The sequence below is a fragment of the Sinorhizobium meliloti genome (genome assembly GCF_017876815.1).
GTDB classification, from domain to species: Bacteria; Pseudomonadota; Alphaproteobacteria; order Rhizobiales; family Rhizobiaceae; genus Sinorhizobium; species Sinorhizobium meliloti.
Map to the genome: position 1 here is coordinate 2,170,001 of NZ_JAGIOS010000001.1, position 113,842 is coordinate 2,283,842.

The 113,842-nt window shown below is 63.0% G+C and carries 104 protein-coding genes, 1 tRNA gene and 2 rRNA genes (2 of these 107 cut by a window edge); 53 read left to right on the top strand and 54 right to left on the bottom strand.

All coding sequences use genetic code 11. From position 1 onward, the window contains the following. The 3 genes from JOH52_RS10215 to JOH52_RS10225 form a co-directional block, all read left to right on the top strand. Nucleotides 1–1,672 (top strand): 23S ribosomal RNA (locus tag JOH52_RS10215); it begins 1,187 nt to the left of the window's first position. A 223-nt stretch (nt 1,673–1,895) separates the two neighbouring features. Further along, nucleotides 1,896–2,010: ribosomal RNA gene (rrf, locus tag JOH52_RS10220) — 5S ribosomal RNA — on the top strand. 186 nt (nt 2,011–2,196) lie between these two features. Further along, a tRNA-Met gene (locus JOH52_RS10225) sits at nt 2,197–2,273 on the top strand. Between the two features lie 105 nt (nt 2,274–2,378). Here JOH52_RS10225 and JOH52_RS10230 read toward each other — a convergent pair. Further along, nucleotides 2,379–3,341, bottom strand: coding sequence for an MBL fold metallo-hydrolase (locus tag JOH52_RS10230; protein WP_017274926.1), 963 nt, complete (start codon nt 3,339–3,341; stop codon nt 2,379–2,381). A gap of 145 nt (nt 3,342–3,486) precedes the next feature. Here JOH52_RS10230 and JOH52_RS10235 point away from each other — a divergent pair, with 145 nt between their 5' ends. Both JOH52_RS10235 and JOH52_RS10240 read left to right on the top strand, forming a co-directional pair. Further along, a complete protein-coding gene (locus JOH52_RS10235) occupies nt 3,487–4,461 on the top strand; it encodes a LysR family transcriptional regulator (RefSeq protein ID WP_017264523.1) in 975 nt (324 codons plus the stop codon). A gap of 177 nt (nt 4,462–4,638) precedes the next feature. Further along, entirely contained in the window at nt 4,639–6,159 is a 1,521-nt protein-coding gene (locus JOH52_RS10240) for an FAD-dependent oxidoreductase (protein WP_010970067.1), read from the top strand. Nucleotides 6,160–6,215: 56 nt separating this feature from the next. Here JOH52_RS10240 and JOH52_RS10245 read toward each other — a convergent pair whose 3' ends face one another. Then, entirely contained in the window at nt 6,216–6,941 is a 726-nt protein-coding gene (locus JOH52_RS10245) for an aspartate/glutamate racemase family protein (RefSeq protein ID WP_004434222.1), read from the bottom strand. A gap of 31 nt (nt 6,942–6,972) precedes the next feature. Then, nucleotides 6,973–7,599, bottom strand: a complete 627-nt coding sequence (locus tag JOH52_RS10250) for a flavin reductase family protein (protein WP_004434214.1) — start codon at nt 7,597–7,599, stop codon at nt 6,973–6,975. 134 nt (nt 7,600–7,733) lie between these two features. Between JOH52_RS10250 and JOH52_RS10255 the strand changes: the two genes are divergently transcribed. Then, a complete protein-coding gene (locus JOH52_RS10255; RefSeq protein WP_004434209.1) occupies nt 7,734–8,411 on the top strand; it encodes a GntR family transcriptional regulator in 678 nt (225 codons plus the stop codon). Nucleotides 8,412–8,491: 80 nt separating this feature from the next. On the opposite strand, the gene JOH52_RS10260 is transcribed toward JOH52_RS10255, so the two are convergent. From JOH52_RS10260 to JOH52_RS10300, 9 genes are all read right to left on the bottom strand, one after another. After that, complete coding sequence (locus JOH52_RS10260) at nt 8,492–9,496, bottom strand: ABC transporter ATP-binding protein (RefSeq protein WP_010970066.1); 1,005 nt, start codon at nt 9,494–9,496, stop codon at nt 8,492–8,494. After that, the gene (locus JOH52_RS10265) at nt 9,493–10,476 is read right to left on the bottom strand and encodes an ABC transporter ATP-binding protein (RefSeq protein WP_010970065.1); all 984 of its coding nucleotides are present in this window, start codon (nt 10,474–10,476) and stop codon (nt 9,493–9,495) included. The genes JOH52_RS10260 and JOH52_RS10265 overlap by 4 nt, the downstream gene beginning before the upstream one ends. Beyond that, on the bottom strand, nt 10,469–11,962 hold the full coding sequence (locus JOH52_RS10270; RefSeq protein WP_010970064.1) for an amidohydrolase family protein: 1,494 nt from the start codon (nt 11,960–11,962) through the stop codon (nt 10,469–10,471). Before JOH52_RS10270 ends, JOH52_RS10265 begins: the two co-directional genes overlap by 8 nt. Beyond that, complete coding sequence (locus tag JOH52_RS10275; protein WP_010970063.1) at nt 11,962–13,155, bottom strand: amidohydrolase family protein; 1,194 nt, start codon at nt 13,153–13,155, stop codon at nt 11,962–11,964. The genes JOH52_RS10270 and JOH52_RS10275 overlap by 1 nt, the downstream gene beginning before the upstream one ends. Nucleotides 13,156–13,160: 5 nt before the next feature. After that, nucleotides 13,161–14,111 carry an ABC transporter permease gene (locus JOH52_RS10280; RefSeq protein WP_010970062.1) on the bottom strand — a complete coding sequence of 317 codons (951 nt, stop codon included), beginning with the start codon at nt 14,109–14,111 and terminating at the stop codon, nt 13,161–13,163. 34 nt (nt 14,112–14,145) lie between these two features. Beyond that, entirely contained in the window at nt 14,146–15,114 is a 969-nt protein-coding gene (locus JOH52_RS10285; RefSeq protein ID WP_004434190.1) for an ABC transporter permease, read from the bottom strand. Nucleotides 15,115–15,174: 60 nt separating this feature from the next. Next, nucleotides 15,175–16,737 carry an ABC transporter substrate-binding protein gene (locus JOH52_RS10290; RefSeq protein WP_010970061.1) on the bottom strand — a complete coding sequence of 521 codons (1,563 nt, stop codon included), beginning with the start codon at nt 16,735–16,737 and terminating at the stop codon, nt 15,175–15,177. Between the two features lie 278 nt (nt 16,738–17,015). Then, nucleotides 17,016–18,506, bottom strand: a complete 1,491-nt coding sequence (locus JOH52_RS10295; protein ID WP_010970060.1) for an amidohydrolase family protein — start codon at nt 18,504–18,506, stop codon at nt 17,016–17,018. A 77-nt stretch (nt 18,507–18,583) separates the two neighbouring features. Continuing rightward, entirely contained in the window at nt 18,584–20,164 is a 1,581-nt protein-coding gene (locus JOH52_RS10300; RefSeq protein WP_010970059.1) for an ABC transporter substrate-binding protein, read from the bottom strand. Nucleotides 20,165–20,352: 188 nt separating this feature from the next. Here JOH52_RS10300 and JOH52_RS10305 point away from each other — a divergent pair, with 188 nt between their 5' ends. Beyond that, nucleotides 20,353–21,828, top strand: coding sequence for an amidohydrolase family protein (locus tag JOH52_RS10305; RefSeq protein WP_017265607.1), 1,476 nt, complete (start codon nt 20,353–20,355; stop codon nt 21,826–21,828). 58 nt (nt 21,829–21,886) lie between these two features. Here JOH52_RS10305 and JOH52_RS10310 read toward each other — a convergent pair whose 3' ends face one another. The 9 genes from JOH52_RS10310 to JOH52_RS10350 all read right to left on the bottom strand — a co-directional run bounded on the left by JOH52_RS10310 (nt 21,887) and on the right by JOH52_RS10350 (nt 30,048). Then, nucleotides 21,887–23,200 (bottom strand): aspartate aminotransferase family protein, encoded by a 1,314-nt coding sequence (locus tag JOH52_RS10310; protein WP_010970057.1) that lies wholly within the window; start codon nt 23,198–23,200, stop codon nt 21,887–21,889. A 13-nt stretch (nt 23,201–23,213) separates the two neighbouring features. After that, nucleotides 23,214–23,882 (bottom strand): cysteine hydrolase family protein, encoded by a 669-nt coding sequence (locus JOH52_RS10315; RefSeq protein ID WP_010970056.1) that lies wholly within the window; start codon nt 23,880–23,882, stop codon nt 23,214–23,216. Continuing rightward, the gene (locus JOH52_RS10320) at nt 23,879–24,907 is read right to left on the bottom strand and encodes a branched-chain amino acid ABC transporter permease (RefSeq protein WP_010970055.1); all 1,029 of its coding nucleotides are present in this window, start codon (nt 24,905–24,907) and stop codon (nt 23,879–23,881) included. Before JOH52_RS10320 ends, JOH52_RS10315 begins: the two co-directional genes overlap by 4 nt. Before the next feature lie 12 nt (nt 24,908–24,919). Then, nucleotides 24,920–25,810 carry a branched-chain amino acid ABC transporter permease gene (locus JOH52_RS10325; protein ID WP_010970054.1) on the bottom strand — a complete coding sequence of 297 codons (891 nt, stop codon included), beginning with the start codon at nt 25,808–25,810 and terminating at the stop codon, nt 24,920–24,922. A 3-nt stretch (nt 25,811–25,813) separates the two neighbouring features. Beyond that, nucleotides 25,814–26,521 (bottom strand): ABC transporter ATP-binding protein, encoded by a 708-nt coding sequence (locus tag JOH52_RS10330; protein ID WP_014529867.1) that lies wholly within the window; start codon nt 26,519–26,521, stop codon nt 25,814–25,816. Beyond that, nucleotides 26,514–27,248 carry an ABC transporter ATP-binding protein gene (locus JOH52_RS10335; RefSeq protein ID WP_004434161.1) on the bottom strand — a complete coding sequence of 245 codons (735 nt, stop codon included), beginning with the start codon at nt 27,246–27,248 and terminating at the stop codon, nt 26,514–26,516. The genes JOH52_RS10330 and JOH52_RS10335 overlap by 8 nt, the downstream gene beginning before the upstream one ends. Before the next feature lie 51 nt (nt 27,249–27,299). Further along, nucleotides 27,300–28,472 carry an ABC transporter substrate-binding protein gene (locus JOH52_RS10340; RefSeq protein WP_010970052.1) on the bottom strand — a complete coding sequence of 391 codons (1,173 nt, stop codon included), beginning with the start codon at nt 28,470–28,472 and terminating at the stop codon, nt 27,300–27,302. A gap of 120 nt (nt 28,473–28,592) precedes the next feature. Next, the gene (locus JOH52_RS10345; RefSeq protein WP_013844806.1) at nt 28,593–29,243 is read right to left on the bottom strand and encodes a cysteine hydrolase family protein; all 651 of its coding nucleotides are present in this window, start codon (nt 29,241–29,243) and stop codon (nt 28,593–28,595) included. Then, nucleotides 29,233–30,048 (bottom strand): N-formylglutamate amidohydrolase, encoded by an 816-nt coding sequence (locus JOH52_RS10350; RefSeq protein ID WP_004434152.1) that lies wholly within the window; start codon nt 30,046–30,048, stop codon nt 29,233–29,235. The genes JOH52_RS10345 and JOH52_RS10350 overlap by 11 nt, the downstream gene beginning before the upstream one ends. A 158-nt stretch (nt 30,049–30,206) precedes the next feature. Here JOH52_RS10350 and JOH52_RS10355 point away from each other — a divergent pair, with 158 nt between their 5' ends. From JOH52_RS10355 to JOH52_RS10410, 12 genes are all read left to right on the top strand, one after another. After that, nucleotides 30,207–31,109 carry a MurR/RpiR family transcriptional regulator gene (locus tag JOH52_RS10355; protein WP_004434149.1) on the top strand — a complete coding sequence of 301 codons (903 nt, stop codon included), beginning with the start codon at nt 30,207–30,209 and terminating at the stop codon, nt 31,107–31,109. Next, nucleotides 31,099–32,412 carry a glutamine synthetase family protein gene (locus JOH52_RS10360; protein ID WP_080590325.1) on the top strand — a complete coding sequence of 438 codons (1,314 nt, stop codon included), beginning with the start codon at nt 31,099–31,101 and terminating at the stop codon, nt 32,410–32,412. The genes JOH52_RS10355 and JOH52_RS10360 overlap by 11 nt, the downstream gene beginning before the upstream one ends. Before the next feature lie 136 nt (nt 32,413–32,548). Further along, the gene (locus tag JOH52_RS10365) at nt 32,549–33,016 is read left to right on the top strand and encodes a group III truncated hemoglobin (RefSeq protein WP_010970049.1); all 468 of its coding nucleotides are present in this window, start codon (nt 32,549–32,551) and stop codon (nt 33,014–33,016) included. Nucleotides 33,017–33,241: 225 nt separating this feature from the next. Continuing rightward, nucleotides 33,242–33,829, top strand: coding sequence for a thioredoxin family protein (locus JOH52_RS10370; protein WP_010970048.1), 588 nt, complete (start codon nt 33,242–33,244; stop codon nt 33,827–33,829). Nucleotides 33,830–33,896: 67 nt separating this feature from the next. Then, entirely contained in the window at nt 33,897–35,540 is a 1,644-nt protein-coding gene (locus JOH52_RS10375) for an FAD-dependent oxidoreductase (protein WP_010970047.1), read from the top strand. 3 nt (nt 35,541–35,543) lie between these two features. Then, nucleotides 35,544–35,873 carry a 4Fe-4S dicluster domain-containing protein gene (locus tag JOH52_RS10380; RefSeq protein WP_010970046.1) on the top strand — a complete coding sequence of 110 codons (330 nt, stop codon included), beginning with the start codon at nt 35,544–35,546 and terminating at the stop codon, nt 35,871–35,873. Nucleotides 35,874–35,890: 17 nt separating this feature from the next. Further along, complete coding sequence (locus JOH52_RS10385) at nt 35,891–36,727, top strand: ABC transporter ATP-binding protein (protein WP_010970045.1); 837 nt, start codon at nt 35,891–35,893, stop codon at nt 36,725–36,727. An 11-nt stretch (nt 36,728–36,738) separates the two neighbouring features. Continuing rightward, complete coding sequence (locus JOH52_RS10390; RefSeq protein ID WP_010970044.1) at nt 36,739–37,602, top strand: ABC transporter permease; 864 nt, start codon at nt 36,739–36,741, stop codon at nt 37,600–37,602. Nucleotides 37,603–37,660: 58 nt separating this feature from the next. Beyond that, a complete protein-coding gene (locus JOH52_RS10395; protein WP_013844803.1) occupies nt 37,661–38,695 on the top strand; it encodes an aliphatic sulfonate ABC transporter substrate-binding protein in 1,035 nt (344 codons plus the stop codon). A gap of 141 nt (nt 38,696–38,836) precedes the next feature. Continuing rightward, nucleotides 38,837–40,276 carry an MFS transporter gene (locus JOH52_RS10400; RefSeq protein ID WP_017266924.1) on the top strand — a complete coding sequence of 480 codons (1,440 nt, stop codon included), beginning with the start codon at nt 38,837–38,839 and terminating at the stop codon, nt 40,274–40,276. A 93-nt stretch (nt 40,277–40,369) separates the two neighbouring features. Beyond that, complete coding sequence (gene tkt, locus JOH52_RS10405; RefSeq protein ID WP_010970041.1) at nt 40,370–42,364, top strand: transketolase; 1,995 nt, start codon at nt 40,370–40,372, stop codon at nt 42,362–42,364. A gap of 26 nt (nt 42,365–42,390) precedes the next feature. After that, a complete protein-coding gene (locus JOH52_RS10410) occupies nt 42,391–43,824 on the top strand; it encodes a xylulokinase (RefSeq protein WP_010970040.1) in 1,434 nt (477 codons plus the stop codon). A 16-nt stretch (nt 43,825–43,840) separates the two neighbouring features. Here the strand turns inward: JOH52_RS10410 and JOH52_RS10415 are convergent, their stop codons facing one another. Then, nucleotides 43,841–44,575: a GntR family transcriptional regulator gene (locus JOH52_RS10415; RefSeq protein ID WP_010970039.1), complete on the bottom strand. Its 735-nt coding sequence runs from the start codon at nt 44,573–44,575 to the stop codon at nt 43,841–43,843. Nucleotides 44,576–44,916: 341 nt separating this feature from the next. On the opposite strand from JOH52_RS10415, the gene JOH52_RS10420 reads away from it, so the two are divergent. Genes JOH52_RS10420 through JOH52_RS10435 form a run of 4 tightly spaced genes read left to right on the top strand, consistent with a single transcriptional unit; the run spans nt 44,917 to nt 49,254 of the window. After that, nucleotides 44,917–45,687, top strand: a complete 771-nt coding sequence (locus JOH52_RS10420; protein ID WP_010970038.1) for an SDR family NAD(P)-dependent oxidoreductase — start codon at nt 44,917–44,919, stop codon at nt 45,685–45,687. 57 nt (nt 45,688–45,744) lie between these two features. Beyond that, nucleotides 45,745–46,710 (top strand): substrate-binding domain-containing protein, encoded by a 966-nt coding sequence (locus JOH52_RS10425; RefSeq protein WP_010970037.1) that lies wholly within the window; start codon nt 45,745–45,747, stop codon nt 46,708–46,710. 49 nt (nt 46,711–46,759) lie between these two features. Further along, nucleotides 46,760–48,265, top strand: coding sequence for a sugar ABC transporter ATP-binding protein (locus JOH52_RS10430; protein ID WP_010970036.1), 1,506 nt, complete (start codon nt 46,760–46,762; stop codon nt 48,263–48,265). Then, entirely contained in the window at nt 48,262–49,254 is a 993-nt protein-coding gene (locus JOH52_RS10435) for an ABC transporter permease (protein ID WP_014529863.1), read from the top strand. Before JOH52_RS10430 ends, JOH52_RS10435 begins: the two co-directional genes overlap by 4 nt. 219 nt (nt 49,255–49,473) lie before the next feature. On the opposite strand, the gene JOH52_RS10440 is transcribed toward JOH52_RS10435, so the two are convergent. The 15 genes from JOH52_RS10440 to JOH52_RS10510 form a co-directional block, all read right to left on the bottom strand. Then, nucleotides 49,474–50,232, bottom strand: a complete 759-nt coding sequence (locus tag JOH52_RS10440; protein WP_010970034.1) for an SDR family NAD(P)-dependent oxidoreductase — start codon at nt 50,230–50,232, stop codon at nt 49,474–49,476. A gap of 30 nt (nt 50,233–50,262) precedes the next feature. Continuing rightward, the gene (locus JOH52_RS10445; RefSeq protein ID WP_010970033.1) at nt 50,263–51,792 is read right to left on the bottom strand and encodes a xylulokinase; all 1,530 of its coding nucleotides are present in this window, start codon (nt 51,790–51,792) and stop codon (nt 50,263–50,265) included. After that, nucleotides 51,789–53,336, bottom strand: a complete 1,548-nt coding sequence (locus JOH52_RS10450) for a xylulokinase (RefSeq protein WP_014529862.1) — start codon at nt 53,334–53,336, stop codon at nt 51,789–51,791. Before JOH52_RS10450 ends, JOH52_RS10445 begins: the two co-directional genes overlap by 4 nt. Nucleotides 53,337–53,340: 4 nt before the next feature. Then, nucleotides 53,341–54,087 carry a deoxyribose-phosphate aldolase gene (gene deoC / locus JOH52_RS10455; RefSeq protein ID WP_010970031.1) on the bottom strand — a complete coding sequence of 249 codons (747 nt, stop codon included), beginning with the start codon at nt 54,085–54,087 and terminating at the stop codon, nt 53,341–53,343. A 2-nt stretch (nt 54,088–54,089) separates the two neighbouring features. Then, nucleotides 54,090–54,980 carry an SIS domain-containing protein gene (locus JOH52_RS10460; RefSeq protein WP_010970030.1) on the bottom strand — a complete coding sequence of 297 codons (891 nt, stop codon included), beginning with the start codon at nt 54,978–54,980 and terminating at the stop codon, nt 54,090–54,092. Nucleotides 54,981–54,992: 12 nt separating this feature from the next. After that, entirely contained in the window at nt 54,993–55,853 is an 861-nt protein-coding gene (locus JOH52_RS10465; protein WP_013844799.1) for an MBL fold metallo-hydrolase, read from the bottom strand. Continuing rightward, nucleotides 55,850–56,782 carry a phosphoglycerate dehydrogenase gene (locus JOH52_RS10470; protein ID WP_010970028.1) on the bottom strand — a complete coding sequence of 311 codons (933 nt, stop codon included), beginning with the start codon at nt 56,780–56,782 and terminating at the stop codon, nt 55,850–55,852. The genes JOH52_RS10465 and JOH52_RS10470 overlap by 4 nt, the downstream gene beginning before the upstream one ends. Nucleotides 56,783–56,786: 4 nt before the next feature. Next, on the bottom strand, nt 56,787–57,740 hold the full coding sequence (locus JOH52_RS10475) for a shikimate dehydrogenase family protein (RefSeq protein WP_010970027.1): 954 nt from the start codon (nt 57,738–57,740) through the stop codon (nt 56,787–56,789). Continuing rightward, on the bottom strand, nt 57,737–58,390 hold the full coding sequence (locus JOH52_RS10480) for a bifunctional 4-hydroxy-2-oxoglutarate aldolase/2-dehydro-3-deoxy-phosphogluconate aldolase (RefSeq protein WP_010970026.1): 654 nt from the start codon (nt 58,388–58,390) through the stop codon (nt 57,737–57,739). The genes JOH52_RS10475 and JOH52_RS10480 overlap by 4 nt, the downstream gene beginning before the upstream one ends. After that, the gene (locus JOH52_RS10485; protein WP_010970025.1) at nt 58,387–59,031 is read right to left on the bottom strand and encodes a glucose-6-phosphate isomerase; all 645 of its coding nucleotides are present in this window, start codon (nt 59,029–59,031) and stop codon (nt 58,387–58,389) included. Before JOH52_RS10485 ends, JOH52_RS10480 begins: the two co-directional genes overlap by 4 nt. A 30-nt stretch (nt 59,032–59,061) precedes the next feature. Beyond that, entirely contained in the window at nt 59,062–59,826 is a 765-nt protein-coding gene (locus JOH52_RS10490) for an SDR family oxidoreductase (protein ID WP_013844798.1), read from the bottom strand. Between the two features lies 1 nt (nt 59,827). Then, nucleotides 59,828–60,556: an SDR family oxidoreductase gene (locus tag JOH52_RS10495; protein WP_013844797.1), complete on the bottom strand. Its 729-nt coding sequence runs from the start codon at nt 60,554–60,556 to the stop codon at nt 59,828–59,830. Between the two features lie 17 nt (nt 60,557–60,573). Continuing rightward, the gene (locus tag JOH52_RS10500; protein WP_107010528.1) at nt 60,574–61,668 is read right to left on the bottom strand and encodes a glycerol dehydrogenase; all 1,095 of its coding nucleotides are present in this window, start codon (nt 61,666–61,668) and stop codon (nt 60,574–60,576) included. A 35-nt stretch (nt 61,669–61,703) separates the two neighbouring features. Beyond that, nucleotides 61,704–62,474 carry an SDR family NAD(P)-dependent oxidoreductase gene (locus JOH52_RS10505; RefSeq protein WP_010970020.1) on the bottom strand — a complete coding sequence of 257 codons (771 nt, stop codon included), beginning with the start codon at nt 62,472–62,474 and terminating at the stop codon, nt 61,704–61,706. A gap of 241 nt (nt 62,475–62,715) precedes the next feature. After that, nucleotides 62,716–63,423, bottom strand: a complete 708-nt coding sequence (locus tag JOH52_RS10510) for a GntR family transcriptional regulator (RefSeq protein WP_010970019.1) — start codon at nt 63,421–63,423, stop codon at nt 62,716–62,718. 121 nt (nt 63,424–63,544) lie between these two features. On the opposite strand from JOH52_RS10510, the gene JOH52_RS10515 reads away from it, so the two are divergent. The 13 genes from JOH52_RS10515 to JOH52_RS10570 all read left to right on the top strand — a co-directional run bounded on the left by JOH52_RS10515 (nt 63,545) and on the right by JOH52_RS10570 (nt 78,838). Beyond that, the gene (locus tag JOH52_RS10515) at nt 63,545–64,615 is read left to right on the top strand and encodes an Ldh family oxidoreductase (protein ID WP_013844796.1); all 1,071 of its coding nucleotides are present in this window, start codon (nt 63,545–63,547) and stop codon (nt 64,613–64,615) included. A 60-nt stretch (nt 64,616–64,675) separates the two neighbouring features. Then, on the top strand, nt 64,676–64,798 hold the full coding sequence (locus tag JOH52_RS35895) for a hypothetical protein (protein WP_013844795.1): 123 nt from the start codon (nt 64,676–64,678) through the stop codon (nt 64,796–64,798). 44 nt (nt 64,799–64,842) lie between these two features. Further along, entirely contained in the window at nt 64,843–65,616 is a 774-nt protein-coding gene (locus JOH52_RS10520; RefSeq protein ID WP_010970017.1) for an SDR family oxidoreductase, read from the top strand. A 462-nt stretch (nt 65,617–66,078) separates the two neighbouring features. Continuing rightward, on the top strand, nt 66,079–67,266 hold the full coding sequence (locus JOH52_RS10525; protein ID WP_013844792.1) for a sugar ABC transporter substrate-binding protein: 1,188 nt from the start codon (nt 66,079–66,081) through the stop codon (nt 67,264–67,266). A gap of 132 nt (nt 67,267–67,398) precedes the next feature. Further along, on the top strand, nt 67,399–68,883 hold the full coding sequence (locus tag JOH52_RS10530; RefSeq protein ID WP_014526962.1) for a sugar ABC transporter ATP-binding protein: 1,485 nt from the start codon (nt 67,399–67,401) through the stop codon (nt 68,881–68,883). Nucleotides 68,884–69,005: 122 nt separating this feature from the next. After that, complete coding sequence (locus tag JOH52_RS10535; RefSeq protein ID WP_010970014.1) at nt 69,006–70,055, top strand: ABC transporter permease; 1,050 nt, start codon at nt 69,006–69,008, stop codon at nt 70,053–70,055. 258 nt (nt 70,056–70,313) lie between these two features. Beyond that, the gene (locus JOH52_RS10540) at nt 70,314–71,219 is read left to right on the top strand and encodes a LysR family transcriptional regulator (protein ID WP_010970013.1); all 906 of its coding nucleotides are present in this window, start codon (nt 70,314–70,316) and stop codon (nt 71,217–71,219) included. 178 nt (nt 71,220–71,397) lie between these two features. Next, nucleotides 71,398–72,342, top strand: coding sequence for an ABC transporter permease (locus JOH52_RS10545; protein WP_010970012.1), 945 nt, complete (start codon nt 71,398–71,400; stop codon nt 72,340–72,342). Further along, nucleotides 72,339–73,157: an ABC transporter permease gene (locus JOH52_RS10550; protein ID WP_010970011.1), complete on the top strand. Its 819-nt coding sequence runs from the start codon at nt 72,339–72,341 to the stop codon at nt 73,155–73,157. Before JOH52_RS10545 ends, JOH52_RS10550 begins: the two co-directional genes overlap by 4 nt. Further along, a complete protein-coding gene (locus tag JOH52_RS10555; RefSeq protein WP_010970010.1) occupies nt 73,154–74,782 on the top strand; it encodes an ABC transporter ATP-binding protein in 1,629 nt (542 codons plus the stop codon). Before JOH52_RS10550 ends, JOH52_RS10555 begins: the two co-directional genes overlap by 4 nt. A 1-nt stretch (nt 74,783) precedes the next feature. Then, entirely contained in the window at nt 74,784–75,647 is an 864-nt protein-coding gene (locus JOH52_RS10560) for a serine hydrolase (protein ID WP_013844789.1), read from the top strand. 23 nt (nt 75,648–75,670) lie between these two features. Further along, nucleotides 75,671–77,215 carry an ABC transporter substrate-binding protein gene (locus JOH52_RS10565; protein WP_010970008.1) on the top strand — a complete coding sequence of 515 codons (1,545 nt, stop codon included), beginning with the start codon at nt 75,671–75,673 and terminating at the stop codon, nt 77,213–77,215. 162 nt (nt 77,216–77,377) lie between these two features. Then, entirely contained in the window at nt 77,378–78,838 is a 1,461-nt protein-coding gene (locus JOH52_RS10570; protein ID WP_010970007.1) for a M20 family metallopeptidase, read from the top strand. Between the two features lie 25 nt (nt 78,839–78,863). Here the strand turns inward: JOH52_RS10570 and JOH52_RS10575 are convergent, their stop codons facing one another. Then, nucleotides 78,864–79,139 carry a hypothetical protein gene (locus JOH52_RS10575; protein WP_010970006.1) on the bottom strand — a complete coding sequence of 92 codons (276 nt, stop codon included), beginning with the start codon at nt 79,137–79,139 and terminating at the stop codon, nt 78,864–78,866. A 134-nt stretch (nt 79,140–79,273) separates the two neighbouring features. Here JOH52_RS10575 and JOH52_RS10580 point away from each other — a divergent pair, with 134 nt between their 5' ends. The 11 genes from JOH52_RS10580 (at nt 79,274) to JOH52_RS10630 (ending at nt 90,457) form a co-directional block, all read left to right on the top strand. Beyond that, the gene (locus JOH52_RS10580) at nt 79,274–80,266 is read left to right on the top strand and encodes a LacI family DNA-binding transcriptional regulator (RefSeq protein ID WP_010970005.1); all 993 of its coding nucleotides are present in this window, start codon (nt 79,274–79,276) and stop codon (nt 80,264–80,266) included. A 401-nt stretch (nt 80,267–80,667) separates the two neighbouring features. After that, nucleotides 80,668–81,702: a sugar ABC transporter substrate-binding protein gene (locus JOH52_RS10585; RefSeq protein ID WP_010970004.1), complete on the top strand. Its 1,035-nt coding sequence runs from the start codon at nt 80,668–80,670 to the stop codon at nt 81,700–81,702. A 100-nt stretch (nt 81,703–81,802) separates the two neighbouring features. Beyond that, the gene (locus JOH52_RS10590) at nt 81,803–82,561 is read left to right on the top strand and encodes an ATP-binding cassette domain-containing protein (RefSeq protein ID WP_010970003.1); all 759 of its coding nucleotides are present in this window, start codon (nt 81,803–81,805) and stop codon (nt 82,559–82,561) included. Then, the gene (locus JOH52_RS10595; RefSeq protein ID WP_010970002.1) at nt 82,558–83,562 is read left to right on the top strand and encodes an ABC transporter permease; all 1,005 of its coding nucleotides are present in this window, start codon (nt 82,558–82,560) and stop codon (nt 83,560–83,562) included. Before JOH52_RS10590 ends, JOH52_RS10595 begins: the two co-directional genes overlap by 4 nt. 20 nt (nt 83,563–83,582) lie before the next feature. After that, nucleotides 83,583–84,446, top strand: coding sequence for a hypothetical protein (locus JOH52_RS10600; RefSeq protein ID WP_013844788.1), 864 nt, complete (start codon nt 83,583–83,585; stop codon nt 84,444–84,446). A gap of 8 nt (nt 84,447–84,454) precedes the next feature. Further along, nucleotides 84,455–85,468, top strand: a complete 1,014-nt coding sequence (locus JOH52_RS10605; RefSeq protein ID WP_017267261.1) for a sterol desaturase family protein — start codon at nt 84,455–84,457, stop codon at nt 85,466–85,468. An 81-nt stretch (nt 85,469–85,549) separates the two neighbouring features. Continuing rightward, complete coding sequence (locus JOH52_RS10610) at nt 85,550–86,791, top strand: NAD(P)/FAD-dependent oxidoreductase (RefSeq protein WP_013844786.1); 1,242 nt, start codon at nt 85,550–85,552, stop codon at nt 86,789–86,791. A 66-nt stretch (nt 86,792–86,857) separates the two neighbouring features. Next, nucleotides 86,858–87,187, top strand: coding sequence for a MocE family 2Fe-2S type ferredoxin (locus JOH52_RS10615; protein WP_004434108.1), 330 nt, complete (start codon nt 86,858–86,860; stop codon nt 87,185–87,187). A gap of 62 nt (nt 87,188–87,249) precedes the next feature. Next, nucleotides 87,250–88,290: an NAD(P)-dependent alcohol dehydrogenase gene (locus JOH52_RS10620; protein ID WP_010969998.1), complete on the top strand. Its 1,041-nt coding sequence runs from the start codon at nt 87,250–87,252 to the stop codon at nt 88,288–88,290. Between the two features lie 80 nt (nt 88,291–88,370). Beyond that, the gene (locus JOH52_RS10625; protein ID WP_004434102.1) at nt 88,371–89,096 is read left to right on the top strand and encodes an SDR family oxidoreductase; all 726 of its coding nucleotides are present in this window, start codon (nt 88,371–88,373) and stop codon (nt 89,094–89,096) included. Between the two features lie 131 nt (nt 89,097–89,227). Next, complete coding sequence (locus JOH52_RS10630; protein ID WP_010969997.1) at nt 89,228–90,457, top strand: NAD(P)/FAD-dependent oxidoreductase; 1,230 nt, start codon at nt 89,228–89,230, stop codon at nt 90,455–90,457. Nucleotides 90,458–90,552: 95 nt separating this feature from the next. Here JOH52_RS10630 and JOH52_RS10635 read toward each other — a convergent pair whose 3' ends face one another. Beyond that, nucleotides 90,553–90,951 (bottom strand): VOC family protein, encoded by a 399-nt coding sequence (locus JOH52_RS10635; protein ID WP_010969996.1) that lies wholly within the window; start codon nt 90,949–90,951, stop codon nt 90,553–90,555. A gap of 258 nt (nt 90,952–91,209) precedes the next feature. Here JOH52_RS10635 and JOH52_RS10640 point away from each other — a divergent pair, with 258 nt between their 5' ends. After that, nucleotides 91,210–92,052 (top strand): DUF7986 domain-containing protein, encoded by an 843-nt coding sequence (locus tag JOH52_RS10640; RefSeq protein ID WP_010969995.1) that lies wholly within the window; start codon nt 91,210–91,212, stop codon nt 92,050–92,052. 87 nt (nt 92,053–92,139) lie between these two features. On the opposite strand, the gene JOH52_RS10645 is transcribed toward JOH52_RS10640, so the two are convergent. From JOH52_RS10645 to JOH52_RS10710, 14 genes are all read right to left on the bottom strand, one after another. Continuing rightward, entirely contained in the window at nt 92,140–94,701 is a 2,562-nt protein-coding gene (locus JOH52_RS10645; RefSeq protein WP_010969994.1) for a GcvT family protein, read from the bottom strand. Between the two features lie 260 nt (nt 94,702–94,961). After that, nucleotides 94,962–95,321: a cytochrome C oxidase subunit IV family protein gene (locus tag JOH52_RS10650; RefSeq protein WP_004434089.1), complete on the bottom strand. Its 360-nt coding sequence runs from the start codon at nt 95,319–95,321 to the stop codon at nt 94,962–94,964. An 11-nt stretch (nt 95,322–95,332) separates the two neighbouring features. Further along, nucleotides 95,333–96,055 (bottom strand): heme-copper oxidase subunit III family protein, encoded by a 723-nt coding sequence (locus JOH52_RS10655; protein ID WP_004434085.1) that lies wholly within the window; start codon nt 96,053–96,055, stop codon nt 95,333–95,335. A gap of 12 nt (nt 96,056–96,067) precedes the next feature. Then, nucleotides 96,068–96,766, bottom strand: a complete 699-nt coding sequence (locus tag JOH52_RS10660; protein WP_010969992.1) for a cytochrome c oxidase subunit 3 — start codon at nt 96,764–96,766, stop codon at nt 96,068–96,070. Next, the gene (gene ctaD / locus JOH52_RS10665; RefSeq protein ID WP_010969991.1) at nt 96,763–98,544 is read right to left on the bottom strand and encodes a cytochrome c oxidase subunit I; all 1,782 of its coding nucleotides are present in this window, start codon (nt 98,542–98,544) and stop codon (nt 96,763–96,765) included. The genes JOH52_RS10660 and ctaD overlap by 4 nt, the downstream gene beginning before the upstream one ends. A 33-nt stretch (nt 98,545–98,577) precedes the next feature. Then, on the bottom strand, nt 98,578–99,522 hold the full coding sequence (locus tag JOH52_RS10670; protein WP_010969990.1) for a cytochrome c oxidase subunit II: 945 nt from the start codon (nt 99,520–99,522) through the stop codon (nt 98,578–98,580). Nucleotides 99,523–99,659: 137 nt separating this feature from the next. Continuing rightward, nucleotides 99,660–100,046, bottom strand: coding sequence for a c-type cytochrome (locus tag JOH52_RS10675; protein ID WP_004434074.1), 387 nt, complete (start codon nt 100,044–100,046; stop codon nt 99,660–99,662). Between the two features lie 200 nt (nt 100,047–100,246). Continuing rightward, nucleotides 100,247–101,314 (bottom strand): ABC transporter ATP-binding protein, encoded by a 1,068-nt coding sequence (locus tag JOH52_RS10680; protein WP_010969989.1) that lies wholly within the window; start codon nt 101,312–101,314, stop codon nt 100,247–100,249. A gap of 6 nt (nt 101,315–101,320) precedes the next feature. Continuing rightward, nucleotides 101,321–102,154: a carbohydrate ABC transporter permease gene (locus JOH52_RS10685; RefSeq protein ID WP_010969988.1), complete on the bottom strand. Its 834-nt coding sequence runs from the start codon at nt 102,152–102,154 to the stop codon at nt 101,321–101,323. Between the two features lie 4 nt (nt 102,155–102,158). Further along, nucleotides 102,159–103,094, bottom strand: a complete 936-nt coding sequence (locus JOH52_RS10690) for a carbohydrate ABC transporter permease (protein WP_004434064.1) — start codon at nt 103,092–103,094, stop codon at nt 102,159–102,161. Between the two features lie 97 nt (nt 103,095–103,191). Then, on the bottom strand, nt 103,192–104,454 hold the full coding sequence (locus JOH52_RS10695) for an ABC transporter substrate-binding protein (protein WP_010969987.1): 1,263 nt from the start codon (nt 104,452–104,454) through the stop codon (nt 103,192–103,194). Between the two features lie 37 nt (nt 104,455–104,491). Then, on the bottom strand, nt 104,492–105,664 hold the full coding sequence (locus JOH52_RS10700; protein ID WP_004434058.1) for a PLP-dependent transferase: 1,173 nt from the start codon (nt 105,662–105,664) through the stop codon (nt 104,492–104,494). Next, complete coding sequence (locus JOH52_RS10705; RefSeq protein ID WP_010969986.1) at nt 105,661–106,377, bottom strand: FadR/GntR family transcriptional regulator; 717 nt, start codon at nt 106,375–106,377, stop codon at nt 105,661–105,663. Before JOH52_RS10705 ends, JOH52_RS10700 begins: the two co-directional genes overlap by 4 nt. 262 nt (nt 106,378–106,639) lie before the next feature. After that, nucleotides 106,640–107,332, bottom strand: coding sequence for a GntR family transcriptional regulator (locus JOH52_RS10710; RefSeq protein ID WP_010969985.1), 693 nt, complete (start codon nt 107,330–107,332; stop codon nt 106,640–106,642). A gap of 123 nt (nt 107,333–107,455) precedes the next feature. On the opposite strand from JOH52_RS10710, the gene JOH52_RS10715 reads away from it, so the two are divergent. From JOH52_RS10715 to JOH52_RS10735, 5 genes are all read left to right on the top strand, one after another. After that, the gene (locus JOH52_RS10715) at nt 107,456–108,823 is read left to right on the top strand and encodes a glutamine synthetase family protein (protein ID WP_010969984.1); all 1,368 of its coding nucleotides are present in this window, start codon (nt 107,456–107,458) and stop codon (nt 108,821–108,823) included. Next, complete coding sequence (locus tag JOH52_RS10720; protein ID WP_010969983.1) at nt 108,820–110,133, top strand: NAD(P)/FAD-dependent oxidoreductase; 1,314 nt, start codon at nt 108,820–108,822, stop codon at nt 110,131–110,133. The genes JOH52_RS10715 and JOH52_RS10720 overlap by 4 nt, the downstream gene beginning before the upstream one ends. Before the next feature lie 185 nt (nt 110,134–110,318). Next, the gene (locus JOH52_RS10725) at nt 110,319–110,468 is read left to right on the top strand and encodes a hypothetical protein (RefSeq protein WP_013844783.1); all 150 of its coding nucleotides are present in this window, start codon (nt 110,319–110,321) and stop codon (nt 110,466–110,468) included. A 151-nt stretch (nt 110,469–110,619) separates the two neighbouring features. Next, nucleotides 110,620–112,053: an aldehyde dehydrogenase family protein gene (locus JOH52_RS10730; protein ID WP_010969982.1), complete on the top strand. Its 1,434-nt coding sequence runs from the start codon at nt 110,620–110,622 to the stop codon at nt 112,051–112,053. A gap of 148 nt (nt 112,054–112,201) precedes the next feature. Next, nucleotides 112,202–113,092 (top strand): DMT family transporter, encoded by an 891-nt coding sequence (locus JOH52_RS10735; protein ID WP_014529854.1) that lies wholly within the window; start codon nt 112,202–112,204, stop codon nt 113,090–113,092. A gap of 5 nt (nt 113,093–113,097) precedes the next feature. Here JOH52_RS10735 and JOH52_RS10740 read toward each other — a convergent pair whose 3' ends face one another. Continuing rightward, nucleotides 113,098–113,842 carry the 3' portion of an aminotransferase gene (locus tag JOH52_RS10740; RefSeq protein WP_010969980.1) on the bottom strand. Its footprint extends 434 nt past the window's final position, so only the last 745 of its 1,179 coding nucleotides appear in the window; its start codon lies beyond the right edge, outside the window; it ends in the stop codon at nt 113,098–113,100.

The window sequence follows — 113,842 nt, forward strand, 5'->3', positions numbered from 1 at the left end:
AGCGTAACAGCTCACTGGTCTAAATAAGGGTCTTTGCGCCGAAAATGTAACGGGGCTGAAGCCATGCACCGAAGCTGAGGATACGTCGTAAGACGTGTGGTAGCGGAGCGTTCCGTAAGCCAGTGAAGGGATACCCGTGAGGGGTCCTGGAGGTATCGGAAGTGCGAATGTTGACATGAGTAACGATAAAGAGGGTGAGAGACCCTCTCGCCGAAAGACCAAGGGTTCCTGCTTAAAGTTAATCTGAGCAGGGTTAGCCGGCCCCTAAGACGAGGCGGACACGCGTAGTCGATGGGAACCACGTTAATATTCGTGGGCCTGGTGGTAGTGACGGATTGCTCAACTTGTCCGGACTTATTGGATTGTCCGGGCGGGGACGCGGTTCCAGGAAATAGCTCCACCGTATAGACCGTACCCGAAACCGACACAGGTGGTCAGGTAGAGTATACCAAGGCGCTTGAGAGAACTATGTTGAAGGAACTCGGCAAATTGCACGCGTAACTTCGGAAGAAGCGTGACCCTTTTCTACGCAAGTAGGATGGGGTGGCACAGACCAGGGGGTAGCGACTGTTTATCAAAAACACAGGGCTCTGCGAAGTCGCAAGACGACGTATAGGGTCTGACGCCTGCCCGGTGCTGGAAGGTTAAGAGGAGGGGTGCAAGCTCTGAATCGAAGCCCCAGTAAACGGCGGCCGTAACTATAACGGTCCTAAGGTAGCGAAATTCCTTGTCGGGTAAGTTCCGACCTGCACGAATGGCGTAACGACTTCCCCGCTGTCTCCAACATAGACTCAGTGAAATTGAATTCCCCGTGAAGATGCGGGGTTCCTGCGGTCAGACGGAAAGACCCCGTGCACCTTTACTATAGCTTTACACTGGCATTCGTGTCGGCATGTGTAGGATAGGTGGTAGGCTTTGAAGCGGGGACGCCAGTTCTCGTGGAGCCATCCTTGAAATACCACCCTTATCGTCATGGATGTCTAACCGCGGTCCGTCATCCGGATCCGGGACAGTGTATGGTGGGTAGTTTGACTGGGGCGGTCGCCTCCGAAAGAGTAACGGAGGCGCGCGATGGTGGGCTCAGAGCGGTCGGAAATCGCTCGTCGAGTGCAATGGCATAAGCCCGCCTGACTGCGAGACTGACAAGTCGAGCAGAGACGAAAGTCGGTCATAGTGATCCGGTGGTCCCGCGTGGAAGGGCCATCGCTCAACGGATAAAAGGTACGCCGGGGATAACAGGCTGATGACCCCCAAGAGTCCATATCGACGGGGTTGTTTGGCACCTCGATGTCGGCTCATCGCATCCTGGGGCTGGAGCAGGTCCCAAGGGTTTGGCTGTTCGCCAATTAAAGCGGTACGTGAGCTGGGTTCAGAACGTCGTGAGACAGTTCGGTCCCTATCTGCCGTGGGTGTAGGAATATTGACAGGATCTGTCCCTAGTACGAGAGGACCGGGATGGACATATCTCTGGTGGACCTGTTGTCCTGCCAAGGGCATAGCAGGGTAGCTATATATGGAAGGGATAACCGCTGAAGGCATCTAAGCGGGAAACCCACCTGAAAACGAGTATTCCCTTGAGAACCGTGGAAGACGACCACGTTGATAGGCCGGGTGTGGAAGTGCGGCAACGCATGAAGCTTACCGGTACTAATCGTTCGATTGGCTTGATCGTTCTTGTTGCCTATGCTCATCGAAGATGAGCATCGCAACTTTCTTTGTCCTCACGCGCGTAGCGCTGCGGACGGCGCGCGCCACAAGGCGCGACGCGCTCTGCGCTTGCGGCCTCACGGCCGGGGCGACAGACAGAAGACGTGTTCAAAAGAAGTGAAAAACTTCACCAGCTTCTCAAAATCGGTTCGAGCCTGCAGCGCAGGCTCAATCTTGCGCTTTGCCGACCTGGTGGTTCTGGCGGGGTGGCTGCACCCGTTCCCATTCCGAACACGGCCGTGAAACGCCCCAGCGCCGATGGTACTTCGTCTTAAGACGCGGGAGAGTAGGTCGCTGCCAGGTCTGCAAAACGCAGGATAAACAAACCGAATATCTTCTCTTATGCATTCGGCCGATACACCGGCCGCCGACAAGCGGCCTTTCGATCGCCAGACCGAACCAAAACATACGAGATTTGCTTTGCAAAACTCGGACGAGATTTTGGCTCGCAAAACTCAGACGAGATTTTGCTTCGCAAAACTCGGATAACGCGGGGTGGAGCAGCCCGGTAGCTCGTCAGGCTCATAACCTGAAGGCCGCAGGTTCAAATCCTGCCCCCGCAACCAAACACACACATACACATACACACCAAAAGGCCCGCAGCAGCGGGCCTTTTGGTGTTTGAGGGCTACCCAGCGCCGATAGGGCGGCCGGCCCCGGTACTCACTGGATTAGAACTGCCAACCGGCGGGAACCCAGGCATAGCCGGCGTCCGTCTTGAGCATTCGGCCAAGGCCCGGGAACGGATAGTGGAAGCCGAGGACGAGGAGCCGGTCTGCCGCCGCCCTGTCGAAGATGCGGCGGCGGGATGCGAGTGCGGTGTCCTTGTCGCGATCTGGCCCGGGCAACCAGGGCCGGTCGACATTGACGATCGGGTGGTAGGCGAGATCGGCCGTCAGCAGGAGCTGATCGTTCCCGGATTGAACAAGGAAGTTCGCCATGCCGGGGGTGTGGCCGAATGCTGGAAGCGTGGTCAGCCCAGTGACGATCTCCGCGCCGGCTTCGTACAACTCAATCCCGTTGGTGACGGGTTCAACGCTCCGCTTGATAGCCGCTGCGAAATTGCGGTGGAAATCCTCGGGCACCGGCATGTAGGAAAGGTCCGGATCGTTGCGGACGAAGAAGTCCCAGTCGGCACGAGGCGCAAAGACGGCAGCCCGCGGAAACGCCTTGCCGCCCTCCGCTGTTCGAAGGTTGCCGACATGATCCGGGTGCGTGTGCGAGATCACCACGACGTCTATGTCCTCGGGCCGTAGACCAATGGCGGCCAGGTTCTCGAAGAGGCGACCGCCTTGCGGACCCATGGTCTGTCCGGCTCCTGCTTCGAGAAGGACCCGCTTGCCATTCGTCTCGATAAGAAGCGTGTTCAGATTCAGCGTCAGCCGGTCGGTCGGCAGGAAGGCGCGCCTCAGTACGTCCTGCAACTCTGCCTCCGGCGCATTGCTGGCGTATATTCGCGGAGGGCCGCCGAGCAGCCCGTCGCTCAGCACGGTCGCCGAGATGTCGCCGACGCGAAAGCGGTAATAGCCGGCATTTCCACCTTGAGCTGGAAGCGACGCGGGGGAAGCAGCCTGCGCAGAGGCCATGCCGGCCGGCAAGATCATTCCCGTGACGGCCGACGCGGCTGTCAGCATGATCTTCCTACGATTCAGAGTAATTTCACTCATACCTTTGATCCCGTCAAAATAGCTGATTGGGGTGCCGCATCTGATTTCGGCGTCGGCGGTAACGGCCGCGGCTAATCCTGGAGCCGTCTGTCGACTTGTCCTCTAGCTAGGGATGACACAGGTCGGGCGTGCGGATAAGCTAATCAAAACCGATCAGCTTATTAAGCAGGGCTTTGCAATGCGACCACTACGGCTTGACAGCTTGGAGATCTTCGAGGACGTCGTGCGCTGTGGTGGCTTTAGAGCCGCCGCGCTTGGCAGGGGTGTTTCGTCGTCCGCCATCAGTCAATCGATCAGCGTGCTCGAAGAAGCGCTGGGGATACGGCTGCTGAACCGAACGACACGTAGCGTCGCGCCTACTGAAGCGGGCGAGCAGCTTCTCGAGCGGTTAAGGCCCGCTCTTTACGAAATCAGAACAGCGGTCGACGATCTCAATCAGCTTCGCGAGCGTCCATCCGGCACCGTGCGGATCAACGCACCGGGGCCGGCCGCCGACCACGTTCTGTGCCCTCTGACCTTTGAGTTCATGAAAATTTATCCCGACGTCAACGTCGAGATCGTCAGCGATGCTGCGATCATCGATATCGTGGAACAAGGTTTCGACGCTGGGGTGCGCTTCGGGAACCAGCTCGCCCAGGACATGATCGCCATGCCCCTCGGCCCGGCCTTGCGATATGCGATCGTGGCCTCGCCTGATTATCTTCGCAAGCGCGGTCGACCCCACTCACCGCGCGATCTCCTACAGCACGACTGTATTCGTCGCCGCTTCCCCGGCGGAACCATGGTGACGTGGAAATTTGCGCGTGACGGCGACGAAGTGGAAATCACCCCGAAAGGTCGGTTGACATTGAGCTCGGCGCATCAAGAGCTCCAGGCCGCGCTTGCGGGATCGGGAATCGCTCACCTGTTCGAGGATTATGTCCGCGATGATGTCGAACAAGGCAGGCTCGTCGAGTTGCTCTGCGACTGGAAGCAGAAACTGCCGAGTTGGTATCTGTATTATCCGAGCCGGCGACATACGAGCGCGGCCATGCGGGCTTTCCTCGAGTACATCCGCAATCAGCGACAGCACCCCGATCGTCGATGATCGCAAGTAAAGATGAAGGCAGGCTCGGCAACCAAACCGATTCATAGGCCCGCAAAAGCGCGCCTATCGTCGTGCGGCCCAGTGGGCAGCCGCAGCCTCCGCGGAGCCCGGCGGCAAGGTCCGGGGGAACTTTGTGTTTCCGTTGTTCTTTATTGAGTGCCGTTGGAGATAACCTCGATGACCGCGCACGATGAAAGAACCGTTTCCCTATGGGCCGCGATCAAAGTCGCGCCTGATGCCGCCCCGCTCCGGCAAGATGATCACGTCGACGTTGTTGTCGTCGGTTCCGGTATTGCCGGCCTTTCGGTGGCCTATGAGCTCGCCCTTGCGGGGCTGAAAGTGGCCGTCATCGACCGCGGCCGGATCGGTGGCGGTATGACCGCTCGCACGACCGCGCACCTGACTTCCATATGTGACGACTATTTTTCCAAACTCATCGACCTGCGGGGGCGGGAAATGGCTCGCCTTTTCCATGAAAGCCAATCTGCCGCAATTGACCGCATCGAAGCGATCCAGGAGACAGAAGCTGTCGCATGCGACTTCCGGCGCGTGGACGGGTTCCTGTTTCCGTCAACCGGAGATCAGGAGGCGACCCTCGACCGCGAACTCGATGCGGCGCGGCAGATCGGTGTCGACGCCGAAAGGATCACCGGCGTTCCGTTTGCGGGTTTTTCCGCTACACCCGCGCTCCGCTATTCCCGTCAGGCGACATTCCACCCCCTTAAGTATCTGCGCGGACTGGCCGCTGGGATACGCGCCCGCGGCGGCATGCTTTATAGCGAGACGGTGGTCGAAGAGGTTGAGGAAACCAAAGACGGTGTCCGCGTTGCTACGGACGCCGGCTTCGAGGTTGCCGCAATGTGGGCCGTCGTGGCGACCAATTCACCGATCAACGACCGTGTCGCTCTCCATACCAAGCAGGCGCCCTATCGAACCTATGCGATGTCCTTCGAAATCGGCCGCGGGCTGATCCCGGACGGGCTTTATTGGGATACCGAAGATCCATACCATTACGTGCGCCTGCAGCGCGGCGACAACGAAACGGATTTTCTCGTGGTCGGTGGCGAAGACCACAAGACGGGCGCGGCCGACGACGGGGAAGAGCGCTTCTCAGCCCTGGCAGACTGGACGAAGCGCTTGGTTCCGAATCTTGGCGTCGTGACCCATCGATGGTCCGGCCAGGTGATGGAGACCATCGACTATGCGGGCTTCATCGGCCGCAATCCGGGTAACGAGCGGGTCTTCGTGGTTACCGGAGATTCCGGCGAGGGAATGACCCATGGCGTTGCAGCCTCGCTGTTGATCCGTGCCCTCGTTCTCGACGGCGACAGCGGGTGGCGGGGGCTTTACGAGCCATCGCGGAAGACCCTAAGGGCGATTGGCGACTACCTGTCGGAGAATTCGACGGCAATCAAGAACTTCTCCGAATATGTCGCGCCGGGCGAAATCGAATCCATCGACGCATTGCGGCCGGGGGAAGGGGCCATTGTCCGCGAAGGCTTGACCAAGGTTGCCGCCTTCCGAGATGACGATGGCACGCTTTACCGGCGCTCAGCGTCATGCACGCATGTGGGCTGCCACGTGCACTGGAATTCCCTCGAGCGCTGCTGGGACTGCCCCTGCCACGGCTCCCACTTCGCCGTTGACGGCACCGTTCTGAATGGACCGGCTGTGTCGCCGTTGGCCGATCCCGGCTAAGCAAGCCAAGGCGAACGTCAATCACCTCAAAATAGTGTCAGCAATGGTGCTGTTCTCTAAGCACAAACCTTGTGACCGGCCGCGGCTTTGATCCGCGGATAGGCGTAAGTGTTGACCTTGGAGGTCGCGTATCCTGCGCCAAGCAGCGCTTCGGCCATCTTTACAGCAGCAGTCACGCCATCGATCACCGGCACTCCTGTCGCCTTCTGGAGGCGGTCACATAAGGATGACATTCCCGCGCAGCCAAGGACGATCGCTTCGGCACCATCCTCGGCCTTGGCAATCTCGATTTCCTTGAGCAATAGCCGCTCGGCTCTTTGCGGATCTTCCTCGAGGGCGAGGACCGGAAGATCGATAGCACGTACTTTCCGGCAATGACGCTCGGCGCCGTAATCGCTTACCAGATCCTCGATGATCGGAACCGAGCGCGGAAGCGTCGTTATGACGGAGAAGCGACGGCTGATCGTCATGGCCACCTGTACCGCGGCCTGGCAAATGCCGATCACGGGGCCTTTGGCGACTTCGCGGGCCGCGTGCAGTCCCGGGTCGTCGAAACAGGCTATGACATAGGCGTCGACGCCCTGCGCCTCGCCCTGACGGATCTCCGCCAGCATTCCCGGAACTGACATGGCTTCGTCTGCACCACCTTCGATACTGGCCGGCGTATCGGTCGGATTGGAGGCGGAGACGTGAGTGTGGGCATGTTTGACCAGCAAGGCGCTTTCGAGTGCTTGCGCAGTCATGGAGGCTGTGGAATTGGGATTGATGAGATGAATATGCATGATGAAATTCTCGGTTGCCTCCCGTTGATGCCTATTTCGTCGGCTTGACGAAATCGGCGATCGGCGGGGCCTTCAAAACGAACTGGCGGTCTGACGTGATGTAATTGTCGGCATGAAGCCGGGCGATGGGCTGGTAACGTTCCGGGTCCACATAATGACCTTCGGCGTCGAGGCAATCGCGGCGCACATGCATGTGCACTACCTCGCCCAGCACCAGCGTGCGGCGCGGATAGTCGATCAGGCGCTCGACCCGGCATTCGAAGATGCACGGCGCCTCCTCGGCATAGGCAACATCGATCTTGCGGCACCGGGCGGCTTTCAATCCGGCCATTTCCAGCTCGTCGACCTCGCTGTCGAAGCCAAGGCCGCAGATCAACATCTGTTGAGACAACGCCATGTCGACCATGCTGATGGCAAATTCACCGGAACGGCGAATATTGACCATCGTGTCCTTTGGCTCGCCGGTCAAACGCGGCTGGATACCCAGGACGACGATGGCCGGATCATGTGAAAACACGTTGAAGAAACTCATCGGCGCAGCGTTGCTATGCCCGCTCTCGGAGCGGGTCGTCACGAGCGCGATCGGGCGCGGGCCGATGAAATTCGTCAGCAGCCGATAGCGGCTTTGCGGCTCAATTTCTTCAAAGTCGAATTCCATCGCGGTTCCAAAATGTAGGTCTTATAATCTACAATAAGCTTTCATATTGTAGACAATATTGCAAGCCATTTGAATCCGCGAGTTGACTTTTTTACGCGCTTGGCGATTGTCTGTTTCAGCAAGGAGGACAGGGTATGCGCGAACAAGCCGCGATGTCGGTCGAGCAGATTGTCGAAAGGGTATGGCTTTCCATCGCTGAACGGCGATTGCGTCCTGGCGTGCAACTCAAAGAAGAACAGCTCGCCTCGATTTTTCACGTCAGTCGCGCACGTGTTCGTCAGGCGCTGACCGTTCTCGCACGCGACGGGCTCGTAACGATCATTCCCAATCGCGGTGCTTTTGTTTGCAAGCCATCCGTGGAAGAGGCTCGCGACGTGTTTTTCGTTCGCCAGGCGGTGGAGCGATGCGTCGTGGAGCGTCTCTGCAGTTCGATGTCGAAGGATGGCGTGAAGCGGCTCCGCGATCATGTCAAGAATGAGCGGATCGCCAATGCCGAGGACAGCACTACGGATATCATCAAGCTTTCCGGCGGCTTCCATCTTTTGCTGGCCGAACTGACCGGGTCGGATTTCCTGTTTACGACAATGCGCGACCTTATCGCCCGCAGTTCGCTGATTACGGCCGTTTACCGGAACACCACGCGCTTCAATTGCGGTCCGGACGAGCATGCCGACATCGTCAAGGCGATTGCGGCGAAAGAAGCCCAAAGAGCCGTACATCTCATGTCGCATCATCTGGAACATGTGGAGTCCGAGCTCGACTTGAGCGAGATACGCGACTTTTCGCACGATCTTCGCGCAGCACTGGCTTGAAACGGCGGAAAGCCCGCATCGTGATCTATTCCAAGATGTTGAGACGCGGGATGCGGGCGGAAAACCGCACATACTTTCCCTCATCCCGCTTCAGGTAAACGTTCCGCTATCACGTCCTCGGCCAGATGACAGGCTACCCGGGTACCGTTCTGCAAGACCCGCACCTCAGGCACTTCCTTGGAGCAGCGCGCCGTGGCGACCGGGCAACGCGGGTGGAAGGCGCAGCCGGAAGGCGGCTTCAGCGGGCTCGGCACTTCGCCGCTGGCGGGCTCGCGGTTGCGGTTCGGTGCCTCGATGTTCGGAATCGTCTGCAGCAGCAGCCGCGTGTAGGGATGGCGCGGCTGCGCGAACAGCTCTTCCGTGTCGCCTTCCTCCACGATACGGCCCAGATACATCACCGCGATGCGGTCCGACATTTGACGAACGACGCTCAAGTCATGGCTGATGAAGAGATAGGTAAGCCCCAACTCGTCCTGCAGACGGCGCATCAGGTTCAGGACCTGCGCCTGCACCGACACGTCGAGCGCCGAGGTCGGCTCGTCGCAGACCAGAAATTCGGGCTCGCTCGCCAGCGCGCGGGCGATCGAGATACGCTGGCGCTGCCCGCCTGAAAATTCGTGCGGGAACTTCTCGCCATCGGATGGCGAGAGCCCGACAATGCCCAGAAGCTCTTCGACGCGCTCCGTCACCTCGGCCGCGGTCTTGCGCAGCTTCAGTTCGCGCAGCGGTTCGGCGATAATGTTCTTCACCCGCCAGCGCGGATTGAGCGAGGCGTAAGGGTCCTGAAAGATCATCTGCGCCGAGAGGGGCGCGCCGCTCTTGCCCGGCGCGAAGCGTATCCCGCCGCTCGTCGGACGATGCAGGCCGGTGACAAGGCGCGCAACGGTGGATTTTCCGCATCCGCTCTCGCCGACAATGCTGAGACAGCCGCCGGCGGGAACGGTGAAGCTGATATCGTTCACGGCCTGCAGATACTGCCGCGGCTTGCGCTCCACTACCCGGTTGAGCCAGGGAGCGGACACGTCGAAAGTCTTGACCAGCCGGTCGACGGTTAAAGCCGGGGTCTTTTGCAACGGTTTGGTCATGCGGTGCCTCCTGCGCTCAGCCAGCAGGCGCTTGCGCTCGGGCCGGCAAATATGAGTTCCGGGCGTTCGCGCCGGCAGCGCGGCCCCGCCATCTTGCAGCGCGGATTGAAGGCGCAGCCGTCAGGTATCGCGTCCAGACGTGGCATGGAGCCGTCGATCTGGTTGAGCCTCTCGACACGCGCGCCGAGCGACGGAATCGAACCCATCAGACCCTGCGTATAGGGATGGCGCGGCTGGTGCAGCACCTGTTCGACAGCCCCGATCTCGATCAGCCTTCCGGCATACATGACTGCGATGCGATCGGCAGCTTCCGCGATCACGCCCATGTCGTGCGTGACGAGCATGACGGCGGTCTGCTTCTCCTTGCACAATTTGCGCAGGAGCGAGATGATCTGCGCCTGGATCGAGACGTCGAGCGCCGTCGTCGGTTCGTCGGCGATGACGAGTTTCGGCGACGCTGCAAGCGCCAGCGCGATCACGACACGCTGGCGCATGCCGCCCGAGAACTGATGCGGATATTGATTGACCCGCTCCTCCGGCGAAGGAATGCCGACATCACGCAGCAATTGCACGGCGCGGGCGCGGGCTTCGGCCTTGCCGAAACCGAGGTGCCGGCGAATGGTTTCGACGAGCTGTGCGCCAACCGAGAACAGCGGATTGAGCGAGGTAAGCGGATCCTGGAAAATCGCACCGATCTCGCGGCCGCGGATCTTTTCCATGGCGCGGTCATCGAGCGTATCGATGCGACGTTTGCCGAGCCAGACCTCGCCGCCTGCGATATGGCCCGGCGCTTCGAGCAGGCCCTGAATGGCGAGCCCGGTCATGGACTTGCCCGCGCCGGATTCGCCGACGACGCCGAGAATCTCACCCGGCCGGATCGACAGGCTGACATCCGACAGCGCGGTTACCGTGCCGCGACGGCTCGGAAAATCCACACGCAGGTTGCGAACTTCAATGACTGGTTCCTGGATGTCACCCATTTGCGTCCCCCTCTATCGGATAGCTGGGCGGGAAGATTGCGGCGACCGGAGGATTGTTCCAGCTCCGCTCGGGATATTTGGCGATCAGCCCGTCATATTGGGCCTGCGCCCGAATGCGCGCCTCTTGCATGTCGAAGCCGGCCAGCCGGCGATCCAGCATGGAGACGCGGCCATCGACGAAGACCGCATGCGTGATCTTGCCGGACCCCCCGGTGACGATCGTGGTGATCGGATCGATGGACGGAGCCATGACTCTGTCGTCGAGGCGGAAGACCGCGATATCTGCTCGGGTCCCCGGTGACAGATGGCCGAGATCGGAACGGCCCAGTGCCTTGGCGCCGCCGGTCGTCGCCGCATCGAACAGGTCGGCAGATCGCAGGCGGTCCGGTGCGCCGTCGGCGATGCGGCCCGTGATAAGACCCGCAAGCAGGTTCATCAGCATGTCGGCCGGCGTCGTATCCGTCCCCATGGCAATATTGATCCCGCGCCTGATGCAGGCGGAGAAGGAGTTGAGGATCGAGCCGCCACGGCCCGAAACCAGCGGACAATGGACGATGGAAACGCCGTTCGCCGCGTAAAGACCGAGATCCTCTTCCGTGGCGTTGGTGGCATGCGGCGCGATGAGGCGGTCGCTCAACAGACCGTGCTTTGCAAGCCAGACCGGCGCGGTCGAGCCGTGCAGCATCCGCACCGTGTCCACCTCCATCGCGCCCTGTGCCATGTGCAGCCGGAATTTGCAGCCGAGATCGCGTGCGGCGGCATCGGTGCGCTGCAAAAGCCTGATCGTCGAGGTCTCGACACGGTCCGGCGCCAGCATGCCGCGCACCAGATCGCCATGGCTGCCATTCTGGCGCTCGATATAGGCAATGGCGTCGTTCAGACCCTGGAAGCCGCGTTCCTCATCGAAGACAGGCACCATCTTGCCCGGTGCTTCCAGCACCATGCCGCCCGAGCGGTAGGCGGGGCTGAGATAGACACGCAGACCCAGTTCGCCCGCGGCCTGTGCAGCGGCATCGAACTCGGCGACCGTTTCACCCCATTCACGGTAAAACAGCGAGGCAATGGGAGCGGCAGTGGTGATACCGTTCAACAGCAGCTGGCCGAAAGCGAACCGCTTCTGAAAGGCCAGCTCCTCCTGCGTGTACATTTCATAAGGACCGGCTTCGACATAGGAGCGCGGCCAGACGCGGCCCTTTGCCCAACCGGGATGATTGTCGATGCCGAGGATGGTGGTATCGAGATCCGATAGCGCATCGAGATCGATCAGGCCGGGGCTGATCAAGGCATTGCCGAAATCGATTCGGCGGGCCACTTCCCCGGAGAAACGGTGCCCGACGAACAGAATCTCGCCGTTTTCGAAAACGACTTCGCCGTTGCGGAGAAGCCGATGGCTGCCGTCCTTATGTCCGACCACCCAGCTGGCGGTGATCAGTGTGCGCCCTTCCGGACGACGGCCGAGCGGAAGAGTATCGAAAGCTTCGCTCATTACGGCATCTCCACCACGGCGACGCCCTGACGGGCTGTGACGCGGCCGCCCTTGACGACCAGCGGACGCGGAGCGACATCCACCACCGCATGCGCCAGCGTTTCACCGGTCAGCAGGGTGAGATCGGCATTGCAGCCGACTTCGAGGCCGTAATTTTCCAGGCGCATGACATCCGCACCGCCCTGCGTGACGATGTGCAGCACATGTTCCAGATCGTGATCCGAGCGCACGCCGTCCTTCATGCCGATGACCCTGGCGCGGTCGAGCATATCCGGCTGACCCCACGGGCCCCAGGTGTCACGGATGCCGTCGCAGCCGCCGCCGATGCGCACGCCCGCTTCCTTCAGGCGCTTGATCGACGGCACCGTGGCCGAAGGCGCACCTGTCGTGAGGATGGCGACATCCAGAATGGCGAGCTGTTCGATCAGCTGGCCGACGCGCAGATAATCGTTTATGCCAAGCGCAAAGGCATGGCTGATCGCCACCTTGCCTTCCATGCCGTTGGAGCGGATGCGCTCGAAGATGAGCTCCATGGTGAAGGCGCCGAGATCGCCCGTCTCATGCAGGTGAATGTCGATCGGCACGCCATGCTTGGTGGCGAGCGCGAACAGAATGTCGAGCTGGCCCTTCGGATCGCGGTCGATGCCGCACGGATCGATGCCGCCCAGCACTTCGCAGCCCTGACGCAGCGCCTCGTCGAGCAATTCCTTCGTGCCGGGCATGACCATCAGGCCCGACTGCGGGAACGCGACGATTTCGATGTCGATGACGCCTCTGAGCTTTTCGCGCGTTTGCCAGACGCCCTCGACCAGCGACAGGCCGTGAACCGGGTCGATGTCGACATGGCTGCGGATATGCGTCGCGCCATGAGCCGCCAGACCGATCGCATGGCGCATCGACTGACGATGCGGATCGATGCCGATCTCGAGACGGTGCTCGCGTTCGAAATCGATGCGCTCGCGCAGGATCGCGGCGCGGTTGTTGACATGCCACGGCATGCCCCAGGTCGTCTTGTCGAGATGGGTATGCGCATCGATCAGGCCGGGGACGACGATAGCATTGCCGCCGTCTTCCACGGCCATGCCCGGCTCTGCTTCAAAACGCCCGAAACCGGCAATCTTTCCGTCCCTGATCAGGACATCGCAGGTTTCGCCTGCCATGGGCCGGACGTTGCGGAGCAAAAGGTCGTTCATATGGCTTACCTCAGTTTCGGATTGAGAGCATCGCGCAGCCAGTCGCCGAGCATGTTGACGGCCACGACCAGCAGGCAGAGCTGAATGACGGGGAAGAGCACGATCCACCAGGATCCGGAAAACAGGAACTGGTTGCCGATGCGGATCAGCGTTCCCAGAGACGGCTGGCTCGGCGGCATGCCGATGCCCAGGAACGAAAGCGTGGCTTCGGTGAGGATCGCCATGCCGAAGTTGAGCGTCGCCGCCACCATGATCGGCGTCAGCGTATTGGGCAGGATATGGTTGGCCATGATGCGCCGGGCAGGCACGCCGATCAGCCGCGCCGCCGACACGTAGTCCTTGCCGGTTTCGACGATGGCCTGCGCGCGCACCGTGCGCGCATATTGCACCCAGGCGGATAGCGAGATGGCCAGGATGAGCACTGCAGACGCGCCGACCTCTCGCAGGCTGACGGGCAGCATCTGACGCACGACCGTCGAGACCAGAATGGCGACGAGGATGGTCGGAATGGACAGCGTGACGTCGCCGAAGCGCATCAGCAGATTGTCGATGAACCCGCCGAAGTAGCCGGCGATCAGCCCCGCGCTCATGCCGATCAGCAGGGAGAGCGCCACCGAGGCGATGCCGATGACGATGGAAATGCGCGTACCGTAGAGAATGGCCGACAGCATGTCGCGGCCCTGCGTATCGGTGCCGAGAAGATAGGGCCATTCTCCACCTTCCTCCCATACCGGCGGCAGTTCGGCCTTCCACATGTCGAGCGCTGCGCCGTCATAGGGGTTCTGCGGTGCGATCAGCGGTGCGAACAGTGCCGTCAGGATCAGGATCGCCAGAAGCGCGGCGCTGAACATCGCCGTCTTGCTATGCGTGAACGACCACCACACATCGCTTTGGCGCAGACGCTGGAAAAGCGAAGGACGCGTGACGGGCGGAGTTTGAGAGGTCTGGATGCTCATCGGTCTTGGCCCCACAGTCGGTTCAACGGGCACTTCAGCGGGCTGTACGCAAGCGGGGATCGATTACCGCATAGGCAATGTCCACCAGCGTGTTGAGCACGACGAAGATGAAGGAAATGATGCAGAGATAGGCCGCCATCACCGGGATATCGAGGAAGGTGACGGCCTGGATGAACAGCATGCCCATGCCCGGCCACTGGAATACGGTTTCGGTGATGAGCGCGAAGGCAATCAGCGAACCGACATTCATCGCGGTCATGGTCACGACCGGCATCAGGCAGTTGCGCAGCGCGTGGCGGAAATAGATGCGCCAGCGCGGAATGCCGCGCGCCCGGGCAAACTTCACGTAATCCGATCGCAGCACTTCCAGCATTTCAGCGCGCACCAGACGCATGACCAGCGTGACCTGATAAAGCGAAAGCGCGACGGACGGCAGCAGGATCGCCGCGCGGCCCGAAGGCGTCAGGAGCCCCGTCGACCACCAGCCAAGCTGCACGACATCGCCGCGACCGAAGGCCGGGAGCCAGCCGAACGTAACCGAGAAGACGAGGATCAGCAGGATGCCCACGACGAAGCTCGGCAGCGAGACGCCGACAATGGAGATGAACTGCAGGCCCTCCGTATACCATTTGCCGCGCTTGATCGCCGTCAGCACGCCGAGGGGAAGGCCGAGCAGCAGGGAGATCAGCGTGGCAACCAGCACCAGCTCCAGGGTCGCTGGAAAGCGTTCGGCGATCAGGCTCAGCACGTCCTGGCCATTGCGGTAGGAAATGCCGAAATTGCCTTGCGCGGCGTTGACCACGAACCGGGTATATTGTGTCATCAGGCCATCGTTGAGGCCCAGACGTTCGCGCAGATTGTCGCGGTCGGTCTGCGTCATCTGCTCGTTGGCCATCATCTCGACGGGGTCACCCGCCAGCCGGAAAATCAGAAAGGCCAGCAAAGCGACGGCCAACATCACCATGACGGCGTTTGCCAGGCGTTTTATGATAAAAACCAGCATAGGAATTCCTCGGTCACGGGACGCTCCGGGAATCCACCTCCCCGGAGCGTCGTGATTGGATTATTCGGCAAACTGCGTCAGCCAGTGGCGCGGCTTGTTGTCCGGCAGTTGCACGATCTTGTCGATCTTGTTCGACATGACCCAGGCCATCGGCTGCTGGTGCAAGGGCAGCATCACGATCTCGTCCTTCACCATTTGCAGCGCCTTGCTTTGCAGCGCCAGGCGCTTGGTGCGATCCATTTCGGTCGAGGCCTGCACGATCAGCTTGTCGATCTCCGGATAGCTCCAGCCGCCCCAGTTGAAGACGCCGGCATTGGCCGTTTTCGTCTGAATCATCTGGAGAAGGATCGAATAGCTGTCGAGCATCGGTTCCGTGGCCCAGCCGATCAGATAGACGTCGGACTTGCCGCTCGTACGCTTCGGCGCCTGTGCGGCGGTGGGGGCAATGTCGAGCTGCGGTTTGAAGCCCGCGCGGCTCAAAAGGTTCACCAGCCCCTGGCAGAGCTCTTCCTCGTTCACATAGGCGTCGGTCGTGCAGACCAGCGTGAACGGATAGTCCGAAGCGCCAGCCTCGGCCAGAAGCTTCTTCGAAAGGGCAGGATCGAATGCCAGCGTCGTGTCCAGCTCGGGAGCGTAACCCGGAATTTCCGGCGCGACCACCGCGCCTGCCGTGCGCGACTTGCCGCGCATGACGCGCTGCTGGATCAGATCCCGGTCGAGCGCATGGGCAAAAGCCTGACGCACGCGCAGGTCGTTGAATTTGTTCTCCGAACCGTTTGCGAGTTCCGGCTTGCGGTTGAAGCCGACCATGACGGTACGCAGATCGGTGCGCTCCATGACTTTCAGGTCGGGCTGCGCCTGCAGCCGCGGCAGATCCTGCGACGGTGCGTTTTCCGTGAAGTTGACTTCGCCGGACAGGAGCGCGGCGACGCGCGTCGCCGCCGAGGTGATCGGCGTGAACTCGATGCGGTCGACGTTGGACTTGGAGGTCTTGTCCCACCAGTCCGGGTTTTTCACGAGGACCGTCTTGGAATCCGGCACCCTGCTTTCCAGCTTGAACGGACCGGTGCCGTTGGTGTGATAGGTGGCGTAGCCTTCGATCTTCGCGCCGACATCGGTCGGCTTTTCCGAATTGTTGGTCTTCAGCCAGCCAGCATCGAAGACGTGGATGTTGGTGAGGTCGTTGAGAAGCAGCGGATAGGGCCCGCTCAGCTCGATATCGATCGTATGGTCGTCCACCTTCTTGGAGGACTTGTAGGCCGGCAGGTTGCCGCGAAGCGGCGAAACCGGATCGCTGACGCGCTTCAGGGATGCGAGCACGTCGTCGGCAGTGAATTCCGCGCCATCGTGGAATTTCACACCCTTACGCAGGTGAAAGCGCCAGACTGTGTCGGAAACAGTTTCCCAGGATTCGGCAAGGGCCGGTTCGATCTTCAGATTGGCGTCGTAGCGCACCAATCCTTCATAGACATGATTGAGAAAGGACAGCGTATAGCTGTCGCCATAGGAATAGGGATCAAGCGAGTAGATATCGCGCGCCGCTCCCCATTTCAGCGTTTCGGCGTGGCCGGACAAGGTCAGGCCCATCAGCATCGTGGCCGCAAGGCCAAGTTTCTTCATCATAAGTTTGCTCCGCTTCTGGAAATTTGCGCCTCCTTTTTCGGAGGTCTGTTGTCATGCACCGCCGCATCCGTCGCCGGTTGCGGTATTCTCAAACGCTTGCGCCGGATGGGCGCGCACAGGGGTTGGGTGTGATTTTCCTCCTTACGACATGACCTGCCTCCCAGGTCATGTGAGGATAGTATGGCGATCGGCAAAAAGTTGTCAACGTGATTGTAGACAATATTTGTCCATTCGGCATCATGATGTATGTCGACAAAATGCTCGATCCAGGCGAGTCCCTACTGGATCTTCCATACTGGATAGCTCGGCGAGAAGATTTTCCCGACAGGCGGATGCCGCCAACTGCGATCCGGATATTTGGCAATCAGGCCGTCATATTGTTGCTGCGCCTGCTCGCGCGCCGCAATCATGTCGATGCCGGCAACCTTGCCGTCCAGCATGGAAAGCCGCCCGTCGACAAAGACGGCCTGCGTCACCTTGCCGGAACCGCCGACGACCAGCGTAGTGACGGGATCGACGCTCGGGGTCATATGGACATCGTCGAGACGGAAGACGGCGATATCCGCTTTCGCGCCGGCGGCCAGCCGCCCGAGGTCCCTGCGACCCAGCGCTTTCGCGCCGCCGAGCGTGGCGGCATCGAACAGATCTTTCGAGAATACCGCATCCGAAGTCTTTTCGCCGATACGGCAGGCGATCAACCCGACCAGCAGGTTCATCAACATGTCGGGCGGCGCGGTATCCGTAGCCATGCCGATATTGATGCCGAGGCTGCGGCAGGCGGCGAAGGAATTGAGAATGCTGCCCATGCGCGCCGAAACCAGCGGCGAATGGGCTATCGAAACACCGTGTTGCGCGTAGAGCTGCAGATCCTGTGGCGAGGCGTAGGTTCCATGCGGCGCGATCAGCCTTTCGCTCATGAGCCCATGATCCGCCAGCCATTGCGGCGCGGAAACGCCATGCAGCCTGCGCATGGTCTCGAGTTCCAGATTGCCCTGCGCCATATGAATTCTGACGCGGCAATCGAGATCGCGCGCCGCGGCCATGGTGCGCTGCAACAGGTGCAATGTGCAGGTTTCGATACGGTCCGGCGCCAGCATTCCGTTGACAAGGCCGTTATGTCGGCCGTGGTTGCGCTCGATGAAATCGATCGCGTCCGCAAGGCCTTGCAGTCCCCGCGGCTCGTCGAATGCCGGCTCGATACGCCCTGGACCCTCCAGGATCATCCCACCGGAGCGATAGGCGGGGCTCAGAAAGACCCTGAGCCCGAGATCGCCCGCCGCGTCGGCCGCAGCCTCGAATTCCGCGACGGTCTCGGCCCATTGGCGATAGTAGAGTGAAGCGATGGGCGCGGCGGTGGTGATGCCGTTCAACAGCAGGAGGCCGAAAGCGAACCGCTTCTGGAACGCCAGCTCCTCGGCGGAATACATCTCATAAGGTCCGCTCTCCACGTAGGAACGCGGCCAGATGCGCCCTTTGGCCCAACCGGGCTGGTTGTCATGGACGAGCAGGTAGGTATCGAGATCGGACAGGGCGTCGAGGTCGATCAGGCCGGGGCTGACCAGCGCCGTACCGAAATCGATACGGCGCGCCACGTCCCCCTCGAAGCGCGGCCCGGCATAAAGCACCTCGTTTCGGTCGACGACGATTTCGCCGTCGGGGATCAGAGCGTGGCCGCCATCGCGCCAGGCGAGCACCCATCGTGCGGTTATCAGCGTTCTCCCATCGGGCCGTTCACCCAGAACGAGATGGCTGGATAGATCAGGTTTCATGAGATTTTCGATCCTGCTGCATATTAAAAGAGCGCCTCACCGGGGTGAAACGCTCTGATTGCGGGCTCGAAGTCAGCCTATTCGGCCATTTGCGTGTGCCAGTGGCGCGGCTTGTTGTCGGCGCGGAAATCCACGCTCTTGACCTTGTCCAGCATGCCCCAGGCGATCGGCTGCTGGTGAAGCGGGATCAGGATGGCCTTGTCCTTGGCGATTTTCAGCGCCTGTTCTTCCAGCGCGAGACGCTTGGCGGTGTCAGGTTCCTGTGCCGCCTTCTTCACCAGATCGTCGAGTTCCGGATAGGACCAGCCGCCATAGTTGGACACGCCCGTCGAGCCGCTGCGTGTGGAGAGAACCTGAGACAGCAGCGAATAGGCATCGAGTGTCGGTTCGTTTGCCCAGCTCAGATTGAACATGTCGGCCTTGCCATTGGTGCGCTTCGGCTGCTGCACGGCGCGGGGGCCCATGTCGATGGTGGGCTGGAAGCCGGCACGCTTGAGCATGTTTGCAATGCCCGAGCAGATGTCTTCCTCGTTGATGCTCTCGTCGTTCATGCACAGATAGGTGAAGGCGAGATCCTTCTGGCCGGCATCTTCGAGCAGCTTCTGGGCAAGCTTGGAATCGGCAGGCTGATAAGTGTCGAGCGACTTCGCATAGCCGGCGATTTCCGGTGCGATGAGCGAGCCGGAAGGCCGCGCCAGACCGCGCATGATCTTCTTGTTGATGAGATCGCGATCGATGCTTGCTTCCACGGCCTGACGGACGCGAAGGTCCAGGAACGGGTTCGGACGCCCGTCTTCAAGCTTCTCCTTACCGTTGAAGCCGATGAAAACCGTACGCAGCTCCGTGCGCTTGCTCACGGTGATGCCCGGCGAGGATTCCAGACGGGGAAGATCCTGAATGGGGGCGGAATCGAGCAGATCGATTTCGCTGGAAAGAAGCGCCGCTACACGCGTTGCCGCCGACGAGATCGGAATATATTCGATCCGGTCCAGATTGTGCTTCTTCTGATCCCACCACTGATCGTTGACGAGGAGAACGGTCTTGCTGTCCGGAACGCGGCTTTCCAGCTTGAACGGGCCTGTGCCGTTCGTGTTGTGCGTGGCGTAATTCTCGGTGTTGGACGCAATATCGGTCGGCTTTTCCGCGTTGTTGTCCTTCAGCCATTTGGCGCTGAACATGAAGATATTGCTCATGTCGTTCAGGAACAGCGCGCTCGGCGCCGACACCTCGATATCGACCGTGAAATCATCGACCTTCTTGACGCCGACATAGAGCGGAATATTGCCGCGCAGGGGCGAAGTCGGGTCCGAAACGCGGTTCATCGAGGCGACCACGTCGTCGGCGGTGAAATCCGCGCCGTCGTGGAATTTCACGCCTTTGCGCAGGGTGAAACGCCAGTGTTTGCTGTCGATCAGCTTCCACTCGGTGGCGAGCGCCGGCTCGATCTCGAAGTTCGGGCCATAACGGATCAGACCTTCATAGATGTGGTTCAGGAACGCCAGATTGGATGTCGAGGGAACGGAATCCGGATCGAGCGAATAGATATCTGCCCGGCTGCCCCAACGCAGCGTCGCGGCACTTGCCGAAGTGGCCAGCGCCGGCGCGGCAATAGCCGCTGCGGCCAGTGCCGATATCAGAAACCTGTTTAAACGCGACATGAACTTCCCCTTATGACGGTCGATAGACTGGTTGGCCCGCATTTTTGGGCAGTATCATAACCGATTGTTTTATTGTCAACGATATTGTTGCCAATTATGAATCAGAACATCGACAGTCCGATACAGCACCACGGGCGCTGAAACGCGCATCGAAATGCCGCCAACGGCATTTTTGAAGGGAATAGGAAATGGATGGGTTCCTGCTGCTTCACGGGACGATCGTCACCGTCGACGAGACACGGCGGATCATCGACGATGGTGCGCTGGCAATCGAGAACGACAGGATTGTCGACATCGGCACATCGCAAGCGCTGGCTCCCCGTCATGCCGGAAAGAAGGTGATCGACTGCCGGGGCAAGATGATCATTCCCGGGCTGATCGATGCTCATGGGCACGCCGGCCATGCCCTGATCCGCAGCATCGGCGCGGACACCAATTCGCTCTGGATGCGCATAGTGACGCCGACCTACTATCACTATGTCACCCGCGACTACTGGTATGCGGATGGCCTCGTCTCGGGCCTGGAAAGACTTCGTGCGGGCGTGACCACCTCGGCCAGCATCATCACATCGATGCCGCGCAGCGACGATCCGGTATTCGCGATCAATCATGCTCGCGCCTATTCGGAACTCGGGCTTCGCGAGATCATCTGTGTTGGCCCAGCGGGTCTGCCCTGGCCGCAATCGGTCACGCGGTGGGAAAGCGGCAGACCGGAGCGGCGCAGCGTCTCCTTCGAGGAGATGATCGAGGGCGCCGAAGCCGTCATCGAAAGCCTGAACGGAACGGCCGACGGGCGCATCAAGGTCTTCCTGACGCCGTTCACGATCATGCCTTCGGTCGAACCGTCGAACGCATCGACACCGGACTTTGCCGTCAATCTGACGGAAAACGACCGGATGCAGGCGCGGCGCATTCGCGAAACTGCGCGCAAATGGGGCGTCCGCATTCATTCCGATGCCTTCGCCGGACAGATACGCATGGCCTGGCAGGACAGGGAAAATGCGCTGCTGGGCCCCGATGTGCACCTGCAGCATTGCTGGGGAATTTCCCACGAAGAGATCGACATCCTGGCCGAAACCGGCACCCATGTCACCCACGCGCCCCCCGGACGCTCCACCCCGATCATGGAGATGATGGCCCGGGGCGTGCCGGTCGCGATCACTTCGGACGGCGCGGCTCCGAGCCGTCATTTCGATATGCTCCAGATCGCGCGCAGCGCCCAAGCCACCCAGCACATCCTGCACAATCACGACCGCTATATCCTGCCGCCGGGTAAGGTTTTCGAGATGATCACCATCGATGCGGCCGGCGCCATCGGCATGGATCACGAGATCGGTTCGCTCGAGGTTGGCAAAAAGGCGGATATCGTCATCATCGACATGCGCAAGCCGCATCTGACGCCCAACTGGATGCCGGTTCACCGGCTGATCCACCAGGTTCTCGGCAGCGATGTCGATACGGTGATCGTCGACGGCAGGATCATCATGGAGGAGGGCAGGGTACTGACCGCCGACATGTATGAGGCGCTGGCTTTCGGTGAAGCCGAAGCAAAGGCGCTTGTGGAGCGGGCCGGTCTGCACGCTCACATGCACGATCCCGGCTGGAAGCAATTGCATCGCACGTTCCAAAGTCCGATTCCGCTGCCGCCCGTGCCGGACCACTGAACTCAGCTGATGGGAGACCAGGAAGCCCGCAATGCGTCCGTGAATACCAGCGACGCCGTTACCAGCCGGCAAAATCTCCAAGCAAGGCCTCATCGATCCGCCCAGCCGCCACATCGGCGAGCGCCTGGCCGAGCATAGCCACACCCGACTCGGCCTCCGCCGGCGTCAATGTCAGCGGCGGCGTGAGTTCGAGGACGTTGGACTGCACGCCGACATAATAGAGGACGAGACCGAGTTGGAAGGCGCGGTAGACGGTCAGCGCCGCCTGACGTGAAGCCGGTTCGCGGCTGGCGGGATCGGTCACAAGTTCGATGCCGAGGGCGAGGCCGCGGCCGCGCACATCGCCGATCAGCGTGTGGCGGGCGGTAAGGCGGTCAAGCGCTTCGCGCAGCACCTTGCCGCTTCTGTCCGCATTCAAGATGAGGTGGTCGCGCTCGATCGTCTGCAACACGGCCAGCGCGGCGGCCGCGCAGACGGGATTGCCGTGCACGGTCTGCAGCGAGAAGGCAACGCTGTGGTTCATGATGGCTTCCGGACCGACCACCGCAGAGATCGGCAGGCCGCCGCCAAGGCCCTTGCCGAAGACGACGATGTCCGGTTCGATACCGGAATGCTCGAAGGCGTTGAAGCGGCCGCTGCGGCCGAGGCCGACCTTCACCTCGTCCGAGACGATCAGAATGCCGTGTCTGCGGCAGAGCGCTTCCACCGCCTTGAAGAACCCGTCCGGCGGCACCAGCATGCCGCCGTCCGACTGGATCGGCTCGATGAAGAAGGCTGCGACCTCTTCCGGCGGCACTTCGGTCGCGAAGAGCCGCTCGAGGTGGGCGAGCGCGGCGTCCCTTGCAGCCTCGGGGCTGCCCGCGGCATAGCTGTTCGGATAGGGCACGAGCGTCAGGCCTTCTGCCCGACTGCCCTGTTGTGCCGGATGGCCGGAAACGCCCATGGAGCCGATGGTGCCGCCGTGATAGGCCCCGTGGAACGCAAGGATGCGCGGCCGGCCGGTGGCGGCGACGACGATCCGGGCGACCGTCTCATTGGCGTCGGAGCCGGAATGGCCGAACCAGACGCGGCCGCGGGCGCGCTCCGGCACGAGCGAAAGCAGCTTTTCGGCGAGCAGCACGCAAGCCTCGTTGGCCGATGAAAGATAGCTCGCGCCCGCCTGATCGGAGAGCGCGCGGCCCACCGCCTCACGGATCGCCGGGTGGGAGTGGCCGAGGCTTGCCGCGCCCCAGGAGGCGGAGAAATCGAGAAGCTGCCGCCCGTCGTCGGCGGTCAGATAGGCGCCGCTGCCCCCGACGACCGCCTGCGGAAAAAACCGCAGATGCGCCATTTTGGAAACCGAGCGGCTTTCGCGGGCGTAGAGACCGGGCACGCAGGCATCTCCTCTATCTGAAAAAGGTGAGAACCTCTTCGAGCGAGACGACATGGCAGTAGATCATGTTGATGATTTCCAGTTCCCGCCGGTGCAGATCGTCCGTCGCCGCGGCGCCGCAATCGTCGACGACGACCACGCCGAAACTTTCATCCGCAAGGCTGCGCACTGTCGAGGAGACGCACTGGTCGGTGAAGATGCCGCAGCAGATGACGTCCTTGATGCCCATATTGTGGAGGATGAGGCGAAGGTTCGTACCGGTCAGCGCACTGTCTGTCGTCTTTGTGACGACGATCTCGTCGCTGCGCGGTTCCAGCTCCGGAACGATCTGTCCCTCGGGCAGCTCCTTCGGCAGGAGCAGGTAATTGAAGCCGGGCTTCTTCTGGCTCAGCGAGCGGTCGCGCCCGTCCGGCTTCAGGCAGGCGATGCGGGCGAAGATGACCTCCACCTTGCGCTTGCGGCATTCGTCGATCAGCCGCGCCGTGTTCGGTATCACCGTTTTGCGCATACGCTCGTAGAAAGGTTGCCAGCGGGCGGTTTCCTCAGGCGTATCCTTCGGGTCGAGATAGGTGTTCTGGATGTCTATGACCAGCAGCGCCGTCGTCTCCGGATCGAGCGCGATGTCGTCCGGCTCCTCGGCACCGGCATAGTAGAAAGATCGGTAGGCGGTCTTCCAGCTCATGCAACTGTCTCCTTCTTGCGGCGGGCGCGGGTGAGGATGTGGCCTATCTCGCGGTTCGGGAAGAGACCGCCCGGCTTGACGATCATCACGGCGATCATGGCGAGCGCGAGGACGATTTCCGTGAGGCCGACGACCTGGCCGGCGCCCAGGGCGGTGGCGTTGAGCGCGCCTTCCGTGCCGCGCAGCCCCTCATAGGCGAAGGTGACGAGAATCGTGCCGGCCACGGCGCCTGTCACGGTGTTGGCGCCGCCGATCACCAGCATGGTGATGATGAGGAACGTCTCCTTCAGATAGAAGGCTTTCGGCGCGAACGAGGTGATGAAATGTCCCCACAGCGCTCCGCCGATGCCGGCGATGAATGCGGCAAGGATGAAGGCGCGCCAGCGCAGTTGCGGAATATCGGCGCCGAGGGCCGCCGCGGCGACCTCGTCCTCCCGCGAGGCGCGCAGCAGCTTGCCTGTCCGCGATTCCTTGAAGGCAAGCGCCACCACCACCACGATGGCTGCGACGATCGCGGCGACCGGCATGTCCGTCGTCTTCGGCAGGCCGAAGAGCGTGCGCGGGCCGTTGGTGAAGGCGCTCCAGTTGTTCATGACCGTGTAGAGCACGACGAGCAGCGCGAAGGAGGTGATCACCGACGCCGCATCCGAAAGCCGCATCAGCGGATAGGCGACGATGGCCGCGACGACGGCGGCCAGCACGCCCGCCGCGAGCATGGCGAGGAGCGGCGAAACTTCCACGACCTTCATGAACTCGTAGAGATCCGGCAGCGCCATGCCCTTCATCTGAGCCGGGATGGTGAGCACGGCGGACGTGTAGGCGCCGAGGCCCATGAAACCGATATGGGCGAAGGAGAGCAGGCCAGAATTGCCCATGAAGGTCTGCAGGCCGATGACCAGCACGAGCGAGATCAGCAGGTTGGTGGCGATACGGTCGTAGAGGCGGATGCCGAGGAGCTGGCTTCCGACGGCGATGATAACGATGACGCCGATGAGAATGAGGGCGGTGAAATAGGAGTGTTTCATGGTCGCGCTCCCTCAGGTCCGCTGTCCGCTCGCCGGACCCCTGATGAGGCCGTCGGGGCGCCAGAGCAGGATCAGGATGACGAGGCTGAAGGTGAAGGCGTCGCGGAATTTCAGCAGGTCCTGCGACAGGGTGTAGTTGAGCGTGGTGTCGATGAGGGCGAGCAGGAAGCCCCCGACAACGGCGCCGGGCAGGCTCCGCATGCCGCCGATGACCGTGGCGATGAAGGCGACGAGCAGCGGCTCCAGGCCGATGCCCGGAACGACGGTGCCGATGCGGCCGATCCAGAGAATGCCGACGACGCCGGCGAGGAAGCCGGAAAGGGCGAAGGCGGACGAGATGATGAGGTTCGCCGGCACTCCCAGCATGCGCGCCATGGTGAAGTTCGTCGCCGCTGCGCGCATGGCGATGCCGAGCGTCGTCCTGCGCATCAGGAAGGCGACGCCGGCGAGCAGTGCGATGGAGGCGGCGATGGTGATGAGATTGCGGACCGGGGTGATCGCACCGCCGATCGAGACGGTCTGCGAGAAGATATCCGGGAGCGGCACGTTGCGAGGGCGCGGCGAGATGAAGAGGAGCGCCGCGTTCTGCAGCAGGTTGGAGAAGGCGAAGGATGTGATCAGCACCGCCGTCACCGATTTGGCCCGCACCGGACGGAAGGCGGCATAGTCGGTGATGATGCCGAAGAGGATGGCCATGCCGACGGCGAGCACCGCCATGACGATCCAGGGCAGGCCCGAGCCGCTGGCGAGAAACATCGTGTAGCCGGCCACCATGATGAGTTCGCCATAGGCGAAGTTCACGAGGCGCAGGATGCCGTAGATGATGACGAGGCCGAGTGCCATGAGCGCATAGGCGCCGCCGAGGCTCAGGACGTCGATGACGAACTGGATCGCGAAAGCCATGGATCAGCCTCCCAGATAATGCCCGCTGAGGTCGCTGGTCGAGCGGATTTCCTCGGCCGTGCCTGATGCGACGATGGCGCCGAGGCGCATGACGAAGGCGCGGTCGGCGACGGCGAGCGCCTGGTTCACGTTCTGCTCGACGAGCAGGATGGTGAGGCCGGATTTCTTCAGCGTCTCGATCATCTCGAAGATGCGTTCGACGATGGCCGGCGCAAGGCCGAGCGAGGGTTCGTCCAGAAGAAGCACCCGTGGCCGCGCCATAAGCGCGCGGGCGATGACGAGCATCTGTTGCTCGCCGCCGGAGAGCGTGCCGGCCGCCTGTTTCGAGCGCTCGGCAAGGCGCGGGAAGAGCGTGTTCAGCTTCTCGAGGTTGTCGCGGTTGCCGGCCTGGTCGCGGCGATGGATAAAGGCGCCGAACATCAGGTTTTCGGCGACCGTCAGGTCCGGGAAGACGTCGCGGGTTTCCGGCACGGTGGCAAGGCCCGCGCGCACGACCTGTTCGGGGCTCGCCGCGGTGATGTCCTTGCCTTCGAGCGTGATCGTGCCGCCGGAGGCTTTCAGCGCGCCGGCGATGCACTTGATGGTCGAGGATTTGCCGGCACCATTGGCGCCGAGCAGGCTCACCAACTCACCCTTTCGAAGCGTGAAGCTGATGCTGCGCACAGCGCGGATCGCACCGTAGCTGACGGAAAGGTCGGTTACGTCAAGCATGGGCCGCCCCCTTGCCGAGATAGGCTTCGATAACGGCCGGGTGGCTGCGGACATGGGCGGCGTCGCCCTCCGCGATCGTGCGGCCGGAGGCGAGCACATGCAGCCTGTGGCAGAGGCGCATGATGAGACCCATGTCGTGGTCGATGATCAGAAGGCCGAGGCCGCGTTTCTCGGGCAACTCGGCGAGCGTGTGCAGCAGGGTTTCCGTCTCCGCATCGTTCATGCCGGCGGCGGGCTCGTCGAGCAGCAGAAAGCGCGGCTCGGCGGCGAGCGCCCGGGCGATTTCGACGCGGCGCTTGTCGCCATAGCTGAGGCTTTCGCCAAGCTCGTCCGCCTTCGCCGTCAGGCCGAGTTCGGCCAGCAGGCCTTTCGCGCGTTCAGCCGACACGGTGCGGGAGGCGCCCTTTGCGAGCGCCGCCGCCTCGACATTCTCCATGACCGTCATAGAGTTGAAAATGCGTACTATCTGGAAGGAGCGGCTGACGCCCGCAAGCGCGATCTCGCGCGGCGAGAGACCGGACAGCGTGGTGTCGCCGGCGGCGATCGTGCCGGTCGCCAGCTTCACCTGGCCGGTGATGGCATTGATGAGCGTCGTCTTGCCGGAGCCGTTCGGCCCGATGAGGCCGACGACCTCGCCGGCGGCGACCGAGAGCGAGACATGGTCGAGTGCGCGCAGGCCGGTGAATTCCACCGACACGTCGTTTACCGCGAGACGCGTTTCAGACATGGCTTTTCCGAAGTGATGGGGCCGGCCTTGCGGCCGACCCGGATTGACCGATCAGGGCTTAGGCAGGGATTCCGGCTTACGCCATCCGACGAAGCTCGGCTTGCCGCCCTTGAGCTCGATCACGGCCGCAGCCTTGTTCGGCACATGGCCTTCCTCGTTCGTGCCGTAGTCGAGATCGCCGGTCAGCAGCTTGAACTGGCCATCTTCCAATGCCTTGGCGAGCGCTGCGCCTTCGGTCGTTCCGGCCGCCTTGACCGCCTCGGCGAGCAGCATGATCGTATCCCAGCCCGTCGAGACGAAGGACGTGTCCGGCGCCTTGCCGAACATCTCCTTGTAGAGCTCGATGAACTTCGGCATGTCCGGATGTGCCTCCGGGCCCATCCAGGTATGCGTGACGAAATAGACGTCGTTGCCGAATTTTTCGCCGAGCGCCTCATGCATGGCCGGGTCGTCATAGGCGTCACCGCCGAGAACCGGCGCATCGTAGCCGACCTCGCGCAACGCGCGGATGATCACACCGATGTCGGTGCCGTAAGAGGAGACGAAGATCACGTCCGGCTTCTTGCCGAGCGCCTGGAGACGGGCGAGCTGGGCGGAAAAATTGTTGTCGCCGTTCGTGTAGGTGTCTTCGAGCAGAATCTCGCCGCCATCGGCCTTGAATTGCTCCACGAAATATTTCGAGAGCGACTTGGTATAGGCGATGAACTGGTCGGTGACGACATAGGCCGTCTTCCAGCCCTTTTCCTTCACGGCGAAATCGGCGGCCGTCGCGCCCATCGTGGTATTCCACATGGAGAGCGTGAACTGCTTGTCGCCGAGCGACCAGGAGGAATAGAGCGGGTCGGAGGCGCAAGTCGAGATGCCGACGAGGCCTGCCGATTGCGCCTCCCGGCTCGCGGGCGAACCGAAGTCGAAATCGCACGGTGCGACGATGATCTCAGCACCCTTGTCGATCAGTTCGACCGCGACATTGCCGACCGTCACCGGATCCGACTTGCCGTCGATGTTGATGAACTCGATCTGCTTGCCCAGCAAACCGCCATTGTCGTTGAGATACTTCACGGCGACCTTCGCGCCGTTGTAGCCGGGCGTGTCGAGGGGAGCCTGAATGCCCGTCATCGAGAGTGCGCCGCCGATCAGGATCTTGTCGTCGTCGGCAATGGCTGTGGAAGAGGCAAGCGCGAAGCTTGCCGCTGCGAGAAACAGTCTGGAAGTCTTGATCATGGTCGTTCCCCTTATTGATGCCATTCGGCAGTGATGGTTCTGCGGCCTGGTCTTTTGACCTTCTTGTGCGGACCGCTCTCGTATGCTCCTTATTTGCCTCCCGTCGGCCGTCTGGGCAGGTTACTGCCCAATTTCCTTCAAAAGATCGTCGGTCGATATCTGGCGGCAATAGCCCTTGATTGCGCTCAGCGAGGTGTTGTGGCGTTCCTCGGAATAGGTGCCGCAGGCATCCGGTACGAGCGTCACCAGATAGTTGAGGTCGCAGGCGTCGCGCACTGCCGATTCCACGCATTGGTCGGTCAGGAGGCCGCACAGTACGATCTGCCTCACCCCGAGATTACGCAGCACATAGTCGATATGGGTGGAGACGAAGACACTGGAGGAACTCTTCGGGAAGACGATTTCGTCCTCCAGGGGTTCGAGCTCATCGATTACCTTACCATCCCAGGAGCCCTTCGGCACGTTGAAGCCGGTGATCTTGTAGTCGAGGCTGCGGTCGCGGCCGTCCTTCGTCAGGCTCTCGATCGTCGTGTGCAACACCTCGATGCCGGCCTTGCGGAAACCGGCGAGCAGGCGCTGCATGTTCGGTATCGCCACCTCGCGGATACGGTTGAAGTAGTAGCCGTACTTGCCGGCAATATCCGCATCGGAGACATCCTTGAACTCGCCCCCCTCGCGGCTGACCGAGAAGTTCTGCACGTCGATGAACAGGATGGCGGAAGCGGCCGGGTCCAGCGGCACGTCGCGGGTGGTCAGATGGTCAGCGGCCATCATTGGTTCCTTCGATGCTTTCTGCCGCAAGCCGGAGGGGGCCGGCCAGCCGGTCCGCCCATTCCTGTTGCCCGCGGGCGTCGTTGATGAGGTCGTTGCGCACTTCGAGAAGCACATGCGGAATGCCGCGCCGCTCGCCGTGCACGGGGATCGTGTAATCGGAGAGATCGTCGACGTGGTACGGCTCGTTGAGCCTGACGGTAACGTCCGGATTGGCGGCGCGGAAGGTTTCGGCCAGTCGTTGGGCGAAACGGGCGTCGCGATTGTAGAGAAGGCCGAGTTCGAAATTCCGGACGGCGCCGGTCGCGCGCATCACGGGCGTGAAGCTGTGTACCGAGACGAGGAAGAGCGGCTTGCCGGTCGCCTGTCGCTGATCGAGCCCGCCGGCGATCGCCTCGTGCAGCGGCTGATGGATTTCCACGTAGCGGCCGAGGCGTTCGCGGTCGGACAGGTCCGCATTGACCGGAACGACGGTCCCGTCGCTCTGCGCCACGAAGCAGTCCGTCGCTTCGAAGGGACGGTTGCAGTCGATGACGAGCCGGCTGTATCGCTGCAGGACGAGCGCTGCATCGAGGCGTTCGGAAATGCCGCGCGCAACACCCTCGGCGCCGACGTCGTAGGCGATGTGGCGCTCCATTTCCTCGGGTGCAATGCCGAGATCGCCAAGCGCTGCAGGCAGGGCGCGGCCCGCATGTTCGCAGGTGAGGAAGATCGTCGACCGGCCGGTGGGATTGATCCATTCTACGGGATCGGGGTCACCCGCCTGCAGCAATCCGGTCGTGTCGCGATCTGCGAGCCTGAGCATGAGATGAGATCCGTCGTGCGGTCCGGCGCGGGCCGGCGGCGCGGGCTTCGATGGCGATCAGTCAAAGAAATTTTTCAATCATAGTCAATCTGATTTTTCTATTTGACTAATTTTTTTCATGACGCGAATATTCGTTCCAGCAAGGGGAAGAGACGCCGATGAGCGATGGGAAATCGTCGACGACGATCCGCACGAGGATCCGCGAGGCCGCCGGGCAGCTGACGGCCAGCGAGCGCAAGATCGCCAATGCCATTCTCGCCGATTACCCCTTCACCGGCCTGGAAAGCATTCAGGAACTGGCGGCCAAGACCGGCGTCAGCGCGCCCTCCATCACCCGTTTCGTCAGTAAGATCGGCTGCGGCGGCTTTCAGGACCTGCAACGTCAATTGATCGCCGAGCTGAAGGAGGGCCGGCGCTCGCCCCTCGACCTCAAATCCAGCCAGAGGCCGGTCGGCCATTCGGAGTTCCTGTCGGAATATGTAGCGCGTGTTTCGGCCGTCATGGGGGAAATGACGGGGATGGTCTCGCAGGCACAGTTCGACATTCTGGCCGAGCTTCTTGCCGACCCGTCGCGCAACATCTTCCTGCTCGGCGGGCGCGTCAGCGACAGCATCGCATCCTTCCTGTCGATCCATCTCCGGCAGATCCGCAGCGGCATCTACCACATGGCCGACAACCCGGAATTCTGGCCGGAGCATGTGCTGCGCATGCGCAGGAAGGACGTCGTGCTGCTGATCGATTTCCGGCGTTACCAGCTCAGCCTCGCACGCCTCGCCGAGAACATCGCCCAGAAGCGTGGCGCGACCATCGTCGTCGTCACCGACAAGTGGATGTCGCCGGCTGCCCGCAGCGCCGATCACATCGTCGCGCTGCCGATCGACGCCGGCACGGCCTGGGACACTGTTTCGGCTGCCATGGCGCTCGTCGAAGCACTTATCGTGCGCGTCTCGGAGGCCGATTGGGAGGCAACGCAGAAGCGTATCAAGGATTGGGACGGCATCCGCTTTGCGATGCCGGGCTACGACCAGGACAGCATCAACGGGGACGCAGATGAAACGTGAGGAAATGATGATCGCCTGCTGCGGCGATCTCTCGGGCAAGGTGCGCGGCAAGGCCTTTCCGCTGGCGCAGATGGACAAGCGCTTGCGGCGGGGCGTCGGCTGGACGCCGACCAATGTGCAGATCACCTGCTTCGACGCGATCGCCGAAAGCCCCTTCGGCTCGCTCGGAGACCTCATGCTCATTCCCGATCCGTCGACCTGCGTCAGCTTCGAAAGCGAGGAGGGGGCGCCGAAGGAGAACTTCGTTCTCGGTAACATTCGCTATACCGACGGCCGCCCGTGGGAATTCTGCACGCGCTCTGTTCTCGAGGCCGCCCTGCAGCGGTTGCAGAGCGTGGCGGGTGTCACGCTTTACGGTGCCTTCGAGCATGAATTCCAGCTCAAGCACCGCCTTGGCGATCTCGGCAAGGCCTTCACGCTCGGAGGGTTTCAGGAGGAACGGCATTTCTGCGAGGCGATCATCGCGGCAATGCGTGAGGCGGGCGTGACGCCCGATACGATTCTGAAGGAGTTCGGCGCCGGTCAGTTCGAGGTGACGATGGGCCCCCAGAGGGGCGTCACCATCGCCGATCATTCGCTGATTACCCGCGAACTTGTCGGTCTCGTCGCCCGCGAGCTTTCCTATGAGTCGACCTTCACGCCGATCCGCGATCCGGCCGGGGTCGGCAACGGCGTGCATGTCCACATGAGCATGCTGGATTCGGCGGGTGACCCGGTCACCTACGATCCGAACGGCAAACATGAGCTTTCCGATGTTGCGGGAAAGTTCGTCGCCGGCATTCTGAAATATCTCGACTCGATCATTGCGATCACGGCGCCGAGCGTGGTCTCCTACCTGCGTCTCACGCCGCATCGCTGGAGCGCAGCCTTCAACAATCTCGGTTTTCGCGACCGCGAGGCATCGGTGCGCATCTGCCCGGTTTCTGACATCAGCGACATCGCCCGCGCCGCCCAGTTCAACTTCGAATTCCGTGCGGCCGATGCAACCGCCAACCCGCATCTTGCCCTCGCGGCAATCGTTCATGCCGGGGTACAGGGCATCGAGGAGGGTCTCGCGGTGCCGGAGGCGACACAGGAAGATCTTTCGCTCCTGAGCCCGGAGGCCCTTGCCGCCCGTGGCTACGTCCGCCTGCCGCAGACACTCGAAGCGGCCCTCCAGCGCTTCGAGGAAAATGAAACCGTGTGCGGCTGGTTCCCCGAGGGATTTGCCGACGTCTACGTCAAGCATAAGGAGGGCGAAATCGCCTATCTGGCGGACAAGACCCAGACGGAGATTTGTGAGGCCTACGAAAGCGTCTATTGACGGCAAACTGCCGCCGCTGCCGTTTACGGCCGGCTCCTTGTCGGGCAGATTGCCGCATTCTGCAGTTCGGCTTTTGGCGCGACGTCCGCAGCCCCTATATAACGGGCAGCAGATGCGACCGAACCGGGCGGATGGTATGAGCGACGAACTGAAGGGCCACGCTGTGCAAAGCGCGGCTATGCGCGAACGCGCAGAAGCGGAGATGAAAGCACTGGGGATCGATGAAGCGTTCATCGGAAAGCTGGTCGACACGTTCTATGCGCGGGTGCTCGCGCATCCGGAGCTTGGGCCGGTGTTCGACGCAAGGCTTTCGGGACGCTGGCCGGAGCACATGGAGAAGATGAAAAGCTTCTGGTCCGCCGTTGCCTTCCGCAGCGGCGCTTACGGCGGAAAGCCGGTGCAGGCGCATCTCGGCGTCGCCAATATGTCTCCGGAGCTCTTCCCGAAATGGCTGGGGCTCTTTGCCGCGACGCTCGACGACATTGCACCGAATGAGGAAGCGAAGGCTTGGTTCATGGCCACAGCAGAGCGCATCGCGCGTAGCCTGACGCTCTCGCTCTTCTACAATCCGGCGCTCGACGACCCGGCACTCAAGCGCTCCTGAAAATTGGCGCCTTTGGCGATGAGGTGCCGCCGAGCGGACTTCCATCGACCGACTTCGATGCGCGCAGCCGATGTTCCACACCCGTGCTGACCGGCAAAGAATCCTTGTGTCCAGCACTCTCACGCCAATGATATCTACGCGGAGCCGTTCAAACGAAAATTATTATCTACTAAATCTATTTAATTTACGCTTTACTCCTCCTCATCGGCTCGTCAGGAGGACACCATGCCCAAAACTCAATCCAATTCCATCACACTGGGAACGCGCGCTGCGGACTTCGTCCTGCCCGACGCGGGGGGAAATCTGTTCACTCTCGCGGAATTCAAGGACAGCCCGGCGCTGCTTGTCGCTTTCATTTCGAACCGCTGCCCCTTCGTCGTTCTGATCCGTGAAGCGCTGGCGAAGTTCGCGGGAGATTATGCCGGGCAGGGGCTCGCCGTCGTCGCGATCAACAGCAATGATGCACAGGCGTTTCCGGAAGAGACGCTCGAGCGGGTCGGCGCAGAGGTGAAGGCTTACGGCTATGGCTTTCCCTACCTCAAGGACGCGTCGCAAAGCGTCGCCAAGGCCTATGGCGCGGCCTGTACCCCGGATTTCTTCCTTTATGACCGCGAACGGCGGCTCGTCTATCACGGGCAGTTCGATGACGCTCGCCCGGGTAACGGCAAGGATGTGACGGGCGCCGATCTGCGCGCCGCCGTCGATGCGGTGCTGAAGGGTAAGGACGTCGGTACCACTCAGGTCCCATCGATCGGCTGCAACATCAAGTGGACAGCCGGCAACGAGCCATCCTGGTTCCCCACGGCCGCCTGAGCGGCGCTCTCACTGCCGGGCCGGGAAGGCCCGGCACCGCCCCCTTCATCCTGTAGATCGGTACACCATGGCTTCGCGTCGCAATGAACAGCCTGCGGAAAAAGGGCGTCTCATCGAAACGGATGTGCTCGTCATCGGTGGCGGGCCCTCCGCCGCCTGGGCGGCACTGTCCGCCGCCGAAGCAGGCGCGCGCGTCGTGCTGGCCGACAAGGGCTATCATGGCACGAGTGGGGCCACGGCGCCGTCCAATACAGGCACGTGGTGCGTTCCGCCCGGCGAGGGCCGTGCGGCCTCCGTAGAGCAGCGCTTCAAGCGGACGGCCGGCCTTGCCGACCGTCGCTGGATGCTGCGCTCGGCAGACCGGGCTTACGAGAACCTGCAGAAGCTGGTCGAATGGGGCTACCCCTTTCCGAGCGAGGAGGACGGCAGCCTCTACGTCGCCAATCTGCGCGGCCCGGACTACATGCGCTTCATGCGCCGGCACGTGCACAAAGCCGGCGTCACCATTCTCGATCATCATCCCATCCTCGAATTGCTCGGTGACGACAATCACATCGGCGGCGCGGCAGGGCTCGTGCGCCGCACCGGCGCAAGCTTCCGGGTGTCGGCGGGTGCGGTCGTGCTCGCCACCGGCGGGTGCGCCTTCTTCGAGCGCATCCTCGGCGGAACGGGTCTGACGGGCGACGGCTACCTGTTTGCCGTGGAGGCCGGCGCGTCCCTTTCGGGCATGGAATTCACCGGCAAATATACGCTTGCGCCGCACGGCTCGTCACTGAACAAGGGTCTTCCCTTCCGTTGGGCCACCTTCTATCGAGAGAACGGGGAGGTGCTTCGCGACGGCCGCGGCGAGCCGGTCACCAACGGCATCGGCGGCGGCGAACGGCAGGTGGCTGACGCCATGCTCTCCGGTCCGGTTTATGCCAGGCTGGACCTCGCGGAACCCGCCATGCGGGACTGGCTCCGGCGCGGCCAGCCGAACTGCTTCCAGCCCTACGACCGCATGGGCATCGACCCGTTCGAGGACCTCTTCCGCGTCGAACTCAAATATGAAGGCACGGTGCGCGGCACCGGCGGCATCCGCCTCGTTACCTCCGACTGCGCAACCGGCATTGCCGGCCTCTATGCGGCCGGTGATGCGGCGAGCCGCGAAAACGTGACCGGCGGCGTCTCCGGCGGCGGCGCCGTCAACGCGTCCTGGGCAATCGCCAGTGGCTGGTGGGCGGGCCATGGCGCGGCACAGCATGCGCGCCGCCGCCGGGGCCGCGACAATGCACGGCTGCAAGCGCTCGGCACGACGGGTCTCAGGGGAAGGGGCGAGCGCCAGGATATCGACCTCGCGGCCGCCGCCCGCACGGTGCACGACGAGATCGCGCCGCTCGACAAGAGTTACTGGCGCACGGCCGGGTCGCTGGAAGCGAGCCGCAGGGTGCTCGAGGACCTCTGGTCGAAGCTCAGCCGGGCGAATCCTGCGACCGGCATCGAACGCCTTCGCTCGCGCGAGGTCGCGTCGGTCACGGCAAGTGCGCGCTGGACGGTGGCCGCGGCCCTGCTCAGGACCGAAAGCCGCGGCGTGCATCGCCGGCGCGATTTCCCGGGAGAGAACGAATCACAGGCGGGCCGCATCATCGTCTCCGGCCTCGATCGGGTGACGGCGGTACGCGAGGACCTTGCGCTCGAGGACCTGGCGCTCGGAACGGCGCAAGAGGGCTGAGCGATGATCGAAGTCGTCTCCACCGACCGCTGCATTCGCTGTGACATCTGCGAGCGCATCTGCCCCGCCTTCGTCTTCGACCGCGACGAAACCGGCCTTCCCGTCATCGCCCGGCAGGACGACTGCCAGACCTGCTTCCTCTGCGAAATCTACTGTCCGGCGGATGCGCTTTATGTCGCCGAACAGGCGCACGGGCCGATCGGCATCACCGAGGCCGAAGTTCTGGAGCGCGATCTTTTCGGTCTCTATGCCCGATCGCTCGGCTGGAGCCGCGGGCGCGCCGGAGGGGCACAGAATGATCCGACCCGCCACATCCGTGTGGCACAGGTCTGAATGCAGGAGAGACGAACATGGAACGCATAGCTGTCAATGGGGTGTGCAAGACCTTTACCCTGAAGCCGGGACAGACCGTGACCGTGGACGGCGTGACCTCCAACCGGATCGCGGTGCTCGACGGCGTCGATCTCAGCATCGATCGCGGCGAGTTCATCACGCTGGTCGGGCCCTCCGGCAGCGGCAAGTCGGTGCTGCTTGACGTGATTGCGGGGCTGACCGGGGCGACCTCGGGCGTTGCCAGCATCGACGGCATCGAGGTGTCGAAGCCGCATGCCCGCACGGCCTATGTCTTTCAGCAATATGCGCTCTTTCCCTGGCGCACGGCCTTGCAGAATGTCGAATATGCCCTGGAAGTGCGCGGCGTTCCGGCCGCCGAGCGGCGCGAGAAGGCCCGTCATTTCCTGCACCTCTTCGGGCTCAACGGTTTCGAGGACCGTTTCCCCTCTCAGCTTTCCGGGGGCATGCAGCAGCGCGTGGCGATCGCCCGGGCACTGTCGACCGATCCGCAGGTACTGCTGATGGACGAGCCTTTTGCCGCGCTCGATGCCCAGACGCGGGACATCCTGCAAAGCGAGCTACTGCGCATATGGGAGCAGATAAAGACGACCGTCGTCTTCGTCACGCACTCGATCGACGAGGCGATCTATCTGGCCGACCGCGTGGTGGTGATGACCGCCCGTCCGGCGAGGGTCAAGGAGATCGTCGAGATCGATCTGCCGCGCCCGCGCGACCTCGATATCCGCAACGGTGAAGCTTTCAACGCCTACCGCGGGCGCGTCTGGGAAAGCCTGCGCGACGAAGTGAGCAAGGCTCAGCGCGACTGGGCTCTTGCTTCCAGCTACGCCAACTGAGGGAGGATCCGATGAGCCTCATTGCAGACCGCAACCCGCCGCTGCGCAGTTCCCTGGTCCTCCGCCGAAAGCGCGCGCTGCCGAAGACGCCGACGGCGCTCGGCCGCACCTTTACCACAATCACCCTCGGGCTCCCGGCCGTCATCGCCTTTGCGCTCCTGTGGGAGATCGCGCCGCGCGCCGGGTGGATCAACGCGCTCTTCTTCCCGCCGCTGAGCCAGGTGCTCGCGGTACTGTGGGAGATGATCGTCTCCGGGCAGCTTGCCGACCATATCGGCATCAGCCTGGAGCGTGCCGCGATCGGTTTCCTGCTCGCCTGCGTCACCGCCGTGCCGCTCGGTTTCCTGATGGGCCGCTATTCGCTCTTCGAGAAGGCCTCCGACTTCCTCGTCCAGACGCTGCGCAACACGTCGCAATTCGCGCTTCTGCCTGTCTTCATCATCGTTCTCGGCATCGGAGAAGCCTCGAAGATCGCCATCACCTTTTACGCCGCCGTCTTCTTCCTGCTGATCAACACCATTGTCGGCGTGAAGTCGGTCGATCCATTGCTCGTCAAGGCCGCGCGTTCCATGGGCACGTCGGATTGGGACCTTTTCAAGAAGGTGATCTTCCCCTCCGCCATTCCCTCGATCGTCGCGGGAGCGCGGCTCGGCGTGAAGACCTCGCTCTTCTCGGTCATTGCCGCCGAAATGCTCGCCGCGCAATCCGGCATCGGCTACCTCATCCAGCATTCCTCGCTGATGCTGGAAACCGACCGGATGTATGCGGGTATCCTGACGCTGACGATCATCGGCCTCCTGCTCAACTACCTGCTCGTTGCCGGCGAGCGGCGGGCGACGCGCTGGCGCGGCAGCGCCGAAAGCGGACCGAACTGACCCTCGCATCAAAGCACCTGCTTTCATCACGAACCGCCGATCTCGAAAGGATACATCGATGACATCCCCCTCGATCCGCCCGCTTCGCCGGACGCTTCTGAAACTTGCTCTGGCCCTTTCGATCCTGCCGGTCGCCGGCCTTGCGCCGGCCTCGGCCGGCGAGGCGAAGCCGGACGCCATCCGCATCGGCTCGACGGCGCCCGGCCACCTGAAATTCATTCTCTACCGCCACAAGAAGCTGCTCGAAGACGAGTTTTCGAAGGAGGGCATCAAGATCGAGCTGACGACCTTCGACGGCGGCTCGGCTGCCACCGTTGCGCTCGGCTCCGGCGCCCTCGACTTCACCTATATCGGCAACAACCCGTCGCTCCGCCTGGCGGCGACCGGTGCGGACGTGAAGCTGATCGGTCTTTCGAGCTGGAATCGCTCCAACGAAACACAGATCGTCGTGAAGCCGGATTCGCCGATCCGGAAGATAGAAGACCTGAAGGGCAAGAAGGTCGCGTACCTCTCGGGCACCGTGCGCCACTCGACCTTCGCCAAGGCACTGAAGGCGGCCGGGCTCTCGATCGGCGACGTCGAGAGCCTCAATCTCGGCATCGAAAGCTCCGGGCCGGCGCTTGCCCGCGGCGACGTCGATGCCATCGTCGAAAGCACCGGACCGGTGCAGAAACTCGTCGAAGAGGGCCAGGCCCGCGTGATCTTCGATGCCGGCGTATCGGGAAGCCCGGAATGGGCCGTGCCGCATCTCATCAGCGTCAATGGCGACTTCGCACGCAAGTACCCGCAAATCGTCGCCCGCCTGCTTGCCGTCGACGTCGCGGCGGCGCGCTGGGCGGATGCCAACCCGGAGGAAACGATCGCGATCTTCGTCAAGGAAACCGGCAACAGCGACATGGCCGTGCGCGCGACCTATCCCAATGGCAAATTCTACCAGGATCCCGAAATCACCGATGCAGCCGTTCGCGCGCTCCAGGGGGAGGAAGCCTTCATGGCCGATGCCGGCTTGCTGAAGGGCAAGGTCGATTACCGGACATGGATCGACCGGTCGTTCTACGAAGCGGCGATCAAAAGACTTGCCGCCAGCAACTGACATGTATTAGGCCCGGGCGTCGGCGTTCATGGACCGGCGCCCCTTTCAGAGCATTTCAATGTTTCAAGAAAACACCGAAGGGCTCTAACCATTTGAACCACGCACTTCCGGGCGGAAAAGCATTACCCACTTTTCCTGGAAGTGCTCTGGCTGTTCGTGATGACTTCCATTCCCTCTTCGCCGCTCCCCCTTCATCGCACCCGGATCGTCCCGGCGGTCGTCGCCGTGGCCTTCTTCATGCAGATGCTCGACAGCACGATCATCGCGACGTCGCTGCCGGCCATGGCGCATAGCTTCGACACCGACGTCGTCGCGCTCAATATCGGTTTTACCGCCTACCTGCTCGCCATGGCGGTATTCATTGCCCCCGCCGGCTGGCTTGCCGATCGTTTCGGCGCGCGGGAGGTCTTTCTGACCTCGATCGTGCTGTTCACGCTGTCCTCCGTCGCCTGCGGCTTTTCCGGCTCGCTTTTGCAATTCACCGTTGCGCGGCTGTTCCAGGGTGCGTCCGCCGCGCTGATGACGCCGGTGGGGCGCCAGCTCGTCTTGCGCGGTGCGCCGAAGGGGGAACTGGTGCGGGCGATCGCCACCATCACCTGGCCGGCCCTGATAGCGCCGGTGATCGGGCCGCTGATCGGCGCCTGGATCACCACTCACAGCGGCTGGCAATGGAACTTCTTCATCAACCTGCCCCTTGGCGTTCTCGGTGTCGTTCTCGTTGCGTCCTTCGTGCCGCGCGTACCGGGGGAGGGCGCCCGCCCTTTCGATCTCGTGGGCTTTCTCCTTACCGGCGGCGCGCTGGCGCTGACCTTGGCCGGGCTGGAGCTCTCCAGCGCCTCTGTCGGTCCCGGCCCGCTCACCATCCTGGCCTCCGGCGTCCTGACCGGCTGTTTCGCCATCCGCCATCTGCAGCGAACGCCGAATGCCCTTCTCGATATGGCAGTGCTGAAGGTTCCGACCTTTGCCTTCGCCACCCTTTCGGCGGGGACCGCCGGGCGGCTGGCGGTCAATGCCACGCCGTTCCTGCTGCCGCTGCTGTTTCAGCTGGGTCTGGGCTTCGACGCGGTGGAGACAGGGTCGCTCGTCTTGGCCTATTTTCTCGGCAATCTGCTGATGAAAAGCGTGACGACGCCGGCGCTCCGCCTGTTCGGCTTCCGCTCGCTGCTCGTGGTCAACGGCGTGATCGCGGCGCTGACGATCGGCGCCTTCGCATTTGTCGACGGCGAGACCCCGCACATGCTTCTCTTCGCGCTGCTTGTCGCCTGCGGCCTCTCTCGCTCGATGCAGTTTACCTCGCTGACGACGATCGCCTTCGCCGATGTCACGCCGGCGCAGCGAAGTGCAGCCACGACCATCTCCGCCATGCTGCAGCAGCTCGCGCAGCTACTCGGGGTCGCCGTCGCCGCGTCAATCATCCGCCTGTCGTCCCACCTGCGCCCGGACGGGGCGGATGGCGGAATGCTGACGGATATCCGCGCCGCTTTCCTTTGCATCGCGGCCATAGGGCTGGCTTCCGCACTGCGCTTTCTCGCCCTCCCGCACGATGCGGGCGTCGATGTGTCGGGACACCGCCGCCGCTGAAGCGCCTCAGGAACCAGGCAAGACTCCAGCAAATCTCCCTTGTCATGTTGTAATTACAACATTATAGGATGAAGAGATATTTGGAGGCTTCATATGTCCGACCGCCGTGCGCTGGCGAACGCCATTCGATTTCTAACTGTTGACGTCGTGCAGAAGGCGAATTCGGGCCACCCCGGAACGGCCATGGGAATGGCGGACATTGCCGAGGTTCTGTGGAACGACTTCCTGCGGCACAATCCGGCCAATCCGAAATGGATCAACCGTGACCGTTTCGTGCAGTCGAACGGACATGGGTCGATGCTGACCTATTCGTTGCTGCATCTCTCCGGCTACGGGCTTACGGTTCAGGACCTGAAGGATCACCGCAAGCTGCATTCCAGGACGCCCGGCCATCCGGAATACGGAATCACGGCAGGGGTCGAGACGACGACCGGCCCACTCGGCCAAGGTTTTGCCACGGCGGCCGGCATGGCACTGGCAGAAAAGAAGCTTGCGCAGGAGTTCAATCGCGACGGCTTTCCCGTGGTCGATCACTTCACCTATGTTTTCGTCGGGGACGGCTGCCTCATGGAGGGCGTAGCGCAGGAGGCCGCCTCGCTCGCCGGCACTTTGAAGCTCAACAAGCTCATCGCGGTCTATGACGACAACAGGATCTCCATCGACGGCGAGACGCCGGGCTGGTTCGCCGACGACACGGCCGCTCGTTTCCGTGCGCTCGGCTGGAACGTCATCGCGGACGTGGACGGCCATGATGCGGAGGCAATCACCGCGGCTTTCGATGCCGCCCGCCGCTCGACCGACAAGCCGACCATGATCTGCTGCAAGACGATCATCGGCTATGGATCGCCGAACAAGCAGGGCAGGGAGGAGGTGCATGGGGCGCCGCTCGGCGTGGAGGAAGTGGCCCGCACCCGCGAGCACCTTGGCTGGAAGCATGAGGCTTTCGTCGTGCCGGATACCGTGATGCGGGCCTGGGACGCCCGCCCGCGCGGCGAGAGGGCGGAAGCCGAATGGAATGCACTTTTTACGGCCTATGAGGCAAAGCATCCCGAACTGGCCGCCGAGCTGACGCGGCGTACAGCAGGCCGGCTGCCGGACGATTTCGATGCGGTCGTGGCAAGCGAGGCAGAGCGGATTCTTGCTCAAGAACCGGTCAGGCAACCGATCCGCAAGGCTTCCAACCGCGTTCTCGGCAATCTCCTCGCAAGCGTGCCGGAGGTGATCGGTGGTTCGGCCGATGTTTCGATGTCGACGTTGGCCTGGACAGGTGCGGCGCGTTCCATCACGCCGGACGATTTTTCAGGGAATTTCGTGCACTATGGCGTGCGCGAGTTCGGCATGTCGGCAATGATGAACGGCATGGCGGCCCATGGCGGTCTCATCCCCTACGGCGCCTGCTATCTCGTGTTCAGCGATTACAGCCGCAATGCCGTGCGCCTTTCGGCGTTGATGGGCCTCAAGACCATCTTCCTCTACACGCACGATTCGATCGGAGTGGGCGAGGACGGACCGACGCATCAGCCGTGCGAGCAACTGGTGGCGCTCCGCGCGATCCCGAACATGTCGCTCTGGCGGCCGGGCAGCGAACTGGAGGCTCTCGTTGCCTGGGAATCGGCGCTGAAGCGTGAAGGGCCAAGCGTTATCGTTGCTGCGCGACAGGACGGTGCGGTTTTCGCGCACCGGAGCGGCGATCTCGACGGTATCCGTCGCGGCGGTTACGTGCTGCAGGACGCGGGCGGAAAGCCCGATATCGTCCTCGTTGCGACCGGGTCCGAGATCGGCCTTGTCCTTGAAGCCGCGGCGGTGCTGGAGGGGCAGGGCAAGGCGGTTCGGCTCGTCTCCATTCCCAATGGCAATCTCTTCGCAGCGCAGGACCGTGACTATCAGGAGAGCGTGCTGGCTTTCGGCACGCCGACGGTATTTGTCGAGGCGGCCTCTCCGCTTTATTGGTACCAGTTCCTCAAGGGACCGGGTACGGTCGTCGGCGTCGACCGTTTCGGCGAATCCGCGCCAGGACCGGAAATCTACCGCGTCATGAACCTGACGGCTGAGCGGATCGTATCCGAGGCCGGTCAGTTCCTGTGCTGACACGATGATCCAATGATGGGGAAAGCATGTATCTCGGCATCGACCTTGGCACCGGATCGGTCAAAGCGCTTCTGATCGACGGCGACGGCAAGGCTGTCGCCGAGGCCGCGCGAGCCTATCCCGTCTCCTCGCCCATGCCGGGTTATGCCGAGACGTCACCCGCGGACTGGTGGGCACAAACGGTGGCGGCCGTGCGCGCCTGCTGCGACGGGCACGGTGGCGACGTTCGCGGCATCGGCCTCTCGGGCCAGGCACACGGTCTTGTCGCCGTCGGTGCAGACGCCAAGCCGCTTCGGCCCGCCATTCTGTGGGCCGACCAGCGTGCGACGGCGGAAATGGAGGCGGTGCTTGCCCTCCCGGAAGCGGTGCGGCGTCCGCTCGCCAATCCCGTTGTCAGCGGGATGGCCGGTCTCTCCCTGCTGTGGCTGCGGCGGAACGAGCCGGCAACCTATGCCGCGATTCGCCGCATCCTCGCGCCCAAGGATTGGCTGCGGCTCGTCATGACGGGCGAGGCCGCGACCGAGCCTTCCGACGCGTCGATGACGCTGCTCTACGATGTCGGAGCCGGCCGCTGGGCAACCGATGTCCTCAGCTCCCTTTCGATCGATCCCGCGATCCTTGCGCCCATCGTCGAATCCCATTCGATAGCCGGCAGGTTGAGTGCGGCCGCGGCCGCAGAGCTCGGCCTTGCTGCCGGCACGCCGGTGGCCGCAGGTCTTTCCGATACGGCTTCCTGCCTCTTCGGCATGGGCCAGACGAAGCCCGGCTCCACCATCCTCCAGGTGGGATCGGGCATCCAGATCATGTCGGTGGTCGAATCCATCGAACCGCGGGTCCAGCCCTTTTACAACAGCTATCGCGGCATCGGCGGCAATCTCTACTCGATGGCCGCCCTCCAGAACGGCGGCACGGTATTCGAATGGGCCCGCACCGTCCTCGGCGCCTCCTGGGCGGAAATGTACCGCTCCGGCTTCGAGGAGAACGAAGGCAATGGCGGCGTCATCTTCCTGCCCTATGTGACGGGCGAGCGAGCGCCGCTGCTCGATCCGAACGCCTCGGCCGCCTGGGCCAATATGCGCCTTGGCTGCACGCGCGGCCAGCTCATCCGCTCGGTCTTCGAAGGCGTTGCCCTCGCCGTGCGCGACAGTTGGGATGCCTTGCGCGGTGTCGGTGTTTCGGCCGATCGGATACTCCTGACCGGGGGCGGCAGCACGGACCCGCGCTGGCAGCAGATGCTGGCGGATATTCTGGAGGTGCCGCTTGTGCCGGCACACGATCTCGGCAATGCCACAATCGGCGCGGCCTATCTCGGCGGCATGGCCGCCGGCCATTGGCGCTGCATCGAGGCCATCCCGTTCCCGGACGATCTCGGCAGGCCGATCGAACCCCGCCCGTTCCAGGGGCTCGACGCACTCCTGCCCCGGTTTCGCGCCACCTATCGTGGCCTCAAGCACGCCTGAGAATGCCGCACCGGTCTCAATAGGTCCGGTGCAGGTCGATGGTCAGCCGGGTGCGATCGGGATGGTGCCAGGACTCGTAATATTCGAGCACCTGCTTGTTCTGGTCGTAGGTGACTTCCCGGTTGAACAGGACGTAACTGTTCATTTCCACATGTAACTGGGCGGCGATCGCCTCTTCATTGATGCGGGCGAGCTCGACCTGCCGTTTGCCGGTCGTCGCCACGGCGTTATAACGCTTGGCAAGATACTGATAGAGGGAGACGTCCTCGAGCTCCTTCGACTGCAACAGGTCGGGAAAGCGCGAGTAGGGCAGGAAGTTGCGCACTACGAGGAAAACCACCCCGTCCGCATAGCGCAGGCGCTCCAGAAACACCGCATCGTTTTCGCCGATCTGCTCCGCGACATGGGCGGGCGGCTTGATGCGCTCCTGCTTCAACACCCGGGTCGTCAGCTTGAACCCGGCCTTGGCCATGCTTTCAAGCAGGGGATCGAGCTGCTGGACGAGCGCGATCGGCACCTTGCGTTCCAGCACGAAGGCGCCGCGGCCGCGCTCCGTCTCGATGAGATTGTCGTGGGCAAGCGACTGAAGCGCCTGCCGGACGACGCTGCGCGAGACGTCGTACTGCTGACAGAGTTCGCCTTCGGTCGGCAGCTTGCTGCCGGGAGGATAAGCGCCGGATTCGATCGCGGCCCGTAGCTCCCCCGCGAGCTGAAAATAAAGTGGGATGGGTGAACTGCGTTCGATGCTCATGCGAATCTCTGCCTTTCGTACCGTGGCGGGTAACTCTGCCTGTCGTACCCATGACCTGACAAGCGTACATCTTTAAATGCGTCCGGACTGGTGCACGGGGCGTTGACACTCGCAATGCATTCTGATTACGATGTACGTACAACATTACAAAAAGACTTTCTGATATAACAGACTGGGCTGGGACATCAAATCCGGGAGTAGCGGGGGGGGGGGGGCCGCAATCGGCTCCCGGACAGCAAAATCGAAGACCGACGGTTCGCAGCCGAGGGCCGCGCAGTTGCGCGGCCTCCCGGACGCGCGCCCGGAGGTCGGGCTACGGCATGCATAGAGGGAGGATAGGGGTGTATCTCGAACGCTTCAGGCTCGATGGCGAACTTGCGGTCGTCACCGGAGGAGGACGCGGCATAGGGCTCGCAAGCGCCGATGCGCTCGGCGAGGCAGGCGCGCGCCTTGCCATCATCGAACGTGATCCGGCGCTCCTTGAAGAGGCCCATGCGATCCTTCAGGCGAAGGGCTACGACGTCTCCGTGCACGAGGGCGACGTTACCGATCCCGCCCGGATGCAGGCAATCGCGGACGAACTAACCGTGAAAGGCGGCGCTTCCATCCTCGTCAACAATGCGGGCATCGCGCTCAGTGACATCCCGGCCGAGGACATGGAGGACGAACGCTGGCTCAAAGTCATCGACGTCAACTTGAACGGCGTCTACTGGTGCAGCCGCGCCTTCGGCCGGCACATGCTTTCGGCCGGTCGCGGATCGATCGTCAATGTCGGCTCCATGTCCGGCTTCATCGTCAACCGGCCCCAGCCGCAGGCGCATTACAACGCCTCGAAGGCCGCCGTACACCACCTGACCAAGTCGCTCGCCGCCGAATGGGCGCCGCGTGGCGTGCGGGTCAACGCGGTCGCGCCCACCTACATCGAAACGCCGCTCAACGCGCTCGTCGAGAACGACAGGCCCATGCTCGACCGCTGGCTCGATTCCACGCCCATGGCGCGCATGGGCAAGGACCACGAGGTCGCAAGCGTGATCCTCTTCCTGTCCTCCCGGGCGGCCAGCCTGATGACCGGATCGATCGTGCTTGCGGATGGAGGATACACGCTCTGGTGACCGCATCCATGCCGGATGCCGGAACGAACGAACAGCAATCAATAAGGAGGAGTTACAATGTCCAGCATCAAGACGCTTCTGGCAGGGTCCGTGGCCTTGTTCTGCCTGACCTCTGCTGCCATGGCCGAGGAGTGCAAGGTGGGCCTCACCATGCCCTCGCTCAATGCGCCCTATTTCGCGGCGCAGGTCGCTGCGGTTGAAAAGGCGGCCAAGGACCAGGGTTGCGAGATCACGACGGCGGACAGTCAGAATGACTTTTCCAAGCAGATCAACGACGTCGAGGATATGATCGCCAAAGGAATCGACATTCTGATCCTCAACCCGCGTGACCAGGAGGCGCTCGTTCCGGCCGCCGACGCCGCTACCAAGGCCGGCGTGAAGGTCGTCGTGATGGATTCCACGCTGAATCCCAAGGCCAACGTCGTCACCCAGGTCCGCTCCTCGAATGAGGAGAACGGCCGTCTCGTCGGCGACTGGATCGCCAAGAAGATGAAGGGCACGCCGATCAAGATGCTCCTCCTGTCCGGCAATCAGGGCAATCCCGGCGGCCTCGATCGCCGCATGGGCGTCATCAAGGGCATCGTGGAAGGCCAGCTCGTCAATGAAGGTGCGGTCAACCTCCAGATTCTGGGCCAGGGCTGGGGCGACTGGGCGACGGACGGCGGGCTGAAGGCTGCGGAAGACCTGTTCCAGGCCCATCCGGACGCCAACCTCGTCGTCGGCGAAAACGACTCCATGGTCCTCGGCGCGGTTCAGGCCGCGAAGGCTGCCGGTCTCGATGGCATCCTGTTTGCAGCGGCGGCGGACGGACAGCGCGAGGCGCTGGAGATGGTCAAGGAAGGGACCTACGGCGCCACCGGCCTGAACGATCCGGACCTCGTCGGACGCACCGCCTTCGATATCGCTTACAAGGCCTTCAAGGGCGAGCTTCCGGCCGACTTCCCGAAGCTGCACCTGACGCCGGCCGACGTCATCTCCGCTGACAACGTCGACAAATACTACAACCCGCAGTCCGTATTCTGATCGACGAAGAAAGGATGCACCGGGTCTCCGGTGCATCCCTGGAGAGCCAATGACCGTACTTGTCAGTCTGTCCGGCATCAGCAAGAACTTTAGCGGAGTACAGGCCCTGAAGGGCGTCGACTTCGACCTGAGGGCCGGCGAAGTCCATGCGCTGGTCGGTGAGAACGGCGCGGGAAAATCCACACTGATGCGCGTGCTTGCCGGCGAAATGAAGCCGACCTCCGGGACCGTCAGCATTCACGGCGAGACGATGCAGCACTCCGGCCCGCGGGGCGCCGCCGGCCGGGGTATTTCGGTTATCCATCAGGAACTGGCGCTGGCGCCCGACCTGACCGTCGCGGAGAACATCTTTCTCGGGCGCCTGCCGCGCATCGTCAATCACCGCCGGCTGCGCAAGGCAGCCAGCGAAATCCTCGAACGTCTCGGCTTCGACATCGACCCCGCCATCCACGCCGGACGCCTGACAGTCGCCCACCAGCAGGTCGTGGAGATCGCCAAGGCACTCTCCAACCGGGCGCGCATCATCGTCTTCGACGAGCCGACCGCGGTGCTTGCCAACACCGATGCCGAGCGCCTGCTCGCGATCATCCGCGAGTTGCGCGCGGGCGGTACCGGCGCCGTCTACATCTCCCACCGTCTGAACGAGGTCTTCGACCTTTCAGACCGCATCACCGTCATGAAGGACGGCTCGCATGTGGAAACGCTGGAGACCTCCGCAACGGATGTCGACGCGGTGATCGCACGCATGGTCGGGCGGCAGATGTCCGCGCTTTTTCCATCCAAGGCCGGGCGTGTGCCGGGCGAGGTGGTCGTCCGCGTGCGCAACGTTTCGCGCGGCCGCAAGGTCCGCGACGTCAGTTTCTCGGTCCGTGCCGGCGAGGTCGTCGGCCTCGGGGGTCTCGTCGGTTCCGGCCGTACCGAAGTCGCCCGCCTCGTCTTCGGCGCCGACAAGATGGATTCGGGCACTGTGGAACTCAACGGCAAACCGCTCCATCTCTCCTCACCGCGCGAGGCCGTGCGCGCCCGCATCGGCCTCGTTCCGGAAGACCGCAAGCAGCAGGGCGTCATCCTCGATGCGCCGATCCGGATCAACACGACGCTTGCCAAGATCCGCAGCATATCCCGTCTCGGCTTCCTCGACGCGGGCAAGGAGCGGCAGGTCGCCGTGGCGCTTGGCGCCGAGATGCGCCTCAAGGCGTCGAGCGTCGACGCGCCGGTTTCGAGTCTTTCCGGCGGCAACCAGCAGAAAGTGGCGCTTGCCAAATGGTTTCACGCCGATTGCGACCTGCTCATACTCGACGAACCGACGCGCGGCGTCGACGTCGGAGCGAAAGGCGAAATCTACAATCTGATCAATGACCTCGCCAAAGCGGGGAAAGCAATCCTCGTTATTTCGTCCGAGCATCAGGAACTGTTCGGCATCTGCGACCGCGTTCTCGTGATGGCGGAAGGGGCTATCGTCGGCGAACTCACCGAAAGCAAGTTCACCGAGCAGCAATTGCTGACGCTGGCAATGACCCGGTCGGCCAGGGAAAGGGATGAGACAAGCCAATGAGCATTACGTCAGCAAGCGCCGCCGCGGCCTCGTCGTTTACGCCGCGCGTTCTAAACGCGATCCGCCACTACGGCACGTTCGGCATCTTCCTGGTGCTGGTGATCGTCGCGTCCTTCTGGTCCGATGCGTTCCTGACGGAGCGCAACCTGATGAACGTCGTGCGCCAGGTCGCCTCCGGCGCCGGCATCATGGCCATCGGCATGCTCTTCGTCGTGCTCACGCGGGGCATCGACCTCTCGGTCGGCTCCATCGCCGCCGTCGGATCCGTGCTCTGCGCCCACCTTGTCGCGGCACAGGGCTACGGCGTGCCGATGGCGATCCTGCTGGTCATTCTGACCGGCGCCGCCTGCGGCGTGGTCACCGGCTTCTTCGTCGCCTACATGCGTTTGCCGTCCTTTGTCATCTCGCTGGCGATGATGGCGATCGCCCGCGGAATCTCGCTGATCATCAGTGCTGGCCGCCCAATCACCATGGGATCGCCCGGCGCGTCGCTCGTCGATTTCGGCAGCGGCTTTCTCTTCGGCATTCCACAGCCAGCGATCCTGATGCTGGTCATCTATGCAATCGGGGGCGTGGTGCTGCTCTATACGAGCTTCGGCCGCATCGTCACCGCGATCGGCTCGAACGAGGAGGCCGTGCGGCTCTCCGGCGTGCCGGTCGAGCGCTATGTCTTGTCGGTCTATGTCATCAGCGGCGCGCTCGCCGCCGTCGCGGGTATCGTCGCCGCGGGACGGACGGGCATCGGCACGCCTCAGGTCGGTGTCGGTGCGGAGCTCGATGTCATCGCGGCGGTCGTGATTGGCGGGGCCAGCCTCATGGGCGGGCGCGGCGGCATGTTCAACACGCTGCTCGGCGCGCTGATCCTCGGCATCATCACCAACATCATGAACCTCGCCGGCGTGCCGGGTTATCACCAGAACGTCTATCTCGGACTGATCATCATCCTGGCAATGCTCATACAGTTCGTCACCGCCCGGTCGCGCCGTTAGGTCCCCCAAGGGGCGAGGGGACGTGCCCCGCGCAACGCTGGTGATCATGGTGGCGGAGGAGCCCAGGGGCCTTCGCCCCGCTTGCGGGGAGAAGGTGGCCGACAGGCCGGATGAGGGGCAAATTAGTGAGAGCGGGATGAGGAAAAGTGTACGCGGTTCTCCGGCCGATTCCGCTCTCATGATGTTAGGTCGATCCGACCTGAAATCACCGTGATCTGACTAAAAGCCGCCGACCACGAAGCCGCCATCGACTGGCAAGTCCGCGCCGGTGATGAATTTCGCGGCAGGCGAGGCGAGGAAGAGGGCGGTTCCGACCAGGTCGTCCACGGTGCCCCAGCGCTTGAGCGCCGAACGCTGGGCGATCTTCTCCGCCGGTACCGGGTCGGTCCAAAGACCCTTCGTCATGTCGGTCTTGTGGTAGCCGGGCGAGATGGCGTTGACGCGGATGCCGTCCGGGCCGAAGGCGTGAGCGAGATGGCGCGTGAGGCCGAGCACGCCCGACTTGCTGGCGCCATAGGCCGGCACGAGCGGATCGCTGACATAGCTCAGCATCGAGGCCGTGTTGAGAATGACACCGCGCGAGGCCTTCAGGAGCGGCAGGACGGCCATGGCGAAGCGCATCTGGCTATTCAGGTTGACGTCCATCACCTCCATGTAGGTGGCGTCCTCGAATTCCGCCTCGGGCCGGGCAATGCCTGCGCCGTTGACCAGAACGTCGAGCTTGCGCAGCGTCCTGGCGAAGGCGTTGATCGCTTCCGGGTCGCGCACGTCGACCCGCTCGAAGCGGATTGCCGTGTTTTCGGGGTCGGCCGCGGCAGCCTTGAGCTTTGTTTCCGAACTGCCGAGCGCGATGACCGATCCGCCGAGCCGGGCAAAGCCCTGTGCGATGGCAAGGCCGATGCCGGACGAACCGCCGGTGACGAGAATGTCCTTGCCGGCAAAAAGGTCCGGACGAAACGTATCGATGATGTCTTTCATGAATTCCTCCTCAGGCATGATAGTCGTTGTTCAGGTCCGCGTGCCGGGCGGGTGGATCCGGGCGGCAAGCGCATCCATGTCGTCATAAAGCGCCATGCTGTGATGATAGAGCCGGTCGAAAACCGGCTGGACATGGCTGTAGACCTCGACCCATGCGGGGTCCGGCGCGATTTCGTCCGCATAGCGCACATAGGCGTCCGCCGCGTCGTCCGGCCGGGAAAAGCGGCCCGTCGCGGTCGCGGCCATGGCCGCGCAGCCCATGAGGCCGCATTCGGGTTCTTGCGGCACCAGCACCGGTGTGTCGAAGACGCTTGCCTTGATCTTGAGCCATAGCTTCGTGCGGGCACCGCCGCCGGCCGCTATCATGCGCTCCAGGCGCTTGCCCGAGCTATGCTCCATGATACGGATATGACGGGCCATGGCGAAGGCGATCCCTTCCAGAATGGCCCGGTGCAGGTGCTCCATGCCGTGCCCGGCGCCGAGGCCGAAGAACTGTGCCCGCGCATTGCGATGCTGACCGAGGCGCTCGCCGGTGAGAAACGGCATGAACAGCAGTGCCTCGCAGCCGGCCGGCGCCTTTTCGGCTCGCGCGACGATGTCGCCATAGCTCAGCGCGCCGTCATGGAAGGCGCGCCGCGCCCAGCGCATGCCGTCGCCGCCGGTTTCGAGAAGCACGAAGGGAGCCCAATTGCCTTCGATGGTGGCGACGTTGGAAATCTCCGGATCCAGCAGGGGCTTGTCGGCGATCATCGTGACGATGGCACCGGTGCCCGTGCTGTCCGATCCGAGGCCGGGCCGGCAGACGCCCGAGCCGAGCAGCGCCATCGGATAGTCCGCTCCGCCCACCATGACGGGCGTGCCGGCGGTCAGTCCTGTCGCGAGAGCGGCCTGGTCCGTGACGCGGCCGATGATCTCCAGGGGATTGCGGATGGGCGGTAGCAGCCGGGCATCAAGCCCCATTCGCTCGATCATCGCCGGCGACCAGGCGAGCGTTGCAGGGTTCATCAGGAAGCTGCAGGAGGCGTCGCCGGTATCCATGGCGATCTCGCCGGTCAGCCGGAAGTTGATGTAGTCCTTCGGCATGATGGCGACGGCGCTGCGCCGATAAGCCCCGGGGTCGGCATCGCGCACCCATTGCAGCTTGAAGCCCGGCCAGGCCGGGGTCGGCGTGTTGCCGCTTTCGGCGAGATAGCTGTCGGGCTCGTTCTCCGCCTCGAAACGGCGCACGAGGTTCAGCGTGCGTTTGTCGTTCCAGAGCGGTGCGGTATCGCGCGTCAATTGCCCGGCATCGTCGATGAGCACGAGACCGTGCATCTGGCCGCATACAGCGATGATGGAAATGCGCTCGCGTGCGCCTTCCGCCTTGTCGAGCACGGTTCGAACGGCGGTGCAGGCCCCCTCCCACCAGTCGAGCGGTCGCTGCTCTGCCCAGCCGAACTGCGGCACGATCTGGTCGTGCTCGCGCGCGGCGATTTCGACGATCTTCCCGCGGGTGTCGATGAGCGCCGCCCGCACGCTCCCGGTACCGACGTCGATCGCGAGAAAGAGTTCTCCGGTCATGTTGCGGCCTCCCTCAATGCGGCGAGTGCGCCGGACAGTTCGTGTTGCTGCTCGGCCGCCCGACGATAGGCAGCAAGCGCGGCCCGGTAGACCTTGCGCGCTTCCGGCGCGGGTTCGCTGCGTCCTTCCGCAACGTGCAGCGTGCGGATCGGCAGGAAGTCCTCCCACAGACCCATGCCGACGAAGGCCAGCGCCGCAGCACCGAGTGCCGCCGCCTGCTGATCGACCCTCGTCTTGACGATCGCGCAGTCGAAGACATCGGCGAAGACCTGCCGCCAGAAGGCGCTGCGCGCGCCGCCACCGACGATGATCATTTCCGGGCCGATGGCCGTCATCCGGCGCAACTCGTCCAAGGCGATCCGCAGGCCGAGTGCCACCCCCTCGAGTGTTGCGCGCAGGATGTCGGCACGGCCGTGCTGCAGGTCCAGCCCGACGAAGCCTCCGCGCACCGCCGGCCCGCCCTCGAAGCTCGTGCCGCCGCCGAGCGTCGGCACGAAGATCAGGCCGCGCGCACCGGCCGGAGCCTCGCCGGCGAGCCGGAAGAGCGCGTCATGGACGTCCATGCCGGCAACCTTGGCCGCATGCTTCACGTCCGGCAGCAGCGTGTCCGTCACCCAGTTGAAGCTCGTGCCGGAGGAAAAGATCGAGGTCGCCGAAATGAACATGCCTGGCGCCACATGGGCGAACACGAAGGGACGCACCCGATCGTCGAGGAGGGGCTCGGAAGCGGAAACGGTGATCCAGCTCGATGAGCCCATCGAGGCATAGGCGTCGCCCTCGAGAAAGGTGCGGCCGCCAAGCGCCATGCAACTGTTGTCTACGCCACCCGCGACGACTTTCACCCCTGGGAAGAGACCGAGCCGTTCGGCAATTTCCGGCAGGACGTCGCCGAGGACATCGGTGGAGGCGACGATGGGCGGGAACAGCTCCCGGCTCAGTCCCGCCGCTTCGACAAGCTCGGCGGAATAGCGCCCTGCCTTGAGATCGTAGACGCCGGTGCCCGAGGCATATGACGGATCGGTGGCAATACGGCCGGTCAGCCGCAGGTTGATGTAGTCCTTCGTGCCGATGATCGTGCGTGTCCGCGCGAAGATGTCGGGTGCGTTCCGGCGCAGCCACATGGCCTTGAACACGGTGTAGAGGGGCGCCGGAAAACCGTTGCCGGTCGTCCGGTACCAGGTGTCCGGATCGACGCGTGTGAAGAAATCCTCCGCTTCCGCGACGGCGCGTCCGTCGGACCAGATAGGTACGAATTCCTGCAGCAGCGCGCCGTTTTCGTCGAGCGGAAGGCAGCCGAGGCTGTGGCCGGACACGGCAATGGCGCGGATGTCGCCGGCCTTTACCGCGGTATTCTCGAACAGAGTCCGCAGGCTGGCGCAAATAGCCTCCCACCAGTCTTCGGGACGCTGCTCGTGACAGGAGGGCGAGGGGTAGAACGTTCTGTAGGAAACGACCTCTTCCGCAATGCAGGTCCCGTCCGGACGGAATATCGCCGCCTTGACGCCACCGGTCCCGAGGTCGAATGCCGCAACGGTGTCGCCCATAGCGTCAGCCCGCCTTGCCGGCAATGTCGAGGCGGCCGCCGGGCAGGGCGGCGCACTGGCGCACGAGGTCGACGGCGACCTGCGTGTTGATGCCGAAGCGGGTGACCCCCAGACGCATCATGCCGGCGATGGCATCGAGCGAACGGATGCCGCCGGAGGCCTTGATCTCCACCGCGCCCCCAACGGTTTCGACGATGAGTTTCAGCTTTTCCAGCGTCGTGGCGCTCGGCGTCCAGCCGGTGCCGGTCTTCACGAAGGCGGCTCCGCTTTCGGCAACGATCGCCGACGCCGCCCGGATCTCCTCGTCCGTCAGATGGGCGAGTTCCAGAATGACCTTGAGCGGCACCGGGGCAATCGCCTCCACGATGGCGCGGATCTCGCTGCGGACATAACCGAAGTCGCCGGATTTGATGCGGCCGACATTGATCATCATGTCGAGTTCCTGCGCGCCGTTCTCGGCAAGCTCCACAGCCTCGGCGGTCTTGGTACGGGTGCTGTGGCCGCCCGAGGGGAAGCCCACCGGACCGCCGACAAGCGTCAGGCCGCCCGAGGGGACGAGGCTTCTGAGCAGCGGCACGAAATTCGGCAGGGCATGCGCAGCGATGAACCCTTCCGCAACCGCGATTCCCGCCAGCTCCCGCACGTCCGCCTCCGTGTGGAAGGCCTGGACGGCGCTGATATCGATCAAGGCGGCGAGATCGCGAGGGGCGAGCGAGGCCGGCGGCTGACGGCGGTTGCTTATGTTGTTCATCTCTATGTCTCTGTGCTCGTGCGTAGGTAACGAAGATTGCGCTTCATGCCGGTGAAAAGATCGACATGCTCTGCGCCCCGGCGCAGTGCGACGCTGGTGGACAGGATGTCGACGACCGTCAGCGCGGCGATGCGGGAGATCGTCGGCGTGTAGATGTTGGTGTTTTCCAGCGTCTCGACCATCAGCACGATATCGCAGAATTCGACCAGCGGGCCGTCCGAGCCGACGATGCCGATGACCTGACAGCCGCTCTCGCGCGCCCGGCGCGCGGTTTCGATGATCGCCAGCGTCGCGCCGGTATTGGAGATGACGACCGCGACGTCGCCGGGCTTCAGCATGGAAACGACCATGATCTGCTGGTGGGCGTCGGTTTCCGCGCCGCAGGGGACTCCGAAGAGGGGAAACTTCTGCTGGGCGTCGCGCGCGACGATGCCCGATGCGCCGAAGCCGAAGAACTCGATGCGATTGGCCTTGGCGAGCGCGTCGACGGCTCGGTCGACCTGGACCGGGTCGAGGTGATTGCGCACCCAGTCGAGGCTGGTGATCGTATAGTCGAAGATCTTCTCCGAGACCTTGGCCGGAGTGTCGTCGGCGTCGATGACCGAGTGGGTCGCGGACATGCCCAGCGCCAGACTCTGGGCGAGGCGGAGCTTGAAGTCCTGATATCCCTGGCATCCGATCGAGGCGCAGAAACGGATCACTGTCGGCTGGCTCACCTCCGCCCATTCCGCCGCCTCGGCGATGGTCGCATTGATCACGCGCTTCGGATCGGCCAGAACGAGTTCGGCTACCTTGCGGTCCGACTTGCGCAGATCCGCGCGCTTCAGCCTGATGACTTCGAGTATGTTGTTGTTGCCGCCGATCGTTTTGGGCTGGAGCGCATTGGTCGACATGGAGATCCCCGGTTACTTGGACAGTCGGTATTCGACCGACAGCTTTGCCCGATGGAGCCGTACCCTGCAATCAGCGGCCGCCGATTTGGCGTCGATCACCCGAGGGTCTTCGGTATTGAAGGCGAACATGCCGTAGTGATGGGCGATCATGTCGGACGCGCCGATCCGCTCCGCCAGCAGGCATGCCTCGTCCAGCGTCAGGTTGCCGGCAATGCCGGCCTCCGTAAGTTCGGCGCGGCGGCCGTTGACCGGCAGGAGCGCCAGGTCTACCCGGAAGGGCGATACCTCCTCGACGAGACCCTCGTAAGGGATCGTGTCACCGGAATGGTAGAGGCGCGCACCCTCGGCCGCGATCACATAACCGAGGAACCTGTGCCAGCCCCCGGGGGTGCGTTCGAGTGTTTCATGCGCGGCGCGGATTGCGGTGACGCCGAGTCCGGCAAGAGGTTCGATGCGCTCGCCCGCGTCGACTGCGACAAGCCGTTCCGGCCTGACGCCGATACGCTCCTGCGCGGCAGCCAGCGCGGCGCGGGGCACGACGAAGCGGCAATCCGGGTTGGCCGCGGCGATCGGCATGAGGGTCTGTGGATCCATGTGGTCGGTATGCTGATGCGTCACGAGCACGAGGTCGACCGGGCCGAGCGCGGACGGGGCGACCGGTGCCGCCATCATGCGGTCGTGCTCGAAGCGCTTGCCGCGGTATTTTTCCGCGAGGCTGTCGGAGAGATAGGGGTCGACGACGATGCGGAAGCGGTTCGTCGCGATCACGAAACCGGCCTGCCCGAGCCAATAGAGCCGGATGCCGCCGGCGGTCGGCGCGGCGAGCCGCTCGGTAAGCGAACCCGAAAAAGGCACGGTCGACAGCGACATCATGCGCTCTCCTCCTCCAGGGCCGAGAGAAGGTTCGTCACGGCAATCGCGGTCGCCTTGCTGACGCTCTCGTCGGTCAAGCCGCCGATATGGCTGGTGGCGATGACGCGCGGATGGCTGGCAAGGGAGCCGGGCGCCGGCGGTTCCTCGACGAAGACATCGGTCGCATAGGCCTGCAGCCGGCCCTCGTCGAGTGCGGCGCGCACCGCCACCTCGTCCACCAGTGTTGCGCGTGCGGTATTGATGAGGATGGCGTGCGGGGGCACTGCCGCCAGACGCGCCGCATCGACGATCGGGCGGCCATCGGCAGGTGCCGGGCAGTGCAGCGAGACGATGTCCGCCTCCGCGAAGACCTCGTCAAGGCTCCCCCATTTGAAAGGGCCATACACTTCGACGTTCGGGCGGAACGGATCATGGGCGATGACGCTGGCCCGCATCGCCGAGACGGCGCGTGCAACGCGTTTTCCGATCGCGCCGCAACCGATAATCCCGACGGTGCGTTCGGCGATTTCCTTGCCGCGCGAGCGGGGCCAGCCGCCGGCGCGGATGCCGGCCGTTTCGGCTGGAATGTGACGCAGGGCGGCAAGGATAAGCCCGACTGCAAGTTCCGCCACGCCGACGGCGTTGGCCCCCTCGGCCTTGAGGACGCGGATGCCACGTCCCTTCAGCAGGGAGAGCGGCAGATTGTCGATGCCGGTGCCGTTGCGGCTGATCGCCCGCAGACTGTCGGCGGCGGCGATGACCCTGTCGGAAACGGGCTCGACGCCCGCCAGCCAGCCGACACAGCCCGGCACGAGATCGATCAGTTCGGCCTCGTCCGGCATACGGCCCGGCGTGGAGAATACGAGCTCGAATCCAGCCTGCCGAAGCGGCTCGAGTTCCGGCGGCGGGGCGAGGGAGAGCGAACGGGGGGTCACGAGAATGCGCTTCACGGCGTCACCCCTTTGCCGCCTCGATGGCGATCCGCGAAATCTCGTCGAAGGCCGGCCCGGAGGTCGGAATGACGATGTCGAACACTTCCGCGATGACCTGAGTCCAGCCGTGCAGGAAATAGGTCCATCCATCCTCCACCTGCAGCCCGCGCCTGGCCTGCTGCCGTCGCGCCTGATCGAGAAAGACGAGGTCGCCGCGATAGTTGAGGTCCCAGGCGATGGCGCGCTTGGGGAAAAGGCCGGCATCGGTGATCGGCGAACCCGGCGCGTCCTTGCCGAGACCGGTCGCGTTGATCACCATGGAACCGGGCTTCAGCGAGGCCATGGCCGCATCGTTCAGCTCCGGCCGGTCGGCCAGGACATAGTCGACCTTCACGCGGGCGCCCATTGCCTCGTGAATCCGCTTCAATTCCTCGAGGCGGGGGCGCGACCGGTTGGTCACGACGATGCGCGAGGGCAAGTCGTCCCCTCGCTTTTCCTGCATGAGATGCCAGGTGATGGCGATGGTCGAACCGCCGGCTCCCATCGACAGAACTTCCGCGCCGGTTTCGGTGAAATGGCCGGCCGGCAAGAAGCCATCGATGGCGAGACCCGATGAAATGGGGTCCTTGGCGTGGCAGACGAGCTTGCCGCCGCGTTTCGACAGGCAGCTCGTCTCATGCATCAGCAGTGCATGCGGATCGATCACGTCGAAGAGATCGCGTGCCGCATTGAACAGGTCGATCTTGTGGGTCGTGACCAGCGCGCCGAGCGACAGCGGGTCCGACTTGATGAAGGAAACGGCCTCCCGATAGGCCGCCGGGTCGGCATGAAGCGGAAAGTCGATACCTTTCAGGACCGCGTCCTTCAGGCCGAGGTGACGCGCCCAGGCGGGGAAGACCCGCATGATCGAGCTTTTCGACGTCGTCACGCCGATGAAGTAGAAGGTTGGCTGGATCGCGGGCTGGTAGCGATTCATCGCGTCACCTCGCGTATTTGCTTTGCCCGTGCGACTGCCGCGCGCGCCTTTGCCGTGATGTCGGCCCAACGACCTTCGCCGATGTCGGCCTTGGTGGCGATCCAGGTGCCGCCGACGGCGGCCACCGCACCGAGCTTCAGCCATTCATGCATGTTGTCGAGACTGACGCCGCCGGTCGGCACGAAGCGGGTGCCGAGATGAGCGAAGGGGGCACTGATCGCTTCCAGCATCGACGGGCCCCCGGCCGCCTTGGCCGGAAAGAATTTGGCGAGCTTCAGGCCGTTGCGGGATACGGCCGTCAGGTCGGAGGGCGTCATGATGCCTGGAGCGAATGGAAAATCCTTGGCCTTGGCGGCCGCGACGATCTCGGCGTCGAAGCCGGGCGCGAGGCCGAAGCGCGCACCCGCGCTGATCGCTGCACGCAAAGCGTCCGGCGTCAGGATCGTCCCGGCGCCGACCAGCAGTTCCGGGCGCTTCTCGGCCATGATCGCGATCACCTCGGCGGCCGCTTCGGTGCGGAATGTGATTTCGGCAAGCGGCAAGCCGCCTTCGAGAAGCGCATCGGCCAGGGCGACGGCGTCGGAGGAGCGCTCGATCGCGATGACCGGGACGACACCGAGAGTTGCGGCTTGGTCGAACGGAGCAATCATGCGTTTTCTTCCTTCTTCTCGCGGCCATAGAGCGCGGCGACCGTCGCCGCGTCGCGCATCCGCCAGTTGGGGTTGTCGATCTGTTTCCAGCCGCCCCTGCCGTCATCGATGATGCGCGCACGCATGCCGCCCGCCTTGGCGATGCAGTCGTAGTCCTGGCCAGAGTCGGCAGGGTAGCAGAAGAGCATCACGAGCTCGTCGCCGCCGATATTCACCGACCGGTGGATCCAGTACGGCGGCACGTAGCAGACCGTCTGCGCGTCGACGGCCACGACGCGGACTTCGCCCTCCGGAGATTCCAGCAGCATGAGGCCGCGGCCCTTCTGACCGTAGTAGATTTCCGGCCGGTCCGATTGCTTGTGAATGTGGCCGCGGGTGACGAAATACTCTTCGCCCACCTTGCCCGGCAGCATGCGGGTGACGCCGAAAATGAGGTCGCCGGTGCGTTCGTTGGGGCGGAACTCCGAGACCTCGTAGACGACCGTATCGTTCCAGGTTTCCTGCATGGCAGAGAATGCCGCCTCGTCGGCATAAAGACCGGCGAGATCGCGGAAGCGTTTCTGGTAGGCGCCCGTTGCATCGCTCATGGCACCGGTCCGAAGGTCGACCCGGCACCCTGCGGGCTCAAATAGCTTTGTCAAAGTGATTCCTCGTATGTCTCGTTCTTGGTATCAGGTGATCGTGTAACCGCCGTCGATCATGAGGTTCGCGCCGTTGACCATCGCGGCCGCGCCGCTGGCGAGGTAGAGTACCGATGCGGCGATCTCCCATGGCTTGGCGAAGCGCCGCGTCGGGATGGCGGCCCTGGCGCGCTCGCCTTTCTCTCCAGCCCAGCCGGTCAGCCCGAGTTCGGTTTCCACCACTGTCGGCGAGACCGCGTTGACGGTGACCCCGCGCGGACCCCATTCCAGCGCCATGCAGTTCGTCATGCCGATGATGCCCGCCTTGCTGGCGCAGTAGGCGACATGGCCCTCGATGCCGATGATCGCCGCCTGGGAGGCCATGTTGACGATGCGGCCCGACCCCTGCTCCAGCATGCCGGGGGCGATCGCACGCGCCATGAGGAAGGCACCCTTGAGATTGACGGCGAGCGTGCGGTCCCATTCGGCCGTCGGATAGCTTTCCGCAGGGGCAAGCGGCCCGATGCCGGCATTGTTGATCAGAATGTCGATCCGGCCGAAGGCTTCGGTCACCGACTTGACGGCTCGCTCGACTCCCTGCTCGTCCGTCACGTCCGCCACATGGGCGATGTGGCCGGTGCCGAGCGAAACGGCCACATCCGAAACGGCGGCGTCGCGGTCAAGAAGCGCGACGCGCGCCCTCTTCGTGGCGAAAGCTTCGGCAACTGCCCTGCCGATGCCGGTGGCGGCGCCCGTGACCACGACGGTCTTGCCACTGAAATCGAGCAGGTCGTCGAAGGAGGGGATTTCCGTCATGTCAGAATTCCTGGCCTGTGTGGGTGATCGTCATCTCCTGGAGATTGACGTCCTGCGGCAGCTCGTAGGCAAAGAGCATGGTCCGCGCGATGTCGTTTGCATCCAGCCCGCCGTCGAGCTGTTTGCGGCCGCTGTCCCAGAAATCGTAGGCGTCCTGGTGGGTGATGGTCTTGTCGATCTCCGACTTCGCAACACCGGGCGAGATGACCATGACGCGGACGCGATATGACGACATGGTCTGGCGCATGCCTTCGCTGACGGCATGCACGAAATGCTTGGTGCCGCCATAGACGTCATGGTGCGGATAGACCTTGCGGCCTGCGATGGAGGAGACATTGACAATGGTGCCGCAGCGCCGCTCCTTCATGCCGGGAGCGACCGCGTGCATGCCGTTGAGAACGCCGAGGCAGTTGATGTCGACGAGATCGCGCCATTGCGCAGGATCCTGCTCGTCGAGCCGGGCGAGACGGGAGACGCCGGCATTGTTGATGAGGCAGTCGACCGGGCCGAACCGCGCCTCACCCTGCCGGATCGCGCTTGCGAGCGCATCATAGTCACGGACGTCGGCGGCGACCGCGAGCATGTTCGGAAGCGCCATCGCCTCGATCAGTTCGGATCGGCGGGCGATCAGAAGCAGGGGATAACCGGCAGCCGAGAAGACGCGTGCGGTTTCCTGACCGATGCCGGCGCTTGCGCCGGTGATCATGACGAGCGGCTTTCTGCCGGTCATGGCTTGCCTCCCGTCGGTCAGTGGATGCTGCGTGAAAAGGCGTCGAGCGCCTGGATCGCGTCGCGCACGGCCGGTACGGTAATGGTGACCGGCGTGGCATAGATGATGTTGCCGGGCCGGCAGGCGGCTTCCGCCACGCGGCCGATCTTGGCGGGGACGTCATCGACGATGCCGAGGTCCGCCAGTTTGGTCGGCAGTCCGACGCTGCGGCAGAAGCGTATCATCGCCTCGATCTCGGCTCGGTCGCGGTTCTCCAGCATCAGCAGGCAAAGCGTGCCGAAGGCGACCTTCTCGCCGTGGAAATACCCATGCACCTCCTCCAGCACTGTCAGGCCGTCATGGATGCCATGGGCGGCCGAGCAGCCGCAATTCTCGAAACCGAGGCCCGACAGCAGCGTGTTCGCCTCGATGATGTTTTCGACCGCTGGGGTCAGCAGGCCGGCCTCGACGGCGATCTTCGCCTTGACGGCATCGCGTGTCAGCACATCCTGGCAATGCCGGGCGATCGCCATCCCGGCTTCGGTAGCGGGAAAGCCGCCGGCCACATAATTGTCGGTGCGCGACTCGATATTAGAGCGGGCCTCGAACCAGGTCGAAAGCGCATCGCCGATCCCCGCGACGAGGAAGCGTGCCGGCGCGGCTGCCACCAGCGCGGAATCGACGACGACGGCGTCCGGGTTGCGGGGCAGGCGGAGCGCCTCCTCGTAAACCCCATGTTCGGTGTAGCGCACGGCAATCGCGCTGCAGGGCGCGTCGGTCGAGGCGATCGTCGGTGCGATGACGATGCGCGCGCCAGTGTCGATTGCGACGATCTTGGCGGTGTCGGCCGTCTTGCCCCCACCCACGCCCACGAGAATATCGCTGCCGTGCTCGATTGCGACCTTGCGTACGCGCTCGATCTCCGAGGTGCAGCACTCTCCGCCGAACCGCTCGAAGCGGATATCGAGCGAGTCGCCGCAGCTTTTGCCGATGCGTTCGCTGAGTGCGTCGAACAGCACGCGGTCGATCAGGACGAGCGCGCGTTTGCCGAGCGGCGCCAGATAGGCCGCCAGCTTGTCGATCTCGCCCGCACGCTGGATGTATTTGTTCGGACCGCCGAATGCCCGTGCCATTCAAATGCTCCTATCGCTGCATGGTGGTGTGAAGGTCAGTGGATGGTGTAGCCACCGTCGATGGTGAGCACCGAGCCGGTGATATAGCTGGCGGCGTCCGAAGCGAGGAACAGCACCGCCGCCGCCACTTCGCTGGCCTTGCCCGCGCGGCCCAAAGGCGTCATGCCGAGCCAGATCTTCGACCATTCGGGGTCATCCAGACCACCCTGCGTCATCGCCGTCTCGATATAGCCGGGGGCGACGGCGTTGATGCGGATGTTGCTCTTGGCGAATTCGCCCGCGAGCGACTTCGTCAACATGTGCACGCCCGCCTTGCTGGCGTTGTAGGCGACCTGGTTCTGCGGCAGGTTGCTGATGTAACCCGAGATCGATCCGATGTTGACGATCGAGCCGCGCCCGGCCGCCGACATCGTCTCGATAGCCGCGCGACAGCACCAGAAAAGGCCGGTCAGATTGGTGTTGATCACCTCGTCCCAGGTTTCCGGCTCGAGTTTCAGGCTGTCGCAATGGCGCGCGATCCCGGCATTGTTCACGAGGATGTCGAGCCCGCCCAACTCTGCTGCTGCCTGCCTGACGACCTGCTGCGCAGCGCTCTCGTTGGAAATGTCGGCGGGCAGGTAGATCGCCTCGATCCCCTTCTGCCTCAGTTGCCGGACAGCCTTTTCGCCTTCGTCGCGCGAGCGGGCGGAGATGGCCACGCGCGCACCGGCTTCGCCAAGCGCCTCGGCACAGGCGAAGCCGATGCCGCGACTGCCGCCGGTCACGAAAGCGGCGCGCCCATTCAGTCTGAAAAGCTCAGCGTACACTTTTCCCCTCCCTGGCTGGCGCATCCCGGCGCCTCTAAAAATGTAGTTTAATTACCTTGACAATCGAGTGTCAATCCGAAAATCTAGGGTTGGGGGATGGAATTACCGGGTAAAGCACGAAATTACTACATTTATCGTGATATGGCTTCGGTAAAATGTAGCTTAGCTACAATGGGAGGGCTATTGTATGGGCGTCCGGCGTCAATGCCGTTTCCGGCCGGACCGCTGGAAGGGTGGGACCTCAGCGACGGGTTGCGCGGCGTCGTCCCTTGGCCGCCGCCGCCCCTTCAGCGTCGCGCGCCTTTGCCGCAGCCAGATAGTGTTCCCGCGTCGAGGCGATGTGCCGGCCCATGAGCTCGATTGCGGCATCGTCGTCGCTTCCCGCGACCAGTTCGGCAAGGCGCACATGGTCTTCGAACGAGGAGGCGTTGAGCGAAGGGGCGAGCGAAAGGCGGTTGCGCAGCGCCTGCACGCGGAAGGCGATCAGTTCGTAGGCCTCCAGAAGATAGGCATTGTCGGCGAGTTCGAAAAGGACCATGTGGAAGCCGCCGTCGAGAGTGCGGTAGCATTCCGCGTCGTCGGCATCGAGTGCCTCGCGCATCTCCTTGACGATATCGGCCCATTGCCGGGTGAGCGCCTGGCGGTCGGTGGCAAGCGCCATCCGCATGGCCGCCAGTTCGAGCACCTCCCGCAGCTCGGAAAGCTTCCGGACCTGATTTGCATCCATGTCGAAGACGAACGAGCCTCTCTGCGGATGCACTTCGATGAGGCCCTGGCGCTTGAGCACCATCAGCGCCTCGCGCACGGGCGTCTTGGAAACGCCAAGCTCGCTGGCGAGCGCGATCTCCGAGAGCGGTTCGCCGAGCTGGAACTCGCCGCGCACGATACGGCTGCGGATTTGCTGCGCCGCCTGGTCGGTCAGCGATGGGCCGCGGTCAAGTGTGTTCATGAGGTCTCCCTTCCATTCAAAAGCTCGAACGCAGGCACGTCGAACCTGTCTGATATTTACACTGAGATATCAGATATGATACGTCAATTCTCGTCGCCCGCAATCTCTAGGTAGGCTTGATATGTCCGTCCAGACACTAGTTGCCCCTGATTTGCTCGAAGCGCGAGTCGAAAACGCGTTGCGCCAGGCCGGCGCTGCACAGGACTCGGCCGCTGCAGCGGTGCGGGCGATGATGCACGCCTCGCGCATCGGGGTGGACAGTCACGGCGTGCGGCTGGTGGTTCATTATGACCGCGTGCTGCGGGGCGGCCGGGTCAACGGCACGCCGAGCATGACGGTCCGCCGGACCGCGGCCGCCACGGCCGTCGTGGACGGCGACAACGCTCTCGGCCACCACGCGGCCTATGTCGCCATGGGTCAAGCCATCGAACTGGCGCGCGAAAGCGGCATCGGCGCGGTCGGCGTCATTCGTTCCTCGCATTTCGGCGCAGCTGGCGCCTATGCACGGATCGCCGCCGAGGCGGGTATGATCGGCTTTGCCACCACCAATTCCGATAGGGTGGTTGCGCCGTTTCAGGGTCGCGAGGCTTTCCACGGCACCAACCCCCTGGCTTTTGCCGCTCCGAGCGGCAGCGCGCGGCCTTGGCTGCTCGACATGGCAACCTCGTCTATCCCGCTGAACCGGCTGCTTCTTTACAAGTCTCTCGGCGTGTCCTTGCCGGCGGGGGTCGCAGTCGACGAGGAGGGCCAGCCGACCATGGAGCCTTCTGAAGGCAGGACGCTTCTGCCGCTCGGCGGTGTGGATTTCTCCTTCAAGGGCGCGGCTCTTGCCGGCGTCGCGACGCTGCTGTCGGCCATCCTGCAGGGTATGACCCTTGATCATGACCTCATGCCCATGGTCGGAACGGACGATTATTCGACCCCGCGCGGAATGGGTCATTTCCTGCTTGCCATCGATCCGGACCGATTTGGCGGACGCGACGTCTTCAACCGGGGCATGGCTGCCTATCTGGAAGCCCTGCGGGCCGCGCCCGCGCAGGAGGGGGCCGAAGTGCTGGCGCCGGGCGACCGCGAGTGGCGTGTCGAAGCCGCACGTGCGCAAACCGGCATTCCGATCGATCCCGATACCGCGGCCTTTCTTGGTCTGCTGCGGGACCCGGCCGAACCGGCCGGAAACTCCGAGGAGAATTAGTTTCATAGCCAACACGTGCCGGGGCAGGGAGCCTCCGGCCATCAACTGGGGAGGAATAACATGAAAACGATGCTGAAGCAGGGGTTGCTGGCCGCAGCGCTGTTGACCTCGATGGCGCCGGTCGCCATGGCGCAGGAATGCGCGGATGCGGAAACGCAAGCCGTCTATATCCAGCACGGTTGAGGTGGGAATGACGGACCGGCAGTGCCCGGCCAGAAAGGAATGATATGTACCTGAGGAAATTCGATCTTTCCGGCCGCGTGGCGGTGGTGACGGGAGCCGGGCAGGGGATCGGCCTTGCCTGCGCCGAAGCGCTTTGCGAAGCGGGCGCGGCGGTCGTGCTGACCGACATCAGCGCGGAGCGCTGCGAAGCCGGCCGGGCCGCGCTTGCAGCCAAAGGATACGTGGTCGAGACCGACCTGATCGACATCGGCGACAGCGCTTCCGTCAATGCGGTGGCGGACCGGCTGGCGGTCAGCGGCAGGGCGGCCGACATCCTCGTCGCAAATGCCGGGATCGCCCATGCCGGCGTTCCGGCCGAAGAGCTCTCGGATGCGGACTGGGAGCGGATGATAGGCATCAATCTCAGCGGCGCTTTCCGGTCGTGCCGGGCCTTCGGCAGGCATATGCTGGCCAAGGGCAGGGGATCGATCGTCACGATCGGTTCCATGTCCGGCACGATCGTCAACCGGCCGCAACAGCAGGTGCACTACAATGCGGCCAAGGCGGGCGTCCATCACCTGACCCGTTCGCTCGCTGCCGAGTGGGCGGCCCGAGGCGTGCGGGTGAACTCCGTCGCGCCGACCTATATCGACACGCCGCTTCTGACTTTCGCCAAGGAGGACAAGCCGATGTACGAGCAATGGCTGGACATGACGCCGATGCATCGCCTCGGCCAGCCGGACGAGATCGCCTCGGTCGTGCTCTTCCTGGCCTCCGACGCCTCCAGCCTCATGACCGGTTCCATCGTCGCCGCGGATGCCGGCTATACCTGCTGGTAAGAGCAATTCCAGGAAAAGTGCGTAGCGGTTTTCCGTCCGGGATTGCGGCAAAGGGCCAGAGCGATTCCAGGAAAGGTGCGTAGCGGTTTCCGTCCGGGATTGCGGCCTTTAGGGAGGGCGGGAGCGATCCCGGTTTCATTTATCATCCTGACATGCTATACGTACAACATGATAAATAGGCGCCGGCTGGAGTTTCTGGCGGCGCCCCCTTGCTCCTGGGTAAAATGTAGTCACGCTACATACCCAGTTCAGATGCCTGCCTGATTCTCTCTGGGATTTTCCATCATAGAACGGTTTGCTTGCGCTTTGTTGAAATGAAGCATGGCTTATCGCAAGCAGGACCCGCAAAAAATGTAGTTGAATTACGAAATGGCATTGTCTAGCATCGTCCTTGCGTGAGAGTGGGAGAGCCGGTCGGCGTCCGCCGCACGTGTGGAGGAGAATTCGAGAGGGAGGGGAGCTATGTTCAAAAAGCTCGCAAAATCATCGCTGTTCGCGGCGGCAGCCACTATCGCAGTCTTGCCGATGCTGGGCGCTGTGCCGGCCGTTGCGCAGGACGGCGAAAATATCGACGTCACCATCGGTTGGGTGCCGCCGGACATTACCGGCGTCTTCAAGACGGCCACGAATTTCTTCGAGCTGGCTGCCGAGGACGCCAATAAGAACGGTTTCAACGTCAAGGTTCTGACGAAGTCGCCGACCAGCCCTACGGCCTTCGCCGAGCAGGTCAGCATCATCGAGGACATGATTCAGCGCAAGGTCGATCTCATCGCCGTTTCCCCGGCTGAAGTCGCAACCGTCAAGCCGGCCCTTGCCCGCGCCACGGCAGCCGGCATCCCGGTCGTCGTCGTCAATCTGCTCGAGCCGATCGACGGCGTTGACGTCTCGTCCTACATCGGCTTCGACAACACGCAGGGCGCGGAGGTGAGCGCCTATTCGGTCGTAGATTATTTCGGCGGTCCGGGCGTGCTTGGTACCGGCGACAAGGTCGATGTCGAACCCGGCACCTATCTCGACCTGAAGTTCTGGGAGGATATCGCTTCCAAGCTCTCGGCCGAGGACAAGGCCAAGATCAAGGCGCGCGGTGCCATCATCGAGGGTGTTGCCGGGGGCTTCTACTCGACGGCCCGCCTCGAGGGATTCCGCAAGGTGCTCGAGCAGTTCCCGGGTATCGAGATCGTGGGCGGCACCTGCGCCGGCGACTGGAACCGCGAGAAGGGCACGCGTTGCGCCGAGGATATCCTGCAGGCCAATCAGGGCAATCTCGATTTCATCTGGGCGGCGTCGAACGAGATGGGCCTCGGAGCGATGCTGGTGGCCGGCTCGCAGAACCGGCTCGAAACCACGCAGGACGGCGCGGCTGTCGGTGACACGAAGGTGGCGATCTTCACCAATGACGTCACGCCGGAGTCGGTCGACCGCATAGCCGAGGGCAAGATGATCGCCGAAACGACCCATGGCTTCGCCGATTGGGGTTGGTTCGGCACCAAGTTTGCCGTCGAACTCGCCTGCGGCCTGGAAGTGCCGAAGACCTTCGACATTCGCCCGCGCAGCGTTTACGAGGCGAATGCGCGCAACTTCTATCCGGAACCGAAGCTTGAGCCGATCGACTGGAAGACCATCCGGGCGAACTGCAAGAAAGCCGACTGAGCTTCTCCCAGGGCTGCGGAGCATCTTCTCGAGAGAGGGGTGCTCCGCGCCGCCGCTTGTATGCAGATGCAAACGGCGTGCGGAGGTAGAAAGGGCACGTTCAGTGCCAGTTCCTAGCGGTAGTTGTGGGGCATGGACCAGCACGAAATCCTTCTGAAGCTCGAGAATATCGAGAAGCGCTTTCCCGGTGTCGTGGCGTTGAAGTCGATCTCGCTAGAGGTGCGCGCGGGCGAGGTGCAGGTGCTTCTCGGCGAAAACGGCGCGGGCAAGTCGACGCTGATGAAGATTCTCGCCGGCGAACATGCGCCGACGGGCGGGGAAATCGTGGTGGGTGGCCGCAAGGTTTCGGCGCTGACGCCGACGCTTGCCACCGAACTCGGCATCGGCCTCGTGCATCAGGAACTGAGTCTTGTCCCGGCGCTCAGCGTCGCCGAAAACATCCTGATCGGCCGGATGCCGCGCAATGCGTTCGGCAGGATAAACTGGGGCAAGGCCTACGAGGACGCGCGCCGCGCTCTCGAGGCGCTCGGCGTTTCCATCGATCCGACAGCCGAAGTGCGCACGCTCGAAGTGGCCGAGCAGCAATTGATCGAGATTACCCGCGTCCTGGAGCGCGGCCCGCGCATCCTTCTGCTCGATGAGCCCACCTCGGCACTCTCGGATAATGAGCGCAGCCGGCTCTTCGATGTCATTCGTCGCCTGAAACAGCGCGGCCACGGCATCATCTACATTTCCCATCACCTCTCGGAAATTCCGATGATCGCCGATCGCGTCACGGTGCTGCGCGACGGCCTCGTCGTGGAGACGCTGCCTGCCGACGAGGCGGACGAGGCGACGGTGATCAGGCTGATGGTCGGCCGCAGGCTGGAGGAACAGTTTCCCAAGGAAACGGTGGAACTCGGGGCGCCCGTGCTTGCCGTCGAAAACCTCGCCTCCGGCCGCACGCTCAAGGATCTTTCCTTCACCCTCCGCCGTGGCGAAATCCTCGGCATCTACGGCCTGATGGGCGCGGGACAGGCCGAGATCGCCAACGCCCTGTTCGGCCTGCAGGCGGTCAAGACCGGTTCGATCGAGGTCGGGGGCAAGCGCGCGGATTTCCGGCATTCCTCGGATGCGATCGCGGCGGGGCTCGGTCTGATCTCCCGCGACCGCCGGCAGAGCCTCGTGCCGATGCAGCCGGTCGGTCCCAATCTCAGCCTCTCCTGGCTTTCCGGGAAGTCGCTTCTGTCGCGGCTCGATCTTACGCGCGAGCGCGAGGAGGGCAGCCGCTACATTTCCGATCTGCGCATCCGTCCGGCTTCCACCACGCACAAGCTGTTCTTCTTCAGCGGCGGCAACCAGCAGAAGGTCATTCTGGCGCGGTGGATGTCGAGCGGCGCGCGGATCCTGATTTTCGACGAGCCGACCCGCGGCATCGATGTCGGCGCCAAGGCAGAAGTGTTCGCGGTGATGAGCCGGCTGGTGTCGGAAGGCGCGTCAATTCTGATGATCTCCTCGGAGCTCAACGAACTGATCGGCATGGCGGACCGCGTGCTCGTCATGCGGAGCGGACGCCTCTCGGCGGAGCTGCCGAGGGAAGAGATATCGCAGCAGAACCTGCTGCGATATGCAAGCTAGAGCGGGATGAGGAAAAGTGTGTGCGGTTTTCCGCCCGCATCCCGCTCTAATCTATTGGAATCGATCACGTTCATGTTTTTAGGTCGACCCGACCTAAAAACATCGTGATCTAGGGAGTGGGAATGGATATGCGTGCGGAAAAGAACCCGGACATCCCGGCCGGTGGGGCTGGTGCCCGCAAGACGAAGTTGAAGGCGGTCGTCTTTCAGGCTGGTCCGCTGATCGCCCTGGTCCTGCTCATGGCCTATCTCGCCTTTGCCACATCCAACTTCCTGACGCTCGACAACCTTTCCAACGTGGCGCGGCAGTCCGCATTCGTCGCCATTCTCGCGGTCGGGCAGACATTCGTCATCCTGACGGGCGGCATAGATCTTTCGGTCGCGGCCATCGCGGCGCTTTCCGCCTCGATAACCGCCGTCCTACTCACGCAGCCGCTCGTGCTGTTCGGTATCGATTTCGGCTTCGTGCCGCCGCCGGTGGCGATCCTCATCGGGATTCTCATCGGCATGGCCGCCGGTGCGCTCAACGGCTGGCTCATCTCCAAGTTCAAGATCCCGGACTTCATCGCGACGCTCGGCACGATGACGGCGTTCCGCGGCGCGGCGCTGCTGGTCACCGACGGCCTGCCTGTCCCCTCCTTCAATGCCGGCCGGCAACTTCCCGAAAGCCTGATCTGGGTCGGCGGCGGCCAGCTCTTCGGGGTGCCGGTGAGCGCGCTCATCGCTCTGCTCTGCGCGGCTGCCGGCTGGTACGTGCTCCGCTACACCGCGCTCGGGCGAGCGATCTACGCTGTCGGCGGCAACCGTGCGGCCGCCCATTCGTCCGGCATCAGCATTTCGCGCACCAAGATCATGACCTATGCCATTTCCGGCCTTCTGGCCGCGATCGCGGGCATCATCCTGGTCGGGCGCCTCAACTCCGCCAATGCGCTTATGGCGGATGGCGAGGAGCTGCGTTCCATCGCCTCCGTCGTCATCGGCGGCACCAATCTCTTCGGCGGCGAAGGCGGTGTATGGGGATCGATCATCGGCGCGGCCATCATCGGCGTGCTCGGCAACGGCCTCAACCTGCTCGATGTCAGCCCGTTCTGGCAGCGCATCGCGCAGGGCGTCGTCATCGTGGTCGTCGTGATCTTCGACCAATGGCGCCGTCGCAGCATGACGCGCGTTTGAGATCTATGAAGAGAGCCCGGCGCTGCAATAGAGCGGGATGTGGAAAAGTGTGGGGCGGTATTCGTCGGGGAGTGCGTAGTTCCAAAAGGATAGAGCGCCTTTGGTGTTTAAATGAACACTGAACACGCTCGATCTGGTGGTCACCTATTGCTTTGTCGGTCGCGAAAAGCATGCTTCTGTCGAAGACACCGCCGGCCTTCCAGCAGGGCATTTCCGGCTGGTTGTGACGAAACATGCTGCCACCGAGGTGTTGACCCCATGAACATCAAGCACCTGGACGTCCTGCGGACACTCCTTGCAACCGGTTCGACCATCGCGGCCGCGAAGGCCATGGGTCTCAGCCAGTCGGGAGTGAGCCGCATGCTGCAGCAGCTTGAAAGCGATTTGGCGATCACGCTTTTCGCCCGCGACAAGGGCCGGTTGATTCCGACGCCGGAGGCGACGGTTCTTGGGCGTGATGCGCAAAACGTGCTGCTGGCCATCGAGCGCATGTCCGGCCATGCGGAGGACCTTCGCAACGGCTCCGCCGGGCCGGAGATCGTCCGCATCGGGCTGCCGAGCAGCATGTGGGAAAATTTCGCACCCGCCATGTTGATCGACTATGTCAGGGATTTTCCCGGCGTTCGCATCGAGACATTCTTCGAGACGACGACGGCGATCACCAAACTGGTCGAGGAACGCGTAATCGACCTCGGTTTTTTGCGCATCGAAGGCGAAACGGGGCCGGGCATTGCGATCGACAAGGTTGCGAGCGGTGAAAGCGTCTGCGTCGTTCCGAAGGATCACTCGCTCGCCGAGTTGCCCGAGATCACCGTCAAGCATCTGCGAAACGTGCCGCTGATCCTGATCGGCCGGCAGCGGCCGAACCGCATGGCGCTTGACCAGGCCTTTCAGCGGGCAGGGGTAAAGCAGATGGTAAAGATCGAAACCCACACCAACAGTTCGGCCTGTTCCTATGTCGCGCATGGACTGGGCGTCTCGATCATCAGCAGCTTCTATGCGAATCTCTACCGTCACCTGCCCGTCGTATACCGGCCGTTCGTGCCTCGTGCGACACAGGAATTTGGGTTGGTGCGTGCAGCCGGAGTTCCGCTCTCCATCGCCGCCCAGGCGCTCAGCGACGCCCTCAAGAAGCAGATCCGGCTTTCGCAAGAAGAACAATAAAACCAACATATTGGCTCTTTTGAGCACTCCGTCCCATTGCTCGGCGACCTTCCGAAGCCCGCATAAGGCTATGACGAATATGCATAATATTGCGCGTCATTCCTCATTCCCGCATAGTCTGGGCCGAAGAAACCGATGATGGCTCGATTTCAACCCGACCATCAATCGTGGGGAACCGATGCTACGCTTTATCCTGAGCCGTCTGATGATGGCTATTCCGACGATCGTGCTTGTCGCCGTGGCGGTCTTTGCACTGATCCGCTTCATTCCCGGTGATCCCGCCGCGCTGATGCTGGGGGACATGGCTCAGCCCGATCAGATCGCAGCGATGCGCGTGGAGCTCGGTCTTGACAGGTCCATGCCCCAGCAATTCCTGATCTGGGCCGGCGATGTACTGCGAGGCGATTTCGGCCGCTCGATCGTCAATGACGAGGCGGTGCTGCCGCTGGTCGTTTCGCGCTTTCTGGTGAGTGCGGAGATTGTGGTCGTCGCCGTGCTTCTGGCAAGCCTGATTGCCGTACCGGCAGGCGTGATTGCCGCCTGGCGTCAGAACAGTCTGACGGACCTGGCTCTGGTCGGAACGGCAACGGTTCTCCTGTCCATCCCGACTTTTTGGCTCGGCTTGCTGCTGCTGTTGCTGTTCGGGCTTGAACTCGGCTGGCTGCCTGTTCTGGGCTATGTCTCGATCGGCGACAATCTGACCGCTGGTTTGCTCTATCTCGTCCTGCCCGTCGTGACGCTCGTCATCCATGAAGCGGGAGTGCTGATCCGCATGGCGCGTGCCTCCACGTTGGAAGTGCTGCGTCTCGATTACATTACCCACGCCCGTGCGAAAGGGCTGTCGGAAAGCGCCATGCTCTGGCGCCATGCGTTCAAGAACGCCTTTGGTCCGACCTGGACGATGATCGGCCTCATCCTGGGCAATCTGCTGGGCGGAATTGCCGTCATCGAGACGGTCTTCACCATTCCGGGGCTCGGCCGGCTGATGGTGGACAGCATTTTCGCGCGCGACTACCCCGTTATCCAGGGATGCCTTCTGTTCGTTTCGCTCTCCTATGTGCTGGTCAACCTCGTCGTCGACCTTCTCTACCCTCTCTTCGATCCGCGTGTAGTCGCCGAATGAAAAAGTTGACCCTCAACGGACTGATCGGCGGCATCCTGATCGCCATCCTGCTCGTCACCGCTGCCGTCGGTCTCTTCTGGACACCGTTCGACCCGATGAAACTCTCCTTCACGGCGCGGCTTGCAGCTCCCGGCCCCGCGCATCTGCTCGGCACCGACGAATTCGGCCGCGATGTCTTGAGCCGCCTGATGGTCGGCGCCCGCGCCAGCGTCTGGATCGGCGTGCTCACCGTCGGCTTCGCCACTGTCTGCGGGACGCTCATCGGCCTCATCAGCGGTTATGCGCGCGGCTGGGTGGACGGCGTCATCATGGCTGTCAACAACGCGCTTCTCGCTTTTCCCGGCATCCTGCTGGCGCTAGGGCTGCTCGCCGTCTTCGGCGCCAACCAGTACGGCATCATCTTCGCGCTCGGCATCGCCTATACGCCTTCCATGGCGCGCGTCGTGCGAGGCGCCGTGCTTTCGCTGAGGGAGCGGGAGTTCATCGAGGCCTCGCGGGTAATGGGCAATGGCGAACTTTATACGATGTTGCGCCATATCCTGCCGAACTGCGTGGCGCCGATCACGGTTCTCGCCACCTCCATGTTCGGCTGGGCCATCCTGTCGGAAAGCGCGCTCTCGTTTCTCGGCCTCGGCGTGCCGCCGCCGGCGCCGACCTGGGGCAACATGCTGGCGGCCGGGCGGCCATTCCTCCAGCAGGCCGCATGGCTCGGATTGTTCCCGGGTCTGTGCATCGCGCTGACGCTGCTTGGCATCAATCTTCTGGGCGACGCGCTCCGCGACAGGCTCGACCCGCGCATGAGAGGCCTGAAATGACGATGGACAAGCTTCTCACCGTTTGCGGCCTTTCGCTTGAAGTCGCAAGAACCGGCCAGCAGGTCGTCAAGTCGGTCTCCTTCGACCTGGCGCCGGGCGAGATCTTCGGCATCGTCGGCGAAAGCGGCTCCGGCAAGACGCTGGCGACCCGAGCGCTGATCTCGCTGCTGCCGCCGACCATCAAGGTCGCTGACGGGTCGGTGTCCTACAAGGGCCGCGACGTGCTGAAGATGAAGGAAAATGAGCTTCGCCATCTGCGCGGCGCAGAGATCGGCGTCGTCTTCCAGGAGCCGATGACCTCACTCAACCCGTCGATGACGATCGGCCGGCAGCTGGAGGAAGGACTCATCCTGCACACCAAGGCCTCGGCGCAGGAGCGACGCTCCCTCATACTCGACATGTTGAAGCGGGTCGGCATCCGTGATCCGGAGGGCGCGCTTTCCTCCTATCCGCACGAGTTTTCGGGCGGCATGCGCCAGCGCATCATGCTTGCCTCCGTCATGCTTTTGAAGCCGGCGCTGCTGATCGCCGATGAGCCGACCACGGCACTCGATGCCGTCATCCAGCGCGACGTGATGGAACTGATGGTGGAACTGACGCGGGCGGAAGGTACGGCCATTTTGCTGATCAGCCACGATCTTCCGATGGTGGCGCGCTACACGAGCCGTATCGTCGTGATGGAAAAGGGCGCGATCGTGGAAAAGGGCCGGACCGAGGACCTGCTCAAGGCACCGCAGCATCCTTACACGAAGAAGCTCCTCTCCTCGCTGCCCTTCCGCGGCCGGCCGCGCCAGATCGATCTGACGAGCGTGCCCATGATCTCGGCCCGCGATATCATCGTGGACTATGCAGGCCGAAAGTCGCTGTTCAGGAAGAACAAGCCGAAGCGCGCGCTGCATGGCGTCAGCATCGACATTCACGAGGGCGAGGTCGTGGCACTCGTCGGCGGTTCCGGCTCCGGCAAGACGACGCTCGGCCGCACCATTGCCGGTCTCGTCACGGAAAGCGAGGGCCGCATCCAGTTCCAGGGACGGCCGCGCACTGAAAACTGGACCGATTATCGCCTCAACTGCCAGATGGTGTTCCAGGATCCTTATTCATCGCTCGATCCGCGCATGACCATCGAGGCGCTGGTCGAAGAGGCGCTGAGGCCGGTGCCGGGCCTGGATGGCAAGGCCAAGCGCAAGCGTACCCTGGAAACGCTGGAGGAAGTCGGGCTCGGGGTCGACTATGCCGGCCGTTATCCGCACGAACTCTCCGGAGGCCAACGCCAGCGCGTCGCCATTGCGCGTGCGATCGCGAGACGCCCGCGATTCCTGATCGCGGACGAACCGGTTTCCGCGCTCGACGTGACGGTCAGGGCGCAGGTCCTCGATCTCTTCTCGGATCTGCAGAAACGCTACGGCTTTTCGTGCCTGTTCATCAGTCACGACCTCGGCGTCGTCGAACAGGTGGCCGACCGCGTCGTCGTCATGCAGGACGGCCGGATCATCGAGGAGGGTGACCGCGACACGATTTTCGACAGTCCGAAGGAAGCCTATACGCGCCGGCTTCTCTCGGCCATTCCCGCCCTCGACCAGAACGAAAAGGGCGGCGTGACACTCAAATGGCGTCTGGAGAATTGATGTGAATAGGCTAACCGATTCTGGCCCGGTGAAGGAAAGGCTTGCGCATATCTGCGACGCGCAGCCTTTCGTGACGCGCTTCGTTGTGCGCAACCTCAAGACCGGAGAGACGATCGAACGCGGCGCCGACGAGGAAACGCCTTCTGCCAGCACCCGCAAGACCTCGATCATGATGGCGGCGCTGAAGGCCGTGCACGAGGGGCGGCTGGATCTCGACGAGCCCATCACTTACGAAGCCCGCTTTGCCGAGGAAGTCGCGAGCGGCATGTTCCGGTATCTGACGCCGGGGATCGTGATTTCGTTGCGCGATGCCATAACCGGCATGATGGTGCTGAGCGACAATGTCTGCACCAAGATGGTTTTCGAGCGTCTGACGCTGGAGGAAGTCGACAGCTACTGCAAATCGATCGGCATGCACGGTACGCATCATCGCTTCCTCATTCCGCCGCTGGCCCTACCGCCGGATCATTCGCTGACCTCGGTCACGACCACGACAGCCCGCGATCAGGCCTTCCTGTTGCAGACGATCCTGGACGCGCAGACCTCTCCCGAGGTGATCGCGAAGCTCGGCACATCGCCGGAGTTGTGCGCTTATGCCTTGCAGACGCTGAAGAACCAGATCCTGCGCTATGCCATCCCGTCGCGCCTGCCGTTCGGCACGGTGGTTGCGCACAAGGGCGGCACCGGCAAGCGCGGCCGCATGAATGCCGGCATCGTCTACCGCGACGGCGCCCCCTTCTACATCATCTCCGCCTATACCGACGAAGTGCCGCAGGTCATGCCGGACGGCACACCGGGCTACACGATGGCGCTCGAGACAATCGGCAGGCTCTCGCGTGCCTGCTGGGACGGATTCCACTCATAACGATCAATAAAGAGGGTAGAACAATGAAAAAGCTTCTTCTTGCGGGCGCCGCGCTGCTCGCCATGGCCAATACAGCAGCAGCACGCGACATCACCATCGCGCAGAGTTCCGACCTGCGCAGCAACAATCCGGGCGTCAACCGCGACGGCAATACCGACAGCATCATCCTGCACATCGTCGAAGGCCTCGTCGGCTACAACAATGTCGGCGAAGTGAAGCCGCTCCTCGCCAAGAGCTTCGAGATGTCGGCCGATGGGCTGACCTATACGTTCAAGTTGCGCACCGACGTGAAATTCCACAACGGCAAACCGATGACGGCCGACGACGTGGTGTGGAACTGGACGCGCTACCTCAAGCCCGAGACGAAGTGGACCTGCTTGAAAGATTTCGCAGAAGGCGGGGCCGCGCCTGTAGCCGGCGTCAAGGCCACCGATGCGGCGACCGTCGAGATCACGCTCGCAAAGCCGTCGGCCGTTTTCCTTGGCCTGATGTCGCGTCCCGAATGCGGCTTTACCGGCATGATTTCGCCTGATTCCGTCGCTGCCGACGGCAGCTTCGCCCAGCCGATCGGGACCGGCCCCTTCATGTGGGGGGAGTGGAAGAAAGGCGAGTACATCCATCTCGAGAAATTCGCGGATTATGTATCGCCGGAAAACGAAGGAAAGCCGGACGGCATGGTCGGTTCGAAGCGGCCCCTTGCAGACGGTGTCAAGTTCATGGTCATTCCGGATGCCTCGACGGTGAAGGCAGGTCTGGAATCCGGTGTGCTCGACACGGCGGAAATCTCGCCGGATCTCATTCCCGAATTCCAGGCGAGCGACACGATGCAATTGATCGTCGCGCGCAATAACGGCAAGAATCTCTTCTACATTCAGACCCGCGACAAGGTCCTGAGCAATCCGGGCGTGCGCCGCGCCATGGCGATGGCGCTCGATCTGGATCAGCTCGTTGCTGCCGCCTCCAACGGCACGGGCGAGGCGAACGGCTCGATGGTGTCGCAGGACTCGGTCTATTTCAGCGAAACGCAGAAGAAGCGTCTTCCCTACGACATCGAGGCCGCCAAGAAGGAGCTGGCGGATGCCGGCTACAACGGCGAGCCGATCTCGATCATCGCCAACAAGCGCGGCAATGTGCCGAGCTTCCCGGCCGCCGTCATGGCGCAGGCGATGATGCAGCAGGCCGGCCTCAACGTTCAGATCGAGGTGCTGGACTACGCAACCCAGGTCGACCGACGCCGTTCCGGCAATTACCAGGTCATTTCGCAGTCGGTCGCGCCGCGCCTCGACCCCGCGCTGATGTATTCCTTCTACGTCGGCGACAAGGACGAGAACGCTTCTCTGATGTGGGACGATCCGAAAGCCATCGAACTGATGAACGCAGCCTATGCCGAGGCCGATCAGGTCAAGCGCCAGAAAATCTTCGACGAGTTCCATGAGCTCATGCTGAAGGAAATGCCGGGCATCTTCCTTTACGACATGATCGATGTCTGGGGCGCGACCAAGAAGCTGAAGGGCCAGCCGGTCTGGCAGTCGAACGCCCGCCTTTGGGAAGTGTCGGTCACCGACTGAGCCCCCCTGTTACCTGTGCCGGGCGGCAGAACGCCGACCCGGCCAATCCATCATCCATCGGACCGATCCGGCGAAGCGACCTTTGCGCGTCTGAAAAGACGCGCAGCGCTGCAGGCGCCGGGCGATCTCCTGCGCCCGCCCATCGAAATACGAGGACATGTCATGAACCGAGAGGACGTGATGTCGATTGCCGCGGCGATCGAATCGATGAAACCGGAGTTTACCCGCTTGAGCGACAGCATCTGGGATTTCGCCGAGCTGAAATTCGAGGAGCAGCGCTCGTCCGGGCTGCTTGCCAAGGCTCTCGAAGACAATGATTTTTCCGTTCGGCGCGGCGTGGCAGGCATGGACACGGCCTTTATCGGCGAGTCCGGCAGCGGCAAGCCGGTGATTGCCTTTCTCGGAGAATTCGATGCACTCGCCAGCATGAGCCAGGCCGCCGGGATTGCCGAGGCGAAGCCGCTTGTCGAAGGCGCCAGTGGCCATGGCTGCGGCCATAACCTGCTCGGCGTCGGCTCGCTGATGGCGGCAATCGCACTCGCCCGGCATCTGAAGGCCAACAATCTGCCCGGGACGGTGCGCTACTACGGCTGCCCTGGCGAGGAGGGCGGCTCCGGGAAGACCTTCATGGTGCGTGCCGGCCTGTTCGACGACGTCGACACCGCGCTCACCTGGCATCCGGCACCGTTCAACGGAGTGCGCTCCACCAACAATCTTGCCGTTCTCGAATATTTCTACCGCTTCAAGGGCGTGGCCGCGCACGCCGCGAATGCTGCCCATCTCGGCCGTTCGGCACTCGACGCTGTCGAACTCATGAATGTCGGCGTCAACTTTCTGCGCGAGCACATGCCGCAGGATTGCCGGGTGCACTATGCAATCACCGATGCCGGGGGCAGGGCGGCGAATGTCGTGCAGGCGAACGCCGAAGTGCTCTACCTGATCCGCGCGCCGGAAATGCCGCAGGCGCTGGACCTCGCCACGCGCGTCGAGAAGGTGGCGCGTGGTGCAGCCATGATGACCGAGACGGAGGTGGAGATCGTCTTCGACACGGCCTCGACCAACCTCCTGCCCAACATCACGCTCGAGACCGCCATGCATGAGAACATGGTGGCGCTCGGCCCGATCGCCTTCGACGAGGCCGACATCGCGTTCGCCAGATCCATTCAGGAGACGTTCTCGCAAGAGGCAATCAAAAGCAGCATCCGCCTCTACCAGATGAAGCGCGACGTCTTCTCCAACGCCAATGTCGATGGGTCGTCACCACTGCATCTCGGCCTGCGCGAATTCGAAGGCCATTCACACTTCCGTGCCGGCTCGACCGATGTCGGCGATGTCAGCTGGGTGACGCCGACGGCGCAGTGCTGGGCGCCGGCATGGGCGATCGGCACCAACCCGCATACCTGGCAGGTCGTGGCGCAGGGCAAAAGCCCGATCGCCCACAAGGCCATGGCGCATGCCGCCAAGACGCTCGCCACGACGGGTCTGTCGCTCATGACTTCCCCGGACCTGCTTGCCGCCGCCAGGGCGGAATGGCTGGAGAAGACGGACGGGAAATCCTATGTCTGCCCCATTCCGGCGGATGTCACTCCGGGATCGCATCCGCATGGTCGACCCGTCCGATGATGGCGTTTCGGCTTCGATCCTTCCGTCAGGCGTCGACCGTCCCCGCCACCTCCATCTTCGGATTGCGAAATCCCATCGCGATCCACGCTCCCAGCAGCTTTGCGTAGAACGGCACGGTATGGCTTTTCAGATTGGGGATGCGAACAGGGTTGTGCGGAGCATAGTAGTGCGGAGTATAAAAGAGGAAAACCTCCACGAGAAGGGTTTCATCGGCGATCCGGTCAACAAGGCGAAGTCCGTTCGGGCTTACCGACGAAGGAATCGCCCGGTCCGAAAAACTCTTCCGTGAGATGTTCTGCATCGGCAAATAAGCCTTCCCGGACGTTCTTCTCTTCTTCGAATCGCAAAAATACTCTAGCTCTTCTGCTTTGACGCAATTGCTGGCGGGAATCGCTAGGCGGGTCTCCCGGAATTGCTGCAGAGGCGGCACGGCGTATGAAGCGGAAACTCATTGACGTCGCGAGGCGCGCCGGCGTCGGACATGCGACGGTCGATCGGGTTCTGAACGAGCGCGGCGGGGTACGGCCCGAGACGGCGAAGCGGGTTCTGGACGCGGCACGGGATCTGGGGTTCGATCGCAAGCTTCCCACGCTCTACCGGCAAGGTCTGCGCTTCGAGGTGCTGCTGGGGCGACGGCAGATGCCGCTCTGCGCCAGATTGAGCGACGCCATCGTCCGCTTCGGCCGGCCGTTTAAGGATATCGTCGCGATCGAGCGGACCTTCGTCGACGAGACCCGGCCCGAACTGGTCGCGGAAGCCATTCTCAAAAGCCGCGGCAACGCGCTGGTCGTCTACGGCCAGGATCATGAACTGATCATCGATGCCATAGCCGAGGTCACATCGGCCGGAAAACCCGTCGTCACCATCGTGTCGGACGTCCCCTCGGCGCCGCGCCTAAGCTATGTCGGCATCGACCACTACAAGGCCGGGCGCTGTGCGGCCTTCTTCCTGGCGAAAATGGCGGGGGAGGGCAGCATCGTCCTGCTGTGCAGCAGCCTCTACTATCGGGCAGAGGCGGAGCGGATCAGCGGTTGCCGGGACGGCATGGCGGATCATGCGGACCGGCAGTCGGTCTCGGCGCTCGTCGAACTCGACGAGAACGATCCGTTCGCGGGCGAAGAGTTGTCCAAGGCGCTCGAGGCCGGCAAGGTGACGGGCATATACAATGCCGGCGTGAGCCATGCCGTCCTTGGACGCGCTCTCGCGGCCCATTCCCTCGGTCCGCCCCCTGTTCTCGTCGGCCACGACATCTCGCCGGATGCGGAGCGCATGCTGCAGGAGGGGGTAATGACGTTGGTGATAGACCAGAATCCCGACCTGCAGGTCCGCAAAGCCTTGCTTATCCTTGCATCGCGCTTCGGATTGCCGGGCGGCGTCGCCGAGAGCCCGGTCGTGCCCTTCACCGTGCTCGTCAGGGATAGTCTCTGACGCGAGTGCTCCGTTCTCAGTGGACATGTTGCGACCCGGTCGAGCCGCGGGGTGCCGACCGTCGCGCGCATCATTTGCGTTGAGGGAATTCCCTCAAAATACCTCTGGGCCACACCATGCATGTTGCTATTCTGAAACAACCAGAGGCTGAGGTTTCGAGGAGCGGCTGCGGAGCGTGAGGTGCAGGGAGTGCTGCACCTCTTCTCGCGGGCCCCCTCTGCTGCATGTCTCCCTTGATCGCCGATCAAAGGAGACATGCAGCAGATCAAAGTGCCACAGCAACTTTTGCGCGTCTGATGGGATGCGCGGCGCTGGAGGGAGGACGACGATCGGGAGGAAGCGATCGTCGGCTGGAAAGCGCGGCTTCGGAATCGGGCACACTGTCAGCCACGGAGGAAACGATGACAGAAAAGAACGGGAATGAACGGAATGAAAGCAATGCGGGGCCCGGCGTCGGTCGCCGCCTGTTTCTGAAAACGGCGGGCATAGGCGGCGTGGCGGCAGCCAGCGGATTGGCCGCGCCGGCACTCGCAACGGGCGCAAAGCGGAAAGTCGTTTTCGTTGCGCATGAGGATATCCCATTCTTCGCCCCGGTTCGTGCCGGTTTCAAGGAGTTCGGCACCCTACGCGACTGGGATGCCCAATTCTTCGCCCGCGGCACGCCGGCAAACGTCGCCGAAACCGTGCGGCTGCAGGTCGATGCGTTGAATTCCAAGCCCGATGCCGTCGGCTTTACCCGCATCAACGAAACCGCTTTCGACGAAAACATCATGCGCGCCAAGGACGCCGGCATTCCCGTCGTTCTCTACAACGTGGCGAGCGCCGGCTACGAGAAGCTGGACGTTCCCTTCGTGGGCCAGGATTTCATCCCCGCCGGCCGGGTGAACGGGCTTCAGGCCGCCAAATATGCCCATCAGCTTACCGGTAAGACCGAAGGCAGGATCCTGATCGATAATCCCTCGCCCGGCGTCAGCGCCCTGGAAGAGCGCGCCACGGGCACTGAGCAGGGTATCGACGAATACAACAAGCAAAACGGGACCAACTACACATACGAGACTTTCACCACCGCCAACAGCCAGACCGAGGCGTTGTCGCGCATCGACGCCAAGATGCGCGCAACTCCCGATGTGGTCGGCTTTGCCAGCACTGTCTCAGGCAACTGGTTCGCCGCGATCTGGGCCGAGGACAACGGAATGACCGGAAAATTCGCCAATGGCGGGTTTGACCTCATCCCGGGCGTCCTCGAGGCCATCGCCGCGGAGACGTCCCACTGGGCGATCGGGCAGAACCCCTTTGCCCAGGGCTGGGTCACGGCGTCGCTGCTCGATATGCAGCTCGAGGCCGGGTACAAGCCGTTCGACTACGACACGGGCGCCGAAGTCGTCGACAAATCGAACATCGAAGCGGTGGCCGAGCGCGAGGCGCGCTTCGGCTAAGCGAGCGGTCACGTGCGCCCCGCACGGGGCGGCACATGTCAAAGGGCGAGGGCGATACCGGCGACTTGTTTCGTCGGCATCGCTCGAGCGGGGAGGACACATGCTTCGAGTTCAAAACCTGACCAAACGCTTCGGCCATGTGACGGCCATAAGCAACGTTTCGGCCAATATCCGCAAGGGCCGGGTGACCGCTCTCCTGGGCGATAACGGTGCTGGCAAATCCACCTTGGTCAAGATGATCTGTGGAACCTATAAGCCGACGCAAGGCAGCGTCTGGGTCAATGGCAAACAGGTCCACATGGACAGTGCGCGCGATGCACTGGCCTTGGGGATCACTGCCGTCTATCAGGATCTGGCGCTGGTCGACCAGCGCAACGTGATACACAACATCTCGCTCGGCAATATTCCCACCAAATGGGGCGGGCTGGTCGTAGATCGCAAGAAGATGCGGGAGACCGCGGAAAACGCTCTCAGTTACATGAAGGCGAAGCTTCCTTCTCTCGATATCCCGGTCTCCTCGATGTCTGGCGGGCAGCGTCAGGCCGTGGCGATAGCGAGAGCCTGTGCCTCCGGCGGGCAACTCGTCATCATGGACGAACCGACGGCGGCGCTCGGGATTCGCGAGCAGCGCATGGTGCTCGATGTCGTCCACGACCTGCGGGCGCATGGCACGTCCGTTCTGATCATCAGTCATAATCTGGATCATGTTTTCGAGGTGGCCGACGATCTCCTCATCCTGCGCGGCGGCCGCGTCGTCGCGGAAGTCGAGCGCAATGCCGTCAGTCACGACGAAGTCGTTCGTCTGATTCTGGCGGGCCAACCCCGAGACGCTGACCTTGAAGAGGAGGTAGCCGCATGAGCGAGGCGAATGTGACTATGGCAGCATCCACCCCGCAAGCCGCGCTCGGCAGGAAGCTCGTGGCCGCAGCGGCAAATTCCCGCGAATTGTCCGTCATCCTGGCTGCGCTCGCCATGTTCGTCGCGCTTTCACTTTCGACGGACACGTTCTTTACCGAACTAAATCTGCTGAACCTTCTGAGGCAGATATCCGTCATCGGCATTCTTGCCGTCGGCAGCACCTTCATCTTTATCTCCGGCGAGATTGATTTGTCGGTCGGCGCATTGCTTGGGCTGCTGGCGATGATCTGCGCCGCCTTGGCGATCAAGATGGAGGGCAACATCTACGGTGCCGCGCTCGTCGTGGTGGCTCTGGGCGCGATATTGTCGGGCATCAACGGTGTCATCACGACGAAACTGCGCATTCCCTCCTTCATCACCACGCTCGGCATGCTCAGCATCTACAGCGGCGCGACACTGGTGCTCTCCAAGGGCATGCCGATCTCCGGCCTGCAAAACGACCTTTTCCGCTCCCTCGTCGCCGGCCGGCTCTTCGGGGTCGTTCCAGCGCAGGTGATCTGGATGGTGGCCGCGGGCATATTCGGCACCTACCTCCTGCTGTTTACCCGCTTCGGCTATAACGTCTTTGCCACAGGCGGCAACAAGAACGCGGCCAAGGCCGTCGGCATCAACACCGACCGGGTGAAGATTCTCGCCTTCGTGGTCAGCGGTATCATGGTCGGCGTCACCTCCTTCATTCTCGTCGGCTGGTTCCGTGGCGTGGACCCGCAGACCGGCAACGGCCTGGAACTCAGCGTCATCGCGGCGGTCATCATCGGCGGCACCGGCCTGTTCGGGGGGCAGGGAAGTGTCCTCGGCACGCTGGTGGGCGCGCTGATCATCGGCATGATATCGAACGGCACCGTCCTGCTGGGCGTGGATTCCTATTATGAGCCTGTGGCGCATGGAACGGTCATCCTGCTTGCCGTCATCATCGATATCTGGGTGCGCAGGCAGCGGTGAGGGCGGGCGGGGAGAAGGGAATGTCCAAGAGAATAATCTTTACACAGTCGATCTGGGCGATGGAGCGCCGCGATCCCGATGGTGCGGAACGAAGCGCCGAGGAAAACCTGGATATGATTGCTGCGGCCGGCTTCGACGGTATCAGCGGTCCGTGCGCGGAGGCGGCAGCCGCCGATGCGCTTGCGGGCGCGGCGGCCGCGAGGGGGCTCGCCGCCCAGGCGGAATGGCAGTGCTTTCCCAAGACGGTCGACGATTTGAAGCCGGTTCTCGATTTCGCGGCGAAATGGGGCGGTCATCACATCTGCCTGCAGCCCGACGTCCGGCCACGCCGCTTCGAAGATTGCGTGCCGCTGCTCGAGAGCTGGCTGAGGCTCTCGGAGCAATCGCCGATACCGGTCTGGATCGAGACGCACAGGGACCGGATGACGACCGATCTCTACTTCACGCTCGATCTCCTCGAGGCGTTCCCGACCATGGAACTCGTGGCCGACCTTTCCCACTATCTCGTCGGGCGTGAATTCGCATGGCCCGTCAGCGCGGAAAACCATGGCTACGTCAACAGCATCCTCGACCGGTCCCGGGCGCTGCATGGACGGGTCGCCAGCCGCGAGCAGGTACAGATCGAGATCAGCTTTGCGCACCACAAGCCGCTGGTCGACCAGTTCCTGGACTGGTGGGAAAGGGCGATGCGCAACTATCTCCTTCGCCCGCAGGACGAGGCGCCGTTCGCATTCAATTGCGAGCTGGGCCCGCGGCCATATGCGATCACCGATCGTGACGGTCGCGACACGACGGACCGATGGGCTGAGGCGCTGCAACTGCGAGACCTCGTAAGGGAACGCTGGGCGCGGGTGCAGGGCAGTCTCGCGTCATCTGCGGCTTGAAGAACATAATGGAGGAAACGGATATGAGTGACGCTGTTCAACCCGAAAAGCCGAATACCGGTGGCTGGGCGCCGCCGAAACCCGTCGAGACGCCTCCGGTCTTCGTGTGGCCTCCCAAACCCATGGAGCTGTTCAAATGGCTGTTCGGCAAGGAGGGCTACCTGCTACCCCTCAACATTCCGATCATGCTGATCTCGACCTTCATCTGGTGGTATTTCATTCCCGACCTGGAGCGGATGAAGACATTCGAATTCGGGTGGATCGCGCAGGTTTATGCCGTCAATCTGGTGTCGCTCGTCGTCTGGACCACGATCTGGCATGCCCGTTTCTACGTGCAGCGGGCGCAGGACACCGAGTACAAGTACAACAGGCGCTGGCCGAAGGATACCGAGACGTTCATGTTCGGCAGCCAGTTGCTCGACAATATGTTCTGGACGCTGGTGAGCGGTGTCACCATCTGGACCGCCTATCTGGTGGTTACGCTGTGGGCGATGGCCAACGGCTGGCTACCCTACCTCGATATGGCGGAGCATCCCTTCTATTTCGCGCTGTTCATGTTCCTCATCGCCCTGTTCCGTGAGTTTCATTTCTACTCCGTCCACCGGCTGCTTCACTTCGGACCGCTCTACAAGTGGGTGCACTCGATCCATCACAAGAACTCGAATCCGATCCCGTGGTCGGGCATGGCGATGCATCCGGTCGAACACCTGTTCTATATGTCCGGCGTGCTCATCCACTGGATCATCCCATCCAATCCGCTCCTGGTAGTCTACCATCTGCAGCACCTGGCCTTTATGCCCGCCCCGGATCACAGCGGCTTTGCAAAGCTGGTCGTGAACGGCAAGGCGCAAATGGATGTCGCCACCTACATGCACTACCTCCACCACCGCTATTTCGAGGTGAATTACGGCGGGGATGGTTCCGTGCCGCTCGATCGCCTGTTCGGGACCTGGCACAACGGGTCGGCGGAAGCCCATGAGCGGATGAACAGGCGCTTCAAGGAAAAGAAACTCCAGCGCTGAAGTTCAAACCCACCCGTGTCCGGCCGGCCACGCCGGCCGGCGGGCTTCGGGGAGCATGGCATGAGACCTAGGAGAGGGCCGGTGCATCAGGAAAATATGGTTATCGTCGGATGCGGTCACGCTGGCGCGCGAGCGGCGCAGGCCTTGCGGACGAACGGTTGGCACGGCGGGATCACGTTGGTGGATGGCGAGGGCCGCACGCCATACGAACGCCCTCCGCTGTCGAAGGCGGTGCTGAAAGGAGAGAGCGAGGCAGAGGATGCCCCGCTCTTCCCCGCGGACTTTCTCGCGAAGAACGACATCCACGTTCTGAAGGGGGTCGCGGCCGCGGCGATCGATCGGCCGACGAGGCAACTGCGATTGTCGGATGGCGGCTCCATCGCCTATCACCGTCTCCTGCTGGCGACCGGAGCGGAGCCGCGCAACCTGATCGTGCCGGGTGCCGACCTGCCCGGTAGCCACACGCTGCGGAGCGCGGACGACGCCGCCCGGATCTTTCCTTACCTGCGGCCCGGGGCGGAGATCGTCATTGTCGGAGGCGGGCTAATCGGCCTGGAAGCGGCTGCGAGCGCCACCGTCCGAGGATGCAAGGTTACCGTGGTCGAAGCAGGGCCCAGGCCGATGATGCGGGCGGTGCCGGCAGAGCTGTCCCACGAAGTCCGCCTGTTCCATGAAAGCAAGGACGTGCGCTTCGTTCTTGGACGCCAGGTGAGCGAGTTGGAAGGCGATGGTCGCGTCCGTTGCGTTCGTCTCGACGACGGCACGGTCCTGCCATGCACAGCCGTGGTGATCTCGGTGGGCGTCTCCCCCCGGACGGCGCTTGCGGAGGCCGCGGGACTGGAAATCGACAACGGCATCGCTGTGGACCGTTTCCTGCGGACCTCTGACCCCTTCATCTATGCCGCGGGAGACGCCTGCGCCTTCGAGCAGGTCTCCGGCCCGCGCATGCGCCTGGAGTGCTGGAAGAATGCGGAGGATCAGGGAACGCTTGCCGGCCGGAACATGCTTGGCAGCGACGAAGCATACGTGCCGTTGCCATGGATGTGGTCCGATCAGTTCGACCGGACGATGCAGATTGCCGGCCAGGCCGGAGGCAGCGCGGAAGACGTGCGGCGGCGTTGCCCGGACGGTACGCTGCTGATCTATCACCTCGACAAGGACCAGATGATCCTCGGCATCAGCGGCTTCGGCTCCATTCGCGAGGTTTCGCGGGGGGTCCGGATGGGTCAACTCCTCATGGAAAGGGGAATCCGGCCTGGAAGAAAGGCGCTGGCGGATCCAGAATTCGACCTGCGGTCACTCGCCAAGGCGGCCGTGGCCTGAAGAGCGCCGCTCCGAAGGAAAGGGGCAGAACGTTGTGGACGTGCATAGTGAAAAGTGGAGTTGGGAATGTTGGACGATAGGAACTGGGTCAAGGCATGCGACGCGAAGAAGGTCGGCCGAGAGGATGTTGCACGGTGGGACCACAGCGGCCGCAGTTTTGCGATATTCCGGACCGCTGACGATCAATATTACGCAACCGATGACATCTGCACTCACGAATATGCTCATATTTCGGATGGTTTCGTAGAGGGGACGACCGTCGAATGCCCAAGGCACGCCGGCTGCTTCGATTTCCGCACCGGCGAGGCGCTTAATCCGCCGGTTTGCGTCAACCTGCGCACCTTTCCCGTGAAAGTCGTGGATGGCGCGGTATACATAGACATCGACGAGCGATGATGCTGGCAGGCTCGTTTGGCCTGCGGCGGTAACGGCGACCCACAGCACGAGGAGATCAGATAGTGGCAAAGGCGCTTGTACTTGAAAAGAAGGGGCAGTTGTCGCTGCGCGACATCCCGGTCCGGCGGGATCTGTCGCCGACCGACGTGCTGATCGGAATCCGCACCGTCGGCGTTTGCGGCTCCGATGTCCACTATTATACCCATGGAAAGATCGGGCCCTTTGTCGTCAACGAGCCGATGATATTGGGCCACGAGGCCGCGGGCGTCGTTCTGGAGGTCGGCTCGCAAGTCCGGCATCTGAAGAAGGGTGACCGTGTCTGCATGGAACCCGGCATTCCGGACCTCTCCTCCCGGTCGTCCAAGCTGGGCATCTACAATGTCGATCCGTCCGTACGGTTCTGGGCCACGCCGCCGGTCCATGGATGCCTGACGCCCGAGGTCGTTCATCCGGCGGCCTTCACCTATCGTCTGCCCGACCACGTGTCCTTCGCGGAAGGGGCGATGGTCGAGCCGTTCGCCATCGGCGTACAGGCCGCCCTTCGCGCGGGCATCAGGCCAGGCGATGTCGGCGCCGTCATGGGGGCCGGCCCGATCGGCATGATGACGGCACTGGCCGCGCTCGCGGGGGGATGCTCCAAGGTCTACGTGGCCGACCTCGCGCAGCCGAAGCTGGATGTCATCGGGGCCTATGAGGGTATCGAGACAATCAATGTCCGCCAGCAGGCGGTATCCGAGGCTCTCGCGGGGGCGACGGGCGGCTGGGGGGCGGATGTCGTCTTCGAGTGCTCCGGAGCCGCACCCGCAATCCTTGCTCTTCCGAGTCTTGCGCGCCCGGGCGGAACCGTCGTGCTCGTCGGCATGCCCGTCGAACCCGTCCCCTTCGATATCGTCGGTATGCAGGCCAAGGAACTGCGGATCGAGACCGTGTTCCGCTATGCCAATGTCTACGACCGCGCTATCGAACTGATCGCCTCCGGCAAGGTCGATTTGAAACCGCTGATCTCGGCGACCATTCCGTTCGACGAGAGTATCGCGGCCTTCGACCGCGCCGTCGAGGCGCGCCCCACGGACGTGAAGATACAGATCGAGATGCCGGCTTAAGGGCCGGCGGCTCGGCTCTCCGAACGCCTGCAACGTGCCGGCCGGTACCAATCGCAAACCGACAAGCGTCTGGATTCAACATGGAATTCTCCGGAAAATCAGTCATCGTCACCGGCGGCGGCAAGGGCATCGGACGGGCGACGGTGGCGCTTCTGGCCGCGCGCGGCGCTCAGGTCGTGGCGCTCAGCCGCACGCAGTCCGATCTGGACGAACTCTCCAGTCAGACCGGCTGCCACGGCATCGTGGCCGACCTTGCCGATGCGGCGGCGGCGCGTGCCGCCATGGTGGAAGCGGGAACCTGTGACATCCTCGTCAATTGCGCGGGGACGAACGTGCTGGAAAGCCTCATCGACATGACGGATGACGGTTACGACGTCGTCATGAACACAAACCTGCGTGCCGCACTCATCTGCGCGCAGGAATTCGCCCGAGCCCGCATGGCGGCCGGTGGCGGAGGAGCGATCGTGAACGTCACCAGCATCGCGGGCCACCGCGGGTTTCAGAACCACGTCTGCTACGCGGCGTCCAAGGCCGGTCTCGAAGGCGCGACGCGCGTGATGGCAAAGGAACTTGGCCCATACGGGATCCGCGTCGTGGCCATAGCGCCCACGATCACGATGACTGAGCTTGCGGCCGCGGCCTGGGCGGATCCGCAAAAGAGCGAGCCGATGATGGTCCGTCATCCCGCCGGGCGTTTCGCGACGGTCGACGATGTCGCAAGGAGCATCGCCATGCTCCTCTCCTCGGATGCCGAAATGGTATCGGGAGCCGTCCTGCCGGTCGACGGCGGGTTCCTTGCCGTGTGAGGGATCGAGCCGAGCGAGATTTCGCCGAGCAACTTCGACGTCTGACGCCTTTCCTCCGGGCTTTCCTGCCGGTTCCAGTTTATGCCCATACATGACATTGTGCGAATCTGGAGCAAACTCTGAAGACCGGGATGATGCCTGAAAGAATCGTGATCGTGGGGGGCGGGCAGGCCGGCGGCAGGGTCGCCCAGATACTGGCCGGTTCTCCCGCCAATCTCGATATTGCGCTGATCGGGCTTGAGCCGCATCCGCCGTACAACCGCCCCCCGCTTTCCAAGGGCGTGCTTTTGGGAAAGTCCGAACTGAAGGATTGCGTGATCTGGCCGCAGGGCGACGCGACGGCGGGCAGGGTGCGGTTCTATCCTGGTCGCAGGGCGGAATCGCTCGATATTCATGCGAGACATGTGATCACGGATGATGGGGCGAGGCTCGATTACGACAAGCTCGTCCTAGCAACCGGATCACGCGTGCGCCGCCTATCGGTTCCAGGTGCGGAATGCGACGGCGTCTTCACCTTGCGCACCTTCGATGATGCCGTCGCGATCGCACGGCGATTTCACAGGAGCAAGCGTCTTCTCGTCGTAGGCGGCGGCTTCGTCGGGCTCGAGATCGCCGCGGCAGCCCGTTCGCGCGGGCTCGAAACGGTCGTCGTCGAAGCGACCAACAGGTTGCTTTCGCGAATAGTCCCTCAGGAGATCGGCGCGGCCCTGGCGCGCTACCACGAGGCTGCCGGCGTCTCGTTCCGCGTGGGCTCGATGGTCGAGAAGCTTGTGGCCAACCGCTCCGGAAAACTGAAATCGGCAGTTTTGTCCAACGGCGAAACAGTTCCATGCGACCTGGCGGTGATCGGTGTCGGCGTCACGGCGAATACCGAGCTTGCCAAGGAGGCGGGATTGGAAGTCCAAGTCGGCATCCGCACCGATTCGGCGCTGCGTGCCTCTGCCGACGGTGTCTACGCATGCGGAGATGCGGTCTCTTTCTGGCATCCGTTGTTCGAGCGCTATGTACGCGTCGAGGCCTGGCAGAATGCGGAGGACCACGCACGGGTCGTGGCGTCTCAGCTTCTCGGGCAGGACATGGTCTGCGACACCGTGCCCTTCTTCTGGTCGGACCAGTATGAGTGGTCGATGCAGATTGCCGGCATTCCCTATTTCGGCAGTCAACTCGTCACGAATACCGTGGAAGAGGCCAAGATCCTTTACCACCTCGATGCCCGCGGCCGCCTCGTCGCCGCGACCGGCCTGGGCCATGACAGGCTCATCGGCAGGAAGATCGCCGAGGCGCGCCGGCTGATCAAGCGGCGCGCCCGGCCGAACCCGCAGATGCTGAAGACAGGGCAGATTCAGTTGGAGGATGGCTAGGCGGCCGTTGCCGCGGAACCGCGCCCGCAACGATCTCTAGCCCGGGTCGAAATTCGCGAACCAGGAGGCGCTTCGGAGCCAGTCTCGTTGCGACGTCAGGATTTCTGCGCGTTGCCCGGAAGTAGACTTTGCGGCTCTCCGATTTCTACCGCATGCCTGTCTGGATCAAAGAAGCGGAACACTCGCTGCCCCCATGCTTGACGCTCTATGGGATGTATCATTTCCACGTGCGGTGCGATGTTTTCGAAGGCCGCCTCGATGTCCTCATGTTCGAAATACAACAGGAGATTTCGTCGCCCATAGGGTTCTTCCGCAACAATCGCCTTTCCCCAAATGGTTTCTTCAAGTGAACTACCCTCGTGGATCGCAAAGCCGGTCTCAAAAAGGACGAAGTTTCCGAAGTCCTCCAATACCTTCAGACCCAGTCTCTTCTGGTAAAAGTCCTTGGAGCGATCGATGTCTCGGACGAACGGGATCGGGTTGATAAAGCGCATTGGACTCCCCGTGTAAGTGCAAAGTCGCCCGGATCGGCTTCGCGCCGTAACAGCGCGCAACGGATGGTGCTTCCGCACATCTTACTGGCTGTGTCCTACACGACAACTGAACCGCAGCCTTGGACGCGACGAGGGGCCGAAACTGTGAACTGTTGCACCTTTTCCAGTCTTGCGAATGACAATTCGAGTGCGGAGCGTTTAGCTCCGGAGGGAGAAAGTGAATGGGATTTCCCCTTTTCAGAACGGAAGGAAGCAGCGATGGCGACCGCACACAAACTCGAGCGGCTGACGAAATGGGCATCACGTCCGGAATGGCACGAGGCGATGGAGAACTTGCTCGACAGCCATGTCTTCCTGGTCACCGGACGTTACGACCTCGACCTCGATGAGCTTGCGGATATTATCGGAGAGACTGCTGTCATGAACCTTTGGGCGTGCACGTTCGAAGACATGCTCTCGCGCGATTTCGACGGGCGCAATCTTGCCGAAGACTATCTCAAGCGCCGGGGCTGGAAGGAGAGTGCCAGCAACCGCGCCTATATCAAGGCATTGAGCGATGCGCGCATGAGCCTCTACGAAGTCAGCGGTATCAAGCGGGGTCAAGGCTTTTTCGCGCGCGATCTTATGCGCGGCGGCGAGCCGGTCTGGGTCAATGAGGGGTTGAGGACCCATGACCTCGCCGAGGGGGATCGGCTGGCTGCGCGCATCGTCGAGGTCAACGGACGCGCGGAGCTCGGCTTGGCTACCTTGTGGTTTTCGCTGGTGGCGAGCGAAGAGGTCATCGAGACTTTCGAGGAACTGAAGAACCTGAGCCGGAAGGAAATGGCCGGCATGATGACCGGCCTGGTCGAAGCCCTGGAGGCCGAGGGCGGTATGGCCGATGCGGTGGACGGGATCAGCCTCGAAGAGTTCAAACAGGCAATCGCTGGGGATGCCGGGGACGCGTCGGACGAGCCGATGGGAATCGAAGCCATTCTCGCATCCAGTCCCGAACAGTTCACCAATATCTGGCTGGAGCATATGCTGGACAGGCTCCTCGGCCCGCCGTCGGGTCTGGAGGACGATGCCGACGAGCCTGAAGAGATCGACGACCGAAAATAGGAAGGTGCGCGCGGCAGGCGCATGCGATCACGTCCGTGGTTTCACGCCGGATCGGCCTGAAACCACGGATACGTTATCCGGCCCCGGTTACGTCCGCGGCTTCAGGTTTTCCGGGTCGTAGAGCGGCTTGTAGCCGACGCCGGCGACCTCGACCGGGTAGGTCTCGGCGAAATACTCGACATTGAGCTTGCGTCCGACCTGGCAATGGGACCAGGGCAGATAGGCGAGCGCTATGTTCTTCCCGATCGTCGGACCGTAGGCGATGGAAGTGGTGTAGGAGCGGCGGCCGAGTTCGTCCACCAGCACCTCGCCGGTCTCCGGGTCCATGACCGGCAGGTTGCCGACCGGGTAGCGCTTCACGCCGTTCCTGTCGGTGTTCTCCGTCATGACGAGCGTGCAGAGCATGGCGGGCTGGTGCTCGCGCGCCTTGTACTCCAGATGCTTCGCCTTGCCGCGGAAGTCCGCTTCCTTGACCTTCGGACGGGCAAGGTCGGCCTCGATAAGGTTGTAGTGGGTGAGAAGATCCGCGTTCTGCAGGCGGAGGCTCTTTTCCATGCGGCGCGAGTTCGCATAGGTCTCGACGCCGAAGGCCATGACGCCGGTGGCGCGCAGCGCATCCCAGACGGCCAGGCCGTCCTCGTATTTCATGTGCAGTTCCCAGCCCTGCTCGCCGACATAGGAGATGCGGAAGGCGGAGACCGGCCTGCCGGCGATCTCGATCTGCTTGATCGAGGCGAAGGGGAAGTTCTCAGGATCGAGGCCCGCCGGTTCCGCCACCACCTTCTTCAGCGTCTCGCGGGCATTCGGGCCCCAGATGCCGATGGTGACGAACTTCTCCGAAACGTCCGTGATGGTGACGTCTAGGCCCCGGTCTTCCGCGACACGGCGCATATAGTGGAAGTCGCGCGGGCCGGCATCGGCGCCGTTCACGAGGCGGCAGCGGTCGGCCATGCGGAAGACGGTGAAGTCGGCCCGCACCATGCCCTCGTCATCGAGGAAGTGGGTGTAGATGCCCTTGCCGATATTGCCGTCTCCACCGATCTTTGCGGCGCAAAGCCATTCGAGAAGCTCGACGTGGTCCGGGCCCTCAATGTCGACCATGTGGAAGTGCGAGAGGTTGACGATGCCGCAATCCTCGCTCATCGCCAGATGTTCGGCGTTGGAAACGCGCCAGAAGTGGCGGTTGTCCCACTCGTTCTCGCGTACCGGAATGCGGTTGCCGTATTTTTCGAGCAGGTGCTCGTTGGCGGCATAGCCGTGCGCACGCTCCCAGCCGCCGAGTTCCATGAAGTAGCCGCCGAGCTCCTTCTCGCGCTCGTAGAAGGGTGAGTGCTTGACGTTGCGGCCGCTGGCATAGGGCTCGCGCGGATGCACGGCCGGGAAATAGATCTTCTGCGCCGCCTCGAAGCAGCGGCCTTCGATGAACTTCTCTTCGAGCTGGTGCGGATAGAAGCGGGCGTAGTCGATCGAGGCGTGGTCGGTATGGGTGCGCCCGTCCGTCATCCAGTCGGCGATCAGCTTGCCGTAGGCCGGGCCGTCCTTCACCCAGATGGCGACGCAGTACCAGAGGCCGCGCACCTTCTGGCTCTCGCCGCAGGAGGGGCCGCCGGCAGCCGATACCTGCAGCAGGCCATTGAAGGAGTGGCCCTCGTTATAGCCGAGCTCGCCGAGGATCGGCGTCAGTTCCATGGCGCGCTCGAGCGGCTCGATGATCTGCTCCATATCGAGGTCGCGCTGCGAGGGCGACAGGCGTGCCTCGTGCTTTTCGAGAATGTCGCGCGGATGGCAGAGGCGCGGATTGTCGGTCTCGTAATAGCCCCATTCGATCTGGCCGCCCTCGGTTGTCTTCGGGTCGCCGGTGTCGCGCATATAGGCCGAGTTGCCCTGATCGCGCAGCAATGGGAAGCCGATTTCCTTGCCGGTACCTTCGAATTCGTTGTACGGGCCGAAGAAGGTGAGCGGATGATCGACCGGCATGACGGGCAGGTCCTCGCCGACCATTTCAGCGATCAGGCGACCCCAGATGCCGGCGCAGACGACGACATGGTCGGCCATGATCGTGCCGCGATGCGTGACGACGCCCTTGATGCGGCCGTTCTCGACAAGCAGCGCAGTTGCCGGAGTATTGCCGAAGATCTGCAGCTTGCCGGACTTTTCCGCCGCATCGACCAGCTTGCCGGCAACCGTCTGCGAGCGCGGGACGACGAGGCCGGCATCCGGATCGAACATGCCGCCCATCACCTGATCTTCCTCGATCAGCGGGAACAGCTTCTTGATTTCGGCCGGCGAGACATAGTGTGCGCGGGTGCCGAAGGCCTTGGCGGAGGAAAGCTTGCGCTTGATTTCCTCCATCCAGACGTGGTCGCCGGTGCGTGCGACTTCCAGGCCGCCGATGCGGGCGTAGTGACCCATCTTCTCGAAGAAGTCGATCGAATATTGCGTCGTCCAGACCGAGAGATAGTCGTGGCTGGTGGTGTAGCAGAAGTCGGAGGCATGTGCCGTAGAGCCGATATCCGTCGGAATGCCCGACTTGTCGATGCCGACGATATCGTCCCAGCCACGCTCGATGAGGTGGTGGGCGATCGATGCGCCGACGATGCCACCCAGTCCTACGATTACGACCTTCGCCTTTTCCGGAAACTCTGCCATTGATGCGACCCTGGTTAATTTTGAAGCCGGATATTAGAGCCTGCCGCGCCGCGAGTTGAGCCTGTCTACGACATAATCATCGTGCTGCACGACCAGAATGTTGCCGGTGGCGGGCGGGGAAGGCCGCGGCCGCTGGTATGCTCATCTAGCTGATATCGCGAGAAAATACACCCGGCGGGGCGGCGAGGTACAAGCTTTTCCTCGAACAGGGAGTCAGCAGGCTGATGCGTCGCCGAAACGCGACCTTTCGGCAGTCGCTTTTACTCGCCGCCACCGAAGAAGGTGAGGCGCGTGAAGAGGACATAGTTCGATTCCGACACCATCAGCGCCACGAAGACGAGCACCAGCAGCGGGGGCAGAATGATCGCGTAGATCAGCGCCAGGCGCTCCCACGCCATATGCATGAACACGGCTACGATGAGGCCCGCCTTCAGCATCATGAAGATGAGGATCAGCGACCAGCGGAGATAGCCCTGCAGACCGAAGTAATCGACGAGGTATGAAAGAGCGCTGAGGACGAACAGCAGCCCCCAGACCAGGAGGTAGAGCTTGATCGGGTGCTGCTGGTGCTCCGTGTGGGCCGCCGCATGTTGTGCCGGATGTGTTTCCGCGTGAGCCATGATGCCCTCCCTCACCACAGATAGAAGAATGCGAAGATAAAGACCCAGACCAGATCGACGAAGTGCCAGTAGAGGCCGGTTATCTCGACGATCTCGTAGCGCCCCTTGCGGCTGGTGAAGAAGCCGCGCCGCTCCGTTTCGAAATCGCCGCGCCAGACCTTGCGGGCGACGATCAGCAGGAAGATCACGCCGAAGGTGACGTGGGTCCCGTGAAAGCCGGTGATCATGAAGAAGGTAGAGCCGAATTGGGCGGCGCCCCAGGGGTTGCCCCAGGGCCGCACGCCCTCGGCGATCAGCTTCGACCATTCGAACGCCTGCATGCCGACGAAGGCGGCGCCGAAAAGCGCCGTCAGAAGCATGAGCGCCGCGGTCTTGCGCCGGTCGCGGCGGTAACCGTAGTTGACGGCCATGGCCATGGTGCCGCTGCTCGAAATGAGAACGAATGTCATGATGGCGATGAGGATCAGCGGCATGTGCGTTCCGCCGATTTCGAGTGCGAAGACCTCGCTCGGATTGGGCCATGGAACGGAGGTGGACATCCGCGCCGACATGTAGGCAAGCAGGAAGCAGCCGAAGACGAAGGTGTCGCTGAGGAGAAAGATCCACATCATGGCCTTTCCCCAGGAGACATCCTTGAAGGTGCGCTGGTCGGAGGCCCAGTCCGACGCGAGCCCCGCCAGACCGGCGGGGCGCGGGAGCGTTTCTGCGGCGGGCTTCTTCATCGGTGCAGACATGTTCAGCGGTTCCTATGTCAGCAGTTGGCGGCAGAACTCGATCACGCCGCTGGCCCAGCCGGCAAAGAGAGCGAAGAGAACCAGCCAGACAATCAGCATGAAATGCCAGTAGATGGCGCAAAGCTCGATCGACAGGCGCGTTCTGTTGCCGAGCGGTGTTTGCGAGGCATGTGCGGTTACCCGGCCGAGAGCGAAAAGCCCCCCGATGATGTGCAGGCCGTGCATGCCCGTAAGCAGATAGAAGAAGCTGTTGGCCGGATTTCCGGCGAGGAAATATCCGGCGTCCGACAGCGCACGCCAGGCGAAGAGCTGACCCGCCAGGAAAGCGAGGCCAAGGGCGAGCCCGGCCAGGAGACCGATCCGGGCAGCCTCGTCGTTCCGCCGCTCTGCCTCAACCTTTGTCCAGTGCAGGGTGATGCTGCCGGCGGCGAGGATGCCCGTATTGAGCCAGAGAAGGCCGGGCAAAGGCAGCGCGCCCCAGTCGGATGACGCCATCCGCATGAAATAGGCGCTGATCGCAAGTGAAAACAGCGCGCCGACGACGGCGAGAAATACGCCGAGGCCGATTTTTGCCGGCGGCAAACGTGTTGCGCCCCGGCGGTCGTGGAAGTGACCGACCTCGAGCCAAGGGCGCGATGTCAGGCGCTGCCCTGCGAGCCACCAGGCGATGATGGCGGCGATAGCCGCCAGAAAGAAGGCGACGATGCTCATGAGACGGTCTCGTGACTGAGGCGGCCGGGCGTCGGCTGGTTCTGCGGGATGAAATCTTCCGGCGCGCCGGGGACGCTGTAGTCATAGGCCCAGCGATAGACGACGGGCAGTTCATTGCCCCAGTTGCCGTGAGGCGGCGGCGTCTCGGGCGTCTGCCATTCGAGCGTCGTCGCTCGCCACGGATTGCCCCCGGCCTCCCGGCCATGGCGCAGGCTCCAGGCGAGATTGAAGAGGAACACGATCTGCGCAGCGCCGACGAGAAGCGCCATGACGCTGATGAAGGCGTTGAGCTCCGCGATCGAGGTCGTCACGAAAGACGCTTCGCCGAGCTCGTGATAGCGGCGCGGGACGCCGATGAGGCCGAGATAATGCATCGGAAAGAAGATGGCGTAGGCGCCGATGAAGGTGACCCAGAAATGGATCTGGCCCATCGCCTCGTTGAGCATGCGCCCGGTGATCTTCGGATACCAGTGATAGATGGCGCCGAAGATCACCATGATCGGCGCCACGCCCATGACCATGTGGAAATGCGCGACGACGAACATCGTGTCGGAGAGCGGCACGTCGACGACGACATTGCCGAGAAAGAGGCCCGTCAGTCCGCCATTGACGAAGGTGACGATGAAGGCGAGGGCGAAGAGCATCGGCAGGGTCAGATGGATGTTGCCGCGCCAGAGGGTGAGGACCCAGTTATAGACCTTGATCGCCGTCGGCACCGCAATGATCAGCGTGGTCGTGGCGAAGAAGAAGCCGAAATACGGGTTCATGCCGCTCACATACATGTGGTGCGCCCAGACGATGAAGGAGAGGCCGCCGATGATGACGATCGCCCAGACCATCATGCGGTAGCCGAAGATGTTCTTGCGGGCATGGGTGCTGATGAGATCGGAGACGATGCCGAAGGCGGGCAGCGCGACGATGTAGACTTCGGGGTGGCCGAAGAACCAGAACAGGTGCTGGAAGAGGATCGGGCTGCCGCCGCCATATTGCAGCTGCTCGCCCATTTCGACGATGGCCGGCATGAAGAAGCTCGTGCCGAGCAGCCGGTCGAAGAGCATCATGACGCAGGCGACGAAAAGGGCAGGGAAGGCAAGCAGCGCCATCACCGTCGCGGTGAAGATGCCCCAGACGGTCAGCGGCAGCCGCATCAGCGTCATGCCGCGCGCGCGGCCCTGCAGCACGGTCACGACATAGTTGAGGCCACCCATGGTGAAGCCGATGACGAAGATGATCAGCGAGGAGAGCATCATGATGATGCCCCAGTCCCGGCCTCCGGGCGTGCCGGAAAGTACCGCCTGCGGCGGATAGAGCGTCCAGCCGGCACCGGTCGGTCCTCCGGGCGTGAAGAAGCTTGCGGCCAGGACGATCACGGCGAGCAGATAGATCCAGTAGCTCAGCATGTTGGCGTAGGGAAACACCATGTCGCGCGCGCCGACCATCAGCGGGATCAGATAGTTGCCGAAGCCGCCGAGGAAGAGGGCAGTGAGCAGATAGATCACCATGATCATGCCGTGCATGGTGATGAACTGGTAGTAACGCTCGGCATCGATCAGCTCGAATGTGCCGGGAAAACCGAGTTGCAGCCGGATCAGCCAGGACAGCACCAGCGCCACCATGCCGATGGCGATCGCGGTCATGCTGTATTGAATGGCGATGATTTTGGCATCCTGGCTGAAGACATAGCGCGTCCACCAGCTATGCGGATGATAAAGCTCAACATCCTCGACTTCGGGAGGCGGAAGTGCCTCGCCAATACCGGACCGGACGTCGACCATCATATCTCCTCCCCAGGGGCTACTTCACGGCGCCTCCTACTGCGCCGCTGAGGCGGCGACCGTGGTCGCCGCCGGGCCGAAGCATTCTCGCTCTTCTTTGAAAAGCGCGGATGCTCCAGTTCCTTGTTCGGTCGCAATTCCGGACGGAAAACCGCTACACACTTTTTCTGGAACTGCTCTTGTTTCCGATGATGCGGACAGTTGCGAAAAGGTCTGCTGCTCGGCGAGCCAGGCCTGGTAGTCTTCCTCGGTGTCGACCACGACGGTACCGCGCATCTGCGGGTGACCGACGCCGCAGAGCTCGGCGCAGAGTATCTCGAAGGTTCCGGTCCGCGTCGGCGTCAACCAGAAATAGGTGATCATGCCGGGCACCATATCCATCTTGGCGCGGAATTCGGGGACGTAGAAATCGTGCAGGACGTCGACCGACCGGAGCAGCATCTTGACCGGCTTGCCGACCGGCAGATGAAGCTCCCCGCCTTCGATGATGATGTCGTCCTGCCCGGCGGCGTCGTCCCGATTGACCCCGAGGGTGTTTTCGGGGGCGATATCGCGCGTTTCCGTCGTGCCCAGCTTACCGTCCGCGCCGGGCAGCCGGAAGCTCCACAGCCATTGCTGGCCGATCACCTCCACTTCGGACGCATCCTGCGGGACGGTGACGAACTGGTTCCAGACGAAGAGGCCCGGCGCCAGCATCGCCGCGACACCGAAGGTCGTGCCGGTCGCGAGCCAGCCTTCGAGCCGCCTGTTCTCCGGCTCGTAGGCGGCGGTATTGCCCGGGCGGTGGCGGAAGCGCAGGACGCAATAGGCCATGAACAGGACCACGGCGGTGAAGGCGATGCCGGTGATCCAGAAGGTTATGGTGATGGTATTGTCGATGTAATTCCAATTGGAGGCGATCGGGGTCCACCACCAAGGACTAAGCAAATGGAACAACACTGAGCCGACGGCCAGCAGAACCAGAATCACTACCACGGCCATTCCCTGTCCCTCCCCGCCGTGATCGGCCGTGAGACGAATACTTAAATCCGCAGAGTTCCAATCACAATTATTGCACGAACGGAAAATACTGGCAAATCATCGGGAAGAGATCGAATTCTCACTTCCCGCAAGTATTCCTATTTGGGATGCTGCTTCAGGTAGGCGATCACATTGGCAATCTCCTCGTCCTTCTTGAGGCCGGGGAATACCATCTTGGTGCCTTTGACCTTGGCCCTGGGATTACGGAGATATTCGGCCAGCGTCGCGTCGTCCCAGACGAGGCCACCCTTGCCCGCATCAATCATGGCTTGCGAATATTTGAAGTCAGCATGGGTGCCGGCCGTCCGGCCGATGACGCCTTGCAGCGAAGGGCCGACCTTGTTCTGGTCCTTGTCGATCACGTGACAGGTGGCGCATTTCTTGAAGACGGTGGCGCCGGCCTCGGCATCGCCCTCCTGGGCGAGCCCGGCGACCGGACAGAGCGAGAGTGCCGAAAAAGACAGGGCAGCAAGTGCAATTCGCATGATACTTCCTCAATTTCGCCCGGCGCGGGGCAAGGAAGGCTATCGTCAAATCTGCTTTGGCGGTGCTTGCTTCTCTTAAGGAATGGTGCGCCGGGGCGGTTGATACGTGCGACAGGAAAGAAGCTAGTCCATGCCGTAGAGAAGTCAATTGCTCCTTCTAGGTAAGCCTGAACCTGCTGGGCCGCCATTCGGGGCTTGCGTCAGACGCGTTTGCCCTCCGCATCGAAGAAATGCAGGTGATGAGCGGGGAAGTGGACGGGGATCGTGCCGGACGCCGTCAGGAAGGATCGGTCGTTGGTGAAGACCTTGAAGGCCGCCCGCCCGAGCGAGAGATGCAGGATGATGCCGAAGCCGGTCGGCTCGACCAGGTCGACGCCGGCAAGCAGCGTCTCCGGGCCGTGGCCGGCAAGCACGACATGTTCGGGACGGATGCCGAGCGTCACCTTTGAGTTATTCGAAACGGGCGCGGCCGCGTCGAGCGGAATGCCGATCTCATCCGACATCTCGAAGCGCGGCGCGTCGCCCGCGTGGTAGGCACCCTCGAAGAAATTCATGCCCGGCGAGCCGATGAAGCCGGCGACGAAAAGGTTGGCAGGACGGTCGTAAAGATCGAGCGGGCTTCCGACCTGCTGGACCACGCCGCCATTCATGGCGACGATCCGGTCTGCGAGCGTCATCGCCTCGATCTGATCGTGCGTCACATAGATGGAGGTGGCGCCGAGATCCTTGTGCAGTTTCTTGATCTCGGCGCGCATCTGCTCGCGCAGGCGCGCATCGAGGTTGGAGAGCGGTTCGTCGAAGAGAAACGCCTTCGGCTGGCGCACGATGGCGCGGCCCATGGCGACGCGCTGGCGCTGGCCGCCGGAGAGCGCCTTGGGGCGGCGGTCGAGCAACGGGTCGAGGCCGAGCTTGGCAGCGGCGCCCGCAACGACCGTCGTTATCCTGTCCTTGGCCGTCTTGCGGAGCCTCAGGCTGTAGCTCATGTTCCTGGCGACCGACATATGCGGGTAGAGCGCATAGGACTGGAACACCATGGCGATGTCGCGGTCCTTCGGGGCGAGTTCGTTGACCCGCCTGCCGGCGATGCGGATCTCGCCGCCGGTCACGCTCTCAAGCCCGGCGATCATGCGCAGAAGGGTCGACTTGCCGCAGCCGGAGGGACCGACGAGCACGACGAATTCGCCGTCGCTGATCTTGAGGTCGACGTCGTGCAGCACCGGGTGGGTACCGTAGGACTTCTTGATGTTGGCGATGTCGATGGAAGCCATTGCGTATCAGCCTTTCACCGCGCCGGCCGTGAGGCCCTGGACGAGATAGCGTTGAATGAGGAGGAAGAAGAGGCAGGCCGGTATCAGCGCCAGCACGCCGGCGGCCATCATCTGCCCGAAGTCGACCGAGAATTTCGAAACGAAGGACAGGAGCCCGACCGGGAAGGTCGCCTGCGCGTTGCCGGAGATCAGCATCAGCGAGAAGAGCAGTTCGCTCCAGGCGGCGGTGAAGACGAAGCCGAGGGTGGCGGCGATCCCAGGCAGGGTCAGCGGCAGGATGATCTGGCGGAAAGCGACGAACTGCGTCGCGCCGTCGATCATTGCCGCCTCTTCCAGGTCCTTCGGAATGCCATCGAAGAAGGACTGCATCAGGAATGTCGCGAAGGGAACGTTGAAGGCGGTGTAGACGACGACGAGCCCGGTGAGGCTGTTGGTCAGCCCCAGCGGCGAGAGTATCTTGAAGATCGGCGCGACCAGCATCACCAGGGGAAACATCTGCGTCAGCAGCATCAGCGTGACCAGCCAGTATTTGCCGCGGAACCGGAAGCGCGAGAGCGCGTAGCCGGAGAGCGAGGCGAGGATGGTGACGATGACGGCGGTCGACCCGGAAACGATCAGGCTGTTGCGGAAGAACACCGGGAAGGCGCTGTGCCGCAGCACGAAGTCGAAGTGTTCGAGGCTCGCCCGCGACGGCCAGAGACGAATGCCCTCCGAATAGAGGAGATCGTTCGGCGTGACGGCGACCTTGAGCAGCCAGAAGAGCGGGAAGAGCGCGAAGGCGATATAAGCGAGGACCGCCAGGCGATGGGCAATGGTCAGAAATGCTTGCTTGGCGCGCATGGTTTCAATCCTTGCTCAGGAGCCACTGCCTGAGGATCACGATCAGCAATGAATAGGCGAGGAGCAGCGCCAGCAGGACCAGCGCGATTGCCGAGGCATAGCCGAAATCCAGCCGTTTGAACGCCTGGGTGAAGATGTAGCTTGCGACGATCTGGGTTCGGTCCGCCGGTCCGCCATTGGTCATGACGATGATGAGATCGGCGAAATTGGAGATCCAGACCGTGCGCAGCAGAATGGTGATCGCGATCGTCGGCGCCAGGAAGGGAAGCGTGATCGAAAGGAAACGCTGCAGCGGGCCGGCCCCGTCTATGCTCGCCGCCTCGTAGAGGTCGCGCGGGATCGCCTGGAGTGCTGCGAGCAGGGTGATCGCGAAGAAGGGAATGCCCCACCAGATATTGGCGACGATCGGTCCCCACATGGCAAGCTGGGGATCGGACAGGATGTTGGTCGGCTGGCTCATGATGCCGAGGGCGAAGAGCCAGTGCGGCAGCGGGCCGACGACGGGGTTGAAGAGCCAGGCCCAGTTGAGGCCGGCCAGGAAACTCGGCACCGCCCAGGGCAGGAAGACGAGCGCCTGCGCGATCGCGCGGCCATGGAACGGTTTGTCGAGCAGGAGCGCCAGTATGAGGCCGAAGGCGAATTGCAGGAAGACCGAGGCGCCTGTCCACCAGAGCGTGTTGCGCAGCGATCGGAAGAATGCCTGGTCCTGGGCGAGCGCACGGAAGTGGTCGAGGCCGACGAAACCGCCGGAGAAGGGGTTGAGCAGCTGGATATCGCGGAAGGCGTAGGAGATGCCGAGCACCAGAGGCACGAGCATGACCGTAACGATCAGGATGAGCGCCGGAGCGGTATAGAGATAAGGCGCAGAGGCGTCGGCGATCCGCTTCATCAGCGGCGGACGGGTTGCGGGCAGGCCGTCATGGCGTGCGGCATAGGCCATCGATCGAAATTTCCCCTTTTTTGACCGCCGTTATCGATCGGCGTGCCTTTTCCTGCGTCGGACGACCGGCGGCGGCTGACCGCCGCCGGTGCCTGCGTTACTTCTTGTTTGCGAGGTATTTCTGCTGCGCCTTGGTCAGGTAGTCGGCCCATTGGTTGGCGAGCTCTTCCGGCGTGATGTCGCCGAGCAGGGCCTCCTGGGTCGTCTTGATGGCGAGCGAATCCTTGAAGAAGGCGAATTCTTCGAGATAGGTCGGCATGACCGTCAGCACGACGTCCTTGTCGGCGAGTTCGTCGAACCAGCCCTTGAACTGCGGGCTCGCATAGAAGGGGTCCTTCTCGGCCGACTTATGGACGGGCAGCGCGCCGGTGCGCTTGTTCCACTCGATATTGCCTTCCGGGCCCTCCAGCGTTTCGATCAGCTTCCAGGAGAGGTCCTTGTTCTGGCTGGCGGCAAGAATCGACCAGCCGGCAAAGCCGATCGTGGTAAAGGCCTTGCCGCTCGGCCCCTTGGGCATGGTGGTCACGCCGAAATCCTCCGGCTTCATGCGCTGGGCGATCGCGATCAACGCGTCCGGATCCTGGTCGAGGAAGGCGCAGGTGCCGCTGTAGAAGCCGGCGACGATCTCGTTGAAGCCCCAGTTGACGCTGTCCTTGGGGGCGAGGCCGTTCTTGTAGAGGTCGATGACCCAGGTGAGGCCCTTGATCCAGCCTTCGCTGTTCATCGTCGAGGTGCCGTCCTCGTTGAAGAACTTGTTGTCGCCGGCCATGGTCGCGCCGAACATCACCCAGCCGTTGAGGCCGCCCGGACCGCCGCGCAGGCAATAGCCCGATTTGCCCGGCAGCTTGGAGACCGCCTCGGAAGCCTTGACGAAGTCGTCCATCGTCTTCGGCGGCTCGGCGACGCCCGCTTCGGAGAGCAGCTTCTTGTTGTAGAACATCGCCCGGAGATAGAAGCCGTAGGGCAGCATATAGGCGGTGTCGTTGACGTCGCGGCCGAGTTCGAGCGCGCGCTCGGTGAGGCCGGGCGTATGCTCCCACTTTTCGAGATAGGGCTCTAGGCTTTCGAGCATGCCGTTATTGGCGTAGAGCGACAGCCAGGTGTCCGGCATTTCCATGACGTCGGGGATTTCGCCGGCCGAGACCATGGTCGCGAATTTCTGGAAGGCTTCGCCCCAGGGCAGCGAAATGATCTCCACGGTCGTACCGGGATTCGCCTGTTCGAACCTGGCGACGATCGACTTCAGCGTTTCGGTGCGCTCGGGACTGGTGATGACCTCGACGAGCTTCAGCTTCGTATCGGCAAGGGCGCTGCCGGCCATCAGCGTGGCAAGCAGGGTGGCTGTGATCAGTTTCCTCATTTTATCGTTCCCTTTGTTCTCGCTGGTTGCGTGTTCGTCAGCCTGACGAAGCGGCCGTCATCGCCGCTTCGAGATCGCTCCAGAGGGCCTCCGTTCCCTCCAGGCCGACATGGAGCCGTACCGACCGCGGTGAAATGCCGAAGGCTGCCGCGGAATTGGGCTCGGCTTTCTGCGCCAGAACGACTTCGCCCGGCACGATGAGGCTTTCGTGGCCGCCCCAGGAGACGCCGAGCTTGAACAGTTTCAGGTGATCGGCGAATCGGCGCACGTCGACGCCTTCGCGGAAGATGAAGGAGAAGAGCCCGGAGGTGCCGGAGAGACCGGGAGGCAGATGGTTGCCGAGGCCCGGGTGGCAGACGGTTTCCACCAGCGGATGCTCGGCCAGGCGGCGGGCGACCGCGAGCGCCGAGCGCTCATGTGCCTTCATCCGCACCGGCAGCGTGCGCATGCCCCGGATCAGCAGCCAGGCGTCGAAGGGCGAAAGCTTGCCGCCGAGATAGGGATAGGCTTCCGAACGGATGCGGCCGATCAGCTCGCCCGACCCGGCGACGACGCCGGCGACGACATCGCTATGGCCACCAAGATATTTCGATGCGGAGTGAATGACGAGGTCGACGCCGAGCGAGACCGGCTGCTGAAACACCGGGCTCGCCCAGCTGTTGTCGATGACCGTGACGATCCCCTGCCGGCGTGCAAGAGCCGCAAGCGCTGCGACATCGTGCGTGTCCATCACCCAGCTGGTCGGGCTTTCCATGTAGAAGAGCTTTGCGCCGGGAAGCGCCTTGGCAACCGCCTCTTCGTCGCGCCCGTCGACATAGGTGACCTCGACACGCATGCGCTTCAGATGCGTGCCGAAGAGTCGGAACGCATCGGGATAGACATGCTTCACGGCGACGATGCGGTCGCCCGGCTCGACGAAGGAGAGGACTGTGGAGGAGATCGCCGACATGCCGCTTGCGAAACCGATGGCGTCCTCGGCGCCTTCGAGCTTCGCCAGCATCTCCTCGAAATGCCTGACCGTCGGATTGAGGCCGCGGGTGTAGATGGGCCGCACGCGCTCTCCCCGATAGGAGGCGACCATCTCGTCATAGTCCTTGAAGGTGAAGAGCGAGGTCTGCACGATCGGCGGTACGACGGCGTCGAAAGCGTTGCTCTCGTCATGCGCGACGATAAGGGAGGCTCTCTCGAACGGATCGAGACCGTTGTTCATTTGGACATTTCCTTGATGTCTTCCTCGACGACCGCGAGGATCTTCAGCGTTTCCGCGCGGGCGGCCTCGGCGTCCTGCGCCGCGATTGCGTCGAAGAGCGTCCGGTGAAAGGGAAAGGAGCGCCTGGCGAAATCCGAACGGTCGAAGGGCTCGTCCCAGAAGCGTTCGAAGGCCTCGCGCATCTGCTCGAGCAGTTGTTTGAAGAGCGGATTGTGGGTCGCGTCGTAGATCGCAAGATGGAACGCGAGGTCTTCCGGGCCGGACGTTCCCTTGGCGAGATGGACCCGCTCCATCTCATCGAGCTTCGTTTCGATGTTGACGAGGTCGGCCTCCGTGCGGCGCCGGGATGCGACCATGCCGGCCTCGACCTCGATGCCGCGCCGCACTTCGAGCGTCTGCAGAAGCGCGTCGCGAAGGTGCTCGGTGTCGAGCGCCAGCGGCATATGGATGGTCGCGTTGGAAATGGCGCGCAGGAGATAGGTGCCGCTGCCCTTACGCGCCTCGACGACGCCGAGCGCCTGGAAGTGGCTCAGCACCTCACGAATGGTGGAGCGGCCGACGGCGAGCGCTGCCATCAGTTCCCGCTCGGCCGGCAGCCGGTCCCCGGGGTTCAGCCCCGATCTTTGAATGAAATCGGCAAGAGCGGATATCACCTGCTGCGCCCGGTCTGCGGGCGGCAGGGGCAGGAGCATCGCTCTATCCCGCAGGGGCATCCGGTTCTCCCAAGACCAGAATTGGTCTGACATCTGAGCAATATGCTGGGAATAGGAGAGGTGGTCAAGGGGCGAGTGAGCCGCAATTTTGCCCCTCACCCTAGCCCTCTCCCCGCGCGCGGGGAGAGGGGACACCCTTGTGTTCCGCCTCAGTCTCAATGGGTCAAAAACGGACTCGTCCCCTCTCCCCGCAAGCGGGGAGAGGGTTAGGGTGAGGGGCAAATCTGGGGTTCAGACCTAGTGGAGCAAATCCGAGGCTCATTTACCCCGCCAGCGCGAGCAGCTTGCCGATCGCCTGCTGATCGAAGCCGCCGATGCCCTCGCGGATGTCGGCGGCGATGGCTCGCGCCACGGCGTCCTCGTCACGCCTTCTCAGGGCCTCGATGGCCTCGCGGTGACGGTCGATGACATAGAATTTCGTGACGTGCTCCATGGCAATGCCGAGGATCGGCCCGAGCTGGAGCCAGAGGCTCTCGATGAGCGGCATGGCGACCTGATCGGGATTGGCCGTATAGATCTGACGGTGAAATTGCTGATTGGCGATCAGCGCCTGCGCCTTCTGCCCCGCGAGGATCGCGGCCTCGATCGTATCGTCCAGCGCGACGATGCGGTCTATCTGCCGGTCGGAGAGATGGGCGACGGCCCTGCGGGCGGCGTGGCTTTCAAGCGCGATACGAAGCGAGATCAGCTCCTCGAAACGCGCCGGCGTGATCCGCGGCACGACGATGCGCCGGTTCTCCAGAAATTGCAGGGCGCCGATCGAGGTCAGCTGACGCAGTGCTTCGCGCACCGGCGTAGGGCTGCTCTCCAGCGCGTTTGCGAGCCCGCGTATGGTGACGGAGGTTCCGGGGCGGAAGGCGCCCACCATGATCGCCTGCCTGAGACGCGCAAAGGCATAGTCGTGGGTCGTCATACCTTCCGGCCGATCAAGGGCGGGCAGGGCAAGGGTCTTCAAGACGGCGATTCCTCCCGCATCCAGGCGTTGGAACGAGTCGATCCTACCGACCCGGTGCAGCTTGACTTCAAAACTGTAACTATGTCAATTTCCGAAGAATGTGATCACAAAAAGAAATGCGATATGTCAATCGATGCGGACGACCCCGAAGTGTTCCAGTCCTGGCTTGAGCAGAACGGCCCGATAGAAAGTATCCAGGCGGTGATCTGCGACCTGAACGGCATCATGCGCGGCAAGCGGGTGCCGGTGGAACAGGCCAGGAAGGTGCTCGGCGGCGGCATCCGCATGCCGCTCTCGATCGTCGGCGTCGACGTCTGGGGTGAGGACATCATCGGCAGCGCGCAGGTCTTTGCGACCGGCGATCGCGACGGCATCTGCGGCGTCACGGGACGAGGGGCCCTGCCGGTCAACTGGACGTCGCGGCCGAGCGCGCTGGTTCCGCTCTGGCTGTTCGTCGAGAACGGCAGACCGTTTCTTGCCGATCCGCGCCAGGCGCTAGCGGCGATCATGCGCGAATATCGCGAACTGGGGCTGCGCCCGGTGGTGGCGACGGAGCTGGAATTCTATCTCATCGATCCCGAGCCGGACAGCGCCGTCCCGCCGATCTCGCCCTATACCGGCAAGCGGCTCGATTCCGACGCGATCCTTTCGATCGACGAGCTCGACGATTTCGGCGAATTCTTCTCCGACGTCTACAGGGAGTGCGCGCGGCAGAACGTGCCGGCCGATGCGGCGATCGCCGAAAACGGCATCGGCCAGTTCGAGATCAATCTGCTGCACAGCGACGATCCGCTGAAGGCGGCGGACGACGCGATCTTCTTCAAGCGCATCGTCAAGGGGGTCGCCCGCAAGCACGGGCTCGCGGCGACATTCATGGCCAAACCCTACGGCACCCGTTCCGGCAACGGCATGCACGTCCATTTCAGCCTGCTCGACGAGGAAGGCAACAACGTCTTCGACGACGGCAGCGACGAGGGATCGGCCGTGCTCAAGCATGCGGTGGCCGGCCTCCTGCGCGGCATGGCCGAGACGACGCTGATGTTCGCCCCGCACTTCAATTCCTACCGGCGGCTGCGGCCCGACACGCACGCGCCGACCTCGATTTCCTGGGGTTACGAGAACCGCACCTCGGCAATCCGCATCCCGGGCGGCAATCCGGCGGCGCGGCGGATCGAGCACCGCGTTGCGGGCGCCGACGCCAATCCCTATCTCGTCATCGCCGCGATCCTCGGCGCCGCGCTCGTCGGCATCCGCAACAAGTGGAAGCCGCCGGTGCCTGTCGAGGGACGAGCCTATGCGGCGGAGAAACTGCCCAAAATACCTGCCGATTGGGGGCAGGCGGTCGACGCCTTCGAGGCCGGACCGATCGCCGCCGAGATCTTCGATCCCGTGCTTCGCTCCATGCTGATCGCCTGCAAGCGCCAGGAGATAGCCGGCTTCGCCGAGCAGGTCACGGATTACGAATTCAGCGCCTACCTGGAAATCGTATGATGGCACGGAAGCAGAAATCCTATGCCGGCGACGGCAGCTACCCGGCGAGCTATTACGCCGCCTCGCGCAACATCATCCGCAATCCGGTCAAGCTGGAAGGCCGGATCGAAACCGACATCTGCATCGTCGGCGCGGGGTATTCGGGCCTTTCCACGGCCATTCATCTCGCCGAAAAGGGCTACAAGGTCACTGTGGTCGAGGGTGCGCAGGTGGGCTGGGGCGCCTCCGGGCGCAACGGCGGCCAGATCGTCAACGGCCTCAATGCCGGCCTGTCGACGATCGAGCGCCGCTACGGCGAGGATGCCGCCCGCTTCATCGGCGGCCTTGTGCAGGAAGGCGGACGGATCATCCGCCGGCTCGTCAGCCAGTATCGGATCGATTGCGATCTGAAGCCCGGCAATATCTATGCCGCCTATACCGGAGCCCACATGAAGGAGCTCGAGGCCAAGCAGGCGCTCTGGCGCAAATACGGGATGGACGATCATCAGCTTCTCGACCGCGAGGCGCTGCGCAAGCTCGTCAATTCCGAGGCCTATTGCGGCGGCATGCTCGACACCACCGGCGGCCATATGCATCCGCTCAATCTGGTGCTCGGAGAGGCACGCGCCTTCGAGAGCCTCGGCGGCGTGATCTATGAGATGTCACCGGTGACCCGTGTCGACCACGAGTCGGCCCGGCCGACGGTCCATACGGACGGGGGCGAGGTTTCCGCCCGGATCGTCGTGCTTTGCGGCAACGCCTATCTCGGCGATGCCGTGCCGAAGCTCGCCACCCGCGTCATGCCCGTTTCGACCCAGATGATCACCACCGCGCCGCTCGGCGAGGAGCTTGCCCATTCGCTGATCCCGAGCGACATGTGCGTGGAGGACGTTCGCTATATTCTCGATTATTTCCGGCTGTCCGCCGACAAGCGGATGATTTTTGGCGGCGGCACCGTCTATGGCGGCACCGACCCGGCGGATGTCGTGGCAAAACTCAGGCCAAATCTCGAAAAGGTCTTCCCGCGGCTCAAGGGCGTGAAGATCGACTATGCCTGGAGCGGCAACTTCGCACTTTCCTTCACGCGCGTGCCGCAAATGGGGCGGATAGGCAGCAATACCTATTTCGCCCATGGCTATAGCGGCCATGGCGTGACGGGCTCCCACCTCTTCGGCCGCACTCTTGCCGAAGCGATCGACGGCGACGTGTCGCGCTTCGATGTCTTCGCGAAGCTGCCCTGGTATCCATTCCCCGGCGGACGGATGTTCCGCGCGCAGTATTCCACTGTCGGATCGTGGTGGTACATGCTCAAGGACGCCGTCGGCTGGTAGCCGGGGCGATCGCTCCTGGGCATCAGATTCGCTGAGAAAACCGTGTATTCCGTACTGCCTGGCAGGCCGGTTAAACGAATTTTTCATTTCTCGTTTGATCCGTGGGAAAAAATTATCTAGGAATTCGATCAAGAATATAGGAGAACAACGGCAACAGGCCAACGCCCCAACAGCGGAGAGACATAATGAACGCGACCAAGGCGATGACCCAATCCCGCTATACCGTCTACCGGGCTAGACCCACCCGTCGTCCGACAACCAGGCACTTTACCCATGCCATCGCGGTGGCTGCAGCCTTCACTTTCATCTGCGCGCTCCTCATCGGCGCGTTCTGATTTCGCAACGGCTGCAGGTGCTCATGCGTCTGCAGCCGTTCATCGGCCGGTGCCGTTTCTTCGACACGCTCCCTTCCGCTTTTCCGCCCTTGTCCGCGTGCAGCCGCCGTCGTAGCCTTGCCGGCGGAAATCAGACGGGATGGAGGAGCGAATGCTCGACAAGCGGAAATTCTACATCGACGGCAAATGGGTTGAGCCGGCCACGCAGAACGATCTTCTGGTGCTCAATCCGGCGACCGAGAAGCCGATAGCGGTCATCTCGCTCGGCACCGCCGTCGACGTCGACCGGGCGGTTGCAGCCGCCAAGAAGGCCTTCGCGAGCTATAGCCGGACGAGCGTCGAGGAACGGCTGGCACTGCTCGAAAAGCTGCTCGCGATCTACAAGCGCCGTTACGATGAAATGGCCGACACCATCACGGCCGAACTCGGTGCGCCCAGAACGATGAGCCACGAGCAGCAGGCGGATGTGGGCGTCGGTCATCTGCAGGGCTTCATCGATGCCCTGAAGCGCCTGAAACTCAGGGAAAAGCTGCCGAATGGCGACACGCTCCTGCGTGAGCCGATCGGCGTCTGCGGTCTCATCACGCCGTGGAACTGGCCGGTCAACCAGATCGCGCTCAAGGTCGTCCCGGCGCTTGCGACCGGCTGCACCTGCGTCCTGAAACCCAGCGAGTTCACGCCGCTGAACGCCATGCTCTACGCCGAGATGATCGAGGAGGCGGGCTTCCCGGCCGGCGTCTTCAACCTCGTCAACGGTGACGGCATCCATGCCGGGGCGGCGTTGTCGAAGCACAAGGACATCGACATGATGTCCTTCACCGGTTCGACCCGGGCCGGTATAGCCGTCAGCAAGGACGCCGCCGATACGGTCAAGCGCGTCACGCTCGAACTCGGCGGCAAGTCGCCGAACATCGTCTTCGCCGATGCCGATATCGAGGAGCGGGTGACCGCCAGCATTCTCGAATGCTTCAACAATTCCGGCCAGTCCTGCGATGCCCCGACACGTATGCTCGTCGAGCGCAGCGCCTATGACGAGGTCGTGGAAATCGCCAGGCGCGTCGGCATGGAGGCGAGGGTCGGCGATCCGACGAAGGTTGGCTCCCATATCGGCCCGCTCGTCAGCCATATTCAGTTCGAGCGGGTGCAGGCACTGATCGAAGCCGGCGTTGCCGAAGGCGCGACCCTGCTGGCCGGCGGCCCCGGCAAGCCGGAAGGCTTCGAGACCGGATATTTCGTCCAGCCGACGATCTTCGCCGATGTCGACAATTCCATGCGGATCGCGCGCGAGGAAGTGTTCGGACCGGTGCTTTCGATCATTCCCTTCGATACGGAAGAGGAGGCGATCGCGATCGCCAACGACACGAATTACGGCCTCGCGGCCTATGTGCAGACCCGCGACCGCGAAAGGGCGGAGCGGGTGGCGTCGCGCCTCCGGGCCGGCATGGTGCACATCAACGGCGGTCCCCACCGCTACGGAAGCCCCTTCGGCGGCTACAAGCAGTCCGGCAACGGCCGGGAAGGCGGGATGTTCGGGCTCGAGGACTTCCTGGAGGTCAAAACGGTTCACCTGCCGGATGCGGCCTGACCGATAGTCTCTCCCACGGCCGCACGTTTTCGCGTGTGGTCGTTTTTCGCCTATCGGGCGAATTCGGCTGTCGCTCGCGGCGCGGTTCTGATAGCTGGCTTGCCGCGCGCCGGTTCTGCGGCGCGCTTCCCAGCCATCGGACATCGCCGTGACCCAAGCCGCCAGTTCCGCCGCTCCCCGTAACAGACTTGCCATGGCCGCGCTCATCATCGGCGGTGCCGCCATCGGCGGATCGCCGATCTTCGTGCGTCTCTCGGAAGTGGGGCCGATGGCCACTGCCTTCTGGCGTGTCGCGCTGGCGCTGATCCCGCTGGTGGCCTGGTCCCGGCTGCGCGGCGGTGCAGCCGCGGAGAAGCCCCCGCAGTGCTTGTCCGATTACGCTCAGCTTATCCTGCCGGGCGTGTTTCTCGCCATCGATCTCGCAGCCTGGCACCTTGCGCTCACCATGACCTCGGTTGCCAATGCGACGCTGCTTGCCAATCTGGCGCCGGTCTTCGTGACGCTGGCGGGATGGGCTCTGTTCCGCTCGGCGGTCAGCGGCATCTTCCTGGCCGGCCTCGCCACGGCGATCGCCGGCGTGGTGGTCCTGAAAGGCGGTCCGGCGGCACTCGGCGGCGGCGATCTCGCCGGCGATGGGATCGCCATCGTCGCGGCCGCGTTCTATGCCGGCTACATTCTCGCCATCGGGCGTCTGCGAAGCCGCTTCAGCACCAACCGGATCATGATCTGGAGTACCGCATCGGCAGCCGTTTGCATGCTGCCGATGGCCCTGTTGACCGAGCCGTCGCTTTTCCCGCCGAGCGCCTTCGGCTGGGCCATGCTCTTCGGACTTGCCTTCGTCAGCCACGCCGGCGGGCAGGTGGCGATTACCTATGCGCTCGCTTTTCTGCCGCCGGCCTTTTCTTCGCTGACGCTGCTCCTGCAGCCGGTCGTGGCTGCGCTGCTCGCCTGGGTTCTGCTGAGCGAGCCGGTGGGCCTCATGCAGGCGATCGGCGGCGCGATCGTGCTGATCGGCATCCTGATCGCCCGCCGCGGCTGAACCACTCAGATACCCGGCAGCTCGAATCCCGCGAGGCGCTCTTCGAGCTTGAGGATCGTCGCCACGTCCGCATTGGCGAAGGCGAAGCGCAGATAGTTTTCCTGACCCTCGCCGAAATAGTCGCCGGGCAAGCAGAGGACGCCGGCGAGCTTCGCCAGCTTCTCGGCGACGAATTGCGACTCGATGTCGGGGAAGGGGTGGCGGATATAGGCAAAATAGGCGCCGACGGCCTGCAGCTTCCATTGCGGCAGCCGGGTCATGATCGTCCTCAGCGCCTCGGCGCGGGCGGCGATTTCGGCGCGGTTGGCAAGCCGCCAGTCGGCAAGCGCCGGTATCGCCCTCGCGACCGCCGCCTGCGGGGAACGCGGGGCGCAGATCTGGAGATTGTCCATGATCTTGGCGATCTGCTCGACCACCTGCGGTCCGGCGGTGATCGCGCCGAGACGATGGCCCGGAATGCAGAAGGACTTCGAGAAGCTGTAGAGGCCGATGAAACCGTCCTCCCAGCCCGGCGTTCGAAGCAGGCCATGCGGCGCGGCGGCCGCATCCGGCAGGAAGTCGCGATAGGTTTCGTCCAGAATGAGCCAGGTTCCGTTCGCGCGGCAGAGCTCGTAGATGCGCTGCAGCAGTCCGGGCGGGTAGACCGCTCCGGTCGGATTGTTGGGCGAAACGAGCGCGAGTGCCCGGATGCCCGGCCGCAAGGCAGAGGCGATGGTCTCGACCTCGGGCAGGAAGCCGGCGCCCGCATCG

Bases quoted from the DNA above. Each gene is read 5' to 3' on its own strand.
- JOH52_RS10715 (WP_010969984.1), top strand. From the start codon at position 107,456: ATGTCAATCGATGCGGACGACCCCGAAGTGTTCCAGTCCTGGCTTGAG.
- JOH52_RS10370 (WP_010970048.1), top strand. From the start codon at position 33,242: ATGCCCAAAACTCAATCCAATTCCATCACACTGGGAACGCGCGCTGCG.
- JOH52_RS10315 (WP_010970056.1), bottom strand. From the start codon at position 23,882: ATGAGCTGGAAGACCGCCTACCGATCTTTCTACTATGCCGGTGCCGAG.
- JOH52_RS10240 (WP_010970067.1), top strand. From the start codon at position 4,639: ATGACCGCGCACGATGAAAGAACCGTTTCCCTATGGGCCGCGATCAAA.
- JOH52_RS10460 (WP_010970030.1), bottom strand. From the start codon at position 54,980: ATGTCGACCAATGCGCTCCAGCCCAAAACGATCGGCGGCAACAACAAC.
- JOH52_RS10550 (WP_010970011.1), top strand. From the start codon at position 72,339: ATGAAAAAGTTGACCCTCAACGGACTGATCGGCGGCATCCTGATCGCC.
- JOH52_RS10415 (WP_010970039.1), bottom strand. From the start codon at position 44,575: ATGAGCATCGAACGCAGTTCACCCATCCCACTTTATTTTCAGCTCGCG.
- JOH52_RS10565 (WP_010970008.1), top strand. From the start codon at position 75,671: ATGAAAAAGCTTCTTCTTGCGGGCGCCGCGCTGCTCGCCATGGCCAAT.
- JOH52_RS10525 (WP_013844792.1), top strand. From the start codon at position 66,079: ATGTTCAAAAAGCTCGCAAAATCATCGCTGTTCGCGGCGGCAGCCACT.
- JOH52_RS10670 (WP_010969990.1), bottom strand. From the start codon at position 99,522: ATGGCCGTGGTAGTGATTCTGGTTCTGCTGGCCGTCGGCTCAGTGTTG.
- JOH52_RS10695 (WP_010969987.1), bottom strand. From the start codon at position 104,454: ATGAGGAAACTGATCACAGCCACCCTGCTTGCCACGCTGATGGCCGGC.
- JOH52_RS10255 (WP_004434209.1), top strand. From the start codon at position 7,734: ATGCGCGAACAAGCCGCGATGTCGGTCGAGCAGATTGTCGAAAGGGTA.
- JOH52_RS10335 (WP_004434161.1), bottom strand. From the start codon at position 27,248: ATGTCTGAAACGCGTCTCGCGGTAAACGACGTGTCGGTGGAATTCACC.
- deoC (WP_010970031.1), bottom strand. From the start codon at position 54,087: ATGAACAACATAAGCAACCGCCGTCAGCCGCCGGCCTCGCTCGCCCCT.
- JOH52_RS10250 (WP_004434214.1), bottom strand. From the start codon at position 7,599: ATGGAATTCGACTTTGAAGAAATTGAGCCGCAAAGCCGCTATCGGCTG.
- JOH52_RS10265 (WP_010970065.1), bottom strand. From the start codon at position 10,476: ATGGGTGACATCCAGGAACCAGTCATTGAAGTTCGCAACCTGCGTGTG.
- JOH52_RS10280 (WP_010970062.1), bottom strand. From the start codon at position 14,111: ATGAGCATCCAGACCTCTCAAACTCCGCCCGTCACGCGTCCTTCGCTT.
- JOH52_RS10590 (WP_010970003.1), top strand. From the start codon at position 81,803: ATGCTTCGAGTTCAAAACCTGACCAAACGCTTCGGCCATGTGACGGCC.
- JOH52_RS10275 (WP_010970063.1), bottom strand. From the start codon at position 13,155: ATGAACGACCTTTTGCTCCGCAACGTCCGGCCCATGGCAGGCGAAACC.
- JOH52_RS10680 (WP_010969989.1), bottom strand. From the start codon at position 101,314: ATGGCTTCCATCGACATCGCCAACATCAAGAAGTCCTACGGTACCCAC.
- JOH52_RS10440 (WP_010970034.1), bottom strand. From the start codon at position 50,232: ATGAAAGACATCATCGATACGTTTCGTCCGGACCTTTTTGCCGGCAAG.
- JOH52_RS10705 (WP_010969986.1), bottom strand. From the start codon at position 106,377: ATGCCCCTGCGGGATAGAGCGATGCTCCTGCCCCTGCCGCCCGCAGAC.
- JOH52_RS10285 (WP_004434190.1), bottom strand. From the start codon at position 15,114: ATGCTGGTTTTTATCATAAAACGCCTGGCAAACGCCGTCATGGTGATG.
- JOH52_RS10690 (WP_004434064.1), bottom strand. From the start codon at position 103,094: ATGGCCTATGCCGCACGCCATGACGGCCTGCCCGCAACCCGTCCGCCG.
- JOH52_RS10685 (WP_010969988.1), bottom strand. From the start codon at position 102,154: ATGCGCGCCAAGCAAGCATTTCTGACCATTGCCCATCGCCTGGCGGTC.
- JOH52_RS10605 (WP_017267261.1), top strand. From the start codon at position 84,455: ATGGAGGAAACGGATATGAGTGACGCTGTTCAACCCGAAAAGCCGAAT.
- JOH52_RS10700 (WP_004434058.1), bottom strand. From the start codon at position 105,664: ATGAACAACGGTCTCGATCCGTTCGAGAGAGCCTCCCTTATCGTCGCG.
- JOH52_RS10475 (WP_010970027.1), bottom strand. From the start codon at position 57,740: ATGAATCGCTACCAGCCCGCGATCCAGCCAACCTTCTACTTCATCGGC.
- JOH52_RS10495 (WP_013844797.1), bottom strand. From the start codon at position 60,556: ATGACCGGCAGAAAGCCGCTCGTCATGATCACCGGCGCAAGCGCCGGC.
- JOH52_RS10580 (WP_010970005.1), top strand. From the start codon at position 79,274: ATGAAGCGGAAACTCATTGACGTCGCGAGGCGCGCCGGCGTCGGACAT.
- JOH52_RS10645 (WP_010969994.1), bottom strand. From the start codon at position 94,701: ATGGCAGAGTTTCCGGAAAAGGCGAAGGTCGTAATCGTAGGACTGGGT.
- JOH52_RS10325 (WP_010970054.1), bottom strand. From the start codon at position 25,810: ATGGCTTTCGCGATCCAGTTCGTCATCGACGTCCTGAGCCTCGGCGGC.
- JOH52_RS10295 (WP_010970060.1), bottom strand. From the start codon at position 18,506: ATGAAACCTGATCTATCCAGCCATCTCGTTCTGGGTGAACGGCCCGAT.
- JOH52_RS10660 (WP_010969992.1), bottom strand. From the start codon at position 96,766: ATGAGCATCGTCGCCTTCTTTCTGGCGGCTATCGCCGCCATCATCGCC.
- JOH52_RS10530 (WP_014526962.1), top strand. From the start codon at position 67,399: ATGGACCAGCACGAAATCCTTCTGAAGCTCGAGAATATCGAGAAGCGC.
- JOH52_RS10555 (WP_010970010.1), top strand. From the start codon at position 73,154: ATGACGATGGACAAGCTTCTCACCGTTTGCGGCCTTTCGCTTGAAGTC.
- JOH52_RS10320 (WP_010970055.1), bottom strand. From the start codon at position 24,907: ATGAAACACTCCTATTTCACCGCCCTCATTCTCATCGGCGTCATCGTT.
- JOH52_RS10425 (WP_010970037.1), top strand. From the start codon at position 45,745: ATGTCCAGCATCAAGACGCTTCTGGCAGGGTCCGTGGCCTTGTTCTGC.
- JOH52_RS10730 (WP_010969982.1), top strand. From the start codon at position 110,620: ATGCTCGACAAGCGGAAATTCTACATCGACGGCAAATGGGTTGAGCCG.
- JOH52_RS10500 (WP_107010528.1), bottom strand. From the start codon at position 61,668: ATGGCACGGGCATTCGGCGGTCCGAACAAATACATCCAGCGTGCGGGC.
- JOH52_RS10520 (WP_010970017.1), top strand. From the start codon at position 64,843: ATGTACCTGAGGAAATTCGATCTTTCCGGCCGCGTGGCGGTGGTGACG.
- JOH52_RS10625 (WP_004434102.1), top strand. From the start codon at position 88,371: ATGGAATTCTCCGGAAAATCAGTCATCGTCACCGGCGGCGGCAAGGGC.
- JOH52_RS10330 (WP_014529867.1), bottom strand. From the start codon at position 26,521: ATGCTTGACGTAACCGACCTTTCCGTCAGCTACGGTGCGATCCGCGCT.
- JOH52_RS10380 (WP_010970046.1), top strand. From the start codon at position 35,544: ATGATCGAAGTCGTCTCCACCGACCGCTGCATTCGCTGTGACATCTGC.
- JOH52_RS10235 (WP_017264523.1), top strand. From the start codon at position 3,487: ATGACACAGGTCGGGCGTGCGGATAAGCTAATCAAAACCGATCAGCTT.
- JOH52_RS10305 (WP_017265607.1), top strand. From the start codon at position 20,353: ATGGATGGGTTCCTGCTGCTTCACGGGACGATCGTCACCGTCGACGAG.
- JOH52_RS10585 (WP_010970004.1), top strand. From the start codon at position 80,668: ATGACAGAAAAGAACGGGAATGAACGGAATGAAAGCAATGCGGGGCCC.
- JOH52_RS10345 (WP_013844806.1), bottom strand. From the start codon at position 29,243: ATGGCCGCTGACCATCTGACCACCCGCGACGTGCCGCTGGACCCGGCC.
- JOH52_RS10515 (WP_013844796.1), top strand. From the start codon at position 63,545: ATGTCCGTCCAGACACTAGTTGCCCCTGATTTGCTCGAAGCGCGAGTC.
- JOH52_RS10450 (WP_014529862.1), bottom strand. From the start codon at position 53,336: ATGGGCGACACCGTTGCGGCATTCGACCTCGGGACCGGTGGCGTCAAG.
- JOH52_RS10260 (WP_010970066.1), bottom strand. From the start codon at position 9,496: ATGACCAAACCGTTGCAAAAGACCCCGGCTTTAACCGTCGACCGGCTG.
- JOH52_RS10465 (WP_013844799.1), bottom strand. From the start codon at position 55,853: ATGATGTCGCTGTCGACCGTGCCTTTTTCGGGTTCGCTTACCGAGCGG.
- JOH52_RS10595 (WP_010970002.1), top strand. From the start codon at position 82,558: ATGAGCGAGGCGAATGTGACTATGGCAGCATCCACCCCGCAAGCCGCG.
- JOH52_RS10365 (WP_010970049.1), top strand. From the start codon at position 32,549: ATGAGCGACGAACTGAAGGGCCACGCTGTGCAAAGCGCGGCTATGCGC.
- JOH52_RS10725 (WP_013844783.1), top strand. From the start codon at position 110,319: ATGAACGCGACCAAGGCGATGACCCAATCCCGCTATACCGTCTACCGG.
- JOH52_RS10570 (WP_010970007.1), top strand. From the start codon at position 77,378: ATGAACCGAGAGGACGTGATGTCGATTGCCGCGGCGATCGAATCGATG.
- JOH52_RS10640 (WP_010969995.1), top strand. From the start codon at position 91,210: ATGGCGACCGCACACAAACTCGAGCGGCTGACGAAATGGGCATCACGT.
- JOH52_RS10385 (WP_010970045.1), top strand. From the start codon at position 35,891: ATGGAACGCATAGCTGTCAATGGGGTGTGCAAGACCTTTACCCTGAAG.
- JOH52_RS10540 (WP_010970013.1), top strand. From the start codon at position 70,314: ATGAACATCAAGCACCTGGACGTCCTGCGGACACTCCTTGCAACCGGT.
- JOH52_RS10350 (WP_004434152.1), bottom strand. From the start codon at position 30,048: ATGCTCAGGCTCGCAGATCGCGACACGACCGGATTGCTGCAGGCGGGT.
- JOH52_RS10245 (WP_004434222.1), bottom strand. From the start codon at position 6,941: ATGCATATTCATCTCATCAATCCCAATTCCACAGCCTCCATGACTGCG.
- JOH52_RS10480 (WP_010970026.1), bottom strand. From the start codon at position 58,390: ATGATTGCTCCGTTCGACCAAGCCGCAACTCTCGGTGTCGTCCCGGTC.
- JOH52_RS10270 (WP_010970064.1), bottom strand. From the start codon at position 11,962: ATGAGCGAAGCTTTCGATACTCTTCCGCTCGGCCGTCGTCCGGAAGGG.
- JOH52_RS10445 (WP_010970033.1), bottom strand. From the start codon at position 51,792: ATGACCGGAGAACTCTTTCTCGCGATCGACGTCGGTACCGGGAGCGTG.
- JOH52_RS10630 (WP_010969997.1), top strand. From the start codon at position 89,228: ATGATGCCTGAAAGAATCGTGATCGTGGGGGGCGGGCAGGCCGGCGGC.
- JOH52_RS10650 (WP_004434089.1), bottom strand. From the start codon at position 95,321: ATGGCTCACGCGGAAACACATCCGGCACAACATGCGGCGGCCCACACG.
- JOH52_RS10720 (WP_010969983.1), top strand. From the start codon at position 108,820: ATGATGGCACGGAAGCAGAAATCCTATGCCGGCGACGGCAGCTACCCG.
- JOH52_RS10360 (WP_080590325.1), top strand. From the start codon at position 31,099: ATGAAACGTGAGGAAATGATGATCGCCTGCTGCGGCGATCTCTCGGGC.
- JOH52_RS10290 (WP_010970061.1), bottom strand. From the start codon at position 16,737: ATGATGAAGAAACTTGGCCTTGCGGCCACGATGCTGATGGGCCTGACC.
- ctaD (WP_010969991.1), bottom strand. From the start codon at position 98,544: ATGATGGTCGACGTCCGGTCCGGTATTGGCGAGGCACTTCCGCCTCCC.
- JOH52_RS10575 (WP_010970006.1), bottom strand. From the start codon at position 79,139: ATGCAGAACATCTCACGGAAGAGTTTTTCGGACCGGGCGATTCCTTCG.
- JOH52_RS10410 (WP_010970040.1), top strand. From the start codon at position 42,391: ATGTATCTCGGCATCGACCTTGGCACCGGATCGGTCAAAGCGCTTCTG.
- JOH52_RS10355 (WP_004434149.1), top strand. From the start codon at position 30,207: ATGAGCGATGGGAAATCGTCGACGACGATCCGCACGAGGATCCGCGAG.
- JOH52_RS10395 (WP_013844803.1), top strand. From the start codon at position 37,661: ATGACATCCCCCTCGATCCGCCCGCTTCGCCGGACGCTTCTGAAACTT.
- JOH52_RS10300 (WP_010970059.1), bottom strand. From the start codon at position 20,164: ATGTCGCGTTTAAACAGGTTTCTGATATCGGCACTGGCCGCAGCGGCT.
- JOH52_RS10545 (WP_010970012.1), top strand. From the start codon at position 71,398: ATGCTACGCTTTATCCTGAGCCGTCTGATGATGGCTATTCCGACGATC.
- JOH52_RS10435 (WP_014529863.1), top strand. From the start codon at position 48,262: ATGAGCATTACGTCAGCAAGCGCCGCCGCGGCCTCGTCGTTTACGCCG.
- JOH52_RS10230 (WP_017274926.1), bottom strand. From the start codon at position 3,341: ATGCTGACAGCCGCGTCGGCCGTCACGGGAATGATCTTGCCGGCCGGC.
- tkt (WP_010970041.1), top strand. From the start codon at position 40,370: ATGTCCGACCGCCGTGCGCTGGCGAACGCCATTCGATTTCTAACTGTT.
- JOH52_RS10600 (WP_013844788.1), top strand. From the start codon at position 83,583: ATGTCCAAGAGAATAATCTTTACACAGTCGATCTGGGCGATGGAGCGC.
- JOH52_RS10635 (WP_010969996.1), bottom strand. From the start codon at position 90,951: ATGCGCTTTATCAACCCGATCCCGTTCGTCCGAGACATCGATCGCTCC.
- JOH52_RS10430 (WP_010970036.1), top strand. From the start codon at position 46,760: ATGACCGTACTTGTCAGTCTGTCCGGCATCAGCAAGAACTTTAGCGGA.
- JOH52_RS10375 (WP_010970047.1), top strand. From the start codon at position 33,897: ATGGCTTCGCGTCGCAATGAACAGCCTGCGGAAAAAGGGCGTCTCATC.
- JOH52_RS10490 (WP_013844798.1), bottom strand. From the start codon at position 59,826: ATGACGGAAATCCCCTCCTTCGACGACCTGCTCGATTTCAGTGGCAAG.
- JOH52_RS10615 (WP_004434108.1), top strand. From the start codon at position 86,858: ATGTTGGACGATAGGAACTGGGTCAAGGCATGCGACGCGAAGAAGGTC.
- JOH52_RS10390 (WP_010970044.1), top strand. From the start codon at position 36,739: ATGAGCCTCATTGCAGACCGCAACCCGCCGCTGCGCAGTTCCCTGGTC.
- JOH52_RS10535 (WP_010970014.1), top strand. From the start codon at position 69,006: ATGGATATGCGTGCGGAAAAGAACCCGGACATCCCGGCCGGTGGGGCT.
- JOH52_RS10510 (WP_010970019.1), bottom strand. From the start codon at position 63,423: ATGAACACACTTGACCGCGGCCCATCGCTGACCGACCAGGCGGCGCAG.
- JOH52_RS35895 (WP_013844795.1), top strand. From the start codon at position 64,676: ATGAAAACGATGCTGAAGCAGGGGTTGCTGGCCGCAGCGCTGTTGACC.
- JOH52_RS10675 (WP_004434074.1), bottom strand. From the start codon at position 100,046: ATGCGAATTGCACTTGCTGCCCTGTCTTTTTCGGCACTCTCGCTCTGT.
- JOH52_RS10340 (WP_010970052.1), bottom strand. From the start codon at position 28,472: ATGATCAAGACTTCCAGACTGTTTCTCGCAGCGGCAAGCTTCGCGCTT.
- JOH52_RS10655 (WP_004434085.1), bottom strand. From the start codon at position 96,055: ATGTCTGCACCGATGAAGAAGCCCGCCGCAGAAACGCTCCCGCGCCCC.